Origin of the sequence: Bradyrhizobium sp. Ec3.3, from assembly GCF_000472925.1 — a bacterium.
GTDB lineage: Bacteria > Pseudomonadota > Alphaproteobacteria > Rhizobiales > Xanthobacteraceae > Bradyrhizobium.
In genome coordinates this window covers 1-108,229 of sequence record NZ_AXAS01000035.1, presented here as the reverse complement: position 1 = coordinate 108,229, position 108,229 = coordinate 1, and the positions used below count along the sequence as shown (strand labels likewise).

93 protein-coding genes and 1 pseudogene are annotated in these 108,229 nt (G+C 63.9%); 58 read left to right on the top strand and 36 right to left on the bottom strand.

Annotation, left to right across the window (positions count from 1 at the left end):
- A pseudogene (locus YUU_RS56750) lies at window positions 1-202 on the bottom strand (transposase); the annotation flags it as partial.
- A gap of 64 nt (window positions 203-266) precedes the next feature.
- Between YUU_RS56750 and YUU_RS52050 the strand changes: the two are divergent.
- From YUU_RS52050 to YUU_RS0129170, 5 genes are all read left to right on the top strand, one after another.
- Window positions 267-773, top strand: coding sequence for an ABC transporter permease (locus tag YUU_RS52050; protein ID WP_245288119.1), 507 nt, complete (start codon window positions 267-269; stop codon window positions 771-773).
- Window positions 770-1,762, top strand: coding sequence for an ABC transporter ATP-binding protein (locus YUU_RS0129185; protein WP_027525564.1), 993 nt, complete (start codon window positions 770-772; stop codon window positions 1,760-1,762). The genes YUU_RS52050 and YUU_RS0129185 overlap by 4 nt, the downstream gene beginning before the upstream one ends.
- Window positions 1,759-2,739: an ABC transporter ATP-binding protein gene (locus YUU_RS0129180; protein ID WP_027525563.1), complete on the top strand. Its 981-nt coding sequence runs from the start codon at window positions 1,759-1,761 to the stop codon at window positions 2,737-2,739. The genes YUU_RS0129185 and YUU_RS0129180 overlap by 4 nt, the downstream gene beginning before the upstream one ends.
- 81 nt (window positions 2,740-2,820) lie before the next feature.
- The gene (locus tag YUU_RS0129175) at window positions 2,821-3,888 is read left to right on the top strand and encodes an alcohol dehydrogenase (RefSeq protein WP_027525562.1); all 1,068 of its coding nucleotides are present in this window, start codon (window positions 2,821-2,823) and stop codon (window positions 3,886-3,888) included.
- A gap of 163 nt (window positions 3,889-4,051) precedes the next feature.
- Window positions 4,052-5,131 carry an isocitrate/isopropylmalate dehydrogenase family protein gene (locus YUU_RS0129170; protein WP_027525561.1) on the top strand — a complete coding sequence of 360 codons (1,080 nt, stop codon included), beginning with the start codon at window positions 4,052-4,054 and terminating at the stop codon, window positions 5,129-5,131.
- 212 nt (window positions 5,132-5,343) lie between these two features.
- On the opposite strand, the gene YUU_RS0129165 is transcribed toward YUU_RS0129170, so the two are convergent.
- Window positions 5,344-6,537 (bottom strand): aspartate kinase, encoded by a 1,194-nt coding sequence (locus tag YUU_RS0129165; protein WP_027525560.1) that lies wholly within the window; start codon window positions 6,535-6,537, stop codon window positions 5,344-5,346.
- 325 nt (window positions 6,538-6,862) lie between these two features.
- On the opposite strand from YUU_RS0129165, the gene YUU_RS62415 reads away from it, so the two are divergent.
- On the top strand, window positions 6,863-6,994 hold the full coding sequence (locus tag YUU_RS62415; protein ID WP_256375313.1) for a hypothetical protein: 132 nt from the start codon (window positions 6,863-6,865) through the stop codon (window positions 6,992-6,994).
- A gap of 59 nt (window positions 6,995-7,053) precedes the next feature.
- Here the strand turns inward: YUU_RS62415 and YUU_RS0129155 are convergent, their stop codons facing one another.
- The 6 genes from YUU_RS0129155 to YUU_RS60390 all read right to left on the bottom strand — a co-directional run bounded on the left by YUU_RS0129155 (window position 7,054) and on the right by YUU_RS60390 (window position 12,645).
- Window positions 7,054-7,329 carry a hypothetical protein gene (locus YUU_RS0129155; RefSeq protein WP_027525559.1) on the bottom strand — a complete coding sequence of 92 codons (276 nt, stop codon included), beginning with the start codon at window positions 7,327-7,329 and terminating at the stop codon, window positions 7,054-7,056.
- A 297-nt stretch (window positions 7,330-7,626) separates the two neighbouring features.
- The gene (locus YUU_RS0129150; RefSeq protein ID WP_027525558.1) at window positions 7,627-8,448 is read right to left on the bottom strand and encodes an enoyl-CoA hydratase; all 822 of its coding nucleotides are present in this window, start codon (window positions 8,446-8,448) and stop codon (window positions 7,627-7,629) included.
- A 245-nt stretch (window positions 8,449-8,693) separates the two neighbouring features.
- Window positions 8,694-10,049 carry a murein L,D-transpeptidase gene (locus YUU_RS0129145; RefSeq protein WP_027525557.1) on the bottom strand — a complete coding sequence of 452 codons (1,356 nt, stop codon included), beginning with the start codon at window positions 10,047-10,049 and terminating at the stop codon, window positions 8,694-8,696.
- Window positions 10,050-10,428: 379 nt separating this feature from the next.
- Complete coding sequence (locus YUU_RS0129140) at window positions 10,429-10,800, bottom strand: helix-turn-helix domain-containing protein (RefSeq protein ID WP_020608151.1); 372 nt, start codon at window positions 10,798-10,800, stop codon at window positions 10,429-10,431.
- A 29-nt stretch (window positions 10,801-10,829) separates the two neighbouring features.
- Window positions 10,830-11,873 (bottom strand): LysR family transcriptional regulator, encoded by a 1,044-nt coding sequence (locus YUU_RS0129135; RefSeq protein ID WP_027525556.1) that lies wholly within the window; start codon window positions 11,871-11,873, stop codon window positions 10,830-10,832.
- A 502-nt stretch (window positions 11,874-12,375) separates the two neighbouring features.
- Entirely contained in the window at window positions 12,376-12,645 is a 270-nt protein-coding gene (locus YUU_RS60390) for a hypothetical protein (RefSeq protein WP_198031845.1), read from the bottom strand.
- 194 nt (window positions 12,646-12,839) lie between these two features.
- On the opposite strand from YUU_RS60390, the gene YUU_RS0129125 reads away from it, so the two are divergent.
- Complete coding sequence (locus tag YUU_RS0129125; RefSeq protein WP_035663622.1) at window positions 12,840-13,571, top strand: cytochrome c biogenesis CcdA family protein; 732 nt, start codon at window positions 12,840-12,842, stop codon at window positions 13,569-13,571.
- A gap of 9 nt (window positions 13,572-13,580) precedes the next feature.
- On the opposite strand, the gene YUU_RS0129120 is transcribed toward YUU_RS0129125, so the two are convergent.
- On the bottom strand, window positions 13,581-15,038 hold the full coding sequence (locus tag YUU_RS0129120; protein WP_051389936.1) for a sensor histidine kinase: 1,458 nt from the start codon (window positions 15,036-15,038) through the stop codon (window positions 13,581-13,583).
- A 335-nt stretch (window positions 15,039-15,373) separates the two neighbouring features.
- Here YUU_RS0129120 and YUU_RS0129115 point away from each other — a divergent pair, with 335 nt between their 5' ends.
- Together YUU_RS0129115 and YUU_RS0129110 are read left to right on the top strand one after the other, a co-directional pair.
- Entirely contained in the window at window positions 15,374-15,607 is a 234-nt protein-coding gene (locus tag YUU_RS0129115) for a hypothetical protein (protein WP_027525552.1), read from the top strand.
- A 346-nt stretch (window positions 15,608-15,953) separates the two neighbouring features.
- Window positions 15,954-17,696, top strand: a complete 1,743-nt coding sequence (locus tag YUU_RS0129110; protein ID WP_027525551.1) for a SulP family inorganic anion transporter — start codon at window positions 15,954-15,956, stop codon at window positions 17,694-17,696.
- A gap of 27 nt (window positions 17,697-17,723) precedes the next feature.
- Here YUU_RS0129110 and YUU_RS0129105 read toward each other — a convergent pair whose 3' ends face one another.
- A complete protein-coding gene (locus YUU_RS0129105) occupies window positions 17,724-18,998 on the bottom strand; it encodes a serine hydrolase (RefSeq protein WP_027525550.1) in 1,275 nt (424 codons plus the stop codon).
- 162 nt (window positions 18,999-19,160) lie between these two features.
- Here YUU_RS0129105 and YUU_RS0129100 point away from each other — a divergent pair, with 162 nt between their 5' ends.
- The 14 genes from YUU_RS0129100 to YUU_RS0129030 all read left to right on the top strand — a co-directional run bounded on the left by YUU_RS0129100 (window position 19,161) and on the right by YUU_RS0129030 (window position 37,431).
- Complete coding sequence (locus YUU_RS0129100; protein WP_027525549.1) at window positions 19,161-20,078, top strand: intradiol ring-cleavage dioxygenase; 918 nt, start codon at window positions 19,161-19,163, stop codon at window positions 20,076-20,078.
- A gap of 344 nt (window positions 20,079-20,422) precedes the next feature.
- Complete coding sequence (locus YUU_RS0129095) at window positions 20,423-21,739, top strand: CmpA/NrtA family ABC transporter substrate-binding protein (protein WP_027525548.1); 1,317 nt, start codon at window positions 20,423-20,425, stop codon at window positions 21,737-21,739.
- Between the two features lie 59 nt (window positions 21,740-21,798).
- Window positions 21,799-22,698 carry a nitrate ABC transporter permease gene (gene ntrB / locus YUU_RS0129090; protein WP_027525547.1) on the top strand — a complete coding sequence of 300 codons (900 nt, stop codon included), beginning with the start codon at window positions 21,799-21,801 and terminating at the stop codon, window positions 22,696-22,698.
- A 12-nt stretch (window positions 22,699-22,710) separates the two neighbouring features.
- Complete coding sequence (locus YUU_RS0129085; protein WP_027525546.1) at window positions 22,711-23,505, top strand: ABC transporter ATP-binding protein; 795 nt, start codon at window positions 22,711-22,713, stop codon at window positions 23,503-23,505.
- Window positions 23,506-23,600: 95 nt separating this feature from the next.
- Window positions 23,601-24,026 carry a globin family protein gene (locus YUU_RS0129080; RefSeq protein ID WP_027525545.1) on the top strand — a complete coding sequence of 142 codons (426 nt, stop codon included), beginning with the start codon at window positions 23,601-23,603 and terminating at the stop codon, window positions 24,024-24,026.
- Window positions 24,027-24,452: 426 nt separating this feature from the next.
- On the top strand, window positions 24,453-25,844 hold the full coding sequence (locus tag YUU_RS0129070; RefSeq protein WP_027525544.1) for an MFS transporter: 1,392 nt from the start codon (window positions 24,453-24,455) through the stop codon (window positions 25,842-25,844).
- A 182-nt stretch (window positions 25,845-26,026) separates the two neighbouring features.
- Complete coding sequence (locus tag YUU_RS0129065; protein ID WP_027525543.1) at window positions 26,027-26,455, top strand: globin family protein; 429 nt, start codon at window positions 26,027-26,029, stop codon at window positions 26,453-26,455.
- A 9-nt stretch (window positions 26,456-26,464) separates the two neighbouring features.
- Window positions 26,465-27,682: an NAD(P)/FAD-dependent oxidoreductase gene (locus YUU_RS52045; RefSeq protein WP_084801593.1), complete on the top strand. Its 1,218-nt coding sequence runs from the start codon at window positions 26,465-26,467 to the stop codon at window positions 27,680-27,682.
- A gap of 14 nt (window positions 27,683-27,696) precedes the next feature.
- Window positions 27,697-30,402 carry a nitrate reductase gene (locus YUU_RS0129055; RefSeq protein ID WP_027525542.1) on the top strand — a complete coding sequence of 902 codons (2,706 nt, stop codon included), beginning with the start codon at window positions 27,697-27,699 and terminating at the stop codon, window positions 30,400-30,402.
- 213 nt (window positions 30,403-30,615) lie between these two features.
- On the top strand, window positions 30,616-32,454 hold the full coding sequence (locus tag YUU_RS0129050; protein ID WP_027525541.1) for a heavy metal translocating P-type ATPase: 1,839 nt from the start codon (window positions 30,616-30,618) through the stop codon (window positions 32,452-32,454).
- A 333-nt stretch (window positions 32,455-32,787) separates the two neighbouring features.
- Entirely contained in the window at window positions 32,788-33,627 is an 840-nt protein-coding gene (locus YUU_RS0129045) for an aldo/keto reductase (RefSeq protein WP_027525540.1), read from the top strand.
- A gap of 188 nt (window positions 33,628-33,815) precedes the next feature.
- Entirely contained in the window at window positions 33,816-34,757 is a 942-nt protein-coding gene (locus YUU_RS0129040; protein ID WP_027525539.1) for a DMT family transporter, read from the top strand.
- 61 nt (window positions 34,758-34,818) lie between these two features.
- A complete protein-coding gene (locus YUU_RS0129035; RefSeq protein ID WP_027525538.1) occupies window positions 34,819-35,898 on the top strand; it encodes a zinc-binding dehydrogenase in 1,080 nt (359 codons plus the stop codon).
- Between the two features lie 69 nt (window positions 35,899-35,967).
- Window positions 35,968-37,431, top strand: coding sequence for a hypothetical protein (locus YUU_RS0129030; protein WP_156944561.1), 1,464 nt, complete (start codon window positions 35,968-35,970; stop codon window positions 37,429-37,431).
- A 15-nt stretch (window positions 37,432-37,446) separates the two neighbouring features.
- On the opposite strand, the gene YUU_RS0129025 is transcribed toward YUU_RS0129030, so the two are convergent.
- Window positions 37,447-37,908, bottom strand: a complete 462-nt coding sequence (locus YUU_RS0129025; RefSeq protein ID WP_027525536.1) for an Lrp/AsnC family transcriptional regulator — start codon at window positions 37,906-37,908, stop codon at window positions 37,447-37,449.
- A 132-nt stretch (window positions 37,909-38,040) separates the two neighbouring features.
- On the opposite strand from YUU_RS0129025, the gene YUU_RS0129020 reads away from it, so the two are divergent.
- Together YUU_RS0129020 and YUU_RS0129015 are read left to right on the top strand one after the other, a co-directional pair.
- Window positions 38,041-40,404 carry a transketolase gene (locus YUU_RS0129020; protein ID WP_027525535.1) on the top strand — a complete coding sequence of 788 codons (2,364 nt, stop codon included), beginning with the start codon at window positions 38,041-38,043 and terminating at the stop codon, window positions 40,402-40,404.
- Between the two features lie 293 nt (window positions 40,405-40,697).
- Complete coding sequence (locus tag YUU_RS0129015; protein ID WP_027525534.1) at window positions 40,698-42,128, top strand: aldehyde dehydrogenase family protein; 1,431 nt, start codon at window positions 40,698-40,700, stop codon at window positions 42,126-42,128.
- Between the two features lie 89 nt (window positions 42,129-42,217).
- On the opposite strand, the gene YUU_RS0129010 is transcribed toward YUU_RS0129015, so the two are convergent.
- The 3 genes from YUU_RS0129010 to YUU_RS0129000 form a co-directional block, all read right to left on the bottom strand.
- On the bottom strand, window positions 42,218-42,712 hold the full coding sequence (locus YUU_RS0129010; protein ID WP_027525533.1) for a hypothetical protein: 495 nt from the start codon (window positions 42,710-42,712) through the stop codon (window positions 42,218-42,220).
- An 81-nt stretch (window positions 42,713-42,793) separates the two neighbouring features.
- Window positions 42,794-43,912, bottom strand: coding sequence for a DUF937 domain-containing protein (locus tag YUU_RS0129005; protein WP_027525532.1), 1,119 nt, complete (start codon window positions 43,910-43,912; stop codon window positions 42,794-42,796).
- A 416-nt stretch (window positions 43,913-44,328) separates the two neighbouring features.
- On the bottom strand, window positions 44,329-45,321 hold the full coding sequence (locus YUU_RS0129000; protein WP_027525531.1) for an SMP-30/gluconolactonase/LRE family protein: 993 nt from the start codon (window positions 45,319-45,321) through the stop codon (window positions 44,329-44,331).
- 91 nt (window positions 45,322-45,412) lie between these two features.
- On the opposite strand from YUU_RS0129000, the gene YUU_RS0128995 reads away from it, so the two are divergent.
- Window positions 45,413-46,237, top strand: coding sequence for an NAD(P)-dependent oxidoreductase (locus YUU_RS0128995; RefSeq protein WP_027525530.1), 825 nt, complete (start codon window positions 45,413-45,415; stop codon window positions 46,235-46,237).
- On the opposite strand, the gene YUU_RS0128990 is transcribed toward YUU_RS0128995, so the two are convergent.
- On the bottom strand, window positions 46,215-46,919 hold the full coding sequence (locus YUU_RS0128990; protein WP_027525529.1) for a GntR family transcriptional regulator: 705 nt from the start codon (window positions 46,917-46,919) through the stop codon (window positions 46,215-46,217). The two genes, YUU_RS0128995 and YUU_RS0128990, sit on opposite strands and share 23 nt — an antisense overlap.
- A gap of 185 nt (window positions 46,920-47,104) precedes the next feature.
- Here YUU_RS0128990 and YUU_RS0128985 point away from each other — a divergent pair, with 185 nt between their 5' ends.
- The 4 genes from YUU_RS0128985 (at window position 47,105) to YUU_RS0128970 (ending at window position 51,960) form a co-directional block, all read left to right on the top strand.
- Entirely contained in the window at window positions 47,105-48,823 is a 1,719-nt protein-coding gene (locus YUU_RS0128985) for an IlvD/Edd family dehydratase (protein ID WP_035663615.1), read from the top strand.
- Window positions 48,824-48,883: 60 nt separating this feature from the next.
- On the top strand, window positions 48,884-49,879 hold the full coding sequence (locus YUU_RS0128980) for a TRAP transporter substrate-binding protein (protein WP_027525527.1): 996 nt from the start codon (window positions 48,884-48,886) through the stop codon (window positions 49,877-49,879).
- Window positions 49,880-50,047: 168 nt separating this feature from the next.
- Complete coding sequence (locus YUU_RS0128975) at window positions 50,048-50,623, top strand: TRAP transporter small permease (RefSeq protein WP_027525526.1); 576 nt, start codon at window positions 50,048-50,050, stop codon at window positions 50,621-50,623.
- Window positions 50,620-51,960 (top strand): TRAP transporter large permease, encoded by a 1,341-nt coding sequence (locus YUU_RS0128970; RefSeq protein WP_027525525.1) that lies wholly within the window; start codon window positions 50,620-50,622, stop codon window positions 51,958-51,960. Before YUU_RS0128975 ends, YUU_RS0128970 begins: the two co-directional genes overlap by 4 nt.
- Here the strand turns inward: YUU_RS0128970 and YUU_RS0128965 are convergent.
- Both YUU_RS0128965 and YUU_RS0128960 read right to left on the bottom strand, forming a co-directional pair.
- Window positions 51,954-52,535, bottom strand: coding sequence for a histidine phosphatase family protein (locus YUU_RS0128965; protein WP_027525524.1), 582 nt, complete (start codon window positions 52,533-52,535; stop codon window positions 51,954-51,956). The genes YUU_RS0128970 and YUU_RS0128965 overlap by 7 nt on opposite strands.
- Window positions 52,532-53,329 carry an enoyl-CoA hydratase/isomerase family protein gene (locus tag YUU_RS0128960; protein ID WP_027525523.1) on the bottom strand — a complete coding sequence of 266 codons (798 nt, stop codon included), beginning with the start codon at window positions 53,327-53,329 and terminating at the stop codon, window positions 52,532-52,534. The genes YUU_RS0128965 and YUU_RS0128960 overlap by 4 nt, the downstream gene beginning before the upstream one ends.
- Window positions 53,330-53,566: 237 nt before the next feature.
- On the opposite strand from YUU_RS0128960, the gene YUU_RS0128955 reads away from it, so the two are divergent.
- The gene (locus tag YUU_RS0128955) at window positions 53,567-54,787 is read left to right on the top strand and encodes an NAD(P)/FAD-dependent oxidoreductase (protein ID WP_027525522.1); all 1,221 of its coding nucleotides are present in this window, start codon (window positions 53,567-53,569) and stop codon (window positions 54,785-54,787) included.
- Here the strand turns inward: YUU_RS0128955 and rbsK are convergent, their stop codons facing one another.
- Window positions 54,788-55,702, bottom strand: a complete 915-nt coding sequence (rbsK, locus tag YUU_RS0128950) for a ribokinase (protein ID WP_027525521.1) — start codon at window positions 55,700-55,702, stop codon at window positions 54,788-54,790.
- A 20-nt stretch (window positions 55,703-55,722) separates the two neighbouring features.
- Window positions 55,723-56,616, bottom strand: coding sequence for a sugar kinase (locus tag YUU_RS0128945; RefSeq protein ID WP_027525520.1), 894 nt, complete (start codon window positions 56,614-56,616; stop codon window positions 55,723-55,725).
- A 211-nt stretch (window positions 56,617-56,827) separates the two neighbouring features.
- Here YUU_RS0128945 and YUU_RS0128940 point away from each other — a divergent pair, with 211 nt between their 5' ends.
- From YUU_RS0128940 to YUU_RS0128900, 9 genes are all read left to right on the top strand, one after another.
- Window positions 56,828-57,676, top strand: coding sequence for a VOC family protein (locus YUU_RS0128940; RefSeq protein WP_027525519.1), 849 nt, complete (start codon window positions 56,828-56,830; stop codon window positions 57,674-57,676).
- A gap of 69 nt (window positions 57,677-57,745) precedes the next feature.
- On the top strand, window positions 57,746-58,453 hold the full coding sequence (locus YUU_RS0128935; RefSeq protein WP_198031844.1) for a TetR/AcrR family transcriptional regulator: 708 nt from the start codon (window positions 57,746-57,748) through the stop codon (window positions 58,451-58,453).
- A 441-nt stretch (window positions 58,454-58,894) separates the two neighbouring features.
- Window positions 58,895-59,704, top strand: coding sequence for an ABC transporter permease (locus tag YUU_RS0128930; RefSeq protein WP_027525517.1), 810 nt, complete (start codon window positions 58,895-58,897; stop codon window positions 59,702-59,704).
- A gap of 55 nt (window positions 59,705-59,759) precedes the next feature.
- Window positions 59,760-60,749 carry an ABC transporter substrate-binding protein gene (locus YUU_RS0128925; protein WP_027525516.1) on the top strand — a complete coding sequence of 330 codons (990 nt, stop codon included), beginning with the start codon at window positions 59,760-59,762 and terminating at the stop codon, window positions 60,747-60,749.
- Window positions 60,749-61,597 carry an ABC transporter ATP-binding protein gene (locus tag YUU_RS0128920; protein WP_027525515.1) on the top strand — a complete coding sequence of 283 codons (849 nt, stop codon included), beginning with the start codon at window positions 60,749-60,751 and terminating at the stop codon, window positions 61,595-61,597. Before YUU_RS0128925 ends, YUU_RS0128920 begins: the two co-directional genes overlap by 1 nt.
- A 5-nt stretch (window positions 61,598-61,602) precedes the next feature.
- Complete coding sequence (locus YUU_RS0128915; protein WP_027525514.1) at window positions 61,603-63,006, top strand: hypothetical protein; 1,404 nt, start codon at window positions 61,603-61,605, stop codon at window positions 63,004-63,006.
- Window positions 63,003-64,154 (top strand): Gfo/Idh/MocA family protein, encoded by a 1,152-nt coding sequence (locus tag YUU_RS0128910; RefSeq protein ID WP_027525513.1) that lies wholly within the window; start codon window positions 63,003-63,005, stop codon window positions 64,152-64,154. Before YUU_RS0128915 ends, YUU_RS0128910 begins: the two co-directional genes overlap by 4 nt.
- Window positions 64,155-64,166: 12 nt before the next feature.
- The gene (locus tag YUU_RS0128905; RefSeq protein WP_027525512.1) at window positions 64,167-65,357 is read left to right on the top strand and encodes a dihydrodipicolinate synthase family protein; all 1,191 of its coding nucleotides are present in this window, start codon (window positions 64,167-64,169) and stop codon (window positions 65,355-65,357) included.
- Window positions 65,357-66,220 (top strand): sugar phosphate isomerase/epimerase, encoded by an 864-nt coding sequence (locus tag YUU_RS0128900; protein WP_027525511.1) that lies wholly within the window; start codon window positions 65,357-65,359, stop codon window positions 66,218-66,220. Before YUU_RS0128905 ends, YUU_RS0128900 begins: the two co-directional genes overlap by 1 nt.
- Before the next feature lie 27 nt (window positions 66,221-66,247).
- Here YUU_RS0128900 and YUU_RS0128895 read toward each other — a convergent pair whose 3' ends face one another.
- The 4 genes from YUU_RS0128895 to YUU_RS0128880 all read right to left on the bottom strand — a co-directional run bounded on the left by YUU_RS0128895 (window position 66,248) and on the right by YUU_RS0128880 (window position 71,405).
- Complete coding sequence (locus YUU_RS0128895; protein WP_245288118.1) at window positions 66,248-67,657, bottom strand: Spy/CpxP family protein refolding chaperone; 1,410 nt, start codon at window positions 67,655-67,657, stop codon at window positions 66,248-66,250.
- 542 nt (window positions 67,658-68,199) lie between these two features.
- Window positions 68,200-69,417: an ornithine--oxo-acid transaminase gene (gene rocD / locus YUU_RS0128890; protein WP_027525509.1), complete on the bottom strand. Its 1,218-nt coding sequence runs from the start codon at window positions 69,415-69,417 to the stop codon at window positions 68,200-68,202.
- Between the two features lie 63 nt (window positions 69,418-69,480).
- A complete protein-coding gene (locus tag YUU_RS0128885; RefSeq protein ID WP_156944560.1) occupies window positions 69,481-70,155 on the bottom strand; it encodes a potassium channel family protein in 675 nt (224 codons plus the stop codon).
- 17 nt (window positions 70,156-70,172) lie between these two features.
- Window positions 70,173-71,405 carry a cytochrome P450 gene (locus tag YUU_RS0128880; RefSeq protein WP_027525507.1) on the bottom strand — a complete coding sequence of 411 codons (1,233 nt, stop codon included), beginning with the start codon at window positions 71,403-71,405 and terminating at the stop codon, window positions 70,173-70,175.
- Window positions 71,406-71,509: 104 nt separating this feature from the next.
- Here YUU_RS0128880 and YUU_RS0128875 point away from each other — a divergent pair, with 104 nt between their 5' ends.
- Window positions 71,510-72,049, top strand: coding sequence for a phosphonopyruvate decarboxylase (locus tag YUU_RS0128875; protein ID WP_027525506.1), 540 nt, complete (start codon window positions 71,510-71,512; stop codon window positions 72,047-72,049).
- Window positions 72,046-72,636: a thiamine pyrophosphate-dependent enzyme gene (locus YUU_RS0128870; RefSeq protein ID WP_027525505.1), complete on the top strand. Its 591-nt coding sequence runs from the start codon at window positions 72,046-72,048 to the stop codon at window positions 72,634-72,636. Before YUU_RS0128875 ends, YUU_RS0128870 begins: the two co-directional genes overlap by 4 nt.
- Before the next feature lie 5 nt (window positions 72,637-72,641).
- Here YUU_RS0128870 and YUU_RS0128865 read toward each other — a convergent pair whose 3' ends face one another.
- Window positions 72,642-73,610, bottom strand: coding sequence for a DMT family transporter (locus YUU_RS0128865; RefSeq protein WP_051389934.1), 969 nt, complete (start codon window positions 73,608-73,610; stop codon window positions 72,642-72,644).
- Window positions 73,611-73,738: 128 nt separating this feature from the next.
- Here YUU_RS0128865 and YUU_RS0128860 point away from each other — a divergent pair, with 128 nt between their 5' ends.
- The 9 genes from YUU_RS0128860 to YUU_RS0128820 all read left to right on the top strand — a co-directional run bounded on the left by YUU_RS0128860 (window position 73,739) and on the right by YUU_RS0128820 (window position 85,661).
- The gene (locus YUU_RS0128860) at window positions 73,739-74,407 is read left to right on the top strand and encodes a GntR family transcriptional regulator (RefSeq protein ID WP_027525503.1); all 669 of its coding nucleotides are present in this window, start codon (window positions 73,739-73,741) and stop codon (window positions 74,405-74,407) included.
- 74 nt (window positions 74,408-74,481) lie between these two features.
- Complete coding sequence (locus YUU_RS0128855; protein WP_027525502.1) at window positions 74,482-75,183, top strand: TetR/AcrR family transcriptional regulator; 702 nt, start codon at window positions 74,482-74,484, stop codon at window positions 75,181-75,183.
- 1 nt (window position 75,184) lies between these two features.
- Window positions 75,185-76,375 (top strand): efflux RND transporter periplasmic adaptor subunit, encoded by a 1,191-nt coding sequence (locus tag YUU_RS0128850; protein WP_027525501.1) that lies wholly within the window; start codon window positions 75,185-75,187, stop codon window positions 76,373-76,375.
- A gap of 71 nt (window positions 76,376-76,446) precedes the next feature.
- The gene (locus YUU_RS0128845) at window positions 76,447-79,542 is read left to right on the top strand and encodes a MexW/MexI family multidrug efflux RND transporter permease subunit (protein ID WP_027525500.1); all 3,096 of its coding nucleotides are present in this window, start codon (window positions 76,447-76,449) and stop codon (window positions 79,540-79,542) included.
- A 111-nt stretch (window positions 79,543-79,653) separates the two neighbouring features.
- Complete coding sequence (locus YUU_RS0128840) at window positions 79,654-80,634, top strand: ABC transporter substrate-binding protein (RefSeq protein WP_198031843.1); 981 nt, start codon at window positions 79,654-79,656, stop codon at window positions 80,632-80,634.
- A 54-nt stretch (window positions 80,635-80,688) separates the two neighbouring features.
- Window positions 80,689-83,271, top strand: a complete 2,583-nt coding sequence (locus YUU_RS0128835) for an ATP-binding protein (RefSeq protein WP_027525498.1) — start codon at window positions 80,689-80,691, stop codon at window positions 83,269-83,271.
- Window positions 83,268-83,657 carry a response regulator gene (locus YUU_RS0128830; RefSeq protein WP_027525497.1) on the top strand — a complete coding sequence of 130 codons (390 nt, stop codon included), beginning with the start codon at window positions 83,268-83,270 and terminating at the stop codon, window positions 83,655-83,657. Before YUU_RS0128835 ends, YUU_RS0128830 begins: the two co-directional genes overlap by 4 nt.
- Window positions 83,654-84,907 (top strand): adenylate/guanylate cyclase domain-containing protein, encoded by a 1,254-nt coding sequence (locus YUU_RS0128825; protein WP_027525496.1) that lies wholly within the window; start codon window positions 83,654-83,656, stop codon window positions 84,905-84,907. The genes YUU_RS0128830 and YUU_RS0128825 overlap by 4 nt, the downstream gene beginning before the upstream one ends.
- Before the next feature lie 10 nt (window positions 84,908-84,917).
- Window positions 84,918-85,661 (top strand): hypothetical protein, encoded by a 744-nt coding sequence (locus YUU_RS0128820; protein ID WP_027525495.1) that lies wholly within the window; start codon window positions 84,918-84,920, stop codon window positions 85,659-85,661.
- Window positions 85,662-85,836: 175 nt separating this feature from the next.
- On the opposite strand, the gene YUU_RS0128815 is transcribed toward YUU_RS0128820, so the two are convergent.
- The 12 genes from YUU_RS0128815 to YUU_RS0128760 form a co-directional block, all read right to left on the bottom strand.
- Window positions 85,837-86,724, bottom strand: coding sequence for an ABC transporter permease (locus YUU_RS0128815; RefSeq protein ID WP_027525494.1), 888 nt, complete (start codon window positions 86,722-86,724; stop codon window positions 85,837-85,839).
- Window positions 86,725-86,727: 3 nt separating this feature from the next.
- Complete coding sequence (locus tag YUU_RS0128810; protein ID WP_027525493.1) at window positions 86,728-87,669, bottom strand: ABC transporter permease; 942 nt, start codon at window positions 87,667-87,669, stop codon at window positions 86,728-86,730.
- Window positions 87,670-87,823: 154 nt separating this feature from the next.
- Entirely contained in the window at window positions 87,824-89,332 is a 1,509-nt protein-coding gene (locus YUU_RS0128805) for an ABC transporter substrate-binding protein (RefSeq protein WP_027525492.1), read from the bottom strand.
- A gap of 23 nt (window positions 89,333-89,355) precedes the next feature.
- Window positions 89,356-90,462 carry an ABC transporter ATP-binding protein gene (locus YUU_RS0128800; RefSeq protein ID WP_051389933.1) on the bottom strand — a complete coding sequence of 369 codons (1,107 nt, stop codon included), beginning with the start codon at window positions 90,460-90,462 and terminating at the stop codon, window positions 89,356-89,358.
- Complete coding sequence (locus tag YUU_RS0128795) at window positions 90,462-91,451, bottom strand: ABC transporter ATP-binding protein (protein WP_027525490.1); 990 nt, start codon at window positions 91,449-91,451, stop codon at window positions 90,462-90,464. Before YUU_RS0128795 ends, YUU_RS0128800 begins: the two co-directional genes overlap by 1 nt.
- Entirely contained in the window at window positions 91,448-92,158 is a 711-nt protein-coding gene (locus YUU_RS0128790; protein ID WP_027525489.1) for a DUF1028 domain-containing protein, read from the bottom strand. Before YUU_RS0128790 ends, YUU_RS0128795 begins: the two co-directional genes overlap by 4 nt.
- 18 nt (window positions 92,159-92,176) lie before the next feature.
- Window positions 92,177-93,982 carry a gamma-glutamyltransferase family protein gene (locus YUU_RS0128785; protein WP_027525488.1) on the bottom strand — a complete coding sequence of 602 codons (1,806 nt, stop codon included), beginning with the start codon at window positions 93,980-93,982 and terminating at the stop codon, window positions 92,177-92,179.
- A gap of 88 nt (window positions 93,983-94,070) precedes the next feature.
- Window positions 94,071-95,060, bottom strand: a complete 990-nt coding sequence (locus YUU_RS0128780; RefSeq protein ID WP_027525487.1) for an ABC transporter ATP-binding protein — start codon at window positions 95,058-95,060, stop codon at window positions 94,071-94,073.
- A complete protein-coding gene (locus tag YUU_RS0128775; protein WP_027525486.1) occupies window positions 95,057-96,043 on the bottom strand; it encodes an ABC transporter ATP-binding protein in 987 nt (328 codons plus the stop codon). The genes YUU_RS0128780 and YUU_RS0128775 overlap by 4 nt, the downstream gene beginning before the upstream one ends.
- A 13-nt stretch (window positions 96,044-96,056) precedes the next feature.
- Window positions 96,057-97,028 carry an ABC transporter permease gene (locus YUU_RS0128770; RefSeq protein ID WP_027525485.1) on the bottom strand — a complete coding sequence of 324 codons (972 nt, stop codon included), beginning with the start codon at window positions 97,026-97,028 and terminating at the stop codon, window positions 96,057-96,059.
- A gap of 1 nt (window position 97,029) precedes the next feature.
- A complete protein-coding gene (locus YUU_RS0128765) occupies window positions 97,030-98,010 on the bottom strand; it encodes an ABC transporter permease (RefSeq protein ID WP_027525484.1) in 981 nt (326 codons plus the stop codon).
- A gap of 100 nt (window positions 98,011-98,110) precedes the next feature.
- Window positions 98,111-99,712, bottom strand: coding sequence for an ABC transporter substrate-binding protein (locus YUU_RS0128760; protein ID WP_027525483.1), 1,602 nt, complete (start codon window positions 99,710-99,712; stop codon window positions 98,111-98,113).
- A gap of 306 nt (window positions 99,713-100,018) precedes the next feature.
- On the opposite strand from YUU_RS0128760, the gene YUU_RS0128755 reads away from it, so the two are divergent.
- The 7 genes from YUU_RS0128755 to YUU_RS52040 form a co-directional block, all read left to right on the top strand.
- Window positions 100,019-100,276 (top strand): DUF6489 family protein, encoded by a 258-nt coding sequence (locus YUU_RS0128755; protein WP_027525482.1) that lies wholly within the window; start codon window positions 100,019-100,021, stop codon window positions 100,274-100,276.
- Complete coding sequence (locus tag YUU_RS0128750; RefSeq protein ID WP_027525481.1) at window positions 100,276-101,076, top strand: triacylglycerol lipase; 801 nt, start codon at window positions 100,276-100,278, stop codon at window positions 101,074-101,076. The genes YUU_RS0128755 and YUU_RS0128750 overlap by 1 nt, the downstream gene beginning before the upstream one ends.
- Window positions 101,077-101,123: 47 nt before the next feature.
- Window positions 101,124-102,674, top strand: a complete 1,551-nt coding sequence (locus YUU_RS0128745) for a wax ester/triacylglycerol synthase family O-acyltransferase (RefSeq protein WP_027525480.1) — start codon at window positions 101,124-101,126, stop codon at window positions 102,672-102,674.
- 23 nt (window positions 102,675-102,697) lie between these two features.
- Window positions 102,698-103,693, top strand: coding sequence for an alpha/beta fold hydrolase (locus tag YUU_RS0128740; protein WP_027525479.1), 996 nt, complete (start codon window positions 102,698-102,700; stop codon window positions 103,691-103,693).
- Window positions 103,694-103,831: 138 nt separating this feature from the next.
- Entirely contained in the window at window positions 103,832-107,068 is a 3,237-nt protein-coding gene (locus YUU_RS0128735; RefSeq protein WP_027525478.1) for a bifunctional cytochrome P450/NADPH--P450 reductase, read from the top strand.
- Window positions 107,069-107,198: 130 nt separating this feature from the next.
- Window positions 107,199-107,873, top strand: coding sequence for a spermidine synthase (locus YUU_RS0128730; protein ID WP_027525477.1), 675 nt, complete (start codon window positions 107,199-107,201; stop codon window positions 107,871-107,873).
- Window positions 107,874-108,070: 197 nt separating this feature from the next.
- Window positions 108,071-108,229, top strand: a 159-nt coding sequence (locus tag YUU_RS52040) for a transposase (protein WP_245288120.1), incomplete at its 3' end; no start/stop codon positions are given.

Sequence of the window (108,229 nt, the reverse complement as noted above, 5' to 3'; positions counted from 1 at the left end):
GACGTCGCTAGCGCGCGTCGCCATCGGCTGAATGCTCTTGCGGTCTCCTGGACCAATCAGCCCCGCGATATAGGCTGGACACATCCGCGCCCTCGTCTTGTGCCGTAGTGCCGCGACAAACGGCGCTAGCCAGCGATCGAGATCAGCCCGCCAGTCCACGTTCATTGATCGGCCCTCCATGAGCCGACCTCTTATGAATCACGCAAGCACTCTCTTGAGAATCCCAAAAATCTCGCCACCACTAAAAATCTGCCAGAGTAGTGCTAGTGGTCGGCAGCATGGACGTGCTGCTCGCCTTTCCGCCGCTGGTCTTCGCGCTCGCAGTAACTGCCTATCTCGGCCAGTCGATCCCCAATCTCACGTTCATCCTGGGTGTGCTCGGCATTCCCGCTTTCATGCGGGTGGCGCGTGCGTCCACGCTGACGCTGGCGCGGCGCGAATTCGTGATCGCGGCCGAGGCGCTCGGCGCCACGCATGCACGCATCCTGCTGCGCGAGCTGTTGCCGAACGTCATTCTGCCGCTGCTCGCGTTCTTCCTGCTCGCCGTCGCCGTGACCATCGTGGTCGAGGGTGCGCTGTCGTTCCTCGGATTGGGCGTGCCGCCGCCGATGGCGAGTTGGGGCAGCATGATCGGGGAGGGGCGCGAAAGCCTCGATATCGCGCCGCGGCTTGCCTTCCTACCGGCAACCGCGCTGTTCCTCACCGTGCTGGCCTTCAACCTGATCGGCGACACTTTGCGGGCGCTCACCGACCCGCGTCAGGGGGCGCTATGAGCGCACCGTTGCTGTCGATCGAGGACGTCGCGGTCGAGCTGCCGACACCGCGCGGCAATCTGCGTGCGGTGGACCATGTCGATCTTGCGCTGGAGGCGGGCCGCACGCTCGGCATCGTTGGCGAGTCCGGCTGCGGCAAGACCATGCTGTCGCGCGCCATCCTTCAGCTTCTGCCGAAGAAGGCGAAGCTTACCGGACGCGTCATGTTCGACGGCCAGGATCTGGTGCGGCTTGATGCGGAGAGCCTGCGGCGGCTACGTGGGCGCGACCTGGCTGTCGTGTTCCAGGATCCGATGACCTCCCTCAACCCTGTGCTGACCATCGGCACGCAATTGATGGAGACGATCCAGGAGCACCTCGAGCTCGACGCGCCGGCCGCGCGAAAGCGCAGCATCGAGCTGCTCGCGGCCGTCGGCATCCCCGCGCCGGAGCAGCGCCTTGCGCAGTATCCGCATCAATGCTCCGGCGGCATGCGCCAGCGCATCGCGATTGCCATCGCGCTGTCCTGCGAGCCAAAACTCCTGATCGCGGACGAGCCGACCACGGCGCTGGACGTGACCATCCAGGCGCAGATCCTCGATCTCCTGGCGCGCGAGCAGCGCCGTCGCCACATGGCGATGATCCTGATCACCCATGATCTCGGTGTCGTCGCCGGCCGCGCCGACGAGGTCGCGGTGATGTATGCGGGCAGGGTGGTCGAGCGCGCGCCGACGCCTGCGCTCTTCAAGCGGATGCACATGCCCTATACCGAGGCGCTGCTGGCCGCGATCCCGAAGCTCGAGACCGCGCCGCATACGCCGCTTCCGGCGATCTCGGGCCGCCCGCCCGATCCGACCCGACCTCTGCAAGGCTGCTCCTTCGCGCCCCGCTGCCGCTATGCCGCCGGCCGCTGCCATCAGGCGAAGCCGGAACTGACAGGCGCCGAAATGCCTGGGCACCTCTACGCCTGCTTCCATCCGATCCAGATGGCCGAAGGTCTTGACGCATGATGCAGGTCGCCGCCCGCGCGAAGTCCGACGAGCCGCTGTTGAAGGTGGACAATTTGGTCGTTGAGTATGGCCTCGGCAACAAGATTGTGCACGCGGTCTCTGGCGTCAGCCTGGACGTTGCGCGCGGCGAGACGCTGGGGTTGGTCGGCGAGTCCGGCTGCGGAAAGTCGACGCTCGGGCGCGCGGTGCTGCAACTGCGCCGCGCAACGTCCGGTCGTGTGCTGTTCGACGGCGAGGACCTGACGGCCATGCAGGGCGAGCCGCTGCGCAAAATGCGGCGCCGCGTCCAGCTCATCTTCCAGGATCCGATCGCCTCGCTCAATCCGCGCCGGCGCATCGGCGACATCGTCGCAGAGCCCCTGATCATCGCCGGCATCAAGGATGCGGAGAAGCGCACGCAGCTCGTCCACGAGGTCCTGAGCGCGGTCGGCCTCGATCCCGATCTCGTGGTCGGCCGCCTGCCGCATGAGTTCTCCGGTGGCCAGTGCCAGCGCATCTCGATCGCGCGGTCGCTGGTGCTCAATCCCGAATTCATCGTCTGCGACGAGCCGGTCTCGGCGCTCGACGTCTCGATCCGCGCGCAGATCCTCAATCTGCTTGAGGAGATGAAGGCGCGGTTCGGCCTCACGCTGCTGTTCATCGCGCATGATCTGGCGGTGGTCAAAGCCGTCAGCGACCGCGTCGCAGTGATGTATCTCGGACGGCTCTGCGAGGTCGGGCCATCAGAGCAATTGTTCGCGAAGCCCGCGCATCCCTACACGGCGCTGCTGCTCGAGGCCATTCCGGTCCCCGATCCCGACGTGCGGCCCGCCGGGAGTGTCGCCACGGGCGAGCCTCCTTCGCCGATCGCGCCGCCATCCGGTTGCCGCTTTCGCACCCGCTGTCCGCGCGCGGATCAGCGATGCGCAGCGCAGATGCCTGAGCTGCGCGAAGTCGCGCCGGGCCAGCTCGCGGCGTGCCATCATCCGCTGACGTAACCTGAGACAGCGCCGTTTGTTTTGCGCCGCAGGACGTGGCAAGGTTGCGCATGAAAACAAGAATTGAGCGGGAGAGACGCCATGAAGAGCTTCAAGGTCGCCGATTTCAAAGCGCCGCTGAAGGAATTCGACGAGCCGACACCGCAGCCCTCGGGCACGCAGGTGCTGATCAAGGTAAAGGCGGCCGGCGTCTGCCATAGCGACCTGCACATCTGGGAAGGCGGCTATGATCTCGGCCATGGACGCAAGCCGCTCTCGTTGAAGGACCGCGGCATCGCGCTGCCCCTGACGATGGGCCATGAGACGGTCGGAGAGATCCTGGCCTTTGGTCCCGACGTGAAACCGTCGGACCAGGGCGACCTGAACAAGGGCGACGTTGGTCTCGTCTATCCCTGGATCGGGTGCGGCAAATGCGCGACGTGTCTGGCCGGCGACGAGAACATGTGCCTGACGCCGCGCTCGCTCGGCGTCTATTGCGACGGCGGCTATTCCGATCACATGCTGGTGCCGCATCCGCGCTATTTGCTCAATCTCAGGGGGTTAGATCCTGCCACCTCTGCGCCCTACGCCTGCTCCGGCGTCACCACCTACAGCGCGTTGAAAAAGGTCGAGCAGCATTTCGACACGCCGATCGTGATGTTCGGCGCCGGCGGCCTCGGCCTGATGGCGCTGTCGCTGCTCAAGGCTATGGGCGGCAAGGGCGCGATCATGGTCGATATCGATGCCAAGAAGCGCGAGGCGGCCGAGAAGGCCGGCGCCCTCGCCACCGTCGATCCCAAAGCGCCGGATGCGCTGGAGCAACTCGCCAGGAAGGCGGGCGGCCCGATCCGCGCGGTGGTCGATCTCGTCGGCAACGCGGCGACAACGCAGCTCGGCTTTGACTGCCTGACCAAGGGCGGCAAGCTCGTCATCGTCGGCCTGTTCGGTGGCGGCGCCACCTGGGCGCTGCCGCTGATCCCGATCAAGGCGGTGACAATTCAGGGCAGCTATGTCGGCAATTTGCGCGAGACCCAGGAATTGCTCGACCTTGTTCGGTCAAAGAAGGTGCCGCCGATCCCGGTGACGCCATTGCCGCTCAACAAGGCCAACGACGCGCTCGTGCAATTGCAGCAGGGCGCGGTGGTTGGACGCACGGTGCTGACGCCGTAGTGTACGCGCTATCCTCCGCCATTGCGAGCCAACGGGGCCGCGCGGGGCGCGGCCGATGACCGGCTCTGCGAAGCAATCCAGACTGTCTCCGCGGATGCATTTCTGGATTGCTTCGCTTCGCTCGCAATGACAGTGTGGCTCCGGTCTTTGCTCAGGAAATCCCATGTCCGCAAATAACGCGTTCCACATTGCCGTGCTCGCCGGTGACGGCATCGGTCCCGAAGTCATGGCACCGGCGCTGGAGGTGCTGCGCAAGGTCGGCGAGAAGGCAGGGCTCGGCTTCCGCTTCACCGAGGCGCCGGCCGGCGCCAACAATTATCTCGCCACCGGCAAGTCGATGCCTGATACCACGATCAAGCTGTGCGAGGAGGCCGATGCGATCCTGCTCGGCGCCTGCGGGCTGCCGTCGGTGCGCTATCCCGACAATACCGAGATCATGCCTCAGGTCGAGCTGCGCTTTCACTTCGATCTCTATGCCGGCGTGCGCCCGGCGCGCCTCATCCCGGGCGTGCCGAGCCCGATCGTCGGTGCCGATGCGCGCGGCATCGATCTCGTCGTGATCCGCGAGTCCACCGAGGGCCTGTTTGCGTCGATGGGAAAGGGCATCGTCACGCATGAGGACGCACGCGAAACGCTGGTCATTACGCGCAAGACGTCAGAGCGTCTGTTCGAATTCTCCTTCCGTCTGGCCGAGCGGCGCAAGTCGCGGGGTAAGCCGGGCGCGCTCACCTGCGTCGACAAGGCGAATGTGTTCAAGGCCTTTGCCTTCTTCCGCGACATGTTCGACGAGGCGGCGAAGCACCACCCCGCGGTGAAGGCGGATCGCCTCTATGTCGATGCCTGCTCGGCGATGCTGGTGAAGCGACCCTGGGATTTCGACGTCATGGTGATGGAGAACATGTTCGGCGACATCCTCTCCGACCTTACCGCTGGCCTGATCGGCGGCATGGGAATGGCGCCGTCGGCCGACATCGGCGACAAGTATGCCGTGTTCCAGCCTTGCCACGGCACCGCGCCCGACATCATGGGGCAGGGCAAGGCCAATCCCACCGGCATGATCCTGTCGGCCGCGATGATGCTCGACTGGCTCGCTGACAAGCACGGTGTGGAAAGCGCCGCGGAGGCCGGCGAACAAATCGAGCGCGCGGTGGATCAGGTCTATGCCGGCGGCATCAAGCCGATGGAGTTTGGCGGCAGCAACGGCACCGCAGACATCGCGAAAGCGGTGCTTGCCGCGCTCTAGGCTGTTGTATCCAGAATTGTGTCCTGTGATGTCCGCTTGTTCGCGGACAGCGGCTTATTAGCCGATGTCGCTGGAGGTCGCCGAAGGGGTCACGCGCGGACATCCGGGATCACTCAATTCTGGTTCCGATTTACTCTCGGGAGCCGACGCCTCAGCATTGCTTTGGTCAGGGCCCAGAAGGCGACCTCTGGAGCTGCATCGCGGACGCTCGTTTAGATCAGCGAATGCAAAGCTCTGACTGCGGCCTCGCGGCTCTCCACAGGAACAAACAAATTTACCGAATGGGGGGACAGAACATATTTGTCGACGATGATTCCGTGCTGTTTCAGAATCTGAATCGCCTTAAATGGCAAGGCTGAAGAAACGGCGCCGAAGCAAGTGAGGCTCACCGAGCTTAAGGTCTCACGATGTTTACGCAAGTCGTTGCTCCGCTCGAGCGTGCGCAGCAGAGTGTCGAGAGACTCCGAATCGCTAGAAAGCATAATGCGCGTTTTTCCGGCGGCGAAAGCAGAGGCGAGGAGTTGTGGCCAGGACAAGTCGTGTTCTTTGAGATGCTGCGCGAATTTCTCAAAGCCCTGATTGAGATCCGTCGAATCGATCTCTACATGTTCAATGCGCGCCAACGAGTTGACCGCCAGGGCTTTTCCTGTTTCCATTCCGACGACCTCTTTGATCACTTGCGTGCTGTATTCGGCGCCGCCCCATTTCTTGAGACTCAAGACCACGTTTTGGCTTTGTGCCAGCTCCACGCTACGAAAATGCAAAACTTTGGCGCCCCAAAAGCACATTTCGGATAGACACGCGAAATCCAGCCGACGCAATGGCTCTGCATTCGGCACGATGCGCGGATCGGCCGAGCAAACTCCATCGACCTCCTTGATGATTTCGCAGCACTCGGCCTTCAGCGCCGCGGCCATGGCGACCGCAGTGGTGTCACTGCCGCCGCGACCCAACGTGGTGATTTCTTTTGTCACCGGGTTCACGCCCTGAAAGCCCGCCAAAACCACGATTCGTCCGCGACCAAGTTCGTCGAGCACGCGAGTGGGCCGCACATCCAAAATGCGCGCGGACGAATGGGAGTCGTCGGTCATCACTCCGGCCTGACTGCCGGTAAAGCTGATGGCCGGCACACCAAGGTCGGACAGTGCCATGCTCATCAAGGACATGCTGATGCGCTCGCCGGTCGTCAGCAACATATCCAGTTCACGGCGGTTGGGATGCGGGCTTACCTGATAAGCCATCCTGACCAGGTCGTCGGTGGCCTTACCCATCGCTGAAACGATCGCCACGACGCGATAACCACGGCTGCGCAAATCTGCCAGACTACCTGCCACCGCACGGATCTTTGCCGGTGTTTCAAGACAAACGCCGCCGAATTTTTGCACGATGATGGGATTGTTGAGCATGCCGGTTGCAGACAATAACGTGGCAGGACGCCGACGGGTAATCCAGGCTTCTCACCGGATCATAGCACATCTCGATTGGCAGGAGAGCACTGCCCTGCGGCGACGTAGTCAAATGCACGGTTCGGAAAAGCCGCTGAGCTGCTGCCGGCGCACACGCGCCGCATCGCCTGAGGTTAGGTTCAAGAATTGGGCCAAACGGACCGTTTTCCTACGTCGGCTCCTGGAGCAACATCGAGAACGTTCATGACGGCGGGACCTGATCCCTATCGCGCCCAATAGGAACGATCTTCTTCCTCTGCCGTTACGGCGGCGAGGAGGAGTGCCAATGGATGACGACAAGAAGCTGCCGAGCGAGCAAGAGAATACAGAGCGCACAGACGAAGCGCGGAAGATCGTGGAAGAATACGCCGAATCGCAACGTCTGATCGCGGAAAGGCTCCGCAAGAAGATGAACTAGGACAGTCGCCTTAGGCGGGGGTCAACAAGGAAAAGGGGCCCGTTAGGCCCCTCTGTCGATCACCAGCGGCGCCAGTGACGGTGACCCCAGCCCCACGGGCGAGGTCCGAAGCGGCGCGGACCATAGAAGCCGTAGGCGCCATAATAGTTCGGTCGCCAGAAGCAGCGGCCCCAGGGGTTACAGACCCAGCGCACCTGATCGACATTGGCAGCCGGGCCGCTGGCGATACGATCGGCCGGCGGAATGCCATTTGGCATTGCCGCCAGAGCCTGCCCCGACGCGAGCGCAACACCGCCCATGGCCGCCAGGCCAAGCACAGCAAATCTGAGTTTCATCACAATCTCCCTCGTTGGTGCCGAGAGAACCGTCGCGCGATTGGTTGGTTGCAATGTGCGCACAGGTCCGGGAGGAATTTAATCTTCCTGAATATCGGTTCACGTCATCTGACGTGCGAGCGGTTCCAAATCGCGATGCTCTTCACATCGTCATTGCGAGCGTAGCGAAGCAATCCAGAATCTTCCCGCGGAAGCAGCCTGGATTGCTTCGCTGCGCTCGCAATGACGGAGGTTGGAGGGCGAGCGCGAGTCCAACTCGCTCCAGGTGGGCGGCGGCTCCGACCAGAGAGGCAGTCGTCACCGCCCCCGGAACTGCGGCTTGCGCTTTTCCATGAAGGCCTGCCGGCCCTCACGAAAATCTTCGCTGTCCATGCAGGCGGTGCCGATGGCCTTGATCGCGTCCATGTCGCGCTGGCTCTCGTCCTTCAGCACCTGGGAAATGGTGATCTTAGCGGCCTTGATTGCGAGCGGCGCATTCTCGGAAATTGTCTTGGCGATCGCCATGGTCTCGCCCCAGAGCTCATCGTCGGGGATCACGCGTTCTACGAGCCCGATCCGCAGCGCTTCTGCCGCATCGATCCGCATGCCCGTGTACATCAGCAGCCGCGCCCAGGAAGGTCCGACTAGCGAGACCAGGTGGCGCAGGCCGTCATAGCCATAGGCGATGCCGAGCCTTGCCGCGGGGATTCCGAACTGGCTGCTCGCTGCGGCGATGCGGATATCGGCGAGCATTGCGACCTGCATGCCGCCGCCGAGGCAAAAGCCCTGGATGCAGGCGATCGTCGGCTTGGGGTAGTCTGCGAGCAGCGCCCGCTGCGCGGCGCTGCGCTTCGCGTAGTCTTCGGAGGCTGCCGCGTTGTGGCGCTGCTTCTCGAACTGGCTGATATCGGCGCCCGACACGAAAGCCTTGCCGCCGGCGCCGCGCAGGATCACCACGCGCACCGCGTCATCGTCGCGCAAGCTCGTCAGCGCCTCGCCAAATCCCTCCCACATCTCGAGCGACATCGCATTGCGCTTGTCGGGATTGTTGAAGATGATCACGCCGACGCCGTCGGTGGACGATTTTAGGATCTTGCCGTCGGCGTAGGACGTGTCAGTCGTGTTGGACGTATCCGGCATCGCTCACCCGCTTGTCGTTGGCGGGAGCAATGTGCGGCAGGCGCTGTGGCAAGGTCAACCGTCGCGGGCCCAGTCTTGGACAGGCCACGGTTGTCTTTTCGTGGATTGCGCGATGATCGACTATTGCCCCTGACTTGCCCGACGTGTCAAGCGCATTTCGCTAAATCCGTAGTCGATCGGCAGTCGTCTCGGCTACTTTGCATGGGGTTGTTTTTCAGATTTTGGTTCGAGCGGCCATACCGCGCCTACTGCGCCATATGCGCGGTCAGCGGGTGGTTGGCGGCAATGCCGAAGAACGCAGCCTCCTCGGCGGTCGCCTCCAGCAATTGCTCGTCCTGGTTATAGACGTCGTTGCGGAACTGGATGGTCTGGTCCTTGGTCATCCATGCCGTGAGATAGATCCAGGCCACTGGCACCTTCTTGGCCATTGTGACTTCCAGGTGTTGCCCGGTGGCAATCTCGGCGTCGATCGCGGCGCGGTTCCACTTCGGCTGGTCCTTGAGCAGCCAGGCCGCGAGATCGCGGACATTGTCGACGCGCGAGCAACCGTGGGAATCGAAGCGATAGTCGTCGCTGAACAGATTGCGCTGGTTGGTGTCGTGCATGTAGACCGAATAGGAGTTCGGCATGTCGATCTTGACCGCGCCGAGCGCGTTGAACGTGCCGTTCTGCTGGCGCACGGTGAAGTTCGGCGTGTGCGTGCCCGACCAGTCGACCGAATGCGGATCGATCGGATTGTCGTGGCCGTCGAGCACCTCCATATGCATGCGCGACAAATAGGTCGGATCTTTCCGCATATGCGCGGAGATTTCGGTCTTGGCGATCGAGGAGGGCACGGTCCAGGTCGGATTGAGGACGACGCCGGTGATCTCGGCCGTCAGCGTCGGCGACGGCTTCTCGGTCTTGCCGACGATCACACGATAGCGCCGCACCACGACGTCGTTCTCGACTGCCTCGGCAAAGGCCGCGGGGATGTTGACCACGACATAGCGTTGCCCGAAGCCGAAGTTGGTGTTCTGGAGCCGCTCCAGCGACGCCTCGAGCTGCCGGATGCGCTTTTGCACCGAGACGTTCATGGCCGCGATCGTGCGCGGTGTCATCGTGCCGGTCGATGCCAGACCATGGCGCGCCTGGAAGCGCTTCACGGCCTCAGTCAGATCCTGGTCGAAGGCGCCGCTTGCCTTGTCGTCGGCGAGGTCGCCGGAGGCGATCAGGCGCTTGCGCAGCAGCTCGTCATTGGGCCCCTGCGTGCCAGCTGCGAACTTCGCATCCGCTGGAAGCGTCGGCCAGCCGCCGCGCACGGCGAGGTCGGAGTAGCTCAGCGCGGCGTCCTTGATCCGCTGGGCCGAACCTTCGTCGAAGGTCGGCTCATGCGACAGCGCAAGCGCGGCGGCTGAGCGTGACTCCGGGGTCGAGGCAGGCGTTGTAGCGGCCTTCGGCGCCGCCGTGTGGGCCGGATTGGCCGTCGCGGGCGTCGTGCCGGCCGGCGCTCCGGCAGCGGGCCTTGCGGGGCCGGCCTGGCCGGTGGTTTCGGTTTGCGCAAGAGCCGACGCGCTCGCGAACAGGCCAACCGCAACGATCATCGCTTGGCGCTTCAACATGTCTCTGATCTTCCCCTTGGAAAGTCGAGGCCCGGACGGGCGCTCGCGTGATGGTCTTGCAATAGTGCCGCGGGCGCGGCTTTCGGCGATTCGCGAGGCGGCGGCAGGCTAGGGCATGGGGATTGCGGTCCGATTAAACGCAGGCGTCCCGGCCCATCCCCCTTCGATTTGGTCGTTCGACGGCTCGGATCGGTTCGTGAAAAACGCGCCGGAAACGGACGAAAAGCAGCAAGGGGACCCGTTCAGAAGGAGGCCCCAAAAAAGCAAAAGCCGCGCGTCCGGCGCGCGGCGAAGTCCCGTCCAATCCAGCCGCGCCCCCGCGACGCGGCGGATTGAACATCAAGTCCGATGGACGGCCGACTGCCCAGCCGTCGATCGCTCAGCTTTCGTTCGCCGCGATCGATTCCATCAGCGAGACGAGCTGACGCTGCACCGTCTGGTCCTTGATCTTGCTGTAGGCGCGCAGCAGCCGGAGGCTGAAGGCGCTGTCGAGGAACAGAAGGCTCTCGACTTCGCGCGCCTTGTTGTCGCCGTCATAGAAGAAGGTGACGGGCACGTCGAGCGCCGAAGCGATCTGCTGCAGACGGGCCGCGCCGACACGATTGACGCCCTTTTCATACTTCTGGACCTGCTGGAAGCTGACGCCCAGCTTCTCGCCAAGCTCAGCCTGCGAGATTTTCATCTCGACGCGCCGCAACCTGATCCGTTTGCCAAGCTCAATGTCCGGCTTGCCGGCACTGCGCTGCTTCATTCTCTTCGCCGCTGTTTTCATACTTTTTCTCACCGTTCTTCGGTTGAAAATCCCCCGAAGAGTTGGGTCAGGGGTTCGCCCATGTACACTTCCTTGAATTCGCGCGGATGCACGAATTCATCCTTGAACCACGGGAAGCGAGCCGGATTGAAGGCTTCGATCAGCCAGTCAATCATGTGCCGCACCCTTGGAATCCGGCCGCTACCTGGATGGTAGGACAACCAGATATCCAGCGGTCGGTTCAACGCGACCTCCAGTGGTATCAACTTCCCGCCGAGCGCGATGGCATAGCTCGGGAATACGCCGATTCCGGCACCGTTCGCGACAGCCCAGTAGTTGGCGCTTGAGACGTTGGTCTTCATGACCAGAAGGTCACGCTCCGCAACGCCCGGGAAGAAGCTCTCGAATGTTTCCTTGGCCGCGATCTGGTCGGCGAATTGCAGCACCAGGCGGTGCTTGATCAATTCGTGAGCCGTGCGCGGCGCGCCATGTTTCTGAATGTATCTTTCGGCCGCCCAGAACATCAGGTGCATGCGGCCGAGCCGCACTAGCTTGATGTCGAGCGCTGAGGGGCGCGACAGATGGATGGCGACATCGGCCTCGTGCCGGGAGACATCGGCCGAGCGCATCGCGCAGTGCAGGTCGACGAGGATGTTGGGATAGCTCTGCTGGAATTCGACCAGCCGCGGCGCCAGCCAGAAGGTGCCGAGTCCCTCGGTGACCGCGACCCGAACCTCGCCGGACGTGCCGGCGAGCGTGTCGCTGGCGCGCAGCACGTCGAAGGTCGCGGCCTCCATCCGCTCTACGGCCGAGACCACCATCGCTCCTTCGTCGGTCAAACGGGTGCCGTGCACGTCCCGGGTGAACAGGGTGGCGCCGATCTGGCGCTCGAAATCGTCGATCTTCCGACGGACGGCATTGATGGAGAGCGAAAGGCGCTCGGCCGCTGAGCGGAAGCTGCCGCAACGTACGACCTCAAGGAATATCCTGGCCGCATCCCAATCCGAGAGGCCGCCGAGGAGTGCTTTCTGGCGTTCTTCCAGAGGAACGCCCCTTTCCGCCATGAGGTGCATACAAGTCCTTTCAGCTGGCTAAACTGGCAGAATCTTGGGCAAACCACAACCACGGCGGGTTGCGGGGGTGGCGAGTTTTTAACGCCATACTTACCGTGTCGTGGGAGGTATTGGAGTGCGCCAGGGGCTGGGAATCGGGCAGTCGATCGTCCGGATGAGGGGTGTCGCGTGCGTTCAGTTGCGAGCCTTGAGAACACTGCGTGGATATCGGGCTCTCCGAAATCGGAGGGCATGGGTCGCAAGTCCGGCTTGGCGCCCGTCTTTCGATTGTCCCTCGCAGAACCAACATTGCCGAAAAATCCAATTATGCTGACGCGCCGTGCTCTGGCGGTCACGCAAAGCTTTTCTTGCAAGGGAACTGCGATTTTCGGGCCCGGACGCGCTGAAATCGTGTTCGAAGGCTTGGATTCGTCGTGCTATCTTCGCCCGCAACTAGGGGCCGCGGGGATCGTTGCCATTCATTCTCACAGGTTGAACTAACGAAAGAACTCCGGTGTCGCATTCAGATGAACAATTGCAGTCGGTGCTCGAAACGCTCGAGGAGTGCCGTCGGGTTCTCGGTGAGAACCAGGTCCGCGAGACGGTCGATTTGCTCTCGATCGCAATTCTCGATTTGCGGATGAAACTCAAAGGCGTCGACAATACCGAGCTTCGGGCGTTGTGCGACGAAATGCTGCGGGGCGCTGCCAGCGAATCCGCCTCCCGTTCCAAGCAGACGCAGGACCAGCCCCGGCGTCCGCTGCTCCGCGTGGTGAAATAACCGCGCCGCCATCTCTCGCATCCGCGAGATTTGTGCGTGTCCCGATGCCGCATCTGTGATCACAGGCGGCATCGGGAGGAGCCTTGGTTTCCCCCACCTCTGTTGCGCATTGCCCTGCATCGGTTACACCAAGGGCTGTTAGGCCCAAATTCCGGCGCGCTTCCCCTTGCGCGCGGTGCGGGCCTTGAGATGGCCCCGACTGCATCATGCAAAATGTTTCGATCACGGCGGCGCTGCTTGCCGGCTTCGTCAGCTTCCTCTCGCCCTGCGTTCTGCCCCTGGTTCCGCCCTATCTGATCTATCTGACCGGCGCCACGATCGAGCACGTCGAGAGCAACGAGAAGCCGTCCGCCTCCAGGCGCGCGGTCATGATGTCGGCGCTGCTGTTCGTGCTTGGCTTCTCGACCATCTTCATTGCGCTGGGCGCCAGCGCCTCCCTGATCGGCAGCGTGATCCGCGCCTGGTCGGCCGAGCTCTCGATCCTCGCCGGCGTCGTCATCATCGTGATGGGCCTGCACTTCCTCGGTTTGACGCGTATCAGCCTGTTGATGCGGGAAGGGCGGCTGCCGATCCCCAAGCCGGTCGGCCTGTGGGGCGCCTATATCATGGGGCTTGCCTTCGCCTTCGGCTGGACGCCGTGCATCGGGCCGATCCTCGCTGCGATCCTCTCGATCGCCGCTGCGGAGGCGACGGTGACCAAGGGAGCCGGCCTGCTAGCGGTCTATTCCGCGGGGCTCGGCATTCCCTTCCTGATTGCAGCACTCCTGATCGAGCAGTTCTCGGCGCTGTTCGCGCGCCTGAAGGGCCATCTCGTCAACGTCGAGCGTGCCATGGGCGTGCTGATGGTGATCACCGGAATTTTCTTTCTCACCGGAGCGATCAGCAACATGAGCATCTGGCTGCTCGAGACCTTTCCGGTGCTCCAGAGCATCGGCTAGGACCGGTCGCTACCGCGGCCCGTCCAGCGCGCAGCTAATCGTGTAGACGACGCCGCGCGGCAGGAAGTCCACCGTCGCTTCGCCGCCGAGCTGATCGCGTGCGCTGCGCTCGATCAGGCGGGAGCCGAAGCCGCGTTGCACGGGAGCCGACACAGGCGGACCGCCGCGCTCGGTCCAGATCAGCCGCAGCCGCGGCTTGGGCATAACCGCGGTGACCTCCCAGTCCAGCGCAACCGTTCCGGTCTCGTTGGACAGCGCGCCGTACTTGGCGGCATTGGTCGCCATCTCGTGCACGATCATCGACAGCACGACGGCGAGGCGCGGCGACAGCGGCACCGCTGGTCCGTTCATCCGGATGCGGTCCGGATTGTTCAGCAAGAACGGGTCCAGTGCGCGGGCAACGACCTCCTTCAGATCGGAGCCCTGCCACTTCTCCTGGCTGAGGAGATTGTGCGCTTCCGCAAGCGCGCCGAGGCGCCCCTCGAACTTGGTGCGCTCGTCGCGGCTTGCGCTGCGGAACGACTGCACCGCGATCGCCTGCATCAAGGCGAGGGTATTCTTGACGCGATGGTTGAGCTCTTCAATGAGCAAATTATGCAGCATTTCGCCGCGCGCGATGGTGGCGGCCATCCGCAGGGCAAAGCCAAGCCCGGTCAGGAGCAGCACGCCGCCGATCAGGCTCGTGATCGCGATGTTGCGCCAGAGCGGCGCGACCAGCGAGCTTTCGGCGACGCCGGCAGCAACCGTCCAGCCTGTCAGCCGCGACCGCGTATAGGCAGCACTGAGCGGAACGTTGTCGAGCGAGACCGCCGACAAGGACGCCTCGCCCTTGCGGAACATCTCGTCATAGAGCGACGACGTGGCGCGCTTGCCGAACGTGTCGCCCGGGTTGGGCGCGCGTGCGAACACGATGCCCTTGCTGTCCAGCAGCGACACCGTCCAGTGTTCGTCGGGCCGTTGCTTCTCGACCAGCGTCTGGAAGATGTCGAGCGGCGGGCTGAAGGTGAGAGCGTAGATCACCTCGCCGTCGCGCAGCACGGGGACTTCCACGGTGACGACCTGGCGCTGCTTGATCGCGCCGCGGAACAGGTCGGAATATTGCGGCAACCTGGTTGCGAAGACCTTCTCCACGATTTCGGTGTTGTTGCGCTGTGGCAGGCCCGCGGTGTCCTCTGTGACCGAGGAGAACAACAGCCGTCCCTGGCGGTCCGAGACCAGCACGACGCCATCCTTGCCGTACTGGTCGAGAAAGCCTGAGGCGATGCGGCGAAAGCCTTGGAAGTCGCCGCTGCGCAGCGCGTCGGTGAGCGCGAGCACCTGCAAGCCCCCGGTCATCCGCTGCACCTCGGCATCGAGCACCAGGCGTATGCTGCGCACCGTTTCCAGCACGCGGCGGTTCGCATCGCTGCGGTCCTGTGCGTAATTGTAGAAGACGATGCCGACGGCGAAGACGATCAAGGGCAGCATCGTCCCCATGACGAGGAGCGCGAGCCGTACGGGCAGTGTGAACTTTGACAACGCGGGCGCCCTGGTTCCGGCGCGACGCCGCCGGATCATGCAGGAGCATACGGGCAGCGTCCGCGTTGCGCCACGGGTTTTCCATTTTGTCGAGAAATCCCGGTCGAGCGATTTTGCACCGCATTCCGCGTCCAGATCGGAGATTGAACTTCGCGCTGCTGAACGTTCACGACGGTTCGTTCATTGCGAAATGATCCCTAGGGAAACATTGGCAAAGGAACGATCTGCCAGTTTTTCCTGTTGTCGAATTGCCGAAACCAAAAGGTTCGGCAAGGAGAGGAACAATGAAACTGAGGATCGCAACCGCGGCGGTGATGATCGCTGCCTTCGTCGCGCCGGCGTTGGCGGCCGACGAGTTCTACGTCGTCCAGGACGTCAAGACGAAGAAATGCACCGTCGTCGACAAGAAGCCGACGGAATCGTCGATGACCGTCGTCGGTCCGGCCGGCACTGTCTACAAGTCGCGCACCGAGGCCGAGACCGGCATGAAGACCGTCAAGGTCTGCACGTCGAACTGAGGGAGGTCACGATGCCACCAGTCTTCATCCTCTGGGCCGTGCCCGCTGTTCTCGTGATCGGTGGCGGTATTTATCTGATTGGTCACATGCACTGAGGCCGACACGTCAGGGCCACGGCGAGAATTCGCCGAGGCCCTTTTCTCGTGACCAGGCAATTCTGCAGATTGCTCTCGGTGATTGCGCAGCGGCGGATGCCGGTGCGTCGGATTTTGCACCGCATTCTGTTTCGTCACTCGCGTGACACCGCGCCACTGTTCAGCCTGCCAAGGGCGTATTAGCCTGCGCTGGATTCCAACCTCGCTGATCGCGGCCAACGAGCCCAGGCCGGGTTTGGGAGCGAGCGCCAATGAAGCATTGGATCCACTGGCTGCCGGGGCTCGACACACTCCGTCGATATGAGGCAGCGTGGCTTCGGCACGATATCTTCGCCGGAATTGTCCTCGCGACAATGCTGGTCCCGGTCGGAATCGCCTACGCCGCGGCATCGGGGTTGCCCGGCATCTATGGTCTGTACGCAACGATCGTGCCGCTACTAGTCTACGCGTTGTTTGGCCCAAGCCGCATTCTCGTCCTTGGCCCGGACTCCGCTCTGGCAGGGGTTATCCTGGGCGTTGTCGCTCCGTTGTCCGGTGGTGATCCCCTGCGGGCCGCGACGCTCGCGGGCATGATGGCGATCGTTTCAGGGATGGTCTGCATTCTGGCGGGTCTCGCGCGCCTGGGCTTTGTGACCGAGCTTCTCTCCAAGCCGATACGCTACGGTTACATGAACGGAATCGCGTTGACCGTATTGATCAGCCAGCTGCCGAAGCTCATGGGCTTCTCGATTGAGAGCGAAGGACCTCTGCGAAGTCTGTTGGCGATCGGCGGCGCAATTCACGATGGGCGGACAAACTGGGTCGCGTTTGGGATCGGGCTCGGCACGTTGATCGTGATCCTGCTTCTCAGGAACAGCAAGCGGCTCCCGGGCATTCTGATAGCGGTCCTTGGCGCGACGGTTGTCGTCGGCGCGCTGGGTCTCGCAGCGCCTTATGACGTGAAGGTCCTGGGTCCCCTTCCTCAGGGGCTGCCCGGCTTCGTCGTTCCCTGGATCAGCTACGGTGACATGGTCCCTGTGCTGGTCGGAGGTTGCGCAATAGCGCTGATATCATTTGCAGATACCAGCGTGCTTTCACGGGCCTATGCGGCACGATTGGGGACGCCGGTCGACCCTAACCAGGAGTTGGTGGGCCTCGGCGTCGCCAATCTGGCGACCGGCTTTTTTCAGGGGTTCTCGATCAGCAGCAGCAGTTCGCGCACACCCGTTGCGGAAGCTGCCGGTGCGCGCACCCAGCTCACCAGCGTCGTTGGCGCGCTTGCCATCGTCGTGCTGTTGCTGGCGGCGCCAAACCTCCTTCAGCATTTGCCGAGCGCGGCATTGGCCGCTGTGGTCATCACCTCGGCGATCGGCTTGATCGAGGTGGCCGATCTGAAACGAATCTATCGCATTCAGCGGTGGGAGTTTTGGTTGGCGATCGTCTGCTTTGTCGGTGTGGCAGTGCTCGGGGTAATTCCAGGAATAGGGCTGGCAATCGCGATCGCCATTGCCGAGTTCCTCTGGGACGGTTGGCGCCCGCATTCTGCCGTATTGGGGCGCGCCCACGGCGTCAAAGGCTATCACGACATCACAAGATATCCGGATGCACGCCGAATCCCCGGGCTTGTCCTGTTTCGATGGGATGCGCCTCTGTTCTTTGCCAACGCCGAATTCTTCAAGGAACGCATTCTGCATGCCATAGCGACATCGCCGACGCCCGTACGCTGGCTGGTCGTTGCAGCAGAGCCGGTCACGAGCGTAGACGTCACAGCCTGCGACATGGTCGCCGAACTCGATGAAGCGCTGCACACGCAGGGGATCGAGCTGTGCTTTGCCGAGCTCAAGGACCCTGTCAAGGACAAGCTGAAGCGATTTGGCTTGTTCGCGCAGCTAGGCGAGAAATACTTCTTCCCAACCATCGGGGTCGCGGTGTCTCGTTATCTCGAGATCAACGACGTGGCGTGGGAGGACTGGGAGGACAAGGCCGAGGATGGAGCGAACGGGCCTCCGCGTTGAAGCGCCGAAGCCCGCCCAATGGTGCGGTTACAGATTGCTCTCGGTGATCGCCGCGTAGACCATGCTGCGCAGCTCGCGCCGGATCGGATAGGCGCTCGACGGCAGCACCTGCGTCATGAAGATCGTGATCAGCTCCTCGGCGGGGTCGATCCAGAACGAGGTCGTGGCCGCGCCACCCCAATTGTACTCGCCAGGGCTGCCGGCGATCAGCGTCTCTGCCGGCCGCATGGTCACGGCGAAGCCGAGGCCGAAGCCGATGCCATTGTAGGTCGCCTCAGAGAACAGCGAGCGGGACACGTCGGGCAGTGTGCGTCCGCCCGGAATGTGGTTGGTCGTCATCAACGCCAGCGTCTTCGGCCCGATCAGCCTGACACCGCCGAGTTCGCCGCCATTGAGCAGCGCGCGGCAGAAGGTGAGGTAGTCGGCGACTGTTGAGCACAATCCGCCGCCGCCGGAGATGAAGTCTGGGGGCGACAGGAACGAGCTCGTCATCGGGTCGTCCTGGAGCGTCAGGCCCTGGCGGCGTTGGCCGGCATGGAAGGTCATGCTGCCTTGCGGGTCAGCGGAATAGCAGGCCGCGAAGCGATGCGCCTTGGAGGCTGGCACGTGGAAATCGGTGTCGGTCATGCCGAGCGGATCGAGGATGCGCTGCTTCAAGAACTGCTCGAAGGGCACGCCCGAGATCTTGCCGATGAGATAGCCGATCACGTCGGTGGAGACGGAGTAGTTCCAGGCATCGCCAGGCGAGAACTCCAGCGGGATCTTGGTCAGCCCCTCGATCATGGTCTGCAGCGTGCCGGCCTTCTCGACCTCGCCGATCTTCTGCTCGCGATAGGCGGCATCGACATTGGAGCGCTGCTGGAAACCGTAGGTCAGCCCCGAGGTGTGCCTCAGGAGGTCGACGATCTGCATCGGCCGTGACGGCGGCCGGGTCAGGAACGCAGGGTTCGTGCCGGCAACGAAGACGCCGAGGTCCTTCCATTCCGGAATGTATTTGGCGACGGGCTCGTCGATCGCGACGAGGCCTTCCTCGACCAGCATCATGAAGGCGACGCTGGTGAGCGGCTTGGCCATGGAATAGATGCGGTAGATGGTGTCGTCCTTGACTGGCACCTCGCGCTCGACATCGGCAAAGCCAAGCACCGAGCGGTGGGCGATCTTGCCGCGGCGATAGATCAGGAGCTGCGTTCCCGGGAAGCGGCCGGCATCGATATACCGGTTCTTCAGATGCGCATCGACGCGGTCGAGCGCGGCCTTGGACATGCCGACGGATTCGGGCGAGGCGGGGGTGGGGGCGAGCATCGGAAACTTTCCTCCGGAGTGTTCTTGTGAGGACGTGATAGCCGAAATGAGGACCCTATTCCAAGCCGGTCGCGCTTAACGCGGCCTCCCCGACTGGTGTAGGCTCCGCGGCGGAACGCCGTCAGGCCAAATAACGAGAAAATCGGACAGCGGGAAAGAGAAATGACCCAATTCAACGAGACCGAGCTCACGGAAGCCGTCGTCAATAGCTTCGACAACACGCCCAATCCGCGTGCAAAATTCCTGCTCCAGGAATTGGTGAAGTCGCTGCACGATTACGTGAGCAAGACCGGTCTCACCTTCGAGGAATGGGACTATGCGATCGATTTCCTGACCCGCACCGGCCAGAAGTGCACCGATACCCGCCAGGAGTTCATTCTGCTATCCGACGTGCTCGGCGTCTCCATGCTGGTCGACGCGGTGAACCACCGCGACCGCGACGGCGCCACCGAGACGACGGTGCTCGGTCCTTTCTATGTCGGTGAGCACAAGGTGACCGCACATGGCACCGACATCTCGCCTCATAACGTGACCGGCGAGAAGATGTTCGTTCAGAGCCGCGTCACGGATCTGAACGGCAAGCCCCTCGCGAACGTTCCCGTCGACGTCTGGCACGCCGACGACGATGGTTTCTACGATTCCCAGAAGCCGAACTACGACGAGATCGGCGCCTCGGCGCGGGCGCGCTTCGTCACCGATTCCGACGGTCGCTTCTTCTTCCGCACCATTCTGCCGTGCAGCTATCCGATTCCGACCGATGGTCCGGTGGGCGAGATGATCGTGCAGACCAACCGCCACCCGATGCGCCCCGCGCACGTGCACTTCCTGGTCAACGCCAAGGGCTATGAGCCCCTGATCACCCACGTCTTCATCGGCGGCGACAAATATCTCGATTCCGACGTGGTGTTCGGGGTCAAGGACGAACTGATCGCCAAGGTCGAGAAACGCGCTGATCCGGCGATGCCCGACGGCGGCAAGGCGGCCGCGCCCTGGCACCTGATGACCTATGAATTCCGCCTCAAGCCGGGTAGCGGTTTGGCCCCCAAGCCGCTCGGGGTGAAGGCCGCGGAGCACGCCTGAGCACGGCCTCTCCAGCGCCTGCCTAGTTTATGTGCGGCGCACAAAAGCTGTGCAGACCGCAAACTCCGCGTGCGGAACAGATGCCTGCGACATCTGTTCCCATGCTTTAATGCCTTGAGTTTTAAGACAGATTCGGCTCGTTCCGCTTGGCACAAAGCTTGAATAGTTTGTGTCGACGCCATTGATGCCGTCCCGCGAGACTGTTCATCCGAATTTGCCGACGCCACCAGACGGGGGTTTCTCCCGCCATGCGTTCGCATGCGCCAATGGCGGCGTCACCGGACCGACGGGCTCGTGTGCACTGACGCACCGCTTCTGCAACGACGCAAAGGACGACACGACCTATGACCAAGCGCATTCGCCGCCCCTCCGAGAGCGGCCTCAGCCGCCGTCAACTGTTGAAGGCGACCGGCAGCACCGCCGCACTTCTCGCCACCGCCAAGCTGAATTTCCCCGCCGGTGCCTTCGCCCAAGATGCAGGCCCCGAGGTCAAAGGCGCCAAGCTCGGCTTCATCGCGCTGACCGACGCGACCCCGCTGTTCGTTGCCAAGGAGAAAGGCATCTTCGCCAAGTATGGCATGCCTGACGTCGAGGTGCAGAAGCAGGCCTCTTGGGGCACGACGCGCGACAACCTCGTGCTCGGCTCCGAAGGTAACGGTATCGACGGCGCGCACATCCTCACGCCGATGCCCTATCTGATCTCCGCCGGCAAGGTGACGCAGAACAATCAGCCGACGCCGATGTACATTCTGGCGCGACTCAATCTGAACGGTCAGTGCATCTCGGTCGCCAAGGAATATGCCGACATCAAGGTCGGCATCGACACTGCGCCGTTCAAGGTCGCACTGGAGAAGAAGAAGGCCTCCGGCAAGGCCGTGAAGGCCGCGATGACCTTCCCCGGGGGTACGCACGACCTCTGGATCCGCTATTGGCTCGCCGCCGGCGGCATCGATCCCGACAAGGACATCGAAACCATCGTCGTGCCGCCTCCGCAAATGGTCGCCAACATGAAGGTTGGCACCATGGATTGCTTCTGCGTCTGCGAGCCCTGGAATCTCCAGCTCATTCATCAGGAGATCGGCTACACCGCCATCACCACCGGCGAGCTGTGGGACAAGCATCCGGAAAAATCGTTCGGCATGCGCGCCGCTTTCGTCGACAAGTATCCGAAGGCGACGAAGGCGCTGTTGATGGCCGTCATGGAAGCCCAGCAGTGGGCGGAGAAGGTCGAGAACCGCGAGGAAGCAGCGACGATCTGCGCCAAGCGCCAATGGATCAACTGCCCGGTCGAGGACGTCACCGACCGCATGAAGGGCAAGTTCGACTACGGCACAGGCCGTATCGTCGAGAACTCGCCGCAGCAGATGCGTTTCTGGAAGGACAACGCGTCCTATCCGTTCCAGAGCCACGATCTCTGGTTCCTCACCGAGGATATCCGCTGGGGCAAGTACGAGCCTAGCTTCGACACCAAGGCGCTGATCGCCAAGGTCAACCGCGAGGACCTCTGGAAGGACGCCGCCAAGACGCTCGGGGTAGCAAGCTCCGACATCCCGGCGTCCACCTCGCGCGGCAAGGAGACCTTCTTCGACGGCAAGGTGTTCGATCCGGAAAATCCGGCCGCCTATCTGAAGTCGCTCGCGATCAAGCGCGTCGAAGTCTGATAGCTCCCGCGGCCGCCCATGGGCGGCCGCATTGCCATTGCAGCCGGAGAAAAATTTCGATGAACATGCCTGTGAAGAAGATCGGCGCTGAAGGTGTTGCGCCTTCCGCCGGCGCCACCGCGCCGGTCGTCGCGATGACGCCGAAGCGGCCGCCGCTCGCCGAGACCTACGCGCGGATGGCAAGGGAGACCGCGGTCCGCGTCATCCCGCCGCTCGTCGTGCTCGCGCTGTTGATGCTGGTCTGGGAGCTCATCTGCCGCCGCGCCGGCTCGACGCTGCCGCCACCGTCAAAAGTGTTCAAGGATACGAAGGAGCTGATCCTCGATCCATTCTTCGACCATGGCGGCATCGACAAGGGCCTGTTCTGGCATCTCTCCGCCAGCCTCCAGCGCGTCGCCTATGGGTACTCGATCGCAGCCGTCGTCGGCATCGCGCTCGGCACGCTGGTCGGGCAATCGGTCTGGGCGATGCGCGGACTCGATCCGCTGTTCCAGGTCCTTCGCACCATCCCGCCGCTCGCCTGGCTGCCTCTCTCGCTCGCCGCCTTCCGCGACGGCCAGCCCTCGGCGATCTTCGTCATCTTCATCACCTCGGTGTGGCCGATCATCATCAACACCGCGGTCGGCATCCGCAACATCCCGCAGGACTACCGCAACGTCGCTGCCGTCGTGCAGCTCAATCCGCTGGAGTTCTTCGGCAAGATCATGATCCCGGCGGCCGCGCCCTACATCTTCACCGGCCTGCGCATCGGAATCGGCCTCTCCTGGCTCGCGATCGTCGCGGCCGAGATGCTGATCGGCGGCGTGGGCATCGGGTTCTTCATCTGGGACGCCTGGAACTCCTCGCATATCAGCGAGATCATTTTGGCGCTGTTCTATGTCGGCATCATCGGTTTCGTGCTCGACCGCCTGATCGCGGGCCTCGGCAGGTTCGTCACCCACGGCACCGCGCAGAACTGAAGGAGAGGGCACATGACCGCCTATCTGAAGCTCGATCACATCGACAAGATCTTTACCCGCGGTGCTGCCACGACCGAGGTGCTGAAGGACATCAACCTCACCATCGAGAAGGGCGAGTACGTCTCGATCATCGGCCACTCCGGCTGCGGCAAGTCGACCCTGCTCAACATCATCGCGGGTCTGACCGGCGTCTCGACGGGCGGCGTGCTGCTGGAGAACCGCGAGGTCAACTCGCCCGGACCCGATCGCGCCGTGGTGTTCCAGAACCACAGCCTGCTGCCGTGGCTGACCGTGTTCGAGAACGTCAAGCTTGGCGTCGACAAGGTATTTGCCAGGACCAAGACGCGGGCCGAGCGCGAGGCCTGGGTGATGCACAATCTCAACCTCGTGCAGATGGCCCATGCCAAGGACAAGCGTCCGTCGGAAATCTCCGGCGGCATGAAGCAGCGCGTCGGCATTGCCCGCGCGCTCGCGATGGAGCCGAAGGTGCTCCTACTCGACGAGCCCTTCGGCGCGCTCGACGCGCTGACCCGCGCGCATTTACAGGACTCGGTGATGGCGCTGCATCAGAAGCTCGGCAACACCATTCTGATGATCACCCACGACGTCGACGAGGCCGTGCTGTTGTCCGACCGCATCGTGATGATGACCAACGGGCCGAGTGCGCGCATCGGCGAAGTGCTGGACGTGCCGCTCGCACGTCCTCGCAAACGGCTCGAGCTCGCGTCGAATGCCACTTACTTGAAGTGCCGCCAGCGCGTGCTCGAATTCCTCTACGAGCGTCATCGCTTCGTCGAGGCAGCGTAGTCCAGATGAGTGACGCCGGAAGCATAGGTGTTGAACCAAAGCGCCGGCGCCGCGACCAACGGGTTTCTCTTTGCCACGTCATGAAGGAAGTTGAGATGAATCCGACGCAAATCAAATTGGTCCAGGACAGTTTTGCCAAGGTCGCACCGATCGCGGATACGGCCGCTGTCATTTTCTATGATCGTTTGTTCGAGGTCGCGCCTTCCGTGAAGGCGATGTTTCCGGCCGACATGACTGATCAGCGCAAGAAGCTGATGGCAACGCTCGCAATCGTCGTCGGCGGTCTTTCCAATCTTGACTCGATCCTGCCCGCCGCGAGCGCTTTGGCAAAGCGTCACGTCGCTTATGGCGCGAAGGCGGAGCATTATCCGGTAGTTGGCTCCGCACTGCTCTGGACGCTGGAAAAGGGCCTGGGCGAAGCCTGGACGCCCGAGGTCGCTGCCGCCTGGACCGCGGCCTTCGGCGTGCTCTCCAATTTCATGATCACTGAGGCCTATGGCCGGCCGCAAGCCGCCGAGTAGGAGCATCATCGGCAAAGGGCGTATGGCTCGCGCGAAGTGCGGCATACGAGCCTATGCGCGCGTCATCGTTTCGCTGAAGCCCGCGTAAACGCGTCGTTAACCTGTGCACGGCGCGCCCAAATAATCGACAGCTAGCTCAATCTTTGTGCGTCGCACAAGGATTGAGCGAATCGCAAAATTTGCATGCGAAAATGGCCTGCGAAGATTTCGGGCCGTACGAATAACTCGCTGAAATCCCTGTATTTCCTGACCGGGCGCAATTGGCATGGAATTTGAAATGTCATTTTGCGACGCCAACGACGACGTCCCCAGACATCATCAATCAGCATCGTGAACTCGCCACCGGGGATCGAGCCTCGGAGCGCACCTCCATGCCTGGAGGCTGAGCCTGCAACGACGCAGCGGTGAGACCAAGAGGGATTATCAATGACGACGAATCCGACGCGAAATCCGACGTGGATTTCAGACTGGCGCCCCGAGGACGAGGCGTTCTGGAATGCGACTGGCAAGACTATCGCGCGACGCAACCTGATCTGGTCGATCGTGGCCGAGCATATCGGCTTCTCGGTCTGGCTGATCTGGAGCATCGTCACCACCAAGCTGCCGCAGGCCGGCTTCCACTACACGACCGACCAGCTGTTCCAGCTTGTCGCCGTACCGGGCCTGATCGGCGCCTTGATGCGCTTCCCCTACACCTTCGCGGTCACGACCTTTGGCGGCCGCAACTGGACCATCTTCAGCGCGGCGATCCTTTTCATCCCGACGCTGTCGCTTGCCTATTTCGTGAGCCAGCCCGACACGCCGTTCTGGCTGATGCTGCTCGTTGCGTCGACCGCGGGTCTCGGTGGCGGCAATTTCGCCTCCAGCATGACCAATATCTCCTTCTTCTTCCCTGATCGGATGAAGGGATCGGCGCTCGGTCTCAACGCCGCCGGCGGCAATATCGGCGTCTCCAGCGTGCAGCTCCTGACGCCCATCCTGATGACGCTCGGTGTCATCAACCTGTTCCAGGCGACGCCCGTCGACGGCATCTTCCTGCAGAACGCCGGGCTGATGTGGGTGCTGCCGATCGCGATCGCCGTGTTCGGCGCCGTGTTCTTCATGAACAACCTGACCTCGGCCAAGTCGTCGGTGAAGAACCAACTCGCGATCGTCAAGCGCAAGCACACCTGGATCATGGCCTACCTCTATATCGGGACCTTCGGCTCCTTCATCGGCTACTCGGCGGCCTTTCCGCTGCTGATCAAGACCCAGTTCCCGCACATCACGATCGCGATCGCCTTCCTGGGTCCGCTGGTCGGCTCGCTGTCGCGGCCGCTCGGCGGCTGGCTTGCCGACAAGGTCGGCGGCTCCATCATCACCTTCTGGAACTTCATCGCGATGGCGGCCGCCACGATCGGCGTCCTCTATTTCGTTGGCCAGAAGGACTTCATCGGCTTCCTGGCGATGTTCCTGATCCTGTTCGTCACGACGGGCATCGGCAACGGCTCGACCTACCGGATGATCCCCTCGATCTTCCGTGAGGAAAATCTGTTCAAGGTGCGCGGCAAGGGCGATGCAGCGCGCGCGCTGGCGCTGAAGACGGCGAGCATCGAGAGCGGCGCGGCGGTTGGCTTCATCGGCGCGATCGGCGCCGTTGGCGGCTATCTGATCCCGACCGGTTTTGGCAAGTCGATCGCGCTGACTGGTGGGCCGCAGCTCGCGCTCGCGATCTACCTTGGCTTCTACGCCTCCTGCCTCGGGCTGACCTGGTGGTTCTACCTGCGTCGCGGCCCGCAGGCCGAAGGTGCGCCGAGCCTTGCCGAAGCACGGGTCTAGAGCATGATCCGGAAAAGTGTGCAGCGGTTTTCCGCGAAGATCATGCTCCAACAATAGAGACTTGGTACGAATCTCGCTTCTCCCCGTACGCGGGGAGAAGTTTTGCCGGAGAGTTTGACCCATGAACCTTATCCGCAATGGCGCGGACAAAGGCAGACTTCAAACCAGCAAGGAGACCAACTATGACGCCCGAACAGATCAACCTCGTCCAGCAGAGCTTCGCCAAGGTCGCGCCGATTTCGGAAACGGCCGCGGTGTTGTTCTACGATCGCCTGTTCGAGGTCGCACCATCGGTGAAGGCGATGTTTCCTGCTGACATGACCGAGCAGCGCAAGAAGCTGATGGCGACGCTAGCCGTCGTCGTGAACGGTCTGACCAATCTCGATTCGATCCTGCCGGCGGCGTCAGCGCTTGCGCAACGTCACGTCGCTTACGGCGCCAAGCCCGAACACTATCCCGTCGTCGGCTCGACCCTGTTGTGGACGCTGGAGAAGGGTCTCGGCGATGCCTGGACGCCCGACGTCGCAGCGGCGTGGACCGCAGCCTACGGGCTGCTGTCGAATTTCATGATTTCCGAGGCCTATGGCGCGCGGCCGCAGGCCGCAGAATAGGAGAGCAAAGTGAGTGAGCCGCTCGTCATCGTCGGTAACGGTATGGCCGCCGCGCGTCTGGTCGATGAACTCGCCAAGACCGCGCTCGGCCGTTACGCAATCGCTGTGATCGGCGAAGAGCCTCGGCTCGCTTACAACCGCGTGCTGCTCTCGTCCGTGCTTGCGGGCGAGACCGGCTCGCACGAGATCGAGCTCAGGCCGGCCGACTGGTGGCGCCAGCGTGGCGTCACCGTGCGCTACGGCTATCGCGTCACCGAGATCGATGTCGGCCGCCGCGAGCTGAAGATCGCGGGCGAGGAGAGCATGGAATATTCAAAGCTCGTCCTCGCCACCGGCTCGACGCCGCTGCGGCTGAACGTGCCGGGCGCCGACCTCACAGGCGTTCACACCTTCCGCGACAGCCGCGATGTCGATCTGCTCCTGACACTCGCGGCCGCCAAGAAGCGCGTCGTCGTGGTCGGCGGCGGCCTCTTGGGACTCGAGGCGGCCTACGGCCTTGCGAAGGCCGGCGCGCCGGTGACGCTGCTGCATCTCATGGACCGCCTGATGGAGCGCCAGCTCGATCTACCGGCGGCCGAGTTGCTCAAGACGCTGGTCGAGCGCAAGGGCATCCATGTCGTTCTGAACGCGAGCACCAAATGCATTCATGGCGACGGCCACGTCGAGGCGATCGAGCTTGCCGACGGCAGTCGCATCGAGGCCGATGCCGTGATCTTTGCGGCTGGGATCCGGCCGAACGTCGCAATCGCGAAGGAGGCCGGGCTTGCCGTCAATCGTGGCATCGTGGTGAACGATTGTCTCCAGACCAGCGAGTCCGACATCTTCGCGCTCGGTGAATGCGCCGAGCATCGCGGCACCGCTTACGGGCTCGTCGAGCCGGCCTATGAGCAGGCGCGCGTGCTGGCGCGGCATCTTGCCGGGAAGAGTGCCGCCTATCAGGGCAGCGTGGTCTCGACCAATCTGAAGGTGTCGGGCGTCAGCGTGTTCTCGGCGGGCGATTTCGTCGGCGGCGAGGGCAGCGAGAGCCTCGTGCTCTCCGATCGCAGGCGCGGCACCTACAAGAAGCTGGTCATCGCCGACGGCAGGCTCACCGGCGCCGTGCTGATCGGCGATACAGTGGACGCGCTCTGGTATCTCGAGCTGATCCGCAATCGCGAGGCGGTCGCCGCGATCCGCACCGACATGATGTTCGGCCGCGCGCTCGCGCTTCCGCCCAAAGCTGCTTGATGGATGCCGCCTGAATGACTGCGATCGATCCGACGCTCCGCACTACCCGAACGACGTGCCCCTATTGCGGCGTCGGCTGCGGCGTGCTGGCAACGCCCGACGGCGACGGTGGCGCTGCGATCGCCGGCGACCCCGAGCATCCTGCCAATTTCGGCCGGCTCTGCTCCAAGGGTTCGGCGCTCGGCGAGACCGTCGGACTGGAAGGTCGTCTGCTCTATCCGATGATCCGCTGCAAAGGTGTCCTGGAACGTGTTGCCTGGAGCGATGCGCTTGACCATGTCGCCCATCGCATGCAGCATATCGTGGCGCGCGACGGCGCGGATGCGGTCGCTTTCTATCTTTCCGGCCAGTTGCTGACCGAGGACTACTACGTCGCCAACAAGCTGATGAAAGGTTTTGTCGGCACGGCGAATGTCGACACCAATTCGCGACTCTGCATGTCGTCATCGGTCGCCGGCCATCGCCGCGCCTTCGGCGCCGACACCGTCCCCGGCTGCTACGAGGATCTCGACCAGGCCGACCTGCTCGTGCTGGTCGGCTCCAATGCGGCCTGGTGCCATCCGATCCTGTTCCAGCGCATGCGCAGGAACAAGGAGGAGCGCGGCGCCCGCATCATCGTCATCGATCCGCGCCGCACCGATACTGCGAGCGACATAGACCTGTTCCTTGGCGTGAAGCCAGGCACCGACACCGCGCTGTTCTCCGGCCTGTTCGTCCATCTCGCGGACAGTGGCGCTCTCGACAAGGACTACATCGCGAACAACACCTCGGGCTTCGACGATGCGCTCGCGCGTGCCCGCAGCATCGCCGGCAGCGTCTCGGCGACGGCGCTCGCGACCGGTCTGTCGGAGCAGGACGTCGCGGCATTCTTTGCGATGTTCCGCGAGACGGAGCGCGTCGTCACGCTGTACTCGCAGGGCGTCAACCAGTCGGCGCAGGGCACCGACAAGGTCAACGCCATCCTCAACTGCCATCTCGCCACGGGCCGCATCGGCAAGCCGGGGGCCTCGCCGTTCTCGCTCACGGGACAGCCCAATGCGATGGGCGGGCGCGAGGTCGGCGGGCTCGCCAACCAGCTCGCCGCGCACATGATGTTTACGCCGCCCGAGGTCGATCGCGTCCGCCGGTTCTGGAAGGCGCCGCGCATCGCAACCCATGAGGGGCTCAAGGCGGTGCAGCTGTTCGAGGCGATCAACCGCGGCGAGGTCAAGGCGTTGTGGGTGATGGGCACCAATCCTGCGGTGTCGCTGCCGGATGCCGATCTCGTACGCGAGGCGCTGAAGAAGCTCGAGCTGTTCGTGGTCTCGGAGAACGTACTCTCCAACGACACGGTCGAGGCAGGGCCGCATGTGCTTTTGCCTGCGCTCGCATGGGGCGAGAAGTCGGGCACGGTGACCAATTCCGAGCGCCGCATCTCCCGGCAGCGCTCGTTCCTGCCGGCGCCAGGCGAGGCGCGGCCGGACTGGTGGATTCTGAGCGAGGTCGCAAAGCGGCTCGGCTTCGGCGAAGGCTTCAACTACAAATCTGCCGCCGAGATCTTCCGCGAGCACGCCGCGCTCTCGGCGTTCGAGAACGATGGCAGCCGCGACTTCGACATCGGCGCGCTGCAATCGGTCTCCGACGAGGCCTATGATGCGCTGGTGCCGCTGCAATGGCCGGCGCGCGAGGGACAAGAGGGACCTGGCGCGCGCTTCTTTGCGGGCGGCGGCTTCTTCACCAATGACGGCAAGGGCCGTTTCGTCGCGCCGGAGGTGCCGGCGCTGCGCAGCGAGACCAATTCGGCGCGTCCGCTGCGGCTCAACACGGGACGCATCCGCGACCAGTGGCACACCATGACCCGCACCGGCCTCAGCCAGCGGCTCGGGGCACATCTGCCAGAGCCGTTCGTCGAGATCCATCCGGATGACGCCGGCAAATACGGCGTCGTCGACGACAGCTTTGCCCGCGTCACCACCGACTACGGCCAGTGCATCCTGAAAGCCGTCGTCAGCGAGCGCCAGCAGCGCGGCACGCTGTTCGTGCCGATTCACTGGAGCGCGATGAATACCTCGCATGGCCGCATCGGCGCGCTGGTGCAGTCGTTCAACGATCCGTTCTCGGGGCAGCCGGAAACCAAGGCAACTCCGGCCGCGATCGCGCCGTACGAGTACGTTTTCCGCGGCTTCGCGCTCTCGCGCAAGCAGCTCGCGCTGCCGCAGCATCTGTGGTGGGTGCGTGCCGCGATCGGTGGCGGCTATGGTTATCTTTTTGCCGACAACGCGGATCTGTCGCGCTGGCCGGCCTGGCTCCAGGGGATCGCGGGTGAGGATATCGCGGAGTACCGCGATTTCGGCGGCGGCGTCTATCGCGCCGCATCCTTCGTCGGCGATCGCATCGAGACCTGCCTGTTCATCGGGCCTGCCCATGATGCCGGCGACTGGGAGGTGGTGAAGAGCCTGTTCGCGGCAGACCGCGTCAGCGACGAGCAGCGCCGCCTGTTGCTGTCCGGCAAGTCGACCGAAGGCGTCGCCTCGACCGGTCCCGTGGTCTGCGCCTGTTTCGGCGTCGGGCGCTCTACCATCTGCGACACCATCGCCGCCGGCGCGCGCAGCGCGGCCGAGATCGGCGCAAAACTCAAGGCCGGCACCAATTGCGGCTCCTGCATTCCCGAGCTGAAGCGGCTGATTGCCGAGACGGGTGGGGCTGCGAAGGAGGCAAAGTTCGCCGGCGCTGCGGGTTAGCGCCACACACTCTCCGGCGTCATCGCCCGGCTTGACCCCGTGACGTCCGGGATAAATCGATAGGCCGCGGCGTACTGGACGCCCCGGTCAAGCCGGGCGACAGGGGGGATAGTCGCGACGGCCTTCCAGCATCTACCAGCTTGATCTAAATCATCGCTCCGCAGCGCACTCACTGTCATCCTCGCCGCCCGCGCAACCCGCCCGGCGTTTTTCGTGTCCGTGTCCGACGTTCCCATTCGGCCCTTTCTGATCGGCTTTCCCGCCGCCGGGCTCGTGTTCGGTTTCGTGCTGCGCGCATCCGGCTTTTCGGCGTGGGCGGATCTGGTCTGGGCGATCGCGACGCTGCCGGTATTGCTTGCACTCCTGGTCGAGATCGTGCGGAGCCTGAGGCGCGGCGATGTCGGGCTCGATATCGTGGCTGCGCTTTCGATGACGTCGGCACTGGTGGTCGGCGAGGAGCTTGCGGCCGCCGTGGTCGCGCTGATGTATGCCGGCGGGCAATACCTCGAGGACTTTGCCGAGGGCCATGCGCGGCGCGAGATGACGGCGCTGCTCGCCCGAGCCCCGCGCAAGGCGATGCGTCATTGCGACCATCGGCTCGAGGAGATCGACGTCGAGCTCGTCGCGACGGGCGACCGCCTGCTGATCCGCCAGGGCGAGATCGTGCCGGCCGACGGTACGCTCGCAAGCCCGCTCGCCGTGCTCGACCAGTCTGCGCTGACGGGGGAATCGCTGCCGGTACAGTGCAGGGACGGCGACGCCCTGATGAGCGGAGCCACCAATGCCGGCGAAGCCTTCGATATCATCGCCACGCGTCCGGCGGCGCAAAGCACTTATGCGGGTATCGTCCGCCTGGTCGAGGCCGCGCAGCGCGCCAGGGCGCCGATGGCTCGGCTCGCCGATCGCTATGCGATCGTGTTCTTGGTCGCAACGCTCGCGATCGCGGGCGCGGCCTGGGCCTGGACGCGCGATCCGATCCGCATGGTGGCGGTGCTGGTTGTGGCGACGCCATGCCCGCTGATTCTCGCTGTGCCGGTTGCCATCGTCGCCGGCCTGTCGCGCGCGGCGCATCACGGCATCCTGATCAAGGGCGGCAAGGCGCTAGAGACCATGGCGCGCATTTGTTCGCTCGTGGTCGACAAGACCGGCACGCTCACCGACGGCAGGGCTAGGGTGGTTGCGGTCCACGCCGCGGAAGGATTTGGCGAGGACGACGTGCTGCGGATCGCCGCATCGCTCGATCAGGCCTCCAGGCATGTCATCGCGCAGGCGCTGGTCGCCGAGGCGCGGCGCCGCAAGCTTGCCCTGTCGATTCCGGCCGATGTCGCGGAGACGCCCGGCGAAGGCGTCAAGGGACGCGTGCAGGGGCGCTTCGTCGCCGTCGGCGGTCGCCGCTATGTGCGATCGCAACTGCCCGATCCGAGCCAGGGCACGACTGAGCCCGCGCTGACCGCGCCGGGCGCCGTCGCCGTTTGGCTCGCGCTTGACGGCCGGCTTGCCGGCCGGATCGTGCTCGCCGACGAGTTGCGGGCCGGCATCGAAGGGCTGCTTGCCAAGGTGCGGCGCCTTGGCGTCGAGCGCATCGTGCTCGCGACTGGCGACCGCCGCGACGTGGCCGAGGCCGTCACGGCCGGTCTCGGCCTCGATGCGGTTCGCGCCGAGCTGACGCCGGACCAGAAGGTCATGGTGGTGCTCTCCGAGCGCAAGGCCGGTCCGGTGATGATGGTGGGCGACGGCGTCAACGACGCCCCCGCGCTTGCGGCTGCCGATGTCGGCGTCGCCATGGGTGCGACGGGTGCTGCCGCGTCGGTGGAAGCAGCCGACGCCGTGCTGCTGGTCGACACGCTCGACCGCATCGTGCCCGCGATCGAGATCGCGCGCCGCGCACGCTTCATCGCGCTTCAAAGCGTCATTGCCGGCATCGGCCTGTCGACGCTCGGCATGATCGCCGCCGCCTTCGGCTACCTGACGCCGGTCGAGGGCGCGATCTTGCAGGAGGTGATCGACGTCGCCGTGATCCTGAACGCGCTGCGGGTGCTACGCGACCGGTGAAGGCCGTTGAAGAGTTCGTAGTCCCAACGTCATTGCGAGCGTAGCGAAGCAATCCAGAATCCCTCCGCGGCGAAAGTCTGGATTGCCTCGCTGCGCTCGCAATGACGGGCTTTGTGGAGACCTGATAAGCGATTTCTCCCCGCGTCGTCCCGATGAAGGGCTGGACCCATACCCGGGTTAGTGTCGTCGAAGCGCGCTGCGGCCACTGGCAGCGTGCTGGTCGCGGATATAAGTGAACTCTTAGCGCTCGATAATTGTTATGTGACGAATGCGGGCGGCGCCCCTTCGCCTCTCCCCGCGTGCGGGAGAGGGAGAATAGACATCGGAGCAAACATGAACAAAAAGCCCTTCGGCCGCACCGGCGCCAATGTTTCCGTGATCGGGCAGGGCACCTGGTATCTCGACCACGGCGACCGCAAGCGCGCGATTGCGGCGCTTCAGCGCGGGCTTGATCTCGGGATGACGCATATCGACACCGCCGAGATGTATGGCGATGCGGAGCTCGTCATTGCGGATGCGATTGCCAGCCGCCGCGACGAGGTGTTCCTGGTCTCAAAAGTGCTGCCGAGCAATGCTTCGCGCCGCGGCACCATCACCGCCTGCGAGCGCTCGCTCAAGCGGCTGAAGACGGACCGGCTCGACTGCTATTTGCTGCACTGGCGCGGCTCCTATGCCCTGGAGGACACCGTTGCCGCGTTCGAGGAGCTGGTGAAGGCCGGCAAGATTAAATTCTGGGGCGTCTCCAACTTCGATGCCGACGACCTCGACGACATCCTCGACGTCGCCGGCGAAGGCAAGATTGCCTGCAATCAGGTGCTGTACCATCTCAAGGAGCGCGCGATCGAGCATGCAGTGATCCCGTGGTGCGAGCGGCACGGTGTCGCGGTGGTGGCCTATTCGCCGTTCGGCCATGACGATTTTCCGGCAGCGACGAGCAAGGGCGGCGCGGTGCTCGCGCGCATCGCAGAGGCGCACGGCGCGACGCCGCGTCAGGTTGCGCTCAGGTTCCTCGCCCGTGCAACTACGGTGTTCGCGATCCCGAAGGCGTCGTCCGCCGAGCATGCTGGCGAAAACGCGGCAAGCGGCGATCTCGTGTTGACCAGGGATGACATCGCCGCGCTGGACGCGGCGTTTCCGCGCGGGAGCAAGCCGCGCAGCCTGCCGATGCTGTAGTGCAAAAAAGCGCATTTTATTAACGGAGCGTTCACATGCGTGCCCATCAGCGCATATCGGCTTCCTGTTTTCGGGCGTTGTGAACGCATCGCAATTGTCGTTTTTATAGGCTCTTACGATTCGCATTTTCCCGAGTTCCAGCCGTGACACCGCCGCCCGCCGCAGCCGCAAGGCTCGACAGTATTTCCGTGCCTATGCCAGCGAAGAAACAGGCCGCACGCCGCGCACCTGCGCGCGTCGACCATCCCTTCAAAGGCATTGCGCTGGTCCTGTTGTCGACAGTGTTCCTCGGCTGCTCCGACGTCACCGCGAAATACCTTTCGACGAGCCTGCCGTCGATCGAGATCACCTGGATCCGCTTCCTGACCTTCGCGCTGATGTTCACGCCGGTGATGCTGCCGGCCTCGCCGCTCTATGCGATGCGTACCGAGCGGCTCGGCCTTCAGTTGATGCGCGGCGCCGCACTGCTCGGCTCCTCGCTGTTCTTCATCACCGGCTTGCGCTTTCTCCCCATCGCGGAGGCCTCCGCCACCGGCTTCGTCTCGCCGCTGTTTGTCACCGCGCTGTCGATTATCTTCCTGAGCGAGAAGGTCGGCCTGCGCCGCTGGCTCGCAACCGCGCTGGGCCTCGTCGGCGTTACGATCATCCTGCGGCCGGGCTCGAACGCGTTTCACGTTGCCGCGTTCTTCCCGATCGTCTCCGCGTTCTGCTGGGCTGCTGCGCTGATCCTGACGCGCATGATCAGCGGGCGGGAAGCCGTCCTCACCACGATGGCCTATTCCGCGCTGACCGGCGTTGCCATCCTCACCGCGATGGTGCCGTTCGTCTGGGTCACGCCGAGCTGGACTGCCATCGGGCTCGGCATCTTCATCGGCATTGCTTCCACGGTGGGGCAGTGGATCATTGTGCTCGCCTATCGTTATGGCGATGCCTCGGTGCTGGCGCCGTTCTCCTACACGCAATTGCTGTGGGTCAGCATTTTGGGCTTCTTCATCTTCGGTGAGCTGCCCGACGTCTGGACCATCACGGGCGCCGCGTTCATCGTCGCGAGTGGCCTCTATATCGCCCATCGTGAACGTGTCCGCCGCGCCCAGCTTTTGGTGCTGGAAGAGCGTTCGCCGAACGCCTGACGCCATATCTCAGGGCTGGCTCTGTGCTATCAACGGCTCCAACAAGAATGGGAGGAGCCGGATGCGGGCTGCGATTTTCAGGAACGGTGAGATTGTCGTCGACAAGATGCCGGAGCCGAAGCCGGGCCCTGGCCAGGTACTGGTGAAGACGCTCGCCTGCGGCATCTGCGGTTCCGATCTGCACGCGCGCCAGCACGCCCATCGCATGGTTGAGATGGCCAAGAAGGCCGGGCGTGCGCCGATGGACCTGTCGCGCGACGTCGTGTTCGGCCATGAGTTCTGCTGCGAGATCGTCGATTACGGTCCGGGCACCGAGCGCAAGCTGAAGTCCGGTACGCGCGTCTGCTCGCTGCCGGCGCTGCTGACGCCGGCGGCCATCCAGGGCATCGGCTATTCCAACGACAATATCGGCGGCTATGCCGAAGCGATGCTGCTGAGCGAACCGCTGCTGCTCGAAGTGCCGAACGGCCTCGCCGCGGAGCACGCCGCTCTCACCGAGCCGCTCGCGGTTGGCGTCCATGCCGTCGCCAAAGCAAACGTGCGCGGCGGCGAGGTGCCGCTGGTGATTGGCTGCGGCCCGGTTGGGCTTGCGGTCATTGCGGCGCTGAAAATCAAGGGCCTGCACCCGATCGTCGCCGCGGATTATTCGCCGGCGCGGCGCGCGCTTGCGGCAAAACTCGGCGCCGACATCGTCGTCGATCCCTGGGTGTCGCAACCCTATGCCACCTGGGCCGAGCATGCCCAGATGTCGGATGCTGAGAAAGCAGCGCGGCCGCCCCTTCAGGCCATGCTGCCGGCGCTGAAGCCTGCCCTCATCTTCGAATGCGTCGGCGTGCCCGGACTGCTCCAGCAGGTGTTCGAGGGCGCCCCGCGCGACGCCCGCATCGTCGTGGTCGGCGTCTGCATGGAGAGCGACAAGAGCGAGCCGATGCTCGGCGTCATGAAGGAGCTCAACGTCCAGTACGTGCTCGGCTACACGCCGGAGGAGTTCGCCTATTCGCTGCGCCTGATCGCGGAGGGGGAGGTGGACGCGGCGGCAATGGTGACGGCGACGGTAGGCATCGACGGCGTGGCGAAAGCCTTCGCCGACCTCGCCAATCCCGAGACGCATACCAAGATCATCGTGGAGCCGTGGCGATAGCACAAAGCCCCGACGAGCACCGAACCTGCACGACGGTAGCTGCGACCAATGGCTCGGAGTGGAGCAACAATGCGGGCTACCGAACTGTTAAGGGGCGAAGTGTCCGCCAGCATTGCGCTTGGCTTTGTCAGCGGCCTGATCTGGCTCCTGGTATTGGGCGGCGTCGCGGATCTGCACAGCGATCCGATCGGTCGGGGCTTGGCCGCCATCCATGTCGTTGCGCTCTGGTCCTTGCTGACGATCATGACTGCGATTGCGAGCCTGAAGGGCAACGCCCCGCGCTTGACGAAAGTTTTGGCCCTCGTGATCGTACCCGTATCCGGCTTTGTCGCGATGGCGGCAATGGATCTGCTCTGGCACGCTGATCGGTCGCCATTTCTCTGGCCAATCGTCATTCTTGTCGTCGTGCCACCCCTTGCCGTGACCTGGTGTTTTCTGGTCCTGCTAGGACGGTCCGGGATATCGCGCATCGTCGGCGCGCTTCCCGTCGCGATCCTGGCAGTGTGCTTGCTGATGGAGCCGTTGTCGCGGATGCGCAATACGGTGGAGAAGGAGGCGGCCGTGCGGCTCGCCAAATTCAACGCGGATCTCGCGCGGGTGCCGGCCAATGCGCCGATCTGGGACTGGACGCCGTTTCTCTATACGCCCGACGGCTACAAGCGGTCGGAGGTGGTCCACAGCATCCGAAGCCTCGATCAGCGGCAGGCGCAGGCGGAAACGATGCTCGACCGCGGCGACTTTCCGATCGGTGATCTCAGCTCTTTCGATCTCGATCCGACGCCGGCCCTTTGCGACAAGGCGCGCAGCCTGCTGCGCAGGCGCGTTGCGCCGCTGGTGCTCAAGACCGCCGATAGCAGACCGTATTCGGATATCGCCCGGTCGGTGTCGGACGCGATTGATGCGATGACCTGGCTGGTAGGCTATGAATGTTCGTGCGACGCGGAGGCCGTGGCCTGGGAAACCATGGCGAAGGGATATCGCGACCCAAACTACGAGCTTTACCGGCTGGCGAAGTTGCGCGATCCCAACCTGTTGGGCCAGACGTTACGCGAGCGGCCCGCGCGTTTCTCGATGCTGGGTCCAAGATCGCATCTCAAGGCCTGGCTGAGATTTACCGACGACAACGCTCTGCGGGACCAAGCGCTTGCCGGCGCGCGCAAGCTCGACCGGCGCACCGACGAGGCCGTTGAAATCCTGTCGAGCAAATACGACGAGGACGTACGATGGAGGCTAGTCCGGTATCTCGGCGAGCTTGATCTCGAGGCGACGGCGCCATTATGCACGACGGCGCTGAGCGATTTGCACCGCCAGTTTACCCAGGTGTACCGGCCTGACCCGAACGATAAGCGTCTTTACTCCGAATTGCTCGAGCGTCTCGGCGGCAGTGCGCCGTTGCCGGCCTTGATTTGGCTGGCAGGGCACGGCTGTGCCGCGGACGCTGAACTGAAGGAGGCGATCGCACTGGTCGATGCCTATCGGGATTCGCCAGGCCGGGCAGAGATGCTCGCGACGCTGACGCAGTTGCAGCGCTGAGCGCGGTGACCCCACCTACACCGGCAGCGCGATCGAATATTTCACCTGGCTTAGAGCAAAGCTCGACTCGATCGAGGCGATGCCATCGAGGCGCGTGAGCTTGTTCTTCAGAAATGCTTCATAAGACGAGAGGTCGGCGGCGACGACGCGCAAGAGATAGTCGCGGTTGCCGGTCATCAGATAGCACTCCAAAACCTCGTCCCATTTCGAGATCGCTCGTGCGAAGCGGTTGAGATCCTCCTCCTTCTGCCGAGCCAGCTTGATCGAGATGAAGACGCTGACATGCAGCCCCAGCGCCTTCTGGTCCACGGTCGCGATGTAGCGCGTGATGACGCCGCGCTCCTCCAGAAGCTTGACCCGGCGGTGGCAGGGCGAGACCGACAGCCCGACCTTGTCGGCGAGCTCCTGCATGGTCAGCCGGCTGTCGGTCTGGAGCAGGGCGAGGATCTTTCGGTCGATGGCGTCGAGCTCGGGCATTGGGATAGAACCTGTGTGGAGTGGCTATCTATTGGTAAAGTATCCCAATATTTACGGGCGTGGCGCGAAAAATTGAGAATTTTGCCGGCTCCCGCAGGCGTATCATAGGCCATCATTTACCGGAGCATTGCCATGCCCGTCGATTCCGCCCGCCTCGACACATTGTCCGCGCTCGCAACCAAGGTGCTGTGGCTGTCGTCCTGGACGATCCATCATGCCAATCACATCCGCGCCAATGCGGATGGCTTGAAGGTCGGCGGCCATCAGGCCTCGTCCGCCTCACTCGCGACCATCATGTCGGCGCTGTATTTCCACGTGCTCAGACCTGAGGATCGCGTCGCGGTGAAGCCGCATGCGAGCCCGGTGTTCCACGCCATCCAGTATCTGTTCGGCCGCCAGACCCGCGAGAAGCTGGAGAATTTCCGCGGCTTCAAGGGCGCGCAATCCTATCCCTCGCGTACCAAGGATATCGACGACGTCGATTTCTCGACCGGCTCCGTCGGCCTCGGCGTCGCGCAGACGCTGTTCTCTTCGCTGGTGCAGGACTACGTCAAGTCGCATGGCTGGATGAAGGATCGCCGCGAAGGGCGAATGATCGCACTCGTCGGCGACGCCGAGATGGACGAGGGGAATATTTTCGAGGCGTTGGCCGAGGGGTGGAAGCACGGCCTGCGCAACACCTGGTGGGTGGTCGATTACAACAGGCAGTCGCTCGACGCCGTCGTGCGCGAGGGGCTCTGGGAAAAATTCGAGACCATGTTCCGCAATTTCGGCTGGGACGTGGTGATCGTGAAATACGGCCGGCTGATGCGCGAGGCTTTTGCCGAGCCGGGCGGCGAAGCGCTTAAAGCATGGATCGACAACTGCCCGAACGCGCTCTATGCGGCGCTGTGCTTCCAGGGCGGCGCGGCCTTCCGCAAGCATCTGCATGACGAGATCGGCGACCAGGGGCCGATCACCAAGCTGATCGACCGGCGCAGCGATGACGAGTTGCTGGCGCTGATGTCGAACCTTGGCGGCCACGACATGGCGAGCATGCTGGAGGCGTTTGAAAAGATCGATCACGATCGCCCGGTTTGCTTCATCGCCTACACCATCAAGGGCGTCGGCCTGCCGTTCCAGGGCCACAAGGACAACCATGCCGGCCTGATGACGGTCGCGCAGATGGAGAAGTTTCGCGAGAGCCAGAACATCCGCACCGGCCACGAGTGGGACAAGTTCGAAGGCATGGCGCAGGATACCGCCGGGCTCGAAGCCTTCCTCGCGCGCGTGCCCATCAATCAGGACGGCCGCCGGCTGACCGCGCCCGTCGTCGAGGTGCCCTCGCAGCTCACCTTCAAGCCGTCGGCGCAGATGTCGACCCAGCAGGGTTTTGGGCTTGTGCTGAACGAGATCGCGCGCAGCGACAGCGAGCTTGCAAAGCGCATCGTCACGACGTCGCCCGACGTCACCGTCTCGACCAATCTCGGTCCCTGGGTGAACCGGCGCGGCCTGTTTGCCCGCGCCGAGAAGGCGGATTTATTCCGCAGCGAGAAAATTCCATCCACCTTCAACTGGGATGCATCGCCCAAGGGTCAACATCTCGAGCTCGGCATCGCCGAGATGAACCTGTTTATCATGATGTCGGCGCTGGGACTCTCGCATCACATCAATGGCGCGCGGCTGCTGCCGGTCGGCACGCTCTACGATCCCTTCATCGAACGCGGCCTCGATGCGCTCAACTACGCCTGCTATCAGGATGCCCGCTTCATGGTGGCGGCGACGCCCTCCGGCATCACGCTCGCACCCGAAGGTGGGGCGCATCAGTCGATCGCAACGCCTTTGATCGGCATGGCCCAGGACGGGCTCGCATCGTTCGAGCCGGCCTTCGTTGACGAACTTGCGGTGATCATGGGCTGGGGTTTTGACCACATGCAGCGCCAAGCAGGCGAGGGTGGCTCGGTCTACTTGCGCCTGTCGACGCGCACCATCGAACAGGCGCAGCGGATCATGACTCCGGAGCTTGAGCAGGGCATCACCGACGGCGCCTATTGGCTGCGCAAGCCGGGCCCCAATGCCGAAGTCGTGATCGCCTATACCGGCGCGGTGGCGCCGGAGGCGATCGAGGCAACCGGCTTCATCGGCGAGAGCCGCCGCGACGTCGGCCTGCTTGCGATCACCTCGGCCGACCGCCTTCATGCAGGCTGGACCGCCGCGCGGAAATTGCGGCGAGATCGCCGCGGCGTGCAGCATTTGAGCCATATCGAAAAGCTGCTTGCGCCGCTGCCGCGCGATTGCGGTCTCGTGACCGTGATCGACGGCCATCCGGCAACGCTTGGCTGGCTCGGCAGTGTCCGCGGCCACCGCGTCGAGGCGCTCGGCGTCGAGCAGTTCGGCCAGACCGGCACCATCGCCGACCTCTATCGCCACCACGGCCTGGACGCCAACGCCATCATCGATGCGGCCGAAAGCCTCACCACCGGCGCGCCGGTGCTGCATCGGAAGATGGCGGTGTGATGGAAGTAACCGAGGCGGTCTGACCGACCAAGGTCGACATTCCGGAGTAACTAGGGACGTCATGCCACGGCGATGCGAAGCATCGAACCCGGAATCTCGAGATTCCGGGTTCGGCTCTTTGAGCCGCCCCGGAATGACGTGGGGGTGCTTGCCAGTTCCCCGGCACGCGATCATATTCCACCGCGTCCGCCGCATCGCAGGTCAAGCATGGGGGCGGGTTCAACTCCCCCGGCTTTCGTGCAAGGATAGCCGCCGAAACGCCCCCTCCAATGCTCCCCAAGAAGAGGTCCACAATGGTCAATCGTATGCAATTCTACATCGACGGTGCCTGGGTCGATCCGGCCGTCAAGAAGTCCACTCCGGTCGTCAATCCTGCGACTGAAGAGGCGATGTACGAGGTTGCGCTCGGCTCCAAGGCCGATGTTGACAAGGCCGTCGCCGCCGCCAAGCGCGCCTTTTTCACCTATTCCCAGACCAGCCGCGAGGAGCGCGTCGCGCTGCTCTCCAGGGTCATCGAGATCTACAAGGGCCGTCTCAAGGAGATCGGCGCCGCGGTTTCCGACGAGATGGGCGCGCCGCTGCCGATGGCCGAGAAGCTCCAGGCCGGCGCCGGCCTCGGCCACCTCATGACCACGCTCGACGTGCTCAAGAACTATCATTTCGAGGAGCCGGTCGGCACCGCCATGGTGCTGCGTGAGCCGGTCGGCGTGGTCGGCATGATCACGCCCTGGAACTGGCCGCTCAACCAGATCGCCTGCAAGGTGGCGCCCGCGCTCGCCGCCGGCTGCACCATGATCCTGAAGCCGTCGGAGTTCACGCCGACCTCGGCGCTGATCTTCGCGGAAATCCTCCATGAAGCCGGCGTGCCGAAGGGTGTGTTCAATCTCGTCAACGGTCTCGGCCCCGAGGTCGGCGCCGCCATGAGCGAGCATCCGGACATCGACATGATCTCGTTCACCGGCTCGACCCGCGCCGGCATCGATGTGGCCAAGCGCGCAGCTCCCACCGTGAAGCGCGTCAGCCAGGAGCTCGGCGGCAAGTCGCCGAACGTGATCCTCGAAGGCGCCGACCTCACGAAGGCGGTGACCGGCGGCGTGATGCACATGTTCAACAACTCCGGCCAATCCTGCAACGCGCCCTCGCGCATGATCGTGCCGCTGTCCAAGATGAAGGAAGTGGCCGCGATCGCGAAGGCGGTCGCCGACAAGACCAAGGCGGGTGATCCGCGCGGCGAAGGCACCACCATTGGTCCCGTCGTCAACCGCGGCCAGTGGGACAAGATCCAGGCGCTGATCAAGAAGGGCATCGACGAGGGCGCAACGCTTGTCGCCGGCGGCCCGGGCCTGCCCGAGGGCGTCAACAAGGGCTTCTACGTTCGTCCGACCATCTTCGCCGACGTCACCAGCGATATGACGATCGCGAAGGAGGAAATCTTCGGACCGGTGCTGACCATCATCGGGGCCAAGGACGAAGCCGACGCCGTGCAGATCGCCAACGACACGCCCTATGGCCTGGCGGGCTACGTCTCGGCCGATACGGTGGAGAGCGCCAAGCGCGTTGCTCGCCAGATCCGCGCCGGCAACGTCAACCTCCAGGGCGTGCCCAACGATCGCTCGGCGCCGTTCGGCGGCTACAAGCAGTCAGGCAACGGCCGCGAGTGGGGCAAGTACGGTCTTGAGGACTTCCTCGAAGTGAAGGCAGTCGCCGGCTTCAACGCCGCCTAAGCACTTCACATCACAGTTGCAGCGTCGGAGCGGGTGACCGCTCCGGCGTTTCGCATCAGCAGGCAGGCAAGCTTCGGTGTCGGCCCCGATCAGGCGCCGAGCGCGGCCGAGATTTCGCCAAGCGTTGCCTTCTCGGCGTCACTGACCAGGACGCCGCCGCCAAACAGGCCTCCACCCTCAGATGCAGCCTCGGCCGTTTTCTGGCTGATCTGGCGGAGCCAATCCTTGAACGCCGCGGCATCACCGGGCGCCTTGGCTGCGAGGATGGTCGAGACTTGCCGCAGCGAGTCGATGGCTTTGGTCTTGACCTCCGCGGGCTTGCTGTTCGCGAGTTCGGCTTTCAATCCATCGCGAGCCACGCTTCGGCCGTCGCCGGTCGTGAAATCGGCAACCACTGCCTTGACCAATGCGTTGGCGCTGGGGTCTGTGGCCGCCTGGCTCAGCGCTGCGCCACTCGCAAACGACTCCTTGAGCAGGCCCCACAAGCCGCTCGGTTCAGCCGCTGTGATGGCGATCCCTGCATTCATTGGACTTCTCAAGAGCAAGGCCCATTCGTCCTTCGTAAAACTTGCTTTGTCAGTCATAGATCCACTCCCTGGCACAATCCGCCGTGTGAAAACCGATCTGAGTACGGCGACAGTCCTGGGTCGCCGCACTCAGAAATTTCAAACTCGGGCCAGCGAATCGAGCTTTGCCCTGAGATCGTCGATCGCCGGTTTCGCGATCGGCCCGACGCCGGGAGCCGCCATGACCTTGTCGCACATCTGGTTGATGGCCGGCATCGCGGCGGCGATCAGTTTGGCGAGCGCAGTTCGTCCTTCGGGCGTGAGCTTTGCCGCGTGTGTGCCGACGTCGTCGAGCTGCGATATTGCCGCGTTGATTTTTGGTAGAGCCGCCTGCGCCCCGGTGGCATCGGTGATGCTCGGAAGCGCTGACTTCAGGGAGTCGATCGTCGTGTTGACCTGGCTGGCCAGGTTCACACCGTCGACAGTCAAGTTCGTAGGTGCCATGCCCACGGTGGTGGCGGGCCGCGCGGGAGCGGTCTGCTCAGCGACCGTCTGCTGGCCAGGACGGTCGAATGCGTACCATGCAAGACCACCCAGGACGACCAGGGCGGCGAGCCAATACGGCCATTGAGTGGTCTTGGTGGCTGTTGCGTAAGCGGAACTCGCACGTTCGCTTGCGCTCGCGATTCGACTTCCCGCGGCGGAGGCAGCGGCCATCCCGCTGCGTACTCCGGTACCCGCCTGGTCGATCAGACCCGCAGCGCTGAGCTGACTGGCAAGGCCTGCCGGGATGGCCGCGGAAATCTGGTCCTTCTGCGAGCGCAGCAGCGATGCCAAACCGTTTGCATCGAGACCAGTCTCGCGCTGGTGCTGCCCCAGCGCGCCCAGCACGATCGGGCCGAGGATGCCGAGCAGCGACGATCCGCCGCCGTCGCCCACGCCGGCAAACTTTCCGATAGCCTGGGCCATGGTCCCCATTGTTCCGGCGCCGAACAATCCGGACAGCATGCCCGTCCCGGTCTCAGCCAGTCGCTCAGGACTCGCGCCGCGCAAAATATCTGCAGGAGAGCCGGCTTGCTGTTGGGACAGCAGCTTTGATAATTGATTGCTTCCAGCGGGAGTACCGACAAGGTCTGCCAGCCCGGCTAGCAGTGACGGGACAGCTCCGGCTGTTGCCTTCTGGGCTGTGGTTCGATCGATTCCAAGAAATGAAGCGATTTGCGCCAGAACTTCGGGAGTCAGGAATTGCATCACAACGGACGTGAGATTGGCGGCCATGGCGTTCTCTCCGCATTGATTGTTGCAATGTTGCTTTGCTGGGGTAGCTCCTGATCTGCGGGTGGACGACGCCGTCGCACGATCTCGCAACTGCCTTGTCTTGGGAAATTTCTCTTGGGAAATTTCGGGCTGATGGTTTGGCGTTGGAAATTAGCCGGCGGGTTCCTCCCGATCGACGGAATGTCCGGCGAAATCTTCCAACTGTCCACTCACAACATGGGAATCGAACCCCAGTCGAATTCTGACAAAGCTCCATCTGACGCTGAATTGCGAAGGAAGTTCCCCTCAACACGAAAGGTCAGCCTGGCTTCATTTTCCGGATGAGCGGGTTCCGTGCGATCATCGTTCCATCTATTGTGGCCGCCATCGCGATTCTGATTGGCCGGATTCTGGTAGTCCTTATTCTCTGCACTCCTCTATCCGCCCAGCGCGCCCTGCGTGTTCACGTACAGTGCATAGATCGACTGGCTCGCCGCCATGAACAGGCGGTTGCGCATGACGCCTCCGAAGCAGAGGTTGGCGCAGCGCTCGGGCAGCGCGATGCGGCCGATCATGACGCCGTCGGGCGCGAACACCACGACGCCGTCGAGCTCGGGATCGCCCATGCCCCAGCCGCACCAGAGATTGCCGTCGATGTCGCAGCGCATGCCGTCCGGCGTCCCTGGTCCAGCATCGATGAAGACGCGCTTGTTGGAGATCGTCGTGCCGTCCGGCGAGACGTCATAGGCGAGGATCTTGCGGTTCGGCTGCCCGCGCGATTCCACGACGTAGAGGATCTTCTCGTCCGGCGAGAAACACAGCCCGTTCGGGCCGAGCACGCCCTCGGCCACGATCGTCGCCTTGCGGCTCACGGGATCGAGCCGGTAGACGTTCGGATCGATCTCGGATTCCGCCTTGTAGCCCTCATAATTGCCGAGCAGACCGAACACGGGATCGGTGAACCAGATCGAGCCGTCGGACTTCACGACGACGTCGTTCGGCGAGTTCAGCCGCTTGCCGCCAAACGAATCCATCAGCACCGTGATCGCGCCGTCATATTCGGTGCGCACCACCCGGCGGCCGCCATGCTCGCAGGTGATCAGCCGGCCCTGGCGATCCCTCGTGTTGCCGTTGGCGAAGTTGGAGGGCTTTCGGAAAACGGAAACCGCCCCGGTTTCCTCGTCCCATTTGATGATGCGCTGGTTGGGGATATCGCTGCACAACAGATACCGTCCATCTCCGAACCACACCGGACCCTCGGCCCAGCGCAGGCCGGTGGTGAGGCGTTCCACAGCCGAGAGCTTCAGCCAGTATTTCTCAAACCTTGGGTCTAGTGCACTTATCGCCGGATCAGGGTAATAGGTCGCCGGCCGCCAGCCTTGGGACCAGCCTTGGGACGATCCTTGGGAATGTGACGATGCATCGGACATGTGCAGTTCTCGTTGTTGCGTCCCCTCTGGTCAGGTCTGCTATCATTAGAGCCCAACGACCGCAAACCGGTCGCTACCTGCGAGGGAAGAAATGCCGCGTATTTTGATGACGGGAGCTTCGGGCGGAATCGGCAGCGCGATGCGCAAATTGCTGCCGCCGATCTATCCGGATCTCCTGCTCTCTGACATCAAGCCGCCCGCCGATCTCGGGCCTAACGAGAAATTCAAGGCGGCCGACCTGTCCGATCTCGCGCAATGCGAGGCGATCTGCGAGGGCGTCGACGGCATCCTGCATTTCGGCGGCTATTCGGTCGAGGGATCCTGGGACGACATTCTCCAGGCCAACATCATCGGCGGCTACAATCTGTTCGAGGCGGCGCGCAAGAAGGGCGTCAAGCGCGTGGTCTTCGCCTCGTCCAACCATGCCGTCGGCTTCTATCCGCGCCACCACAAGATCGGCGCCGACGTCACCCCGCGCCCCGACGGCCGCTACGGCGTCAGCAAGGTGTTCGGCGAAGCCGTCGGCGCGCTCTATGCCGACAAGCATGGCCTGAAGGTCACCTGCCTTCGCATCGGCAATTTCGGCGAGAAGCCGCTCGACCAGCGCCGGCTCGCGATCTGGCTGAAGCCCGAGGACCTCGTCCAGCTCTGCCGCATTGGCCTGGAGCACCCCGACATCCATTTCGAGATCTTCTATGGCGCTTCGCTCAACGAACGCGCCTGGTGGGACAACCATCGCGCCTACGAGTTCGGCTATCGCCCGACCGGCCGCGCAGAGGACCATGTGCAGCACGCGATGGCGGAGCAGGCCAAGCTCAAGCCCGATCCGGTCGGCGACTACTACCAGGGCGGCGCGTTCTGCAGCATCGAGTTCGATGCTAATCCGAGCCGGATCATCGATTGGAGCAAACGCTAACGCGCGGCTCGTCGCCCGCAATCCGCTTCAGATAATCCGACTTGCTGAACTGCATGTGATCGACGCAGAGCTGCGCCAGCGCCCAGCTGTCGCGGCCCTTGAGCAGCTCGATCATCAATTCGTGCTGGCGCCGGGATAGTGCCAGTCCCTCGCGGTCGGCGAGATTCTTCGCGCGCATCGGCAGCGTCAGGTTCATGTAGTCCTGGAGCGAGCGCACCAAATAGGGATTGCCGCAGGCGGAGAACAGCGCGACATGGAAGGCGTCGTTGGCCTCGTGGATGCCGCGCAGGTCCTGCATCTCGGCCTTGGCGCAATAGTGCCGCTGCAACTCGGTGAGTTCGTCGATCAGGCCTTGCGGCGCGGGCAGGGGGATCATCAGCGCGGCTTGCCGCGTCAGCATCTCCCGGACCTCGTAGATCTGCCGGACCTCCTCGGCCGAATAGAAGCGCACGGTGGCGCCGATGTTCTTCTCGCGCCGGACGATGCCGCGCCGCTCGGCCTCGACGAGAGCCTGCCGAACGAAGTGCCGCGAGGTGCCGTAGCGTGACATCAGCGCGTCCTCGGTCAGGCGCGCTGCCGGCGCGAAGCGGCCGAAGATGATGTCCTCCTCGAGCCGCGCGACCACGTCGTCCGGGTCCTCGCGCCGAAGTGCCGCCGGGCTCTCGCTTGCCGTCTCCGTCATCAGTTGGCCTCCCCAGGCCGGGCCCAGTGGTTCGCTCGCCTTGTGGAGCAGGGAGGGGACGGATTGTCAATAATCTGCCCGCGGTGACGGTGCCATGCTTGAAAAAAAGTCGAATGGCGACCTCTGTTATTGACAATCAGGGGGCAGCCTGTACGACAATGGCAGTTGCGGAAGGGAGTAGCATCATGACGAGTGGCTTGCGCAAAGGGCTGACGAGCTATGGCGATGCCGGCTTCTCGCTGTTCCTGCGCAAGGCCTTCATCAAGGCGATGGGCTATTCCGACGATGCGCTCGAGCGCCCGATCGTCGGCATCACCAACACCTACAGTGATTACAATCCCTGCCACGGCAACGTGCCGCAGATCATCGAGGCCGCTAAGCGTGGCGTGATGCTGTCGGGCGCGATGCCGTTCGTGTTCCCGACCATCTCGATCGCCGAGAGTTTTGCGCATCCGACCTCGATGTACCTGCGCAACCTGATGGCGATGGACACCGAGGAGATGATCCGCGCCCAGCCGATGGATGCGGTGATCGTGATCGGCGGCTGCGACAAGACGCTGCCCGCGCAGGTGATGGCCGCGATCAGCGCCGACCTGCCGACCGTGGTCATCCCCGTGGGGCCGATGGTGGTCGGCCATCACAAGGGCGAGGTGCTGGGGGCCTGCACCGATTGTCGGCGGCTTTGGGCGAAATATCGCGCGGGCGATATCGACGATGCCGAGATCGAGGCGGTCAACGGCCGGCTCGCACCATCGGTCGGCACCTGCATGGTGATGGGCACGGCCTCGACCATGGCCTGCATGATCGAGGCCGTCGGCCTTTCGTTGCCGATGAGCGCGACGATCCCGGCACCGCATGCCGAGCGTTTCCGTCTGGCTGAAGCGAGCGGCAAGGTCGCCGCCGAGATGGCCAAGACCAAGGGGCCGAAGCCGAGCGAATTGCTGACGCCGGCGTCTTTCAAAAATGCGCAGGTCGTGCTGCAAGCGATCGGCGGCTCGACCAACGGCCTGATCCATCTGACGGCGATGGCGCATCGTTCGCCACACCGGCTGGATCTCGATGCCTTCGACAAGCTCGGCCGCGAAGTGCCGGTGCTGGTCGACCTGAAACCGTCTGGCGAGCATTATATGGAGCATTTCCATCACGCCGGCGGCGTGCCGAAACTCCTGGCGCAGCTTGGCGATCTCATCGATCTCGACGCCAAGACGATTTCTGGACAGACCCTCCGAGACGTCGTTGCCAATGCGGAAGACGTGCCCGGACAGGACGCCATCCGTCCGCGCGACAATCCGATCAAGCCGGAAGGCGGTCTTGCCGTCCTGCACGGCAATCTCGCGCCGCGCGGTGCCGTCATCAAGCAATCCGCTGCAAGCCCCAAGCTATTGCAGCACACCGGGCGTGCGGTGGTGTTCGAATCCGTCGAGGATATGACCTTGCGGGTCGACGATCCCGATCTCGACGTCACTGCCGATGACGTGCTGGTGCTGCGCAATGCGGGGCCGAAGGGCGCGCCGGGCATGCCCGAGGCAGGTTACTTGCCGATCCCGAAGAAGCTGGCGCGTGGTGGCACCAAGGACATGGTGCGCATCTCGGACGCGCGCATGAGCGGCACGGCGTTCGGCACCATCGTGCTGCACATCACGCCGGAATCCGCGGTCGGCGGACCGCTTGCGCTGGTGAAGAACGGCGACATGATCCGGCTGGATGTTGCCAAGCGCAGCATCGAGCTTCTGGTTGACGATGCGGAGCTGGCGCGCCGGCGCACCGTCTTGAAGCTCCCGGCGACGTCGGACGAGGCCAAGCGCGGCTATGCCTGGCTGTTCAACGAGACCATCTTGCAGGCCGACGAGGGCTGCGACTTCGATTTCATGCAGAGGACTGGACCAAAGACCGGGAAGGGGTGAGCGACCACCCGCAAAACTGTTCAGCCGCAAAAGCGGCGAACCATAAAACAGGGGGAGACGATGATTGCACGATCCATGCTTGGGCTGGCGGCAACGGCCGCGATCCTGTTCGTCACGGGCGCATCGGCACAGGAGGTGAAGCATTATCGCTTCGCCTACGACCAGCCGCGCAATACCGGTTATTCGATCGCCGGCGACCTCTTTGCCGACAAGCTCAAGGAATTGAGCAAGGGCACCATGATCATCGATCAGTATCCCGGCGCGCAGCTCGGCCAGGAGCCGCAGGTCCTCCAGCTCGTGAAGTCGGGCGATATTGAATTCGCGATCATCTCGTCCGCCAATACCGCGACGATCTCGCCACAGGCCGGCGTGATGTCGCTGCACTTTCTGTTCCGCGACGAAAATCACGTGATCAAGGGATTGGCCGACCCGAAAGTGTTCGAAGCGCTCAAGACGTTGATCGACGAGACCACGCAGGGCCTCCACGTCATCGCGACAGGCTCGCAGGGCGTGCGCCACATGTACTCCAAGAGGGAGATCCACAATGTCGGTGACATCAAGGGGCTGAAGGTCCGCGTGCAGGCGACTGCGACAGAGGACACTATGTTCCCGGCCTATGGCGCCCAGACCGTGCACATGCCGTTCGGCAGCGTCTACACCTCGCTCCAGACCGGCGTGGTCGACGTCGCCGAGAACAGCATCAACGTCTATCTCGTCAACAAGCACTACGAGGTGGCGCCGGTCCTCAACATCACCGAGCACGAGGCCAATAACGCGCTGGTGTTCGTCTCCGACAAGCTCTGGCAGAGCCTCTCGGCCGAGCAGAAGCAGTGGGTGCAAACCGCGGCGAACGAGATCAGCTCCAAGGAGCCGCAGAAGGCGTTCGAGCTTGAGCGCAGCGCAGCCGAGAAGCTGAAGAAGTTGGGTGTCAAGATCGTCGACAACGTCGACAAGAAGAGCTTTACGGCGATCGCCGATCCCTATCTCGACAAGCTCGCCAAGGATCTCGGCCCGCACGCCGAGAAGATCAAGAACCTGATCCGGTCGATCAACTAACGTGATGCCAGAAGACGGTGTGCTCCCTCTCCCGCTTGCGGGAGAGGGCGGGGGAGAGGGTGCTTCCACGGAGAGATTCCCAATGAGGAGAGAGCCCTCACCCGGCGCTCCGCGCCGACCTCTCCCGCAGGCGGGAGAGGTGAAGACAAGCCGCAGCCGGGAGCAACGATGGCCATCGCCGACAAGCTCGTTCTGACGCGGCAGCGTCACCTGAAGTGGCGCATCCTCGACTGGCTCGAGCTTGCGTTGATGATGCTATGCGGCGTGCTGTGCTTCGGCTTCTCGTTGTCGGTGACCGCCGACATCGTCACCCGCACCATCGGTCATCCTTGGCTGTGGCTCCAGGAGGTCACCTCAACGCTGTTCATCTACGCGATCTTCGTCGGCACGGCGGTCGCGACCCGGCGCAACGATCATCTCTATCTCACCGCGATCTCCGAGGCGATGCACGGTACGCCGCGACTGATCGTCGAGGTCGTCATTCGCATCGTCGTGCTCGGCGTCGCCGCCTGCCTGGTCTGGTACGGCTATCTCAACTATCTCCGCGGCTTCGGCAGCTTTCGCCTGCCGTCGGGCACGCCGATTGCCTCGCTCTATGCCATCATTCCGGTGTCAGGCGTCCTGATCGGCCTTTTCACGATCGAGCAGCTCGTCAACGGCCTGCGCAACGGTTTTGATCATCCCGAACCGCAGGACGAGGATGCCGCGCCTCCCGCAGTCCGCGAGACGAGGGTGCAGCCGTGAGCGCACCGGTCGTCCTGGTGTTGATGTCGTCTTGCTTCCTGTTCTTCGGCTATCTCGGCGTGCCCGTGCCGTTCTCGCTGATGGCCGGTGTCTTCATCGGCGCGATCCTGTCCGACGTCTCGCTCGCCGCCATCATCCAGAAGATCTTTGACGGCGTGGATTCCGAGGCGCTGCTCGCAATCCCGTTCTTCCTGCTGGTCGGCGAGCTCATGAGCTCGGCGAATGTGGTGGTAAGAATCGCGAACCTCTCGGTGTCGCTGGTCGGGCATATCAGGGGCGGGCTGTCGCAGGTCGTCGTCGTCTTCAGCATGTTCTTCTCGGAAATGTCGGGCTCGACGACGGCCGACGTTGCCGTGATGAGCCGCGCGCTCGGCGGCCCGATGAAGCGTGAGGGCTACGAGCCCGCGTTCATCGCCGCGATCATTGCATCGGCCTCGACCATCGCGGCGCTGGTGCCGCCGAGCATCACCGCGGTGGTCTATGGCGCGGTCGGCAACGTCTCGATCGCGGGCCTGTTCATGGCCGGTGTCGTGCCGGGCCTGATGATCGGCTTCGGCCTGATGATCTATTGTTATTTCTTCGGCCCGTCCGGCCTGCGCAAGCCGCGCGCGCCGCTGCGGCAGGTGGTGTTTGCCGCAGGCGATGCGGCCTTGCCGCTGATGATCCCGGTGATCCTGCTTGGCGGCATCTTGACCGGCTGGTTCACGCCGACGGAAGCCGGCGTGGTTGCCGTGGCCTGGATCATCCTTGTCGTGATCCCCGCACTGAACCGCGGCCACTTCAGGAAGATTCCGTACGACTTCTGCCTCGCCGGGCTGATCTTCTCGCTGCCGCTGATCACGATCGGCGCCGCCAACGCGTTCGGCTGGATGCTGGCTTATTTGCGCGGTGCGAACTACATCGCGGAATGGATCACCTCGATCGCCGGCAACGATCCGCACCTGATCATGCTCTTGATGGTGCTGCTGTTCACCGTGGTCGGCGACTTCATCGAGCCGGTGCCGACCATCATTATCTTCATGCCACTGGTGAACGCGCTGACGGAAGCCGGCGACATCAACGGCGTGCATATGGGCGTGGTGCTGATCGCAACGCTCGCTTTCGGCCTGATCACGCCGCCCTATGGCCTCGTGCTGCTGATGGCCTCGAAATTCGTCGGCATCAGCTTTGCCAGGGCGCTGCGCGCCGCATTGCCGATCTATGTCGTGTTCTTCGCCACCATCGCCTTTGCGATCTATTTTCCGAGCGTGGTTTTGTGGCTGCCACGGCACGTGCTTCCCGAGTCGGTCGGCTGCTTCAAGTCGCCGGCGGGCACGGGCTATATCTGCCCTCAGTAGCGAAGTTCCTCGACGCGCCATCCCTGCTGTGAGGGCAGGTAGCAAAAGGGCGCGCCGTGGCGGTTCTGGAAAAAGCTGCCGCACAGCGACCGCGCAAGCGCCTGCATCACTGCATCATGGCAGACGAACAGGATGTGGTCGTCGGGATGCCGTTCCAGCCACCCAGACACGCAGGCCAGCGACCGTTTGGTGACGACGTCCCAGGCTTCGCCATCGGCCGGCAGAATGGAGATGAGGCCTTCTGCCGATTTGACGCCGTGCTTCTCCATGGCGGCGCGGACGGATAGTCCCTCGAAGCTGCCGAAATCGCACTCGATGATGCCATGGTCGGTCGTCAGAGGTACCGAGATCGTGGCTGCAATGATCTCGGCCGTTCTCGCCGCGCGCACCAGAGGGCTGGTGACGATGCGGCTGATGGCGGAGCCGCGTAGCAGATCTCCCGCTGCATGGGCCTGCGTGATGCCATCCGCGTTCAGCGGATTGTCGGTCCGTCCCTGGAAACGTCCCTCGCGATTCCAGTCGGTCGCGCCATGACGAAGGCCGTAGAACGAGCGTGGCGGCGTGAGCACGTTCATTTCGACTTGCTGGTGAATTTCTTCACGGCGACGCGGAAATCCTCCGTGTGCATTGCCATGACGATATTGTGCTCCTCGGCATCGAGCTGCTGCCTCACCGGCGTCGTCGCGGCCTGGTAGACCAGCGACTTTGTTCCCGCGATCGCGGCAGGCGGATTTTGCGCGAGGCGCTCTGCGAGCTGCCGCGTGGCGGCCTTGAGCTCAGCCGCCGGAACGACCTTGGCGACGAGGCCCCACTCATGAGCCTGCTGCGCGGTAAAGCTGTCCTCGGCGAGGAAGATCTGCAGGGCACGTCGTGTGCCGACGGTTCCGACAATGCCGACCGTGCTGCCGCCGTCGGGCGACACACCGATCTTGGCATAGGCCGGCGTGAACTTGGCATCTTCCGCGGCGATGCAGAGGTCGGTGACGAAGGCGAGTCCCATGCCGGCGCCGGCGGCCGAGCCGTGCACACTCGACAGCGAGAGTTTTGGCATGCGCCTGAGTGTCTCGATGAAGGCATGATAATGCTTAAGGAGTTCGCCCACGACCGGCGTCACCGTGTTGGCTTCGGCTGCGGCACCGATGGTCTGCAAATCGCCGCCGGCGCAAAAGGCGCGGCCTTCGCCTTCGATGACGACGACCCGGATCGCGTCGGAGGTCTCGATCTCAGCGGCAAGCTGTTCGAGCCTCTGCGCGATCGCGAGGTTGATCGAATTGAACGCGGCGGGGCGGTTGAGCGTGATGGTGGCGACGGGACCGTCGATGCTTAGCAGGGCGGCGTCGTCGGAGGGGGAGGCGGCGGATGCGGACATGGCAAAATCCCCGGCAGGAGGTCTTTGTCGCAACTAAATCGCAGAAGGCGAGGGGAGACAATCCCTACCGCCGGATGCTCTTGCCTTACCGGGAACGATAGGGTCAAATGGTGGTGCCATCGATTAGGGACGGACACGAGCGCCGGCGCCTCGACCGACAAGGCCAGCAAGCCAAAATCAGTGAGAGAGAGGAGACGACATGGGTAACGCTCGTGTCCAGAAAGTTGGGCTGTTCCGATGACGGACGGTTCGGTGATCATCGTCGGCGCGGGCCATGGTGGCTACCAGGTCGCCGCCTCCCTGCGTCAGTCCGGCTTTGCAGGCCGCGTCTGCCTTATCAATGACGAGGCGCATCTGCCCTATCAGCGGCCGCCTTTGTCCAAGGCCTATATCAAGGGGTCGGCCGGCCCTGAAAGCCTGATGTTCCGGCCGGAGAAATTCTTTACCGACCAGAAGATCGAGCTGATCGCGGGCCGCGCGACGTCGATCGATCGCGCCGGGCGCAAGGTTCATCTCGCCTCCGGCGACACGCTCGACTACGGCCATCTCGTGCTGGCGACGGGCGCGCGCAACCGGCTGCTCGATCTGCCCAACGCCAATCTGACCGACGTGAAATACCTGCGCATCCTCGATGAGAGCGAGGCGCTGCGGAAAATCATTCCGTCGAAGACACGGGTCGTGGTGATTGGTGCGGGCTTCATCGGACTCGAATTCGCGTCCACCGCCCGGATCAAAGGCCTCGAGGTCGACGTGCTCGAGCTCGCGCCGCGCGTTATGGCGCGGGCGGTGACGGCGGAGGTCTCGGAGTATTTCCAGGAGCGCCATCGCGAGGCGGGCATCCGCATCCATCTCGGCGTGCAGGCAACCAGCATCGAGGCGGAGGGCGGCAAGGTCACCGGTGTCTCCTTGAGCGATGGCCGGCATCTGCCGGCGGATCTCGTCGTGGTCGGCGTCGGCGTGCTGCCGAATATCGAGCTTGCGGCGGAGGCAGGGCTGCCGGTCGCCTCCGGTATCATCGTCGACGAATATCTCTTGACGTCCGATCCGAACATCTCAGCCGTCGGCGATTGTGCGCTGTTCGCGAGCCCGCGCTTCGGTGGCTCTTTGCGGCTGGAGTCAGTGCAGAACGCCACCGACCATGCCCGCTGCGTGGCGGCGCGGTTGACAGGCGAGAGGAAGGTCTATGACGGCCAGCCCTGGTTCTGGAGCGACCAGGGCGACGACAAGCTGCAGATTGCCGGGCTGACGACGGGCTACGACCGCGTCGTGCTGCGCGGCGATCCCACGAAGAAGGCGTTCTCGGCCTTCTGCTACAGGGGCGACAAGCTGCTCGGTATCGAGTCCATCAACCGCGCCGGCGATCACATGTTCGGCCGTCGCCTGCTCGGCATGGACCGCTCGCTCGCGCCCGACAAGGCCGCTGACGAGACTTTCGATCTGAAGAGCGCGCTGGCCTGATCAGCTTCCGATGACGGCGGAAACTTCTTCCGCCGTCGGCATCGAGGGGCCGGCGCCCATGCGCTGCACGGAGATCGAGGCGGCGGCGTTGGCAAAGGCGAGCGCGTCGCGCAGAGGCGCGCCGTCGGCGAGCCGCGCGGCCAGCGCGCCGACGAAGCAATCGCCGGCACCGGTGGTGTCGATCGCCTGCACCACGCGGCCCGGCACGATCAGCTCCTCGCGGCCCGCGAGCGCGACAACGCCGCGCTTGCCGAGCGTGACGCAGATGGTCTGATCCTGGCTCGCTTGAAGCCGCCGCGCCGCATCGAGGATCCGCGCAATGTCATCGCTGTCGGACAACGCCACGTCGGCGAGCAGGCCAAGCTCGGTCTCGTTCAGCACGAGCACGTCGACCAGCTCGAGCAGGTCGCGGCTGAACTTCTGTGCCGGCGCCGGGTTGAGCAGCGTTCTCGCCTGTGCCGCACGGGCGCGCCCGAAGAAGGCGGCAATCGTGGGCAGCGGAATCTCGAACTGGCTGACGGCGACATCGCCCTTCAGCAGCGGCACGACGCCGACATCCTCGGCGCTGACCAGCGCGTTGGTGCCGGGAATGACGACGATGGTGTTGTCGGCCTTCGCGACCGTGATGATGGCGGTGCCGGTGTGGGCCTCCGCAGTCTCCTGGACATAGCTAAGATCGATGCCTTGACCTGCGAGGAACGCCTTCAGCTCCGCGCCGAAGGAGTCCTTGCCGAGCCGGCCGATCAGCGTGGTCGGCGCGCCGAGCCTTGAGGCTGCGACCGCCTGGTTCGCGCCCTTACCGCCGGGGAAATACAGCACCTGTTTGCCGGCGACGGTCTCGCCGACCCTGGGATGGCGATCGGCGGTTGCCACCACATCCATGTTGATGCTGCCAGCGACGAAGACGCGCCCCATATGTGATTCCCCAGCGAAGACTAAACCTTGACCTCGAATTCGTGCCTGACTTTGGCGATGTCGACAAGGGTCGGCAGGCCGGCTTCGTTGCCGAGGCGCTGGATCTTGTGGGTCGAGGCGGCGCGGGCGAAGTCGAAATGCTCGCGCCAGCTTTTGCCGGGATGAGCGAGGTAGGAATAGATGTAGGCGCCGTGGAACACGTCGCCGGCGCCGTTGGTGTCGATCACGCGCTCGCGCGGGATCGGCATGGCGGGCATGATGTCGACCGCGCCGGTCTCGTTGTACCAGAGCAGGCCTTTCTCACCCATGGTGACGCCGCCGATCTTGCAGCCGCGGCTCTTGAGATAATCGAGCATCTTGTCCGGCGTCAGATCCATCTGCTCGCACAGCCGCTCCGCGACGATCGCAACATCGATGAACTCCAGGAGCTCGTGTGTGTTGGTGCGCAGGCCGCCGCCGTCGAGCGAGGTCAAGATGCCGGCCTCGCGGCAGACTTTTGCGTAGTGGATTGCGGCGTCGGGCTGGTGGCCGTCGATATGCAGCGCGCGGCAGTTGCCGAGATTGAGGATCGGGAAGGGATGGATGTGGTGATCGTCGCGGCAGCGGACGATGGCCCGCTTGCCGTCCTTGGGCATGATGAAGGACAGCGAGGACTGGTTGACCTTCCGGTTGTGCAGCGAGATGGCGTATTTGGCGCACATGTCCTGGAACATGCGGCCAAGCCAGTCGTTCGCGACAGTCGCGATCAGGTCGGGCACGACTCCCAGCTTGGCGCAACAGAATGCCGCCGTGACCGCATTGCCGCCGAAGGAGACCGCGTAGGCATCCGCCACGTGCTTCTCATCGCCGGTCGGCATGTGGTCGGTAATGAAGGTGACGTCGATATAGGTCTGTCCGATAAAGAGAGCCTGCATTGGTTGTCCGTGATGCGCTGGGTGGTCCCGGCCGGCAGCATTACATTAGCACCGCTTCCGCGGATGGAACGCGGAATTTATTCGCAAAGGCACCGCCCTCAGCGCTTGAGGTGAGCATAGGGCCGGAATACGACCATCACCGGCTAATGCCAAGCCCGGACAAATGCCGAATTTCGACCCATTGTTCCGGGCCGATCAAAATGGGGGGAACATGATCACCGGCCTCGATCACGTGGTCGCCCTGGTCAGCGATATCGCCGCCGCCAGAGCCGCCTATCAGACCCTGCTGGCACGGGCACCGGCCTGGCAGAACTCCGGCGACGGCGCCGATCGCGTGCTGTTCACCCTCGACAACATGACGCTGGAATTGATGGCGCCGAGCGGCTTCAGCGTCACCGCCGACCGGATGCGCGCGCTGCTGGATGACCATGAGGGCATGCTCGCAAGCCTGTGCTTCCGTGTCGTAGACATCGGCAAGATGCACCGGCGGCTCGACCGGGTGGCGCTGAAGCCGGAGCCGATCGCGGAGGTCGAGAGCCGTGACGCCGAGAGTGGTGCGGTGCTGCACTGGAAGCGCACCCGCTCGGCCACCGAGCTCACGCGCGGCGTGCGCATGTTCTTTCTCGAACTCGCCGGGCAGCGCCCGATCTCTGATGTGACCGACATCGGCCCGATCGAAGGGCTCGACCACGTCGTGGTCGCGACCGAGGATTCCGAGCGTGCCGCGGCGCTCTATGGCGCCCGGCTCGGGCTCGACATGGCGCTCGACCGCTCGCATCACGACTGGGGCCAGCTGATGTTCTTCCGCTGCGGCGATCTCATCGTCGAGGTGGTGCGCAGGCCGGTCGCGGGCGGCGACTTCAGCCATGACCGGCTCTGGGGCCTGAGCTGGCGCGTCGCCGACATCGAAGCGACCCGCGCCCGCCTGATTGCCGCGGGCGTCGACGTCAGCGAGGTGCGCAACGGCCGAAAGCCGGGCACGCGGGTGATGACGGTGCGCAGCCGTACCTGCGGCATCCAGACGATTTTGCTGGAGCGCTCACCGAAGCCGGTGGTGTGATCGCTCGCATTCTCAAATCCTTGAGCGCATGATACATGCAATCGGGACAAGCATTGGCGGGCAACCGATTTGGCGAAGGCAAAACGAACTCTCAAATGGCAGCGCGACCCGGAAGGGATGCGGCTTCGCATCCTCGAAGCCGCGAAGCAGGAGTTTTCGGCTCACGGCCTTGCGGGTGCCCGCGTCGACCGCATCGCGGCCAAGGCCGGCGCCAACAAGCGCATGCTCTACTACCACGTCGGCAAGAAGGACGAACTTTATCTCGCGGTGCTGGAGGGAGCCTATGAGAAGATACGCAACGAGGAGAGGGGGCTCGATCTCGAGCATCTCGATCCGCCCGAAGCCATCAAGCGGCTGATCGAGTTCACCTGGAATTACTTTCTGCGAAACCCTGAGTTCCTGTCGCTGCTCCAGACCGAGAACCTTGCGCGCGCAAAACATCTGAAGCGCTCGACCAAGGTCAAGTCGATGCACTCGCCCTTCGTCGAGATGATCCGTACCGTGGTCCGCCGCGGCGTCGAGAGCGGCGACTTCCAGGTCGCGGTCGATCCGGTGCAGCTCTACATCTCGATCGCGGCGCTCACCTTCTTCTATCTCTCCAACAGCGCCACGCTGAGCGTGATTTTCGGCCGCGACCTGCTCGCGAAAGACGCCAAGGAGGAGCGGCTCGCCCACATGGTCGGCCTCGTGCTGGCGGCGCTGACCGGGCGCTCGGCCGAATTGTTCGACATGGTCAAGGCGCCGAAGCCGCGCGTCCCGCAGCATCAGCCGGTCTAACCGGCGCAACGGCAAACCAAAGTCTCGAAAACAACCCCATGCAAAGTAGCCGGCAGTTGCCGGTCCAATGCCGTGCGCATTCCGCGAAGCCTTTGACATAGCGGACAAATCAGCGCCGCGAGGCCATCATCGACGTGCCGCTCGACCCATCCTGCGTACTGCTTCCATAACCCCAGCCGTCATCGCCCGCCTTGTGCGCTATTGCGCACTGGGGCGGGCGATCCAGTATTCCAGAGGCAGCGCGAGGATACGGAGAAACTGCGACGTACTGGATTCCCCGCTTTCACGGGGAATGACACTGAAAGTGTGACGCGACTGTTCCGCGATCTAGACAAAGAAGCGGCAACAGGCGCCACAAAACGCCACACAGGAAAGCGCTGGACAGTATTTATCCAACGAGTTAATTTCTCCCAAGAATGAAAAAGAAGACGGGAGTGAGATGTGGCGGAGGCCAGACCGCAAAGCGCGCTGTCGAAGATGCTGAACGCGGCCTGGGTGCGGCCGTTCCTGTTCCTGGTGTTTGTCGTCATTGCCTGGGATCTCGCGATCCGGCTGTTCAGGATCCCCGCCTATCAGATCCCGGCGCCGGCCGACGTCGTCGCGGTGCTGCGTACCGACTGGCCGGAACTGTTGCGGCAGTGCTGGCCGACGACATATGCAACGGTCTGCGGCTTCCTTCTGTCCGCGCTGTTCGGCATTCCCGTGGCGATGCTGATCGCGGGCTCGAAGACGGTGGAGAGCTACGTCTATCCGCTGCTGGTGTTCTCGCAGTCCGTGCCGAAGATCGCGATCGCGCCGCTGTTCGTGGTCTGGTTCGGCTTCGGCATCATTCCAAAAGTGATTTCCGCATTCCTGCTCGGATTCTTCCCCGTGGTGGTCTCCGCCGTGCAGGGCTTCAAGTCGGTCGATCCTGACATGGTCGACCTCGCCCGCGCCATGCAGGGCAGCCGCTTCCAAGTGTTCCGCGCGGTGAACCTGCCGCATGCACTGCCGGCGATCTTCTCCGGCCTGAAAGTCTCGGTGACCCTCGCCGTCGTCGGTGCCGTGGTCGGCGAGTTCGTCGGTTCCAATTCCGGCATCGGCTACGTGATGCAGCGCTCGATCGGAACGTTCGACCTGCCGACGATGTTCGCAGCGCTGGTAATCCTGGCGCTGCTCGGCGTGGTGCTGTTCTGGATCGTCGACCGGATCGAGCGCCTCGTCATTCCCTGGCATGTCAGCCAGCGCGAGGACATCGTTTTCGCCTCATGAGCCAACCAACGGTCAGCAGCGGCCGAAGCCAAAAAAGGAAATGGGAGGAGTAGCGATGAAGCGGTTGATGGGAGCTGTCTCGGTGGCGCTGATGGCGCTCGGCGTGGCGCCGGCGCAGGCCGCCGACAAGGTCGTGCTGATGCTCAACTGGTACGTCTATGGCGAGCACGCGCCGTTCTATTACGGCAAGGCGAAGGGCATCTATGCCGCCGAAGGCATCGATCTCGAGATCCAGGAAGGCCGCGGCTCGGCGGCAACGACGCAGGCTGTTGCGGCCAAGACAGCCGACTTTGGCTATGTCGACGTGCCCACCATGATGCGCGCCGCGATCAAGGGCGCGCCCGTGATCGCGACCGGCGTGCTGCTCCAGACCAGTCCGATGTCGGCGATGGGTTTCGTCGACAAGAACATCAGGAAGCCCGAGGACATCAAGGGAAAGACGGTGGCGATCACGCCGGCGGACTCCATGACGCAGATCTGGCCGCTGTTCCTGAAGAAGACGGGCCTCAAGGAGAGCGACTTCCAGACCGTTGCGGGTGACGGCCAGACCAAGCTCAACGCCGTCATCAACGGCCAGGCCGATCTCCTGCTCGGCTACGTCATGGACCAGTCGATGAAGATCAAGGATGCGACGGGCAAGGACGTTTACCCGATCAAGTTTGTCGACTACGGCATCAACATGGTTTCCTCGGGCATCATCGCCAACGCGGACTACGTGAAGGCCAATCCCGATCTTGTCCGTCGCTTCATGTCGGCGACGACGAAGGCGGTGGAAGCCGCCGAGAAGGACCCGAAGACGGCCGCACAGTCGATCCTCGACGCCAATCCGAAGGGCGGCAAGATCGACACGCTGACGCAGGGCTTCGAGCTGACCATTCCGCTCTACCGCACGCCGGAGACGAAGAACAAGCGCCCGTTCGAGGTCACCGACCAGAACATGACCGATACGGTCAACCTGTTGGTCGAATATGGCGGTCTCGACGCCAAGGCCAAGGCGAACCCGAAGGCATTCTACACCAACGATTACCTGCCGAAGGGCGACTAATGAAATCGTCTGCTAGACCAAGCGACGTCGTGCAGCCGGCCGCTCATCTGCGACTGGTGAGTGACCGGGCCGGCAGCGACACATCGGGCATCACACTGTCCGGCGTGTCGAAAACCTATCGCTCGCGCGATGGCGACGTGCCGTCGTTGCGGCCGCTCGACTTCCACATCAATGAGGGCGAGTTTTTCGTCGTTGTCGGCCCGTCCGGCTGCGGCAAGTCCACGCTGCTGAAACTGATCTCCGGGCTCTTGCCGCCGTCGAGCGGTGAGATCCTGGTCGACGGCGAGATGGTGACGAAGCCGCACGGCAATGTCGGCATCGTCTTCCAGAACGCGCTGCTGCTGCCCTGGCGCAACATCCTGTCCAACGTGATGCTGCCGATCGACATGCAGCGGCTGCCGCGGGCGAAATATCTCGAGCGCGCAAGGCAATTGTTGAAGCTGGTCGGCCTCGAAGGGTTCGAGAAGAAGCTGCCCTGGCAGCTCTCCGGCGGCATGCAGCAGCGCGCCTCGATCTGCCGCGCGCTGGTGCACGATCCCGGGATCATGCTGATGGACGAGCCGTTCGGCGCGCTCGATGCCCTGACGCGCGAGCGCATGAATGTGGAGCTGATGCGGATCCAGCGCGAGACCGGCAAGACGGTGCTGCTGATCACGCATTCGATTCCGGAGGCCGTGTTCCTCGCCGACCGCGTCCTGGTCATGACCGAGCGGCCGGGCGCGATCGCAGCGATCTACGACGTGCCGCTGCCGCGCCCGCGCTCGCTCGACGTGATGGCCGATCCCGTCTTTACCGAGCTCGTGCAACGCATCCGCAAGCACTTCTTTTCGCAGGGTTCGCTGGACTAAGGGCCATGCCGTTGCGCCTGAAGCTGCGAGATATAGCGTTCTTCGAACGTCCCGTGCGTTTCGCGCGGCCGTTCCGCTTCGGCGCGATCACGCTTCACGCGACACCGCAGCTCTTCGTGCGTGCCGAGATCGAGGTCGAGGGCAGGGGAATTGCGATCGGCGCCAGTGCCGAGCTGCTGGTGCCAAAATGGTTCGACAAGCGGCCCGAGCTCTCGCCGGCGCAGACGGTCGATGGCTTGCGACGGTCGCTTCAGATCGCGCGGGGGCTGTATCTTGCGCAGACCGGTTTCCTGACCGCGTTCGAGCTGCATGCCGCGTGCATCGGCGCGCAGGTGGCGGCCTGCGCCAAGGAGAACATTCCGCCGCTCGCTGCGGCCTATGGCCCCGCCGAGATTGACAAGGCGGTCCTCGACGCATTGCTGCGCGGCGTCGACACCAGTTTCTTCGACGGGATGGCCCAAAACATCGCCGGCATCGACGAGCGCCTGTCGCCTGATCTCAGTGAAGGCGATGTCGGCCGCTTTCTTGGGCTTGCCAACCAGCACCGGTCCCGGCGTATCGCGATCCGTCATACCGTCGGCCTTGAGGACAAGGTCGAGGGCGAAGGCGGTGTTGCCGATCCACGCGCAAATTCTGGCGCGCGTTACTTCAAGCTCAAGCTCGGCGGCGACCCGGAAGCGGACGCCGCGCGACTGATCCGGATTGGCGGCCAGCTTGCGACGTTGCCTCACCATTACAGCATCACGCTCGACGGCAACGAGCAGTACACCGATTTGAGCGCCCTTGAAGTGCTGGTTGACCGACTGGAGCGCGACAGCGCGCTCGCACCCATCACGGGCAGGTTGCAATATATCGAGCAGCCGCTGCCGCGCGATATTACCCAGCGGACGCCGCTCGGCGCTCTCCGTCGTCGCGACTTCATTATCGACGAGGCGGACGATTCCTATGACGCTTGGCCGACGGCTTTCAGGCTCGGCTATAGCGGCGTATCCTCGAAATCCTGCAAGGGCTTCTACAAGTCGATAGTGAACGCGTCCAGGATGATCGCGCGCGATATGGACGGGGCCGAATGTTTTGTCGCCGGTGAAGACTTGACCTGCCAGCCGGGGCTCGCCCTGCAGCAGGATCTTGCACTGAGCACACTGCTTTGCCTCGATCACGGCGAACGCAACGGCCACCACTATGTCGACGGCTTTGGCGATGCGCCCGCAGAGGAAGCGCAGGCCTTCGCGGCGGCGCATCCCGATCTCTATGCCGATTCTGGCCGGGGCATCCGTCTTTCCATTCACGGCGGCGACCTCCTGACGGGATCGCTCGCCACACCGGGCTTTGCGACGTCGGTCCATCCGGACTGGTCGGCGCTGGCACCCCTCAATCAGCCAGAATCCCTTCAGGAGCAATTGGCATGACCACGCAGCGCCTCGGCCTCATCATGAACGGCGTCACCGGCCGCATGGGGCTCAACCAGCATCTGATCCGCTCGATCGTCGCGATCCGCGACCAGGGCGGCGTCAGGCTGAAGAACGGCGACCGCGTGATGCCCGATCCGATCCTGGTCGGCCGCAGCGCCGACAAGGTCGAGCGGCTGGCAAAACAGTTCAACATCGCGCGCTGGACCACCGATCTCGATGCGGCGCTCGCCGACATGAACGATAGCGTGTTCTTCGACGCCGCGACCACGCAGGCACGGCCGAACCTGCTGACCCGCGCGATCAACGCCGGCAAGCACGTCTATTGCGAGAAGCCGATTGCGACCAATTTCGAGGAAGCTGTCGAAGTGGTGCGGCTCGCCAACGCCAAGGGTGTCAAGCACGGTACCGTGCAGGACAAGCTGTTCCTGCCGGGATTGAAGAAGCTCGCGTTCCTGCGTGATTCCGGATTCTTCGGCCGCATCCTCTCGGTGCGCGGCGAGTTCGGCTATTGGGTGTTCGAAGGCGGCTGGCAGGAGGCGCAGCGGCCATCCTGGAACTATCGCAATGAGGATGGTGGCGGCATCATCCTCGACATGGTCTGCCACTGGCGTTACGTGCTCGACAACCTCTTTGGCGACGTCGAGAGCGTGGTCTGCATCGGCAATACCGATATTCCCGAGCGCTATGACGAGCAGGGACAGAAGTACAAGGCGACGGCCGACGACTCCGCCTACGCCACCTTCCAGCTCAAGGGCGGCATCATCGCCCATATCAACATGTCCTGGGTGACGCGCGTCTATCGCGATGATCTCGTCACCTTCCAGGTCGACGGTACGCTTGGCTCGGCGGTGGCGGGCCTCTCTGACTGCATGATCCAGGCACGGCAGGCGACGCCCCGGCCGGTGTGGAATCCCGACGAGAAGCGGCTGCACGATTTCTACGGCGACTGGCAGAAGCTGCCGGACAACGTCTCCTACGACAACGGCTTCAAGGAGCAGTGGGAGATGTACATCCGGCACGTCTGCGAGGATGCGCCGTACAAGTTCACGCTGCTCGAAGGCGCCAAGGGCGTACAGCTCGCCGAATGTGCGCTGAAGAGCTGGAAGGAGCGACGCTGGATCGACGTCGCACCAATCAAGGTCTGAGAGGAGGGAGCCATGAACAAGCCAGTCCCGCAGATATCGTCGTTGTCGCTCAAGCTGCCCAGGGCGGATCGCTCGATCGAGACCTATCGGCTCGCGGCCTCGCGCAGCTTCCCTGCCAAGCTCGAGGGCACGCTGAACCGCTTTGCGTTCTCGGCCGCGCACATGGTGGCCGATCCGCTCGCCGACAACGATCCCTGGCTCGCGGCTGCCATCGACTGGGACAAGACCATTGCTTTTCGCGAGCATGTCTGGGATCTCGGCCTTGGTGTTGCCGAAGCCATGGACACCGCGCAGCGCGGCATGGGGCTGGACTGGCCGACCTCGCTGGAATTGATCACGCGTTCGGTTGCGGCCGCAAAGTCGCGCAATGCGCTGGTGTTCTCCGGCGCGGGCACCGATCACCTCGCAGTGGAGGATGCCAAAGGCCTCGACGATGTGATCCGCGCGTATGAAGAGCAGGTTGCGGCGGTCGAGAAGGTTGGCGGTCGGATCATCCTGATGGCGTCGCGCGCGCTGGCAAAGCTCGGCCGCGATGCCGACGACTACGCCAGGGTCTATGATCGCGTGCTGTCGCAGGTCCGCGAACCCGTGATCATCCACTGGCTCGGCGACATGTTCGATCCGGCCCTGACCGGCTATTGGGGTACCCAGGATCTGGACAGGGCGATGGATACCGCCGTCGCGATCATCAACGGCAATGCCGCCAAGGTCGATGGCGTCAAGGTCTCGCTGCTCGACAAGCAGCGCGAGATCGACATGCGCCGTCGCCTCGACAAGCGCATCAAGATGTACACCGGCGATGACTTCAACTATGCGGAGCTGATCGCCGGCGACGAACAGGGATTTTCGCACGCGCTGCTCGGCATCTTCGATGCCATCGCGCCGGCGGCCTCCTATGCGCTGTCGCGGCTGGCGGCCGGCGACGAGGCCGGCTTCCATGATGTGCTTGGGCCGACGGTGCCCCTGTCGCGTCACATCTTCAAGGCGCCAACGCGCTTCTACAAGACAGGTGTGGTGTTCATGGCCTATCTGAACGGTCATCAGGATCATTTCACCATGGTCGGCGGTCAGGAGAGCGCGCGCTCGACGCTCCATCTGGCTGAGCTGTTCCGGCTCGCCGATCAGGCCGGGCTGCTTGCCAATCCGGAAGCCGCGACACAGCGGATGAAGACCGTGATGGCCTTACGCGGAATCGAGGGCTGATGCGCGACTTCTCTTCCGACCATCGCTGGCTGTCGCTGAACACGGCAACGGTCCGCAAGCAGGGCGACCTCGTCGCCATCATTGACGCCTGCGCGCGGCACGGCATCCGTGCCATCGATCCCTGGCGCGATCAGGTCGCGGCCGTCGGGCCCGATCGCGCCGCACGCGCGGTGCGCGACGCCGGGCTTGAGCTCTCAGGCTATTGCCGCGGCGGCATGTTCACGTCTGACGCTGCGCGCCGCGCGGAGGTGCGCGACGACAATCGCCGCTGCGTGGATGAAGCCAAGGCGCTCGGCGCCTCCTGCATCGTGCTGGTCGTCGGCGGCCTGCCGCAATATTCGCGGCCGGGCAGCGGCGCCTCGAAAGATATCGTCGCAGCGCGTGCGCAGGTCGAGGATGCTCTCGCTGAAATGCTCGATTATGCCAGGCAGGCAAAGCTGCCGCTAGCGATCGAGCCCTTGCATCCCGCCTATGCCGCGGACCGCGCCTGTGTGAACACGACGAAGCAGGCGCTCGACATCTGCGACCGGCTCGATCCAGGCCGCACTGGCACGTTGGGCGTCGCGCTCGACGTCTATCACATCTGGTGGGATCCGGAGCTGATGAGCCAGATCGCGCGCGCGGGCCGAGACCGCCTGCTGGCGTTCCACGTCTGCGACTGGCTGGTGCCGACCAAGGACATCCTCAACGACCGCGGCATGATGGGCGACGGCGTCATCGACATCAGATCAGTGCGCAAAGCGGTCGAGGCGCAAGGCTATGCCGGCTATTCCGAGATCGAGATCTTCTCCAACGACTGGTGGGACAAGCCGATGGATGAGGTGCTGCTCAGCTGCATCGAACGGCACCGGACCGTGGTCTAGAATCAAGTCACAAGCAACTGGTGGCAATCACTGGCTTGCCGTCCGGGGCATCGTGTTGAAGCGCGCCTTCTGCTCGCTGCTGAGCGTCGCGTAGAACTCGTCCAGCACCGGCTGCACCCAATTGGCCGCCTCCAGCATGGCTTCGAGTCGGTGCTGCATAGCTTCCAATCGCCCAATCGGCGTCAGCGGCACTTGATCCGGGCAGACAGCTTGCAGTCCTTTAACAGCCTGCTTGGTCGCGTCGCTCAGGCGGTCGAGCGCTTCCTTCTGCTTGCCGGCCGGCTGTACCACTGCATCGATCCGTTCGATCGGCAGCTCCGTCAGGCTTGATTTCGGATCGCCGCAGCTCTCGCCCTGAGCATTCGCTTCCTGCTGCTGGGGCTGCTGTTGCGAAGGCTCGCCGACATTGGGGCCGAGCGCGTTGAAGCGCGCCTGCTGCTCGTCGCTGAGCGAACCATAGAACTTCTCGAGCGCCGGCCGAACGATCTTCACGGCCTCGAGCGTGGCGCTGACGCGGTTCGTCATCGCGCGCAAGCGGCCGGGTGGCGTCAGCGGATAGGAATCATTGCAGGACTGCTTGAATGCATCGGCAGCCCGTGCCGCCGCGGCCTTCAAGTCGTCGAGCAAGCCGCGCTGTTCGGGCGTCGGCCGGACCGCCTGCGTGATCGACTCGAACGGCCAGGCCGTCACGCCCTTGTCCGGAGCGTCACATAGTTGCCGTAGCGCCTGCTGGCTTGCGCTCGAGCCCCGCCGCGCGCGGTAGCCGCCACCGGTTTGCGGATAGTCATAGGGGTTGGTGCTGGCATAGGCTGAATAGGCGCCATCCCCGCCCCAGAACACGGTGTCGACGAAGTCGTCGTAGGCATAGGCCCAGTAGCCGGGGTCGTACCCGTAGGACCAGAACGTGTAGTCGAAAATGTCGGAATAGGCGTAAGGCCAGAACACTGGGCCAAGCCACGCCACGAAGACCGCAGGATGGCGGTGCTGCCAAGCCTCCCGGGGAGCCCAGCCGCTCTGGCGGGTCATGAGTGCCGCCTGGCTCAGCGGAGTGGCCTGCTCGCGGAAACGTTCCGCAAATCGCCCGCGCTCGGCGGCCTGCATGGCGGCGGCTCGCCCGACTGCGGCTTGCGCAGGCCCCAACCGCTGCAGGCGCGCCTGATCGCGCTGCTGCATGCTCTGCTCGCGCTGCAGCAGGCGGTTCTGTGTTTGCAGCGTCCGCTCCTGTGCACGTTGCGCTCGCAGGCCTTCCGGCTTCTGCGACTGCAATTGTTGCACGCGCTGTTGCAGCCGATCGATGCGGGTTTGACGTTCCGTGCTCTGGCGCGACAGCGCGTCGCGCTGCCGTTGCTGTACCATTTGCTGGCGCTGCTGGATCTGCTGCTGGTGCTGTTGCGCGCGCTGTTGCACCTGCTCCTGTCGCGACGGCCGCGCGCTCACGGCAGGTGGCGCGCTTGGGCGAGAGGGGGCGGCGATATGCGGCGTCGGCCGCGGGGCCATGGCCGGACGTTGTGGCGCTGCTTGCGGGTGATGGAATTCAGGCCGGGGGGCCGCCACATGCGGGGCCGCTCGCGGCGGCGGCGCAGCGAAGTGTGGGGCCGGACGCGGTGGCGGCGAGGCGAAGTGAGGCGCAGGGTGCGGCGCCATCGCGGGGCGCTGTGGCATGGCCGGTGGATGGAACGCGGGTGCAGCGGGGCGTGCCATGGCTGGCGGCGCCGCCGGGCGGGCTATAGCAGGTGGTGCGGCTGGATGCGGCGCCGCTGCCGGTGGTCCACCCCTTCCATGGGGGTTCTGGGCGGACGCTCCCACGCTCGCTACGATCATCGAGACACCAACCAAAAACGCCGAAAGGCAAATGCCACGCGGAAGCATGATCGCAACTCCACGCTCGTCCCAATCGCCCGCAATCGTTCAACGCGCTGGCGGCGATATCGTTCGTTCTTGACTGCCGCCGGTCTTGCGGTCTTCCGACGCAGGCAGCCTCAGGAGAAATCCCGCGTGAGGGTGGTGGCGAACCGTTCCAGCGCCCAGTCGACCTGATCGCTGGTGATCACCAGTGGCGGGGCGATGCGGATCGTGTGCTCATGGGTATCCTTGGCGAGGATGCCTTCAACCTGCAGAGCCTCACAGTAGCGGCGCGCGGGGCCGGCCTCTGGATGTAGTTCGACCGCCAGCATCAGCCCGCGTCCGCGCACGTCGCGGACGGTGTTGGCGCGGATGCTACTGAGGCCTTCCAGGAAGCGTTCACCCTGCACCGCGGCATTCTCGATCATTCCTTCCTCGACGAGCACGCGGAGCGCTGCCCGCGCCACAGCACAGGCGAGCGGATTGCCGCCGAATGTCGAGCCGTGCTGGCCAGGCTTCAGCGTGCCGAGGACTTCGTTGTTCGAAAGCACGGCCGAGACGGGATAGAAGCCGCCTGACAAGGCTTTGCCGAGCAGCGTCACGTCCGCCTCGATGCCTTCGTGCTGTTCCGCGAGCAGCTTGCCGGTGCGGCCGAGCCCGGTTTGGATCTCGTCGAGGATCAGCATCACCTCGTGCGAGGAGCAGAGCTCGCGGACCCCTGTGAAATAGCCTGCCGGCGGAATGATGACGCCGGCTTCGCCCTGGATCGGTTCGACCAGGAAGGCGACGGTGTTCGGCGTGATCGCCTCCTCGAGGGCTGCGGCATCGCCGAACGGAATGATCCTGAAGCCCGGCGCGAACGGTCCGAAGTGCCCGCGCGTTGCCGGATCCGTCGAGAAGCCGACCACACCGAGAGTGCGTCCGTGGAAGTTGTTGGCGCAGACGATGATCTCGGCTTGTCCGTCCGGCACGCCCTTCACCTCATAGCCCCATTTGCGCACCGACTTGATCGCGCTCTCCACCGCCTCGGCCCCGCTGTTCATCGGCAGCACCTTGTGCGAGCCGGTCAGCTCCGCAATCTCCTCGTAGAACGGGGCGAGCTGATCGTTGTGGAATGCACGCGAGGTTAGGGTCAGTCGGCTCGCCTGCTCGACCATGGCGGCCAGAATCTTGGGGTGACAGTGGCCCTGGTTGAGAGCCGAATAGGCGGAGAGGCAATCCAGATAGCGGTTGCCCTGGGTGTCCCATACGAAGACGCCTTCGCCGCGCGACAGGACAACGCCGAGCGGCTCGTAATTGCGGGCGCCGAAACGCGCCTCCCTCGCGATGAAATCAGCGACTGGCGGACTACTCATCCTTTGTCACTCCAGCTTGTCAGCCTCACGCATTCTAGCCGAAAATGCGTGACACGTTCAAACTCACTCCTTGTCGCGGTGCTCGAGCTCCAGCGTCACCAGCCTCGCCAGCAGGGTGGCCGGATAGAGCTGTCCGAATATGGCTTCGAGATTGCAGAGGCTGCGAACGACGGGATGCACGGGTGCAACGTCGCCATAGCCGGTCGTCGTCATGGTTGCGAAGCTGAAATAGATCACCTGGCTTGCCAGCGCCGGACTATCCTCTACCTTCATGCCGGAAAAGGCTTCCGGCACGAGCGACCCGACGAACGTGAAAAGGGCTGCGAAGATTACGGCGACCGTGAAGTAGAGCAGGACGGCGCCGATGACGCGATGAAAATTGATGCGCCCAGGTGCAAAGGTCGCGCGTGCCACCGCCCACGCCATCGTGACGCCGAGGATGAACCATGAGCCGGCAAAGAGGTTGAGGTCGAGCAGCGAGGGCGAGTGGAATCGCAGGACGGCGCCGGTGACGATCATGACGAGTGCGATCAGCATCGCGCCGACCGCGATCGGACTTCCCGAGATGATGAAGATGCCGCAAACGAGCAGCAGGGCGAGCACGAGCTCGGACACCTGGAAGGCGAAGATCCCGAGTGCCTGCAGCGGTGCAACGACGAACATCATGACGACGAGGAGGCCCGTCAGCGCCGTCAGGAGGGGATCGGCCCAGCGGTCGCGCAAGCTCTTGATACTCATGGAATCCTCGCCACGCGTCAGCCGATGGAGCACGGCACGTTGAGGAAGCCGCGGAACCGGACGCGGCCACCGCGCACGGGCTTCCCGCTCAAGGCATAGTTCGGGAAGCGCGCCAGGAAGCGCGAAATCGCGATCGCGCCTTCCAGCCGCGCCAGCGCCATGCCGGCACATTGATGCGCGCCGGTGGCGAAAGCGAGATGCCGGTTCGGCGTGCGCGCGATGTCGAAGATCTCAGGATCAGGAAATTGCACGGGATCGCGGTTCGCGGCGCCAATGCACAGCGTGATCGAGGTGCCGGCCTCCAGCATCACGCCGCCGAGCTCGACCGCTTCGGTGGTCATGCGGTTGCCGAGCTGGTTCGAGCTCTCATAGCGCAGCATCTCCTCGACCGCCGTCTTGATCAGGTCGGGGTTCTGGATCAGCCGCTGCTTCTGGTCCGGATGGCGATCGAGTGCCACGAGGCCATTGCCGATCAGATTGGTGGTGGTCTCGTGGCCGGCATTGAGCAGGAAGATGCAATTGTGCAGCAGCTCGGTCTCGGTCAGCCGCTCGCCGTTGTCCTCACCGCTGCCTTCTCCTTGGATCAGGCGAGTCAGCACGTCGCGCTCGGGATTGCCGGGCTTTTGCCGGCGGCGCGCGACGAGCGTCTGGAGATAGCTAAGGAAATCCTTCACCGCTTGATTGCCGCGCGCAAAAGCCTCCGGCGAGACGACTGGCTCGAGCGCGCCCAAGATCGCCAGCGACCAGCCGCGCAGCGGCTCGCGCTCGTCATGGGGGACGTCGAGCAGGTTGCCGATCACCTCGATGGGAATGGTGGCGGCGTAATCGCCGATTAACTCGCAGTCGCCTTTGGCAGCGATCGCATCGAGCAGCCGGTCAACCAGCGCGATGAGGTCGCCCTCCATGCTGGCGATCGCGCGCGGCGACAGCGCGCCCATGATCAGGCGCCGCACGCGGGTGTGCGCGGGCGGATCGTTGAACACGAGGCTCGTGGTGTGGTGCTCGTAGAGCAGGGAGGCGCCGTATTTCGGCGTGAACTCCTTCTTCTTGTCCGAGCTGAACGATCTCGTGTTCTTGTAGGTGGTGACGAGATCGTCATAGCGCGTCAGGAACACCGTGCCGTTCGGCAGGCGCTTGACCGGCTCGTTCTCCCGCAGTGCACGATAGGTCGGGTAGGGGTTGTCGTAGAACTCGGGCGTCAGCCGCTCCAGGTCGAAGCTCGCCGCCAGCTCTCTCGCGTGTGCGTTCATCCCGCTATACTCACCGGTTAAAGCCGATATGCCGTTATTGTTCTTCGAACGACGCATGCGTCCGTCTAGACTTCTTCCGACTTGCTAGCCGACTGGACACCAAAATGCACGCGCGCACTGATGCTGATGCCCCGCCGTCATGGCCCGACGAGATCTTCGCGGTCCTGGAGCGCTTCGAGGTCCGGCAGGTGCCTTATGTGCCCGATGCCGGTCACTCCCAACTCATCAAGCGCGTGCTCGCGTCATCTAGCATGCGCGGCATTCCGCTCACGACCGAGGAGGAGGGCGTGGCGCTGCTGGCGGGCGCCTGGACCGGCGGGCAGCGCGGCGTGCTGCTGATGCAGTCGAGCGGGGTCGGCAACTGCATCAACATGCTGTCGCTGATCCCGATCCTGCGCTTTCCGTTCCTCACGCTGGTGACGATGCGCGGCGAATGGGGCGAGTTCAATCCCTGGCAAGTGCCGATGGGATCGACCACCCAAGGCGTCTTCGAACTCTCCGGCGTCCAGGTCCTGCGTGCATCGCATGCCGCCGAAGTGCCGGCCGTGTTGGAGGCCGCCGCAGCGCAGGCCTACAACGCGTTGACGCCGACCGCCGTCCTCCTGTCGCAGCGCCTGATCGGCGCCAAGGTTTTCACCAAATGAGCAAGACCAATCTCCTCGATCGCCGTCAGGTCGTCGCCGCGCTGCTTGCGAACCGCAGGGATGTGGTCGCGATCGGTGGCTTGGGCGCCTCGACCAACGACATCACTGCCGCCGGTGACCACGCGCGCAATTTCTATCTCTGGGGCGGCATGGGCGGCGCCGCGATGATCGGCCTGGGGCTGGCGCTGGCCCAGCCAGAACTGCCGGTGCTTGTCATCACCGGCGACGGCGAGATGCTGATGGGGATGGGCAGCCTTGCCACCATCGGCCTGCAGAAGCCCGCCAACCTCTCGATCGTGGTGCTGGACAATGAGCGCTACGGCGAGACCGGCGGCCAGACCAGTCATACCTCGGCCGCCGCCGACCTCGTCGGCGTCGCCAGGGCCTGCGGCATCGGGGATAGCCGGGCGATCTCCACCATGGCGGAGGTCGAGAGCTTCGCCGCGTCCGTCCATGACGTCAGGGGCGGCCCCCGCTTTGCCAACGTGAAGATCGACAGCGCCGAGCTGGCCCGCATCCTGCCCACCCGCGACGGCACCTACATCGTCAACCGGCTGCGCGGCGACCTCGGGTTCCCGCCGATCTAGCTCGGTCACTTCCCGTCCAGCTTGCGGACGTGAGCGGCGACGATGAGCACGCCCGACACGATCAGGACACCACCGATCGTCTGCATCCATGTCATCCGTTCGTCGAGGCCGAGATAGCCTGAGATGACGGTTGCGGCCGGTCCCAGCGCGCTGATCATCGCGACGCGGCTCGCGCCGATACGACGCAGTGCCTCCGCCATCATGAACAGGGGCATCACGGTTGAGAACACCGCCATGGCAAGCGCGAGCTCGTAGACGCGAATGGGCAGCACGAGCGCGCCGAGCGGCCGCAGCAGCAGGAACTGCACGATGCAAAAGACGCTGGCCGCGGCGGTCGCATAGGCCGTGAAACGGATCGATCCGAGCCTGGCAACGACTTCGCCACTGCCGACGAGATAGATCGAGAAGGTGACCGCGCTGAGCATCACCAGGAGAGCACCCAGCCAGAAGTTTGCGTTCGGCTTGTCGAACTGGGCGGAGAGTACGAGCGCGACGCCCGCATAGGTGATGAGCAGCGCAACGACTTCGCGCTGCGAAATCCGCTTGCCCAGGACCAGCGCGGAAATGATCACCACGATCGTCGGATACAGGAACAGCAGCAGGCGGCCGATCCCGGCGGCCACGAATTGCAGTCCGAACATGTCGAGAAAGCTCGACAGGTAGTAGCCGATGAAACCAAGCGCCGCGAGGGCCATCGCGTCGCGTCTTGTGAGCGGGGCGGGAGCTGCCGAGGAACGGTGATGAAGCGACAGCGCCGCGGCCAGGAACGGCAATGAGAAGATCATCCGCAGCGCCAGCAGCGTCACCGGATCGCTCATGTCCTCATAGGCAAGCTTGACGAAGATCGCACGCAGCGAAAACGCGATCGCCGCGACCGCCGCCAGGCCGACGCCGACGAGGTTGTGAGCGGCGGACACCGGGCGGGCGGTGCTGACCGCATCCGGCATCTCTTCGTCATCCGTGGTCGTCGTCATTCCTCACCTTCTTTCCCTGGAATACTGTTTTGGGATACCAAAACGAGGTTGAATGGGATACCAAAAAGGGATACCATTGTTCACAATTGCGAGCGGTATGACGCGCGCGGAAGGCTGGAGATTTCGGCGTGTCGCAGATGCTGCTGATCCACGATCAGCTCAGGGAAATGATTCTCTCGCTGGACCTCGGGCCCGGCGAGCGTCTGACCGAGCGCTGGCTGGAAGGTCGCTTCCAGAGCTCGCGCACGCCCATTCGCGCCGCGCTGGCGCGGTTGGAGGGCGAGGGCCTGGTGCAGCGGGAGGGGCGGAATTGGGCCGTGGCCCCGATCGATCTCGGCGAAATCGAAGCCCTGGCCGAATTTCGTGAGCCGCTCGAGGTGACCGCGGTGCGGCTTGCCTGCGCGCGAGCGGCGTCGGCGGATCTCGATGGCATCGAAGAAATGCTCAATGCCTGCCGTTCTGACGTGCCACGCGAGGAGTGGCACAAGATCGGTACCGACTTCCATGTCGAAATTGCCCGGCTCAGCGGCAACAAGTTTCTCGTCGCCGCGATCGACGGGGTGATGATCAGGCTCTCGCGAGCCCGCTGGCTCGAGGTCTGGACCGAGTCGTCACGCGAGCAGGCCTGGAGCGAGCACCGCCGAATCCTCGGCTATATCCGCAGCGGGCAGTCAGAGGAGGCCGCACGAGAGGCTTCTGCCCATGTGCGCGATACGCGGGATCGTCTGCTGCGCTCGCTGAACGCGGACCGGCGCGGCCTCCGCGCCCGGGGGTTTGCTATCGTCGGGGCGCGCTGAGCTTTGTCACCTCATCGAGGTTGCATCGCAGCACTCTACTTGACTTTTGCGTGGGTGAGTGCTTACTCACTAACATGAGCTCACTGCGTATGACGAGCGACCTGAGGAGGCAACTCATCCTCGGTGCCGCGAAACGTTGCTTTGCCCGTCACGGGTATACCGGCACCACGACCAAGAGCGTGGCGGCCGCCGCTGCCATTTCTGAAGCGCTGCTGTTCAAGCATTTCCCGTCCAAGGCCGCGCTGTACGCCGAGATCCTCAGCGACGAGTGCGAGGCTGATCCGGCACTGATGGAGCTTCTTGAGCGGGAGCCGTCAACAGCCACCCTGGTCGAGCTGATCCGGAGCATGGTCGAGCACTTCATGCAGATCGCAGACAGCCCGGATCAGGAGGAGGCGCAGCGCCTGCGGCTGATGGTTACTAGCCATCTGGATGATGGCGAATTCGCGCGCCTGCTATATGCCAAGATCGAGAATCTGATCGGAGCCGTTTTCGTCGCCTCGCTGGAGCGCGCGGTGGCGGCGGGCGACGCAAGGCCCTGCGCAACGGATCCGCTCAACCTGTTCTGGTTCGCGCACCATTCGGTGATGACGGCTGCGCTGACCAGGCTGCCGGCCACGCCTTGCCTCGCCTACGGCAAAGCGGGCGATCTGGGGCGGCAGCTCTGTGAGTTTCTCCTGAGAGGTATCGGACTTAACGACGCCGCAATTGCTTCGCATCTGGGCCACGTTTTGGCGCCGGGTGCCGGCGAGGCGGCGATTGCAGAAAGTGCATGACATGAACATCGTGGCTGAACACAAAATATCGGGCGAACCGATCGACAAGGCGCCCAAGCGCCCGGTGAAGCCGGTGCGCTGGTTCATCATTGTCGGTTTGCTGCTCGGCGCACTCGTCGGCGGGCTGGTCTGGTTCAATTCTTTCCGTGGCCAGATGATCAAGCAGTTCTTCGCCAACAACAAGCCGCCGCCGGTGAGCGTCAGCGCGGCCGAGGCGAAGTCCGAGGTGGTGCCGAACCTGTTGACCGCGGTCGGCGAGCTCGCCGCCGTGCATCAGGTCAACGTCACCGCCGACGTCAACGGCCGTGTCACCGAGATCAAGTTCGAGCCGGGCGCGCATGTCGAGGAAGGCACGCCGCTGGTGCAGCTCTTCGACGCGCCAGAGCAGGGTGACCTTGCCAACTTCAAGGCGCAGGCAACGGTGGCGCAGCTCTCCCTCGACCGCGCCAAGCAGCTCGCCTCACGCCAGTTCGGTCCGCAGGCGACCGTCGACCAGGCGCAGGCTTCCTACGATCAGGCGATGGCAGGCATCGCCAAGACGGAGGCGCTGATCTCGCAGAAGCTGGTGCGGGCGCCGTTCTCCGGCGATCTCGGCGTGCGCAAGGTCGAAGTCGGCCAGTATCTCACCGCGGGCACGGCCATCGTGTCGCTGACGGATCTGTCGGTGCTGTGGGCCAATTTCACGGTGACGGAGAAGGACTCAGGCAATCTGAAGGTCGGCCAGACCGTGCGGCTGAAGGTCGATGCCTATCCGGGCCGCGTCTTCGAGGGCAAGATCACCACCATCGAGCCGCAGATCGCGAGCGACACCCGCAACATCCGCGTGCAGGCGACGATCGCGAATCCGGACAAGATCCTGAAGCCCGGCATGTTCGTGACCACGACGGTGGTGCTGCCGGACAAGCCTCCGGTGATCACCGTTCCGGAGACGGCGGTCGACTACACGCTCTATGGCGACTCGGTGTTCGTCATCACGGAGAAGCAGGGAGAGGACGGCAAGACCAGCCTGAATGCCGTGCGCACTTTCGTGCAGACCGGCAATCGGGTCGAAGGCCGCGCCGAGATCCTCAAGGGCCTGAAGCCGGGTGACAAGGTCGTCGCCCTCGGCCAGCTCAAGCTGCAATCGGGCGCAGCCGTGGCGATTTCGCCCGATCCGGCGCCGGCCATTCCGGCGCAGCCGCCGCGCTACTGACAACGCGCTCGCGTGATCCGGCCTGACGCCGGATCACGCCACTCAAGCAAAACGAATTCGAGATCGCCGCGATGGCCTTTACCGATATCTTCATCAAGCGACCGGTCCTGTCGGTCGTCGTCAGCCTGCTGATCCTCCTGATCGGCCTACGTGCGGCGATGGTGCTGCCGATCCGGCAATATCCCAAACTGTCGAACACGGTCGTGAACGTCACGACCTCTTATCCCGGCGCGTCCGCGGACCTGATCCAGGGCTTCATCACGACGCCGATCGAGCAGGCGGTCGCGTCCGCCGAGGGCGTCGACTACATCACGTCATCGTCCGTGCAGGGCACGAGCACGATCCAGGTCTACATCAAGCTGAACTTCGATCCGAACCAGGCGCTCACCGAGGTGCTCGCCAAGGTGAATTCGGTCAAATATCTGATCCCGAAGGAATCGAACGATCCGATCGTCACCAAGACGACGGGCCAGACCACGGCGGTGATGTATATCGGCTTCTCCTCGGAGGAGCTCTCGGGCTCGGCGATCTCGGACTACCTGACGCGTGTGGTGCAGCCGGTGCTGTCGACCGTCGACGGCGTCGCGTCGGCCGACATCCTGGGCGGCCAGACCTTTGCGATGCGGCTGTGGCTTGATCCCGTGAAGATGGCCGGCCGCAATGTGTCGCCGGCCGATGTCGCGGCCGCGATCACCGCCAACAACTTCCAGTCGGCGGCCGGCCAGACCAAGGGCTATCTCATCGTCTCCAATATCAATACCAACACGGGCCTCACCGACGTCAATCAATTCAAGAAATTGATCGTCAAGGCCAAGGACGGCGGCTTCGTTCGGATGGAGGACATCGCGACCGTCGAGCTTGCCGCCCAAAGCACCGATGCGAGCGTCGCCTTCAACGGCGATCATGCCATCTTCATCGGCGTGAACGCGACGCCGCAGGGCAACCCGCTCACGCTGGTGAAGGGCGTGCGCGCGCTGTTCCCCGAACTGGAGCGCAATCTGCCGCCGTCGATGAAGATGAAGGTCGCCTACGACTCGACCAAGTTCATCCAGTCCTCGATCGACGAGGTCGAGAAGACGCTTGGCGAGGCCGTGATCATCGTCATCGTGGTGATCTTCCTGTTCCTGGCCTCGTTCCGATCGGTGATCATTCCGGTCGTCACGATCCCGCTCTCGATGATCGGTGTCTGCACCCTGATGCTCGCGATGGGTTTCACCTTCAACCTGCTGACGCTGCTCGCGATGGTGCTCGCCATCGGTCTCGTCGTCGACGACGCCATCGTGGTGGTGGAGAACATCCACCGCCATCTGGAGGAGGGCAAGACGCCGGTGCAGTCTGCGCTGCAAGGCGCGCGCGAGATCGTCGGGCCCGTCATATCGATGACGATTACGCTGGCCGCGGTGTATGCTCCGATCGGCTTCCTCGGCGGCCTGACCGGTTCGCTGTTCCGCGAATTCGCCTTCACGCTTGCAGGCTCGGTGATCGTGTCCGGCGTCATCGCGCTGACACTGTCGCCGATGATGTGCTCGGTGCTCCTGAAGAGTGCCGACGAAGGGCGCTTCGGCAAACTCGTGAACAAGGTGTTCGGCGCGGTGACGCGCTGGTACGGCCGCAAGCTCGACCGCTCGCTCGACTATCGTCCAGTCACGTTCCTCTGTGCGATGACCATTCTGGGATTGGTCGGATTCCTGTGGTTCCATACCTCGGCTGAGCTTGCACCCGAGGAAGATCAGGGCATCGTGTTCGCGGTGACCAAGGCGCCGAAATACGCCAACATCGACTATCTCGATTTCTATGGCGAGAAGCTCGACAAGAAGTTCCAAAGCTTCCCCGAGACCGACCTGCGCTTCGTGCTGAATGGCATCAACGGCCCGCAGAACGGCATCGCCGGTATGCTGCTAAAGCCCTGGGACGAGCGCAAACGCTCGTCGATCAAGCTGAAGCCGCTGGTGCAGGCTGAGCTCTCCAAGATCGAGGGCGTGCAGGCGTTCGCCTTCAACCTGCCGCCGCTGCCGGGCGGGCCGGGCGGTCTGCCGGTGCAGATGGTGATCAACTCGACCGCCGGTTTCCAGACCGTCTATGAGCAGATGGAGAAGCTGAAGGACGCCGCGCGCAAGAGCGGCATGTTCATCGTCTCCGACAGCGATCTCAACTTCAACCAGCCGACGGTGAAGGTGAAGATCGATCGCACCAAGGCGCAGGACCTCGGCATCAACATGCAGAACGTCGGCAGCGCGCTGGCGGTGCTCTTGGGTGGCAACTACATCAACCGCTTCAATCTCGAGGGACGCTCCTACCAGGTGATCCCGCAGGTGCCACGCGGCCAGCGGCTCTCGCCTGAGTTGCTCGGCGGCTACTACGTGACGACGAACACCGGTCAGCAGCTTCCGCTGTCGACGGTGGTGTCGATCGAGACCTCGACCGATCCGAACTCGCTGTCCCACTACAATCAGCTCAACTCGGCGACCTTCTCGGCCGTGCCGATGCCGGGCGTGACCATGGGACAAGCGGTCGACTTCCTCGAAGGCGAGGCCAAGAAGCTGCCGCAAGGCTTTAGTCACGACTATCTCTCCGAAAGCCGACAGTACGTGCAGGAGGGCAATCAGCTTCTCATTACGATGGGATTTGCGCTGATTATCATCTTCCTGGTGCTGGCGGCGCAGTTCGAGAGCTTGCGTGACCCGCTGGTCATCATGATCTCGGTGCCGATGGCGATCGTCGGCGCCCTGATCCCGCTCTATTTTGGCGTGGCGACCATGAACATCTACACGAAGGTCGGATTGCTGACGCTGATTGGCCTGATCACCAAGCACGGCATCCTGATGGTGGAGTTCGCCAACGAGCTCCAGATCAACGAACGGCTCGACCGCCGCTCGGCGATCGAAATGGCGGCCCGCATCCGTCTGCGGCCGATCCTGATGACGACAGCTGCGATGGTCACCGGCCTGATCCCGCTGCTGACCGCGACGGGCGCCGGCGCGGCCAGCCGGTTCTCGATCGGCCTCGTGGTCGTGGTGGGCATGTCGATCGGCACGCTGTTCACGCTGTTCGTGCTGCCGGCGGTCTATGTGGTGCTCGCGACCGACCACCGCGCCAAGACCGAATCCGAACGGAACAAGCAGATCGAGGCGCTGGATGTCGGCTCCAGCGCGCTGCGGCCGACCTGAGGCCGATCGATCGAAGATGCAAAGCGGCGATGGCCATCGCCATTGCCGCTTTTTTCTTGTCCCATGCTAGACTTGCGCGGTGCGCTGTTGCGCCAGAGCAGGGAAGACATGATGAGGCGGCGCGAATTCCTGGGAGGGCTTGGCTGCGTTTCGCTGCTTTGTTCGGGCTCGGTCGTGGCACAGGGCGGCAAGACCTACCGTCTCGGCACGCTGACACCGATCGTGCCCATTGCGGAGACGAGTCCGGGCGGCAAGATCCTGATCAAGGTGCTCGGCGAGCGTGGCTTCAGCCTCGGTCAGAATCTCAGTCTTGAGCCTCGCGGCGCGGCAGGCGATGTCGCCAAGCTCCCCTCGCTGATCGCGGATCTGAAATCCAGGAGCGTCGATGCCATTGTCATCATAGGCTACCCGACGGCCATGGCCGCAAAGGCGGCGGGCGTACCTACTGTTGCGGCAAGTGGCATCGGCGATCCCGTCGAGACCCGGCTCATCGAAAGCCTCGCTCATCCCGGTGGCAACATCACCGGCATTTCGGACGTCGCGGCGACGCTCAGTGCCAAGCGGCTGGCGTTGTTGAAGGAGATGTCGCCGAAGCTGACCAAGGTCGCCATGCTCTGGAACAAGGACGACCTCGGCATGACCACGCGCTACCAGGCATCGGCGAAGGCCGCCCAGGCGCTCGGGCTGACCGTGCAGGCGCTCGGCGTCCGCGAGCCCGACGATTTCGACGAGGCCTTCTCGGTGATGTCAGGCGATTTGCCGGATGGCATCCTGATGGTGGCGGATGCGCTCACCATTCTCAACCGCAAGCGGGTGTTCGAGTTTGCCGCCGTCCGGAAGCTGCCAGCAATCTACGAAAATGATGACTTCGCCCGCGACGGCGGGCTGATGTCCTACGGACCGGACGTGTCGGAATGTTTCGAGCGGGCAGCAGCACTGGTCGCCCGCATTTTCAGCGGAGCGAATCCCGGCGATCTGCCGTTCGAGCAGCCGACCCGCTATCCCCTCGCGCTCAACCTGAAGACGGCCAAAGCGACTGGACTCGAGATTCCGCCCACCTTGCTGGCGCTCGCCGACGAGGTCATCGAGTAGCGTTGTGCACTGCCGCAAGAGACAAGTCCGGGCCTTCTTGCTAGGTTCGGCGGGATGAGCATTTCCCTCCATCCCGACACGCCGCAGGGCCGGTCGCTTCCTGGTAGCGCAGTGGCGAGCGATGCCGCGTCCGGGGAGGGCCCGCGGCCCGGGATCCGGACCCGGCTGTTCACCAAATATGTCGGGCTGTTCGTGGCCGTGGTGGCCGTTGCGCTGCTCGCCAACGGTCTCTTCGAGGTGTTCTTCTATTATCGTGAGCACAAGGCCGCGCTGATCCGCGTTCAGCGCGAGCAGGCCGAGGCGGCCGCCGCCAAGATCGGCCAGTTCGTCAAGGAGATCGAGAGCCAGCTTGGCTGGACCACGCAACTGCCGTGGTCGGCCGGCTCGATCGAGCAGCGCCGCTTCGATGCGCTGCGGCTTCTGCGCCAGGTTCCGGCCATCACCGAGCTCGCCCAGGTCGATTCGACCGGCAAGGAGCGCTTGCGCGTCTCGCGCCTGGCGATGGACGTCGTCGACAGCGGGATCGATCTCTCCAAGGATGCGAAATTCACCGAGGCCGTTGCGCACAAGGTCTATTACGGGCCTGTCTATTTCCGGCGGGAGTCCGAGCCGTACATGACGCTGGCGCTGGCCGGCACGCGCAAGGACGCCGGCGTCAGCATCGCGGAAGTCAATCTCAAGCTGATCTGGGACGTCGTCTCGCAGATCAAGGTCGGCGAGCACGGGCATGCCTATGTGGTGGGCTCGCAGGGCCGGCTGATCGCGCATCCCGACATCAGCCTGGTGTTGCGCAACACCGACATGTCCAGGCTCGAGCAGGTGCGCGCCGCGCAGGCCGGCGGCGGGACCATGCCTGACTCGTTGCAGGAGGCGACGAATATCCAGGGACAGAAGGTGCTGACGGCGTCTGCGCCGATCGCGCCGCTGGGCTGGACCATGTTCGTGGAGCTTCCGGTCGAGGAAGCCTATGCCTCGCTCTATGCCTCCCTGCAACGTCTCGCCATCGTGCTGCTCGCAGCATCCATCTTCGCAGTGCTCGCAGGGATTTTCCTGGCGCGGCGCATGGTCGGCCCGATCCAGGCACTGCGCACCGGCGCCGAGCGCATTGGCGGCGGCGACTTCTCGCAGCGCATCTCGATCAAGACCGGCGATGAGCTGGAAGGGCTCGCCAACCAGTTCAACGACATGGGCGCGCGGCTGCAGGAATCCTATGCGGACCTCGAGAACAAGGTCGAGCAGCGCACGGCGGAACTGAGCGAATCCCTACAGCAGCAGACGGCGACCGCCGACGTGCTCAAGGTGATCAGCCGTTCCGCGTTCGATCTGAAATCCGTGCTGACGACGCTGACGGAATCAGCGCAGGCGCTGTGCGGCGCCTCGCTCGGCATCATCTGCCTGCGCGATGGCGAGGTGATGCGGCTCAAGGCCGAGTCGGGCTGCACGCAAGCCTTCATCGATTTCATGGAGGCTCACCCGATCAGGCCGGGACGTGAGACCATCACCGGCCGCGTCTTCATGGACGGCAAGCCGGTTCACGTTCCCGACATTCGCGAGGACTCCGAATATAATTTCGGCCAGGCGCCTGTGATCGGCCTCTATCGTGCCGTGCTCGCCGTGCCGCTGATGCGCGACAAGGCGGTTGAAGGTGTGCTTTTGCTGGGACGGCCTGATCCGGGCCCCTTCAGCCAGCGCCAGATGGACCTCGTCCAGACCTTCGCCGACCAGGCGGTCATTGCGATCGAGAATGTGCGCCTGTTCGAGCAGGTCCAGGAGCGCACCAAGGAGCTCTCCCAATCCCTCGACGAGCTGCGCACTGCGCAGGACCGCCTGATCCAGACCGAGAAGCTGGCGTCGCTGGGGCAGCTTACCGCCGGCATCGCGCACGAGATCAAGAACCCACTCAACTTCGTCAACAACTTCTCCTCGGTATCGACGGAGTTGATCGACGAACTCAACGAGGTCCTGCAATCGGTAGGCCTTAACGACAAGACCAAGGAGGAGGTCGCCGAGCTCACCCACATGCTCAAGGGCAATCTTGAAAAGGTGGTACAGCACGGCAAGCGCGCCGATTCCATCGTCAAGAACATGCTCTTGCATTCGCGCGAAGGCTCGGGCGAGCGGCGGGCGGCGGACATCAACACGCTCGTTGAGGAGAGTCTCAATCTTGCCTATCACGGCGCGCGCGCCGAAAAGCCGGGCTTCAACATCACGCTCAAGCGCGACCTCGATCCGGCCGCCGGCATGCTCGACATCTATCCGCAGGAGATCACCCGCGTCTTCCTCAACCTGATCTCGAACGGCTTCTATGCCGCGACCAAGCGCAAGGAGAGCGAGGGCGGCGCTTTCGAGCCGACGCTGAGCGCCTCAACCAGGAACCTCGGCAACAGGGTCGAAATCAGGATCCGCGACAACGGCACCGGCATCCCGCCCGAGGTGAAGGAGAAAATGTTCAATCCCTTCTTCACCACCAAGCCGGCCGGCGAGGGAACCGGGCTCGGCCTGTCCATGAGTCACGACATCGTGGTGAAACAGCATGGCGGCACGGTCGACGTAAATACAGAGCCGGGCGCTTTCACTGAATTCATCATTACGCTGCCGCGCATGCTGGCAGAAGGCAATACCGGAGGCAGGAATTGAACGTCTACATCCTTGTCGTCGACGACGAGCCCGACGTTGAGGCGCTGTTTCGTCAGCAGTTCCGGCGCGACCTGCGCGCGGGCCGTTTCCAGATGGAGTTTGCCCCGTCCGCGCCGGTGGCGATCGAACGCGCCGTCGAAGTGCGCGATCCCTCGCTGATCCTGATCCTCTCCGACATCAATATGCCCGGCATGAGCGGGCTCGACATGTTGCCGAAAGTGCGCGCAGAACGCCCGGATGTGCCCGTGATCATGATCACGGCCTACGGCGATGCGGAAACACGGCGGAAGGCGATCGAGCGCGGCGCGGTCGGGCTTCTGACCAAGCCGATCGATTTTGCGCTGCTGCGGCAGGAGATCGACACAAGGCTCGAGCAAGCAGCATGACATCCACGATTCTCGTTGTCGATGATGAGCCCGATCTGGAGGCGCTGGTCCTCCAGAAGTTTCGCAGGCAGATTCGCGAGGGACTCGTCAGCTTCATGTTTGCCCATGATGGCGTCGAGGCGCTGCAATCGATCGAGCTGCATCCGCATGTCGACCTGGTGGTATCAGACATCAACATGCCGCGGATGGACGGATTGTCGCTGCTCCAGAAGCTCCAGGAGGCCGAGGACAAGAAGTCGACGATCATCGTCTCGGCCTATGGCGACATGAGCAACATCCGTACCGCGATGAACCGCGGCGCCTTCGACTTCCTCACCAAGCCGATCGACTTCGCCGATCTGGAGACCACGATCCAGAAGACCATCCGCCACGTCGAGACGCTGCGCGAGGCGCGGCGACGGCAGGCGGAGGCCGAACGCGCCCATGCCTCGCTGTCGCGCTATTTCTCGCCCGAGATCGCCAAGCGCCTGGCCGCGGCAAGCGGCGAGAGCGACGGCATGGAGGTGCAATGGCGCGACGTCGCGACCATTTTCACCGACATTACCGGCTTCACGACCCTGGTCGAGAGCGCGGCGCCGGAGACGCTGGGCGAGCTCCTCAACGCCTATGTGGGCGGCATGACCGACATCGTGTTCGAGCACGAGGGCACGGTTGCAAAGATCATCGGCGATGCCATCCAGGTGCTGTTCAACGCGCCCGGCGATCAGCCAGATTTCGCAACGCGTGCGGTCGCCTGCGCGCACGATCTCGATAAATGGGCCGAAGACTTTCGCCAGCGCTGGAAGAACAAGGGCGTCAATTTCGGCACGACGCGCATCGGCGTCCATGCCGGGCCCGCGCTGGTCGGTAATTTCGGCGGGAGCCGATTCTTCGATTACACCGCCTATGGCGATACCATCAACACGGCGGCGCGGCTGGAAGCCGCCAACAAGTATCTGGGCACGCGCATCTGCGTCAGCGCCACCATCGCCAAGGGAGCCTCGAATTTTCGGGGCCGGCCCGTGGGCGACCTCATGCTGCGCGGCCGCAGCGAGCCGCTGCGCGCCTTCGAGCCGCTGCCGCCGGCAAGATTCGAAACACCTCTGACGACGCAGTACTCCGAAGCCTTCGCCAAGCTTGAAGCCGGCGACGTCGCGGCCATGCCGGCCTTCGCCGCGCTGGTCGGCATGCACGCCGACGATGCGCTGGCCGGCTTCCACCTCAAGCGCCTGCTCAACGGCGCCAAGGGCGTCCGCATGCAACTGGAATAGGGATTGGAAAATGACCCGCGAATTCGCCGCCGGCAACTATCGCTTCATTCCGTCCGTATTCCAGTATTCGGCGGGCGCCGCCGCCGATCCCGGCTACGAGATCGAGCGGGTTCGCTTCGATCGTCTGGTGCCGCTGGCGGAGGGATTTTCGCTGGCCGCCAAATTCATCCGGGAGGCGGGGAGGCCGCTAACGGCGTTCTGCGCCGGCGAGCTGCGCTCGCCGGCCGCGTTCACGGAAGAAGGCTTCCGCAACTTCAATCTGCACTACGTCAAGACGCTGTCCGAATGGGGCATTTTCGACGGCACCACCAATCCGGTGGCACGCAGCAATGTCTGTCCCGAGATTGATCCGCCTGCCGAGCCATCCTTCCAAGCGTTCTCCTTCACGCGGCCGACGCGATCGAGCACGCCGACCTTCGTGATCGCCGGCGGCGCCGAGGCGCGGGAGGGTAGCGGCAGCTATGTCGAGCGCACCGTGCGCTATCGCGACCTCAGCCCGGAGGGGATCACGGAGAAGGTCCGCTTCACCACCGCGCAGATGGAGAGCCGCCTTGCGGCATTCGGCTTCGGTTGGAAGGAGACGACCGCCGTGCAGGCCTATTCGATCCGCAATTTCCACCACGCGCTGGGCGACGAGCTAGTCCGCCGCGGCGCTCTACGCTCGGGGCTCACCTGGCATTTCGCGCGGCCGCCGGTCGTCGATCTCGAATTCGAGATGGATTGCCGCCGCGTGGTGCGCGAGGTCGTGATCTAGCTTCTGGCGCCGCGTGCACTGCCCCATCTCTCCCAAGGGGAGAGGTCGGCGCGAAGCGCCGGGTGAGGGGTTACGCTCTATCGATGGACCTGACCCCCTCACCCGAATTGCTGCGCAATTCGACCTCTCCCTCCGGGAGAGGTGCTCGGACCGGCGACGACTTTGTCACTTCACCTTAGCGCTGACGCGGATCGAGCGCGTCGCGCAGGCCGTCGCCGAGCAGGTTCAGGGACAGCACCACCAGGAAGATCGCGAGGCCAGGCCAGATCGCCATCCACGGCGCCTGCGTCAGGAAGCGCTGGGCGGCGTTGAGCATGCTGCCCCAGGACGGCGCCGGCGGCTGCTGGCCGAGGCCAAGGAACGACAGCGCGGCCTCCGCGATGATGGCCGCGGCGATCGACAGCGTCGCCTGGACCAGCAGCGCCGGCAGGATGTTGGGCAGGATGTGGGCGAACGCGATCCGCCAGGAGGGGTTGCCGAGGGCGCGCGCCGCCTCGACATAGTCCTCGGCCTTGACGCTCAGCACCTGCCCGCGGGTGAGGCGAATGAATACCGGAGTAGCCGAGATGCCGATCGCGATCATGGCGTTACCGAGGCTCGGGCCCAGGAACGCCGCGAGCGCGATAGCGAGGATCAGGAACGGGCATGCGAGCATCGCATCGGTGATCCGGCTGATCAGCGCGTCGGTGAAGCCGCCGCGGTATCCGGCAAGCAGGCCGAGCGGTACGCCGATGCCAAGCGCGATCGCGACCGAGATGGCACCGGCGAGCAGCGAGGCGCGCGCGCCGTAGACGACGCGACTCAATATGTCGCGGCCGAGCTCATCGGTGCCGAACCAATGTAGCGCGGTGGGGGCTTTTCGCGCGAGGCTCCAGCTCGTGGCAACGGGATCATACGGAACGATCAACGGCGCCAGCAGAGCCAACAGGATGAACGCCGTCATCACGACGAGCCCCGCGACCGCCGCCTTGCGCTTGAACAGGCGCCGCCGCGCGCGGCGTGCGGGGCTGTCGAGCTCGCTCGTATCAGTGGCGGGATTGGTTGAAAGCACCGCGTCGGCCATGGCCTAGCCCCTCAGCCGCGGATTGACGAGGATATAGGCGATGTCGGCGATCAGGTTGAGCGTGATGTAGATCGTCGCGGTGACCAGCACGACACCTTGGACGACTGCATAGTCGCGGTTGAACACCGCGTCGACGATCAGCTTGCCGAAGCCGGGAATGGAAAAGATCTGCTCGGTCAGCACCGCGCCCGACAGCAGCGTGCCGAGTTCGAGCGCACCAAGCGTGATCACCGGCGTCAGCGCATTGCGCATGGCGTGCTTGAGGATGACGGTCCGCTCCAGGAGGCCCTTGGCGCGCGCGGTGCGGACATAGTCGCTCTCCAGCACCTGGAGCATGGCGCTGCGCGTATGCCGCATCAGGATCGCGGCGATGGCGTTGCCGAGCACGAAGGCCGGCATGATCGTGGCGGCAAGGCTCGCGCGCCAGTCCTCCGTCAGCGGCACATAGCCGGAGGCCGGCAGCCAGCCGAGCTCGATCGAGAACAGGAAGATCAGCATGATGCCGAGCCAGAAGTTCGGCGTCGAGATGCCCCACAGCGCAAACAAATTGGCGCCGTAGTCCCAGGCGGTACCTTTCTTGACCGCCGAGACGATGCCCGCGGGAATGCCGATCAGGAACGCGATCAGGATCGCCATCGATGCAAGCTGCAGCGTCACCGGAAGCTTTTGCGCGATCAGCGCGCGCACCGGCATCTTGTTGCGCAGGGACTCGCCGAAGTCGCCGGTCAGAACCCCTTTTACCCAATAGGCGTATTGGACGGGGATGGGCTGATCGAGCCGGTATTGCTTGCGGATCTGCGCGATCACGGCGGGATCACGCTCCTCGCCGGCCATCACCAGCGCCGGATCGCCCGGCAGGAGTTGCTGCAGCGAGAAGATCAGCACCGACACGAAGAACAGCGTCGGTATGATCTGCGCAAGACGGCGGGCGAGGAAGTTCAGCATGGACGCTCCCATGTCCCGGGCGCGGCGCAACATGCAATGTTACGACGCTGAACCGGGATCCATGCGTCATTGTTTGGGGCTCTGGGTCCCGGCTCTGCGGTGCGGCGCTCGCGCGCCGCGCCGCGTCCGGGACACGAGCGGGTAGCCAAGCGCGTCACTTCAGCTTGAGGCCGACGACGCGAACGAGGCCGTCCGGCATCTGCTTGTAACCTTCAAGCCTGGTGGTGTGGGCGATGATGATGCGGCGGTGGTAGAGATAGAGGATCGGCTCCTCCTCCTGGACCAGCTTCGCCAGAGTCTCGTAGATCGCCTTGCGCTTGTCGGGATCGCTGACGAGGCGGGCCTCCTCGAGCGCCTTGTCGGCCTGTGCATTGTTCCACGCGCCATAGTTCTGCGGGGCATCACTGTGCAGGAAGATGTAGGAGTTGCCGTCGGGATCGACGCGGCCGCTCCAGGCGAGCATGAAGGCCTGATAATCGCCGGCCTCGGCCTGCTTGAGCCCGGTCGCAAACTCAGTGACACGGATCTTCATGTCGAAACCGGCTTCCGCCGCCATCGACTGGATCACCTGCGCCGGCGTTTCGGTTTCCGCGCCTTTCGGCACCAGGAAATCGACGCTGACGGGCGGCGTCACGCCGGCCTCCTTCAACAGCGCCTTGGCCTTCTCCACATTGCGGGCGCGGACCGGAACGGCCTTCTGATAGAAGGGATGATCGGGATTGACCCATTGGTTGCCGACCTGAAACTCGCCGTTGAAGACGACCTGGTTGATCGCCTCGCGGTCGATGGCAAGGTCGAGCGCCTGGCGCACCTTGGCGGACTGGCTGAGCGGCCCCTTGGCCTTGTCCTTGCCGATGTTGAGCGTGACGCCCTGATAGCCGAGCTCGATGGCAGTGGCGACCTTCAGCCGCGAGTCGGCCCGCACGTCCTTCAGATCGGTCGCGAGCACGCGCTCGATCAGATCGAGCCCGCCGGATTTCAGATTGGCAAGCCGCACGGTGGAATCGACGATCGGCTGGAACACGACGCGGTCGATGAAGACATTATCCTTGTTCCAATAGTCGGAAAACTTCTCGAACACGATGCGGTCCTGCTGCACGCGCTCGACGAACTTGTAGGGTCCGGCGCAGACCGGATGCAGGCCGAACTTGTCGCCTTCGGCTTTCGCAGCCTTCGGCGAGACCATCATGCCGGCGCGGTCGGTGAGCTGCGCGAGCAGCGGCGAGAATGGCGCCTTCAGCACCAGCCTGATCGTGAGGGGATCGACCACCTCGACATGGTCGACCGAGGCGAGCTCGGGCTTGCGGAACGAGCCCGGGAAGGTGAGGTGTCGCTCAAGCGAGAACTTTGCGGCCTCCGCGTCGAACGGCTCGCCATCGTGGAATTTCACGCCGGGCCGGAGCTTGATGACGAGCGCCTTGCCGTCGTCTGCGGTCTCGCTGGACAACGCGAGCTGCGGCACGATGTTGAGCTTCTCGTCGATGTCGAACAGCTTGTCGCAGAATGCGGCGAACACGATGCGACCGACATAGGTGCGCGCCATGGTCGGATCGAGGATATCGGGGTCCTCGGCAAGGCCGATGCGCAGCGTGGTCTGGGCCTGGGCGGCGCCGAGTGACACCAGCAAGGTGGCGGCGGTCGCCGCGAGACGGAACATCTTCATTGCATCACCTTCATGGCTATCGGCTATCTCGGTGTGACCGGTGCATCTTGTATACAAACCCCGGAGGGGCCAGCGCCTTCCGTCTTTCGGCTGAAGGCTGCGACCAATTTCGCGAGCTCCGGCGACATAGCGTGCGGGGCGGGCAGGATGGCATCGGCCGGTGGCAGCTCCGCGACGCGGTGACATGCCGTGGCATGGCCGCTGCTATCAGCCAAAAGTTGCGGTGCCTCGCTGCGGCAGCGGTCGACCACGAACGGGCAGCGGGTGTGGAAGCGGCACCCCGTCGGCGGATTGAGCGCGCTCGGCATCTCGCCCTTGAGCAGGATGGTGCTTCGCTTTGCGTGCGGCTGCGGCAGGGGAATCGCCGACAACAGCGCGCGGCTATAGGGATGGCGCGGCGCGGCGAACAGTGCGTCGGCGTCGGCCGTCTCAACGATGCGACCGAGATTCATCACGGCGACGCGGTCGGCGATGTGCTTCACCACGGCAAGATCGTGCGACACGAAGATGTAGGCGAGGCCAAGGCGATCCTGCAACTCGCGCAGCAGGTTCAGGATCTGCGAGCGGATCGACACGTCGAGCGCCGAGACCGGCTCGTCGCAGATGATCAGCCTGGGCTCGACCGCCAGCGCCCGCGCAATCGCGATGCGCTGACGCTGCCCGCCGGAGAATTCGTGCGGATAGCGGCGCGCGAGCCTCGGCTCCAGCCCGACCAGCCGCAACAACTCGGCAACGCGCTCGCGGCGGCACGATGGCGGGACCAGGTCATGCAGCGCGAGCGGCTCGGTCAGAATCTGGCCGACGGTCATGCGCGGGTTGAGCGAGGCGTAAGGATCCTGAAAGATGATTTGCGCCTTTCGGCGGAAGGTGCGCAGCGCATTGGCGTCGAGCGCGAGCAGATCACGACCCTCGAAACGGACGCTGCCGGCATCCGGCTCGATCAGCCGCAGCACCAGCCGGCTGACCGTCGATTTGCCGCAGCCGGATTCACCGACCAGCGCGAGCGTCTTGCCGGTTTCGAGCGTAAAGCTGACCCCGTCGACGGCCTTGACGAGGGCCTTGGGCCTGCCGAGCAACGAGCGCTCGGCAACGAAATGCTTGACCAGATTTTCGACCTCGAGCAGCGCCATCACGACACCAGTTGCTCGAGCGGCGCGCGGATGCAGCGCGAGAGGTGGCCGGGGCTGACTTTCGCGAGTGGCGGCGGCGCCTTGGTGCAAGCCTGAAGCACGAACGGGCATCTCGCCGCAAAGCGGCAGCCGGCCGGCGGCTGCGCCATGTTCGGCACCATGCCTTCGATCGTTGCAAGCTGCTCGGCGCGGTGGTCGAGGCGCGGGATCGAGCCGAGCAGGCCGACGGTGTAGGGATGCTGCGGCGAGGCAAACAATTCGTCCACCGGCGCGCGCTCGACGATCTCGCCGGCATACATCACCGCCACCTCGTCGCAGACCTCGGCGACGACGCCGAGATCATGGGTGATCAGGATAATGGCAGCGCCGCTTGCCGCCTTCAATTCGCGCATCAGCTCCAGGATCTGTGCCTGCAAGGTGACATCGAGCGCGGTGGTCGGCTCGTCGGCGATCAAAAGGCGGGGGTCGCAGGCGAGCGCCATCGCGATCATCACGCGCTGGCGCATGCCGCCGGAGAGCTTGTGCGGATATTCGTCGATGCGCCGCTCGGGCGAAGGGATATGGACGCGGCGGAGCAGCTCGATCGCCCGCTCGCGCGCACTCTTCCTTGTGCCGCCGCGGTGGCGCAGGATCGCCTCGATGATCTGGTCGCCGATGGTGAAGCTCGGATTGAGCGAGGTCATCGGCTCCTGGAAGATCATCGCGAGCCGGTTGCCGCGCAGGTCGCGCAGGCTCTTGTCGGAGCTTTGCAGGAGATCAACGCCATCGAAGCGGATGTTGCCGGTGACCTCGCTGGTCTGCTTCGGCAACAGTCCCATGATCGCAAGCGACGTCACGCTCTTGCCGCAGCCGGATTCGCCGACGAGACCGAGCGTCGCGCCATTGGCGACACTGAGATCGACGCTGTCCACCGCGTGGGTGATGCGGCCATCGTCGCCGTGGAAGCGGACGCGCAGGCCCTCGATCTCGATGAGGGGCGCCGCGCTCATTGCTCGGTCGCGCGGGCGGCCGCGATGCGGGCGTCGATCACCGCGCGATCGGTGATCCCCGCGGGGTTCCGGCGCGTCGGCAGGGAGTCGCGGAAGTGTACCCAGAGTTCGTTGCTGACCTGCTCGAGCCGTGCCAGCTCGGCGAGCGGATCGGGATGATCGTCGACGCGCAGGTCGAGCGCGGACCATTCCTCCTCGCCATGGATCAAGAGCGCAGCAGACTGCTTGCCACGCTTGTCGCCGCCTGCGGCTTCGCCGGCGCGCATCGCCGCCAGCAGGCGGCGCGGGAAGGGCAGGCTGTCATTGGCGATGTAGGTCTTCGCCGTCTCGCTGAGGACATCAGGACCGGCAAGCATGTTGCCGGCAATGGAGAAGCCGCTTCCCGCCGTGTGTCCGCACCAGTCGATGCAGTCGCGGCCGGTGTGCGCCGCGACCTCGCCACTGGCGTCCATGATGTGGACCTGGCGGCTTTCACGGCCATCATCGGTCGCCAGCAGTGCCGCGAGCACGTCATGCGCATTCAGGGCTTCGCGCAACAGCTTGATGCCGTCGATGCCATAATAGGGATTGACGAAAGCCTGCGTCGCGATGGCGCCAAGGCCAGCGGCGATGAAGGGGACGCGCGCGCCGACGGCGAAGAAGCGCGTCGCAACCGCGATGCCGAATTGGCCGGTGGCAGGATCTCGGGCGATGATCGACCAGGTCATGTCGTGCTCGTCAGCCCTTCAGCGTCCTGCCGCGTAACCCTGCATGCCGCGCGGATTGGCGGCGGCGCGTCGGCGCACCCCGACCCGCGAGGCGGCCGTGAGGCGGCCCTCGGACCAGTCGGGGCCGACCTCCACGATATGCCCGCGCTCGCGCAAATTCTCGATCGTCGCCTTGGGCACGCGGTTCTCCACCACGAGCACGCCGGGGCGCGCGGTGCGCGGCCAGAACGAGATCGGGAAATGCTCGGAATGCCAAGCCGGCGCGTCGATCGCCTCCTGGAGATTGAGGTTGCAATGGACATGCCGCAGGAAGAACTGCGTGATCCACTGATCCTGCTGGTCACCGCCCGGGGATCCCCAGGCGAGATACGGCTCGCCGTCACGCAGCGCCATGGTCGGCGACAGCGTGGTGCGCGGACGCTTGCCCGGCGCGAGCGAGGCGGGGTGACCTTCCTCCAGCCAGAACATCTGGGCGCGGCTGCCGAGACAAAAGCCGAGTTCCGGAATGACCGGCGAGGATTGCAGCCAGCCGCCCGATGGCGTCGAGGACACCATGTTGCCGGCCTTGTCGATGATGTCGAAATGAACTGTGTCGCCGCGCACTTCGCCGAAGCGTCCGACTGTGGGCTCGCCGGCGCCGAGCGCGCCGACCGCCTCGCGCTGGCCTTCGGCGCGGCGCAATTTGACGACCCCGCCAAAGCCCTCGACCGAGCCGGGTCGGAAGTCGAGCGAGGCCTTTTCGGTGACCAGCTTGCGGCGCTCGTCGTTATAGGCATCCGACAAGAGCGTCGCGATCGGGATCTCGTTGAACTTCGGATCGCCGTAGAACTTTTCGCGATCAGCGAAAGCGAGCTTGGCGCATTCGATCTGGAGATGGATGAATTCCGGGCCCGTTGGATCGAGCCCGTCGAGCGCAAAGCCCTTGAGCAGAGCGAGCTGCTGCAGCGTGACCGGACCCTGGCTCCAGACGCCGGCCTTGCAGACGGTGTAACGACCGTAGTCGTAAGTCAGCGGCGTTTCGATCGTCGGCTGCCAGCGCGCCATGTCGTCGGCCGAGAGAACGCCGCGATGCGGCGTGCCGCTGACGTCCATCACCTCCTGCGTCCGGCAGAACTTGTCGATGGCCTCGGCGACGAAGCCTTGCGACCAGGCGTTCCGCGCGCGCTCGATCTCGGCGTCGCGGCCACCGCCGCCACTTTCGGCTTCGCTGAGGATGCGGGCGTAGGTCGCCGCGAGTGTCTTATTGGTGAAGAGCGTGCCGGGCTTCGGCACCTCGCCGTTCGGAAGATAGACGGCGGCCGAAGTCGGCCAGTGCTTGCGAAACAGCTGCTCGACGGTCTTGATCGTCGCGCAGGCGCGTTCAACCAGCGGATAGCCGTCGCGTGCGTAGGAAATGGCGGGTTCAAGCACGTCGCGCACACGCATCGTGCCGTAGTCGCGGAGCAGCATCATCCAGGATTCGAAGGTGCCGGGAACGCAGGCCGCAAGCAGGCCGGTGCCGGGGACCATGTCGAGCCCTTCGCTCTTGTAATGGGCAATGGTGGCGCGCGCCGGCGCCGGGCCCTGGCCGCAGATCACTTCGGTGCGGCCGCGCTTGACGTCATGCACGATGATGGGCACGTCGCCGCCGGGGCCGTTGAGATGCGGCTCGACCACCTGAAGCGTGAAGGCGGTCGCGACGCCGGCGTCAAACGCGTTGCCGCCTTTTTCGAGGATGGCCATGCCGACGGCGGTCGCAATCCAGTGCGTGGTGGCCACGACCCCGAACGTGCCTTCGATCTCGGGCCTCGTCGTGAAGGGATCCGGATTGATGTTGCTGGCCATGGGAGATCACTTTTCTTGTTTGCGGCGGGCGCAATTGATCACAGGCAAGACCCGCTGCCAATTGCGCGGGCAGCATGGCACGCGCGCGTCACGCCGGTACCGGCGCGGAGTTGACGGCGTGGCAGGCGACGCCGTCAATCAGTTGCGGCGTCTCCTTTCGGCAGAGATCGAAGGCGAGGGGGCAGCGCGGATTGAACGCGCATCCCGGCGGCGGATCGATCGGGTTCGGGATCTCGCCTTTGACCGGAATACGCTGACGGCCGGACATCGCCAGATCCGGCACCGCGCCGAGCAGCATCTTGGTGTAGGGCATGCGCGGGCGCGCAAACAGCTCACGGCCTTCGGCGATCTCGACGATGCGGCCGAGATACATCACGCCGACGCGGCTCGCCATGTGGCGGACGACCGCAAGGTTGTGGCTGATGAACATGTAGGTGAGGCCGAACTTGTCCTGGAGGTCGCGCATCAGATTGAGGATCTGCGCCTGCACGGACACGTCGAGCGCCGAGGTCGGCTCGTCGCAGACGATAAACTCGGCGTCGGACGCCAGCGCGCGCGCGATCGCGATGCGTTGGCGCTGTCCGCCGGAGAATTCATGCGGATATTTCAGCCGGTCGTCGGGATGCAGCCCCACCAGGCTCAACAATTCGCCGACGCGGGCCTGGATGTCGCGCTCGCCCTGGATCAGGTCGAAGGCGCGGATCGGCTCGGCGATGATGGCGTCGACCCGGAAACGCGGATTGAGACTCGCATAGGGGTCCTGGAAGATCATCTGGATGCGGCGGCGCAGGCGGCGGCGCGCCGGCGCCTGCTTCGGATCAGTCATCGAGACGCCATCGATCTGGACCTGGCCCGAGCTCGGCGGCAGCAGCCCGACGATCATTCGTGCGACCGTCGTCTTGCCCGAGCCTGATTCTCCGACCAGCGCAAAAGTCTCGCCCTTGTTGATGTCGAAGGTGACGCCGTCGACGGCCTTGAGATATTCGAGATGGCCGCCTTCGAGCACCCGGTTCAGCCACGGTTTCGAGACGTCGAAGACGCGGCGCAGATTTTTGGCCTGGACGAAGGGCGCGCTCATGCTGCGCTCTCCGCAGGAACGCTGTCATAGAGGTGGCAGGCGACAGATTGCGCGCCTTGGACCAGCGGCTCGGGCCGGTCGACCCGGCAGCGGTCGAACGCAAAGGCGCAGCGCGGATTGAACGAACAGCCGCGCGGGATCGCCGACAGGCGCGGCATGGAGCCGGGGATCTGCACCAGGCGCTTGTCCTCGCCGGCGAGCGTCGGGATCGCACCCATCAGGCCCTTGGCGTAGGGGTGCAGCGGGTTCTTCACGACGTCCTGCACCGGGCCGATCTCGGCGACGCGGCCGGCATACATCACCGCGACGCGGTCGGAGGTCTCAGCGATCACCCCCATGTCGTGGGTCACCAGCATCACCGCGGTGCCGTGGTCACGCCCGAGCCGCTTGATCAGCGAGATGATCTGCGCCTGCACGGAGACGTCGAGCGCGGTGGTCGGCTCGTCCGCGATGATCAGCTCCGGCTCGGCGCAGATCGCGAGCGCAATCACCACGCGCTGGCGCATGCCGCCGGAGAATTCATGCGGGTAGCCGTCGATGCGCTTCTCCGGCGCGGGGATGCCGACCTCGGCGAGAAGATCGATGGCGCGGCGGCGCGCGGCCTGCTCGGACAGGTTCAGATGCGTGCGGATCGTCTCCACGATCTGGTCACCGATCTTGTAGAGCGGGTTCAGCGAGGTCAGCGGATCCTGGAAGATCATGCCGATCCGCTTGCCCCGGACGCGGCGCATCTCCTCCGGCGGCAGATTGTCGATGCGCGTGCCGGCGAGGTGGATCTCGCCGCCGGAAATACCGCCGGGCGGGTCGATCAGGCCGATCACCGAGAGCCCGGTGACCGACTTGCCGGCGCCGGACTCGCCGACTACGCCCAGCACCTCGCCCTTGGCGATATCGAAGGAGACGCCGTCGATCGCGCGCAGCGTGCCGCGACGGGAGGCGAACTCCACCTGAAGGTTACGCACGGAGAGAACTGTTTCGGTCATGAACGAGGTGGACTCACCTGAGCTTTGGATTGAGCGCGTCGCGCAGCCAGTCGCCGAGCAGGTTGATGGAGAGAATCAGCGCAGCGAGCGCGAGGCCGGGGAAGGCGACGATCCACCATTCGCCTGCGAACAGATAGTTATTGCCGATGCGGATCAGCGTGCCGAGCGAAGGCATGGTTTCGGGCATGCCCGAGCCGAGGAACGACAGCGTCGCCTCGGTGATGATGGCGAGCGCCAGGTTGATGGTGGCAATCACAAGGATCGGCCCCATCGTGTTCGGCAGCACATGGCGCAGCATGATCACGGGCGCGGGCAGGCCGATCAGCTGCGCGGCGGCAACATAGTCCTTGTTCTTCTCGACCATCACCGAGCCACGCACGGTGCGGGCATATTGCACCCAGAAGCTCAGGCCGATCGCGAGCACGAGCACGCCGAGCATGCTCATCTCATCCAGCTTGTTGCCGAGCACCGACTTGGCGATGCCGTTGATCAGAAGCGCGATCAGGATTGCGGGGAAGGAGAGCTGCACGTCGGCCACGCGCATGATCAGGCCGTCGACGGCGCCGCCGAAATAGCCCGCGGTCAGGCCGAGCAGGATGCCGAGCGCGCCGGACAAGACGACGCCGAGAACGCCGACGAGGAGCGAGATCCGCAGGCCGTAGAGGATCGCGGAGAGCACGTCGCGGCCCTGCTCGTCGGTGCCGAGCAGGAACGGGCTCTGGCCATCGGCGGTCCACAGCGGCGAGATGCGCGAGTTCATCAACTGGAGCTGCGCTGGGTCGAAGGGATTTTGCACGGAGAGGAGCGAAGCGAAGATCGCGAGCAGGAAGAACAGCAGCGTCACCGCCGCCGCGATCATCGTGATCCTGGAGCGGCGGAACGAATAGAACAGGTCGCTGTCGAGCGCGCGCTTGAACCAGCCCGTCTGCGCCGCGCCGCGCGCGACGGGCTCTTCCGCCTTGTGCTGAACGACGGCCTCACTCATCTCAATGTGCCCGGCTGACCGTCGAGCGCAGGCGCGGATCGACGATGGTATAGAGGATGTCGACGACGAGATTGATGGTGACGAAAATCAGGGACACCATCATCAAATAGGCCGCCATGATCGGGATATCGACGTTCTGCACGGCCTGCACGAACAGGAGGCCCATGCCGGGCCATTGGAATACGGTCTCGGTGATGATCGCGAATGCAATTACCGAGCCAAATTGCAGGCCGGCCACCGTGATAACGGGAATCAGCGTGTTGCGCAGCGCGTGCCCGAAATGGATTGCCCGTGTCGTCAGCCCACGGGCGCGGGCAAAGCGGATATAGTCGGTGCGCATCACCTCCAGCATCTCGGCACGCACCAGCCGCATGATCAGCGTCAACTGGAACAGGCCGAGCGTGATCGAGGGCATGATGAGCGCCTTCAATCCGGAGAGCGTGAGCAGCCCCGTGGTCCACCAGCCGATACGCACGACCTCGCCGCGGCCGAACGAGGGCAGCCAGCCCAGCGTCACCGAGAACAGGTAGATCAGCAGGATGCCGATCAGGAAGGTCGGCAGCGAGATGCCGATCAGCGAGACCGCCTGGAATGCGTGAGCCAGCAAGGAGTCGCGGCGGAGCGCCGAATAGACCCCCATCAGGATGCCGCCGACCATCGCGAAGATGGTGGCGCAGATCGCGAGCTCCAGCGTCGCCGGCATCCGCTCCATCAACAGGTTCGTGACCGGAAGGCGGAACTGGTAGGAGATGCCGAACTTGAACTGCGCGGCATTGGCGACGTAGCGGCCGAACTGCACGATCACGGGATCGTCGAGGCCAAGCGATTGGCGGATCGCGGCGCGTTCGGCACCGGAGGTGTCGATCGACACCATCTGGTTCACGGGATCCCCGGCGAAGCGGAACATCGAAAACGCAATGATGCCTACGGCGATCATGACGCCGACGGCCTGGATTGCCCTGCGAAGCGTGAAAGCGAGCATTTGGTACCTTCACGTCTCTTCAGCGGTGCGCATCATTGCGTGACCCTAAACGGCAAGTCCCGGAAGCCGAGGCTTCCGGGACTTCACAACTCGTCGACACTTACTCTTCCTGCTTGGTGGCCCAGTAGAGCAGGACCTGGTTGTCCGCGCGCTGAACCAGCTTCACTTTCTTGGATACGCCCCAGGCCAGCGCCTGCTGATGCAGCGGGATGTAGGCGTAGTCCTTGTTGGCGATCTCGAAGGCCTGCTTGATCAGCAGATTGCGCTTGGTCACGTCGGGCTCTACCAGAATCTTGTCCGTAAGCTCGTCGAGCTGCTTGTTGCAGTAACCGCCGAGATTGGCTTCGCCGCGGTTGGGATCCTTCGGATCGTCACGACAGCCCATGATGTCGTGCAGCACGTTCTGAGAGTCCATCGTTGCCGGCGTCCAGCCCAGGAGGAAGAACGAGGTCTTGTAGCCGCCGGGCTTCAGCACCTTGGCAAAATACTGCGCCTTGGGCTGCGCCAGCAGGCTCACCTTGACGCCGATGCGGGCGAGCATGCCGACGACAGCCTGGCAGATTGCGGCGTCATTAACGTAGCGATCGTTCGGGCAGTCCATCGTGACCTCGAAGCCGTCGGGATAGCCGGCCTCGGTCAAGAGCTTCTTGGCGCCATCGAGATCGAATTTCGGCCGGGTGAACTCCTTCGACAGCGGGTAGAGCTCCGGGGCGACCATCAGGGCGGATGGCGTCGAGAGCCCACGCATGACGCGATTCTTGATCAGCTCGACGTCGATCGCCTTGTAGAAGGCCTCGCGGACGCGGATGTCCTTGAACGGGTTCTTGCCCTTGACGTTCGAGAACAGGAGCTCGTCGCGCGACTCGTCCATGCCGATGAAGATCGTGCGCAGTTCCGGCCCGGAGAGCACCGTCGCATTGGGGCTCGCATTGACGCGCTGGATGTCCTGGATCGGAACCGGCTCGATGACATCGACCTCGCCCGACAACAGCGCCGCGACGCGCGTCGCGTCCGAGGCGATCGGCGTAAAGATGATCTCCTTGAGATTGTGTTCCGGCTTCTTCCAGTAGTTCGGATTAGCCTTGAACACGGTCTTCACGCCGGGCTGATGGCTCTCGATCGTGAAGGGGCCGGTGCCATTCTCATGCAACGAGGCGTAGCTCGGGGTCGTGGCGGCGACCGGCGTCGGTGCCACCGCATTGTTCGCCTCAGCCCATTTCTTGTCCATGATGTACCAGACGTCCCACTGCCCGTGGAGGATGGGGTTGGGCGAACTGAGGACGAAATCGACGGTGTAGTCGTCGACCTTGACGACTTTGGCGTCGGCGGGGAGACGGTTCTGCAGGTTCGAACCCTGGGCGCGCACGCGTTCGGCCGAGAACACCACGTCGTCGGCGGTGAACGGGTCGCCATTGTGGAATTTCACGCCCTTGCGCAGGTGAAAGCGCCACCGGGTCGGCTCCGGTATTTCCCAGCTTTCGGCCAGGGCCGGGATGATCTTCAGGTCCTTGTCCCGCTCGACAAGGCCCTCATAGACGTGGCCGAGATGGGCGTGGGTAGTACTTTCATTGAGCGTGTAGGGGTCGAGCGATTTGAGCTCGCCTTGGTTGGCGTAGCGCAGCGTCTGGCTCATGGCCGGTGAGACCGCCAACGCAAGCGCTGAGGCAAGCGTCATCGCTAAAAGACCCTGACGTACCGACATTCTTGACCCTCTCCACTCCGCCGTGCCGTGATTTTTGATTGTTCGGCCGGCTCATGATTCCATGTTGCCCAGAGTTTTTGCACCGTGCAAGCGCCATTCCAGCAAGGAACGCGCCAACTTCCGCCGCTGTGCAGCAATGCTGACCGATAGTCCGACAGATCGCCCGCCCGCGACATTCGACTTTTGATTGACCATATTGACCGAATGCGGGAGAGGCCATGTGGCGCCCGCATCAGGTCGCTTGCGTCGTACCACAACTCGCGGTGATACTGCGGCAAGGCCGCCCGAATCCGATCAGGAGGGGACATGAAGGTTAACATCGAAATCGACTGCACCCCCCTGGAGGCTCGCCAGTTCTTCGGATTGCCCGACGTGGCGCCGATGCAGACGGCGGTGATGGACAAGTTGCAGCAGCAGGTGCTGAGCAACATCGAGAAGATCTCGCCGGAATCGCTGATCCAGAGCTGGTTCACCTTCGATCCGAAGATCGCCGAGCAGTTTCAGAACATGTTCGTGACGATGGCCGGTCTCGGCGGACCGCGCAGCGGCGACAAGAAGAAGTAATGAGGCTCGGACAGGATGGAGCGGAGGCGTCGTCCCGGCTTCGTCCGCCGGGCCTTGGTCTCCTGCTCGCGGAAGCGCGCGGCCTGTTCGAATTCAACGCCAGCCTCCTGTTGTCGCCGCTTCTGATGCGGGCGCCGAGGGGCGACGGCCATCCGGTGCTGGCGCTGCCCGGCTTTCTCGCCAGCGACCTGTCGATGGCGCCGATGCGCCGCTATCTGCACGAGCTCGGCTATGACGCCCAGGCCTGGCGGATGGGCCGCAATCTCGGCGGGCTGGCGCGCGTTCGCGACGCGCTGCGTGTCCGTCTGGCGGAAATTCATGCCGCGACCGGGCGCAAGGTGAGCCTGGTCGGATGGAGCCTCGGCGGCGTCTATGCCCGCGACCTCGCGCTCCAGGCGCCCGACATGGTGCGCTATGTCGTCACGCTCGGGAGCCCTTTCGCCGACGATGTGCGGGCGACCAATGCGACGCGGCTCTATGAGACGCTGTCGGGCGAACGGGTCGAGGATTTTTCCGAGCTGCGCGAGGCCATCGCCGGCGACCTCCCGGTGCCGAGCAGCTCGATCTTTTCGCGCAGCGACGGGATCGTGCACTGGCGTACCTGCCAGTGTCGGCCTTGCGAGCGTGCCGAGAACATCGAGGTCTATTTCGCGAGCCATATCGGGCTCGGGGTCAACGCCGCAGCGCTCTGGGCCGTGGCCGATCGGCTGGCGCAACCGGAAGGGGAGTTCTGGCCATTCGACCGGGCGGGCCCGTTTGCCATTGCATATGCCCCGCCGGACCCTACAGTAGCGGCCTGACAAGAAGCGCCGGTAAGGCGCCTGTCCAAGATGAGTCGGAGGGAACTATGGGTGACGGTAAGAAGCTGTCGTCGCTGGACGCGTCGTTTCTCTATCTCGAAACGCCGGAAATGCCGATGCATGTCGGCAGCATGGCGATCTTTCGCCTGCCTGACGACTACAAGGGCGACTTCTTCGAAGACTTCAAGGCGATGATCGCCTCGCGGTTGCACATCGCGCCGATCCTGAAAGCGCGCCTCGAAAAGGCGCCGCTCGACATCGACCATCCCTCCTGGGTCGAGGACGACCAGTTCGACATCGACCGTCACATTTTCCGCGCCAGCCTGCCCGCGCCGCGCGACCGCGCGACGCTGGAGCGCATCGTCGGCTGGATGCATGCCAAGCTGTTGAACCGCGCCCGTCCGCTCTGGGAGTTCTACGTGTTCGAGGGCATGAAGGACAACGAGGTCGGCCTTTATTCCAAGATGCACCATGCCGCGATCGACGGCGGCGCCGGCGCTGCCTTGACCAACATGATCTACGACATCTCGCCGGTCCCGCGGACGGTCGATCCGCCGGTGGCCGGCGCGAAGCCGGGCCAGGAGCCGCGCGACATCGCCGCCAATCTGCTCGATTCCTACCAGCAGCTCTTCACCCAGCCACTTGAGGCTTCGCAAGCCGCCAAGAACCTGCAGTTGCCGCGCACGGGCAAGAGCGATATCGGCTCGATCCTGTTCGACAATGCGATGTACCAGATCGAAAGCGCGGTGCGCTTTGCCGGCAACATCCCGACCGTGCTCAAGAGCGTCTCCGACGTGCTCGGCAAGATCTCCGATCCGAACTCGCGCGAGAGCCTTGCCAGCATGGTGTCGCCGCCGACCATGTTGAACAAGTCGATCTCCTCCGAGCGCAGCTTTGCCGGCGTCTCGATCCCGCTGTCGCGGGCGAAGGCGCTCGCCAAGCAGGCCGGCGGCAAGCTCAACGATGTCGTGCTCGCGCTCGCCTCCGGCGTAGTGCGGCGCTATCTCCAGCAATACGGCACACTGCCCGCGAAATCGCTCACTGCAGCGGTACCGATCTCGCTCCGCGAGGAGGGCAACACCGAGGCCAACAACCAAGTGTTCGGCATGATCTGCTCGATCGCCACCAATGTCGACGATCCCAAGGGACGGCTGGAGGCGATCATCGCGCAGTCGACCAAGGCCAAGGAGATGTCGCATCCGCTGCGTGCGCTGATGCCGCAGGTCTCCAACATCTCGATGCTGGGCGCACCGATGATGGTGCAGATCCTGGCGCTGCTCTACAGCCGCTCGAACCTGTCGGACGTGCTGCCGCCGGCGGCCAACATCACCGTCTCCAACGTGCCCGGGCCGCGGCAAACACTTTATGCCGCGGGTGCCGAGCTGCTGCATATCTATCCGGTGTCGATCTCCACCCACGGCCAGGCGCTCAACATCACCGTGCAGAGCTATCGCGACCAGCTCGATTTCGGCTTCATCGTCGGCGCCAACATCATCCCGCATGTGCAGGTGATGTGCGACATGCTGCCGGAGGAGTTCGCCGCGCTGGAAGCGGCCTACGCCCCGCCAGCGACCGACATCAAGGGCGCCGCTGAGTAGGAAAGTTTGCCAGGAATCCAATGATGATTGAAATGCCGCCGCTCAAGTTCGTGCAGACGAACGGAATTCGCATGGGCTATTACGAGGCGGGCCCGAAGAGCGACAAGCCACCGATGGTGCTGTGCCATGGCTGGCCGGAGCTCGCCTTCTCCTGGCGTCACCAGATCAAGGCGCTGAGCGAGGCCGGCATCCGCGTGATCGCGCCGGACCAGCGCGGTTATGGCGCGACCGATCGGCCGGAGCTGGTCGAGGACTACGACATGGAACATCTGACTGGCGATCTCGTCGGTCTGCTCGACCATCTCGAGATCGACAAGGCGATCTTCGTCGGCCACGACTGGGGCGGCTTCATCGTCTGGCAGATGCCGCTGCGCCACCTTTCGCGCGTCGCCGGCGTCGTCGGCGTGAACACGCCGCATTGGGACCGAGCGCCGGCCGATCCGATCGAGCTGTTCCGCAAGCGGTTCGGCGATCAGATGTACATCGTGCAGTTCCAAGACCCCGCGCGCGAGCCGGACAGGATTTTTGGCAGCCGTGTCGAAGAGACCTTCGATGCCTTCATGCGCAAGCCGGCAGCGCGTCCTCCTGGCGCGCTAGCGGAGGAGCCGATCGCGGGCGTCGGGGCTTCAGCCCGGATCAATCTGGCATTTCCGCAGATGATTGCGAATTACGATGCCAGGCATGATCCGCGCACGCCGATCCTGTCGGCGGAGGAGAAGAAGGTATTCGTCGACACCTTCACCGAGACCGGCTTCACCGGCGGCATCAACTGGTACCGCAACTTCACCCGCAACTGGCAGAATTCGAAGGGGCTGGATCATCACGTGCGCGTGCCGTCGCTGATGATCATGGCCGAGAACGACGCTGTGCTGCCACCGTCCGCCGCCGACGGCATGGAAAAGCTGGTGCCGGATCTGGAGAAATATCTGGTCAGAGATAGCGGCCATTGGACGCAGCAGGAAAAGCCGCAAGAGGTCAGCGCCAAGCTGATCGAATGGCGTAGAAGGCGGTTTGGCTAAGCCGTCGTTGCGGGTCCGTCATTGCGAGGAGCGAAGCGACGAAGCAATCCAGATCTGTCACCGTGGATGCATTTCTGGATTGCTTCGCTTCGCTCGCAATGACGACGTTGAATACCGAGGCAGGGGGTAAACGCGTCAATGTCATCCAAGAACCGTCTGGACCCGATCCCGCAGCCGCCGACCAAGCCGGTGGTCGGCAACATGCTGTCGCTGGATCCGGCCGCGCCCGTGCAGCACCTGACGCGTCTCGCCAAGGAGCTCGGCCCGATCTTCTGGCTCGACATGATGGGGTCGCCGATCGTCTTCGTCTCCGGCCATGATCTCGTCGACGAGCTCTCCGACGAGAAGCGCTTCGACAAGGTGGTGCGCGGCGCGCTGCGCCGGGTGCGCGCCGTCGGTGGCGATGGCCTCTTCACGGCCGATACCAACGAACCGAACTGGAGCAAGGCCCACAACATCCTGCTCCAGCCCTTCGGCAACCGCGCCATGCAATCCTATCACCCGAGCATGGTCGATATCGCCGAACAGCTCGTCAAGAAATGGGAGCGGCTCAACGCCGACGACGAGATCGACGTCGTCCACGACATGACTGCGCTGACGCTTGATACGATCGGTCTCTGCGGCTTCGACTACCGCTTCAATTCCTTCTACCGGCGCGACTATCATCCCTTCGTCGAGTCGCTGGTGCGCTCGCTCGAAACCATCATGATGACTCGCGGCCTGCCGTTCGAGCAGCTCTGGATGCAGAAGCGGCGGAAGACACTCGCCGAAGACGTCGCCTTCATGAACAAGATGGTCGACGAGATCATCGCCGAGCGGCGCAAGAGTGCGGAAGGCTCGGACGACAAGAAGGACATGCTCGCGGCCATGATGACCGGCGTCGATCGTACCACCGGCGAGCAGCTCGACGACGTCAACATCCGCTACCAGATCAACACGTTCCTGATCGCAGGCCACGAGACTACCAGCGGCCTTCTGTCCTACACGATCTATGCGTTGCTCAAGCATCCGGACATTCTCAAGAAGGCCTATGACGAGGTCGATCGCGTCTTCGGTCCTGACGCCAATGCCAAGCCGACCTATCAGCAGGTAACGCAGCTCACCTACATCACGCAGGTCCTGAAGGAGGCGCTGCGGCTGTGGCCGCCAGCGCCTGCCTATGGCATCTCGCCGCTGAAGGACGAGACCATCGGCGGCGGCAAGTACAAGCTGAAGAAGGGCACCTTCACCACGATCCTGGTGACGGCGCTGCAGCGCGATTCCAGCATCTGGGGACCCAACCCCGATGCCTTTGATCCCGAGAACTTTAGCCGCGAGGCGGAGGCCAGGCGCCCCGTCAATGCCTGGAAGCCGTTCGGCAACGGCCAGCGCGCCTGCATCGGTCGCGGCTTTGCCATGCACGAGGCCGCGCTTGCGCTCGGCATGATCCTCCAGCGCTTCCGTCTGATCGACCACCAGCGCTACCAGATGCACCTGAAGGAAACGCTGACCATCAAGCCGGAAGGATTCAAGATCAGGGTCCGTCCGCGCGCCGATCGCGAGCGCGGCGCCTATTCCGGCCCTGCGACTGCGACCACGAGTGTCGGCGCGGCTGCGCCACGCGCCACCACGCGGCCCGGGCACAATACGCCGCTGCTGGTGCTGTATGGCTCCAATCTCGGCACCGCCGAGGAACTGGCAGCGCGCGTTGCCGATCTTGCACAAGTCAACGGCTTTGCCAGCAAGCTTGCGTCGCTGGACGAGTACGCCGGCAAGCTGCCGGAGGAGGGCGGTGTGCTGATCTTCTGCGCCTCCTACAACGGCGCGCCGCCGGACAATGCCACGCAGTTCGTCAAATGGCTCCATGGCGACATGCCGAAGGACGCGCTCTCAAGATTGCGCTACGCCGTGTTCGGTTGCGGCAACAGCGACTGGGCCGCCACCTATCAATCCGTACCGCGCTTCATCGACGAGCAGCTTTCGGCTCATGGCGCGCGCAGCCTCTATGCGCGCGGCGAGGGCGATGCGCGGAGCGATCTCGACGGCCAGTTCGAAAAATGGTTCGCCGCCGCGGCGCCCGCGGCCGTGAAGGAGTGGGGGCTGACGGCGGATTTCAGCCGCAACGCCGACGACGAGCCGCTCTACAAGGTCGAGCCCGTCGCACCCGGCGCCGTCAACGCGATCGCCGCGCTCGGCGGCATGGCGGCGATGAAGGTGCTGGTCAATGACGAGCTCCAGAGCAAGAGCGGTCCCAACCCGTCCGAGCGCTCGACGCGTCATATCGAGGTGCAGTTGCCGCAAGGCGTGAGCTACCGCGTCGGCGACCATCTCAGCGTGGTCCCGCGCAACGATCCGGCGCTGGTCGATGCCGTGGCGCGCCGCTTCGGCTTCCTGCCGGTCGACCAGATCAAGCTGGCGGTGGCCGAAGGCCGCCGCGCGCAATTGCCGGTCGGCGAGAGCGTGTCGGTCGGTCAGCTCCTCACCGATTTCGTCGAGCTCCAGCAGGTCGCGACGCGCAAGCAGATCCAGATTATGTCGGAACACACGCGCTGTCCGGTGACCAAGCCCAAGCTGCTTGCCCTCGTCGGCGACGACGCGGAGGCTGGCGAGCGCTACCGCACCGAGATCCTGGCGAAGCGCAAATCGGTATTCGATCTTCTGGTCGAGTATCCGGCCTGCGAGCTGCCGTTCCACGCCTATCTCGAAATGCTCTCGCTGCTGGCGCCGCGCTATTACTCGATCTCGTCTTCGCCGTCGGTCGATCCCGCAAGATGCAGCGTCACCGTCGGTGTGGTCGGCGGGCCGGCCGCATCGGGCCGCGGCATCTACAAGGGCATCTGCTCGAACTATCTCAGCGATCGTCGCGCTGGCGATACGATCTACGCCATGGTGCGTGAGACCAAGGCCGGCTTCCGCCTGCCGGATGATTCTTCGGTGCCGATCGTCATGATCGGCCCCGGCACGGGCCTTGCGCCATTCCGCGGCTTCCTCCAGGAGCGCGCCGCACGGAAAGCCAAGGGTGCGGCGCTGGGGCCGGCAATGCTGTTCTTCGGCTGCCGCCACCCCGACCAGGATTTTCTTTATGCCGATGAATTGAAGGCATTGTCGGTGAGCGGTGTCACCGAGCTGTTCACTGCATTCTCGCGTGCCGAGGGACCGAAGACCTATGTGCAGCACCTGCTGGCCGCGCAGAAGGACAAGGTCTGGGGCCTGATCGAGCAGGGCGCGATCATTTATGTCTGTGGCGACGGCGGCAAGATGGAGCCCGACGTGAAGGCGGCGCTGGTGGCCATCTATCGCGAGAAGAGCGGCAGCGATGCCGCCGCCGGCGCGGGCTGGATCGAGGAGCTGGGCGCAAAGAACCGCTACGTGCTCGACGTCTGGGCGGGCGGGTAGCCGCCGAATGTGGATTGTAGGGTGGGTTAGCGAAGCGTAACCCACCGCTTCTCTCGACGCGGACAGCCAAGAGGTGGGTTACGCCTTCGGCTAACCACCCTACGATTCTCGATCGTGCTAAAGCTCTCGTATGATCCCCTGGGAAAAAATCGATACCACTCGGATCCCCGGCTCCGATGGCGAGCTTCGCCTGATGCGCCGCGGCAAAGAGTTTTCCATAATGCTCGGCACCAATGAGCTGATGAACAGCCGCCTGTCGGGCTCCGAGGCCGCACTCGCGACGCTTGTGGCCAAACAGATCGAGAAGGTCGCCCAACCCGTCGTCCTCATCGGCGGATTGGGCATGGGCTTTACGCTGCGTGCGGCGCTCGCCGTGCTCGGAAGCAAGGCGCAGATCATGGTGGCCGAACTGGTCCCTGCCGTGGTGACATGGGCACGAGGTCCGATGGCCGAGATTTTCGGCGACAGTCTCAGCGATCCCCGCGTCGATATACGTGAGATGGATGTTGGGCAGTTGATCGAAAGACATCCGCTCAGGTTCGATGCGATCCTGCTCGACGTTGACAATGGTCCGGAAGGCCTCACCCGCAAAGCCAACGACACGTTGTACGATGACGCTGGGTTGAGAATAGCTCACACGGCGTTGCGGCACGGTGGGGTGCTCGCAGTCTGGTCGTCGGGGCCGCACCCGAAATTTTCACGCCGCCTTCGGACCGCCGGCTTCGAGGTTAACGAGGTCAACGTCCGCGCCACCGGAAGAGGTGGTGGCGCGCGCCATGTGATCTGGATGGCGAGGAAGAGCTAGAGCATGATCCGGAAAAGTGTGAAGCGGTTTTCCCCCGCGACAAACGCGGAACGCGTTTGTGCAGAGATCATGCTCAAACAATAACCTAAAGCGCGATGACGATTCATCCCAATCTCATCGCGCTTTAGGTGGTGTGGACTCTAAGGATTCCCTTTTGAGAGCAAATCAGATTCAAGGCTTCTTTTTGGGAGCCGGCCTTGGGTGTGATGGATCGTTTGGTGCTGAGCGACGCGGCCTGGGAGCGCATGGCACCGCTCATCATAGGTCGACCTGACCAGAAAGGTTCGACCGGACGCGACAACCGGATGTTCGTGGAAGGGGTACTTTGGATCGTTCGTACGGGCTCTCCCTGGCGT

Bases quoted from the DNA above. Each gene is read 5' to 3' on its own strand.
- YUU_RS0128815 (WP_027525494.1), bottom strand. From the start codon at position 86,724: ATGGCCGACGCGGTGCTTTCAACCAATCCCGCCACTGATACGAGCGAG.
- YUU_RS0128800 (WP_051389933.1), bottom strand. From the start codon at position 90,462: ATGGCGCTGCTCGAGGTCGAAAATCTGGTCAAGCATTTCGTTGCCGAG.
- YUU_RS0129025 (WP_027525536.1), bottom strand. From the start codon at position 37,908: ATGCCCGAGCTCGACGCCATCGACCGAAAGATCCTCGCCCTGCTCCAG.
- ntrB (WP_027525547.1), top strand. From the start codon at position 21,799: ATGAACATGCCTGTGAAGAAGATCGGCGCTGAAGGTGTTGCGCCTTCC.
- YUU_RS0129045 (WP_027525540.1), top strand. From the start codon at position 32,788: ATGAACAAAAAGCCCTTCGGCCGCACCGGCGCCAATGTTTCCGTGATC.
- YUU_RS0129070 (WP_027525544.1), top strand. From the start codon at position 24,453: ATGACGACGAATCCGACGCGAAATCCGACGTGGATTTCAGACTGGCGC.
- YUU_RS0129080 (WP_027525545.1), top strand. From the start codon at position 23,601: ATGAATCCGACGCAAATCAAATTGGTCCAGGACAGTTTTGCCAAGGTC.
- YUU_RS0129100 (WP_027525549.1), top strand. From the start codon at position 19,161: ATGACCCAATTCAACGAGACCGAGCTCACGGAAGCCGTCGTCAATAGC.
- YUU_RS0129145 (WP_027525557.1), bottom strand. From the start codon at position 10,049: ATGTTGAAGCGCCAAGCGATGATCGTTGCGGTTGGCCTGTTCGCGAGC.
- YUU_RS0129065 (WP_027525543.1), top strand. From the start codon at position 26,027: ATGACGCCCGAACAGATCAACCTCGTCCAGCAGAGCTTCGCCAAGGTC.
- YUU_RS0128990 (WP_027525529.1), bottom strand. From the start codon at position 46,919: ATGACGGAGACGGCAAGCGAGAGCCCGGCGGCACTTCGGCGCGAGGAC.
- YUU_RS0129030 (WP_156944561.1), top strand. From the start codon at position 35,968: ATGCGGGCTACCGAACTGTTAAGGGGCGAAGTGTCCGCCAGCATTGCG.
- YUU_RS0128885 (WP_156944560.1), bottom strand. From the start codon at position 70,155: ATGAGTATCAAGAGCTTGCGCGACCGCTGGGCCGATCCCCTCCTGACG.
- YUU_RS0128960 (WP_027525523.1), bottom strand. From the start codon at position 53,329: ATGTCCGCATCCGCCGCCTCCCCCTCCGACGACGCCGCCCTGCTAAGC.
- YUU_RS0129085 (WP_027525546.1), top strand. From the start codon at position 22,711: ATGACCGCCTATCTGAAGCTCGATCACATCGACAAGATCTTTACCCGC.
- YUU_RS0129010 (WP_027525533.1), bottom strand. From the start codon at position 42,712: ATGACTGACAAAGCAAGTTTTACGAAGGACGAATGGGCCTTGCTCTTG.
- YUU_RS0129095 (WP_027525548.1), top strand. From the start codon at position 20,423: ATGACCAAGCGCATTCGCCGCCCCTCCGAGAGCGGCCTCAGCCGCCGT.
- YUU_RS0128965 (WP_027525524.1), bottom strand. From the start codon at position 52,535: ATGAACGTGCTCACGCCGCCACGCTCGTTCTACGGCCTTCGTCATGGC.
- YUU_RS0128750 (WP_027525481.1), top strand. From the start codon at position 100,276: ATGAGGCTCGGACAGGATGGAGCGGAGGCGTCGTCCCGGCTTCGTCCG.
- rocD (WP_027525509.1), bottom strand. From the start codon at position 69,417: ATGAGTAGTCCGCCAGTCGCTGATTTCATCGCGAGGGAGGCGCGTTTC.
- YUU_RS0128745 (WP_027525480.1), top strand. From the start codon at position 101,124: ATGGGTGACGGTAAGAAGCTGTCGTCGCTGGACGCGTCGTTTCTCTAT.
- YUU_RS0128845 (WP_027525500.1), top strand. From the start codon at position 76,447: ATGGCCTTTACCGATATCTTCATCAAGCGACCGGTCCTGTCGGTCGTC.
- YUU_RS0128850 (WP_027525501.1), top strand. From the start codon at position 75,185: ATGAACATCGTGGCTGAACACAAAATATCGGGCGAACCGATCGACAAG.
- YUU_RS0129170 (WP_027525561.1), top strand. From the start codon at position 4,052: ATGTCCGCAAATAACGCGTTCCACATTGCCGTGCTCGCCGGTGACGGC.
- YUU_RS0128825 (WP_027525496.1), top strand. From the start codon at position 83,654: ATGACATCCACGATTCTCGTTGTCGATGATGAGCCCGATCTGGAGGCG.
- YUU_RS0128765 (WP_027525484.1), bottom strand. From the start codon at position 98,010: ATGCTCGCTTTCACGCTTCGCAGGGCAATCCAGGCCGTCGGCGTCATG.
- YUU_RS0128985 (WP_035663615.1), top strand. From the start codon at position 47,105: ATGACGAGTGGCTTGCGCAAAGGGCTGACGAGCTATGGCGATGCCGGC.
- YUU_RS0128880 (WP_027525507.1), bottom strand. From the start codon at position 71,405: ATGAACGCACACGCGAGAGAGCTGGCGGCGAGCTTCGACCTGGAGCGG.
- YUU_RS0128905 (WP_027525512.1), top strand. From the start codon at position 64,167: ATGAACAAGCCAGTCCCGCAGATATCGTCGTTGTCGCTCAAGCTGCCC.
- YUU_RS0129115 (WP_027525552.1), top strand. From the start codon at position 15,374: ATGAAACTGAGGATCGCAACCGCGGCGGTGATGATCGCTGCCTTCGTC.
- YUU_RS0129120 (WP_051389936.1), bottom strand. From the start codon at position 15,038: ATGCTGCCCTTGATCGTCTTCGCCGTCGGCATCGTCTTCTACAATTAC.
- YUU_RS0128770 (WP_027525485.1), bottom strand. From the start codon at position 97,028: ATGAGTGAGGCCGTCGTTCAGCACAAGGCGGAAGAGCCCGTCGCGCGC.
- YUU_RS0128740 (WP_027525479.1), top strand. From the start codon at position 102,698: ATGATTGAAATGCCGCCGCTCAAGTTCGTGCAGACGAACGGAATTCGC.
- YUU_RS0128945 (WP_027525520.1), bottom strand. From the start codon at position 56,616: ATGCAGGCTCTCTTTATCGGACAGACCTATATCGACGTCACCTTCATT.
- YUU_RS0128940 (WP_027525519.1), top strand. From the start codon at position 56,828: ATGATCACCGGCCTCGATCACGTGGTCGCCCTGGTCAGCGATATCGCC.
- YUU_RS0129180 (WP_027525563.1), top strand. From the start codon at position 1,759: ATGATGCAGGTCGCCGCCCGCGCGAAGTCCGACGAGCCGCTGTTGAAG.
- YUU_RS0128900 (WP_027525511.1), top strand. From the start codon at position 65,357: ATGCGCGACTTCTCTTCCGACCATCGCTGGCTGTCGCTGAACACGGCA.
- YUU_RS0128760 (WP_027525483.1), bottom strand. From the start codon at position 99,712: ATGTCGGTACGTCAGGGTCTTTTAGCGATGACGCTTGCCTCAGCGCTT.
- YUU_RS0128975 (WP_027525526.1), top strand. From the start codon at position 50,048: ATGGCCATCGCCGACAAGCTCGTTCTGACGCGGCAGCGTCACCTGAAG.
- YUU_RS0128955 (WP_027525522.1), top strand. From the start codon at position 53,567: ATGACGGACGGTTCGGTGATCATCGTCGGCGCGGGCCATGGTGGCTAC.
- YUU_RS0129055 (WP_027525542.1), top strand. From the start codon at position 27,697: ATGACTGCGATCGATCCGACGCTCCGCACTACCCGAACGACGTGCCCC.
- YUU_RS0129185 (WP_027525564.1), top strand. From the start codon at position 770: ATGAGCGCACCGTTGCTGTCGATCGAGGACGTCGCGGTCGAGCTGCCG.
- YUU_RS0129035 (WP_027525538.1), top strand. From the start codon at position 34,819: ATGCGGGCTGCGATTTTCAGGAACGGTGAGATTGTCGTCGACAAGATG.
- YUU_RS0129175 (WP_027525562.1), top strand. From the start codon at position 2,821: ATGAAGAGCTTCAAGGTCGCCGATTTCAAAGCGCCGCTGAAGGAATTC.
- YUU_RS0129150 (WP_027525558.1), bottom strand. From the start codon at position 8,448: ATGCCGGATACGTCCAACACGACTGACACGTCCTACGCCGACGGCAAG.
- YUU_RS62415 (WP_256375313.1), top strand. From the start codon at position 6,863: ATGGATGACGACAAGAAGCTGCCGAGCGAGCAAGAGAATACAGAGCGC.
- YUU_RS0129135 (WP_027525556.1), bottom strand. From the start codon at position 11,873: ATGCACCTCATGGCGGAAAGGGGCGTTCCTCTGGAAGAACGCCAGAAA.
- YUU_RS0128875 (WP_027525506.1), top strand. From the start codon at position 71,510: ATGCACGCGCGCACTGATGCTGATGCCCCGCCGTCATGGCCCGACGAG.
- YUU_RS0128805 (WP_027525492.1), bottom strand. From the start codon at position 89,332: ATGAAGATGTTCCGTCTCGCGGCGACCGCCGCCACCTTGCTGGTGTCA.
- YUU_RS0129005 (WP_027525532.1), bottom strand. From the start codon at position 43,912: ATGGCCGCCAATCTCACGTCCGTTGTGATGCAATTCCTGACTCCCGAA.
- YUU_RS0128785 (WP_027525488.1), bottom strand. From the start codon at position 93,982: ATGGCCAGCAACATCAATCCGGATCCCTTCACGACGAGGCCCGAGATC.
- YUU_RS0128855 (WP_027525502.1), top strand. From the start codon at position 74,482: ATGAGCTCACTGCGTATGACGAGCGACCTGAGGAGGCAACTCATCCTC.
- YUU_RS0128775 (WP_027525486.1), bottom strand. From the start codon at position 96,043: ATGACCGAAACAGTTCTCTCCGTGCGTAACCTTCAGGTGGAGTTCGCC.
- YUU_RS0129015 (WP_027525534.1), top strand. From the start codon at position 40,698: ATGGTCAATCGTATGCAATTCTACATCGACGGTGCCTGGGTCGATCCG.
- YUU_RS0129000 (WP_027525531.1), bottom strand. From the start codon at position 45,321: ATGTCCGATGCATCGTCACATTCCCAAGGATCGTCCCAAGGCTGGTCC.
- YUU_RS0128870 (WP_027525505.1), top strand. From the start codon at position 72,046: ATGAGCAAGACCAATCTCCTCGATCGCCGTCAGGTCGTCGCCGCGCTG.
- YUU_RS0129125 (WP_035663622.1), top strand. From the start codon at position 12,840: ATGCAAAATGTTTCGATCACGGCGGCGCTGCTTGCCGGCTTCGTCAGC.
- YUU_RS0128730 (WP_027525477.1), top strand. From the start codon at position 107,199: ATGATCCCCTGGGAAAAAATCGATACCACTCGGATCCCCGGCTCCGAT.
- YUU_RS0129110 (WP_027525551.1), top strand. From the start codon at position 15,954: ATGAAGCATTGGATCCACTGGCTGCCGGGGCTCGACACACTCCGTCGA.
- YUU_RS0128920 (WP_027525515.1), top strand. From the start codon at position 60,749: ATGAAATCGTCTGCTAGACCAAGCGACGTCGTGCAGCCGGCCGCTCAT.
- YUU_RS0128865 (WP_051389934.1), bottom strand. From the start codon at position 73,610: ATGACGACGACCACGGATGACGAAGAGATGCCGGATGCGGTCAGCACC.
- YUU_RS0128925 (WP_027525516.1), top strand. From the start codon at position 59,760: ATGAAGCGGTTGATGGGAGCTGTCTCGGTGGCGCTGATGGCGCTCGGC.
- YUU_RS0129020 (WP_027525535.1), top strand. From the start codon at position 38,041: ATGCCCGTCGATTCCGCCCGCCTCGACACATTGTCCGCGCTCGCAACC.
- YUU_RS0128915 (WP_027525514.1), top strand. From the start codon at position 61,603: ATGCCGTTGCGCCTGAAGCTGCGAGATATAGCGTTCTTCGAACGTCCC.
- YUU_RS0128995 (WP_027525530.1), top strand. From the start codon at position 45,413: ATGCCGCGTATTTTGATGACGGGAGCTTCGGGCGGAATCGGCAGCGCG.
- YUU_RS0128735 (WP_027525478.1), top strand. From the start codon at position 103,832: ATGTCATCCAAGAACCGTCTGGACCCGATCCCGCAGCCGCCGACCAAG.
- YUU_RS0129165 (WP_027525560.1), bottom strand. From the start codon at position 6,537: ATGCTCAACAATCCCATCATCGTGCAAAAATTCGGCGGCGTTTGTCTT.
- YUU_RS0128755 (WP_027525482.1), top strand. From the start codon at position 100,019: ATGAAGGTTAACATCGAAATCGACTGCACCCCCCTGGAGGCTCGCCAG.
- YUU_RS0128820 (WP_027525495.1), top strand. From the start codon at position 84,918: ATGACCCGCGAATTCGCCGCCGGCAACTATCGCTTCATTCCGTCCGTA.
- YUU_RS0129155 (WP_027525559.1), bottom strand. From the start codon at position 7,329: ATGAAACTCAGATTTGCTGTGCTTGGCCTGGCGGCCATGGGCGGTGTT.
- YUU_RS0128840 (WP_198031843.1), top strand. From the start codon at position 79,654: ATGAGGCGGCGCGAATTCCTGGGAGGGCTTGGCTGCGTTTCGCTGCTT.
- YUU_RS0128810 (WP_027525493.1), bottom strand. From the start codon at position 87,669: ATGCTGAACTTCCTCGCCCGCCGTCTTGCGCAGATCATACCGACGCTG.
- YUU_RS0128835 (WP_027525498.1), top strand. From the start codon at position 80,689: ATGAGCATTTCCCTCCATCCCGACACGCCGCAGGGCCGGTCGCTTCCT.
- YUU_RS0128780 (WP_027525487.1), bottom strand. From the start codon at position 95,060: ATGAGCGCGCCCTTCGTCCAGGCCAAAAATCTGCGCCGCGTCTTCGAC.
- YUU_RS0128980 (WP_027525527.1), top strand. From the start codon at position 48,884: ATGATTGCACGATCCATGCTTGGGCTGGCGGCAACGGCCGCGATCCTG.
- YUU_RS60390 (WP_198031845.1), bottom strand. From the start codon at position 12,645: ATGGCGGCGCGGTTATTTCACCACGCGGAGCAGCGGACGCCGGGGCTG.
- YUU_RS0128790 (WP_027525489.1), bottom strand. From the start codon at position 92,158: ATGACCTGGTCGATCATCGCCCGAGATCCTGCCACCGGCCAATTCGGC.
- YUU_RS0128795 (WP_027525490.1), bottom strand. From the start codon at position 91,451: ATGAGCGCGGCGCCCCTCATCGAGATCGAGGGCCTGCGCGTCCGCTTC.
- rbsK (WP_027525521.1), bottom strand. From the start codon at position 55,702: ATGGGGCGCGTCTTCGTCGCTGGCAGCATCAACATGGATGTGGTGGCA.
- YUU_RS0128910 (WP_027525513.1), top strand. From the start codon at position 63,003: ATGACCACGCAGCGCCTCGGCCTCATCATGAACGGCGTCACCGGCCGC.
- YUU_RS0129105 (WP_027525550.1), bottom strand. From the start codon at position 18,998: ATGCTCGCCCCCACCCCCGCCTCGCCCGAATCCGTCGGCATGTCCAAG.
- YUU_RS0129140 (WP_020608151.1), bottom strand. From the start codon at position 10,800: ATGAAGCAGCGCAGTGCCGGCAAGCCGGACATTGAGCTTGGCAAACGG.